93 protein-coding genes and 1 pseudogene (2 of these 94 running past the window's edge) are annotated in these 115343 nt (G+C 67.1%); 42 read left to right on the top strand and 52 right to left on the bottom strand.

Features of this window, described 5'->3' with window-relative positions; all coding sequences use genetic code 11:
* The 4 genes from U5771_RS05890 to U5771_RS05875 form a co-directional block, all read right to left on the bottom strand.
* On the bottom strand, positions 1–1199 hold the 5' portion of the coding sequence (locus tag U5771_RS05890; protein WP_322023109.1) for a cation:proton antiporter. Its footprint begins 523 nt before the window's first position; only the first 1199 of its 1722 coding nucleotides appear in the window; its start codon is at positions 1197–1199; the stop codon falls past the left edge of the window.
* 217 nt (positions 1200–1416) lie between these two features.
* Positions 1417–2844, bottom strand: coding sequence for a cytochrome c (locus U5771_RS05885; RefSeq protein WP_322023108.1), 1428 nt, complete (start codon positions 2842–2844; stop codon positions 1417–1419).
* Positions 2841–4619: a GMC family oxidoreductase gene (locus tag U5771_RS05880; protein ID WP_322023107.1), complete on the bottom strand. Its 1779-nt coding sequence runs from the start codon at positions 4617–4619 to the stop codon at positions 2841–2843. Before U5771_RS05880 ends, U5771_RS05885 begins: the two co-directional genes overlap by 4 nt.
* The gene (locus U5771_RS05875) at positions 4619–5356 is read right to left on the bottom strand and encodes a gluconate 2-dehydrogenase subunit 3 family protein (protein ID WP_322023106.1); all 738 of its coding nucleotides are present in this window, start codon (positions 5354–5356) and stop codon (positions 4619–4621) included. Before U5771_RS05875 ends, U5771_RS05880 begins: the two co-directional genes overlap by 1 nt.
* Before the next feature lie 56 nt (positions 5357–5412).
* Here U5771_RS05875 and U5771_RS05870 point away from each other — a divergent pair, with 56 nt between their 5' ends.
* Positions 5413–5724, top strand: a complete 312-nt coding sequence (locus tag U5771_RS05870; RefSeq protein ID WP_322023105.1) for a hypothetical protein — start codon at positions 5413–5415, stop codon at positions 5722–5724.
* A 274-nt stretch (positions 5725–5998) separates the two neighbouring features.
* On the opposite strand, the gene U5771_RS05865 is transcribed toward U5771_RS05870, so the two are convergent.
* The gene (locus U5771_RS05865; RefSeq protein ID WP_322023104.1) at positions 5999–6415 is read right to left on the bottom strand and encodes a DUF3995 domain-containing protein; all 417 of its coding nucleotides are present in this window, start codon (positions 6413–6415) and stop codon (positions 5999–6001) included.
* Positions 6416–6776: 361 nt separating this feature from the next.
* On the opposite strand from U5771_RS05865, the gene ald reads away from it, so the two are divergent.
* On the top strand, positions 6777–7892 hold the full coding sequence (gene ald, locus U5771_RS05860; RefSeq protein ID WP_322023103.1) for an alanine dehydrogenase: 1116 nt from the start codon (positions 6777–6779) through the stop codon (positions 7890–7892).
* Positions 7893–7919: 27 nt separating this feature from the next.
* On the opposite strand, the gene polX is transcribed toward ald, so the two are convergent.
* Together polX and U5771_RS05850 are read right to left on the bottom strand one after the other, a co-directional pair.
* Positions 7920–9689 carry a DNA polymerase/3'-5' exonuclease PolX gene (gene polX / locus U5771_RS05855; protein ID WP_322023102.1) on the bottom strand — a complete coding sequence of 590 codons (1770 nt, stop codon included), beginning with the start codon at positions 9687–9689 and terminating at the stop codon, positions 7920–7922.
* Between the two features lie 167 nt (positions 9690–9856).
* The gene (locus U5771_RS05850) at positions 9857–10249 is read right to left on the bottom strand and encodes a TraR/DksA family transcriptional regulator (protein WP_322023101.1); all 393 of its coding nucleotides are present in this window, start codon (positions 10247–10249) and stop codon (positions 9857–9859) included.
* A gap of 304 nt (positions 10250–10553) precedes the next feature.
* On the opposite strand from U5771_RS05850, the gene U5771_RS05845 reads away from it, so the two are divergent.
* Positions 10554–10727, top strand: coding sequence for a hypothetical protein (locus tag U5771_RS05845; protein ID WP_322023100.1), 174 nt, complete (start codon positions 10554–10556; stop codon positions 10725–10727).
* A 73-nt stretch (positions 10728–10800) separates the two neighbouring features.
* Here U5771_RS05845 and U5771_RS05840 read toward each other — a convergent pair whose 3' ends face one another.
* Together U5771_RS05840 and U5771_RS05835 are read right to left on the bottom strand one after the other, a co-directional pair.
* Complete coding sequence (locus tag U5771_RS05840; RefSeq protein WP_322023099.1) at positions 10801–12213, bottom strand: undecaprenyl-phosphate glucose phosphotransferase; 1413 nt, start codon at positions 12211–12213, stop codon at positions 10801–10803.
* A gap of 11 nt (positions 12214–12224) precedes the next feature.
* Positions 12225–13007 carry a Crp/Fnr family transcriptional regulator gene (locus tag U5771_RS05835; protein WP_322023098.1) on the bottom strand — a complete coding sequence of 261 codons (783 nt, stop codon included), beginning with the start codon at positions 13005–13007 and terminating at the stop codon, positions 12225–12227.
* A 916-nt stretch (positions 13008–13923) separates the two neighbouring features.
* On the opposite strand from U5771_RS05835, the gene U5771_RS05830 reads away from it, so the two are divergent.
* The 6 genes from U5771_RS05830 to U5771_RS05805 all read left to right on the top strand — a co-directional run bounded on the left by U5771_RS05830 (position 13924) and on the right by U5771_RS05805 (position 20801).
* Positions 13924–14706, top strand: coding sequence for a Crp/Fnr family transcriptional regulator (locus U5771_RS05830; RefSeq protein ID WP_322023097.1), 783 nt, complete (start codon positions 13924–13926; stop codon positions 14704–14706).
* A gap of 168 nt (positions 14707–14874) precedes the next feature.
* Positions 14875–15126, top strand: a complete 252-nt coding sequence (locus U5771_RS05825; RefSeq protein ID WP_322023096.1) for an acyl carrier protein — start codon at positions 14875–14877, stop codon at positions 15124–15126.
* The gene (locus U5771_RS05820; protein WP_322023095.1) at positions 15123–16319 is read left to right on the top strand and encodes an acyl-CoA dehydrogenase family protein; all 1197 of its coding nucleotides are present in this window, start codon (positions 15123–15125) and stop codon (positions 16317–16319) included. Before U5771_RS05825 ends, U5771_RS05820 begins: the two co-directional genes overlap by 4 nt.
* Positions 16316–17296: an amino acid--[acyl-carrier-protein] ligase gene (locus U5771_RS05815; protein ID WP_322023094.1), complete on the top strand. Its 981-nt coding sequence runs from the start codon at positions 16316–16318 to the stop codon at positions 17294–17296. Before U5771_RS05820 ends, U5771_RS05815 begins: the two co-directional genes overlap by 4 nt.
* Positions 17293–18348 (top strand): DUF1839 family protein, encoded by a 1056-nt coding sequence (locus U5771_RS05810; protein WP_322023093.1) that lies wholly within the window; start codon positions 17293–17295, stop codon positions 18346–18348. The genes U5771_RS05815 and U5771_RS05810 overlap by 4 nt, the downstream gene beginning before the upstream one ends.
* Positions 18345–20801, top strand: a complete 2457-nt coding sequence (locus U5771_RS05805; RefSeq protein WP_322023092.1) for a glycosyl hydrolase 2 galactose-binding domain-containing protein — start codon at positions 18345–18347, stop codon at positions 20799–20801. The genes U5771_RS05810 and U5771_RS05805 overlap by 4 nt, the downstream gene beginning before the upstream one ends.
* Positions 20802–20846: 45 nt before the next feature.
* Here the strand turns inward: U5771_RS05805 and U5771_RS05800 are convergent, their stop codons facing one another.
* Complete coding sequence (locus U5771_RS05800) at positions 20847–22238, bottom strand: sigma-54 dependent transcriptional regulator (protein WP_322023091.1); 1392 nt, start codon at positions 22236–22238, stop codon at positions 20847–20849.
* 1404 nt (positions 22239–23642) lie between these two features.
* On the opposite strand from U5771_RS05800, the gene U5771_RS05795 reads away from it, so the two are divergent.
* Both U5771_RS05795 and U5771_RS05790 read left to right on the top strand, forming a co-directional pair.
* Positions 23643–24269 carry a GNAT family N-acetyltransferase gene (locus U5771_RS05795; protein ID WP_322023151.1) on the top strand — a complete coding sequence of 209 codons (627 nt, stop codon included), beginning with the start codon at positions 23643–23645 and terminating at the stop codon, positions 24267–24269.
* Entirely contained in the window at positions 24266–25846 is a 1581-nt protein-coding gene (locus U5771_RS05790) for a mannose-1-phosphate guanylyltransferase/mannose-6-phosphate isomerase (RefSeq protein WP_322023090.1), read from the top strand. Before U5771_RS05795 ends, U5771_RS05790 begins: the two co-directional genes overlap by 4 nt.
* Positions 25847–25957: 111 nt before the next feature.
* Here the strand turns inward: U5771_RS05790 and U5771_RS05785 are convergent, their stop codons facing one another.
* Positions 25958–27247 (bottom strand): right-handed parallel beta-helix repeat-containing protein, encoded by a 1290-nt coding sequence (locus tag U5771_RS05785; RefSeq protein ID WP_322023089.1) that lies wholly within the window; start codon positions 27245–27247, stop codon positions 25958–25960.
* A gap of 430 nt (positions 27248–27677) precedes the next feature.
* On the opposite strand from U5771_RS05785, the gene U5771_RS05780 reads away from it, so the two are divergent.
* The 3 genes from U5771_RS05780 (at position 27678) to U5771_RS05770 (ending at position 31454) form a co-directional block, all read left to right on the top strand.
* Positions 27678–28739 (top strand): glycosyltransferase family A protein, encoded by a 1062-nt coding sequence (locus U5771_RS05780; protein ID WP_322023088.1) that lies wholly within the window; start codon positions 27678–27680, stop codon positions 28737–28739.
* 459 nt (positions 28740–29198) lie between these two features.
* Positions 29199–30347, top strand: a complete 1149-nt coding sequence (locus U5771_RS05775) for a glycosyltransferase (RefSeq protein WP_322023150.1) — start codon at positions 29199–29201, stop codon at positions 30345–30347.
* Positions 30348–30374: 27 nt separating this feature from the next.
* Positions 30375–31454, top strand: a complete 1080-nt coding sequence (locus U5771_RS05770; protein ID WP_322023087.1) for a glycosyltransferase family 1 protein — start codon at positions 30375–30377, stop codon at positions 31452–31454.
* A 142-nt stretch (positions 31455–31596) separates the two neighbouring features.
* Here the strand turns inward: U5771_RS05770 and U5771_RS05765 are convergent, their stop codons facing one another.
* The 5 genes from U5771_RS05765 to U5771_RS05745 form a co-directional block, all read right to left on the bottom strand.
* Complete coding sequence (locus U5771_RS05765) at positions 31597–32766, bottom strand: acyltransferase (RefSeq protein WP_322023086.1); 1170 nt, start codon at positions 32764–32766, stop codon at positions 31597–31599.
* A gap of 87 nt (positions 32767–32853) precedes the next feature.
* Positions 32854–34206, bottom strand: a complete 1353-nt coding sequence (locus U5771_RS05760) for an oligosaccharide repeat unit polymerase (RefSeq protein WP_322023149.1) — start codon at positions 34204–34206, stop codon at positions 32854–32856.
* A gap of 50 nt (positions 34207–34256) precedes the next feature.
* Positions 34257–36530: a polysaccharide biosynthesis tyrosine autokinase gene (locus U5771_RS05755; RefSeq protein WP_322023085.1), complete on the bottom strand. Its 2274-nt coding sequence runs from the start codon at positions 36528–36530 to the stop codon at positions 34257–34259.
* Positions 36531–36589: 59 nt separating this feature from the next.
* Positions 36590–37816 carry a polysaccharide biosynthesis/export family protein gene (locus U5771_RS05750; protein ID WP_322023084.1) on the bottom strand — a complete coding sequence of 409 codons (1227 nt, stop codon included), beginning with the start codon at positions 37814–37816 and terminating at the stop codon, positions 36590–36592.
* A gap of 108 nt (positions 37817–37924) precedes the next feature.
* Positions 37925–38137 (bottom strand): hypothetical protein, encoded by a 213-nt coding sequence (locus U5771_RS05745; protein WP_322023083.1) that lies wholly within the window; start codon positions 38135–38137, stop codon positions 37925–37927.
* Here U5771_RS05745 and U5771_RS05740 point away from each other — a divergent pair.
* On the top strand, positions 38136–38363 hold the full coding sequence (locus U5771_RS05740; protein WP_322023082.1) for a hypothetical protein: 228 nt from the start codon (positions 38136–38138) through the stop codon (positions 38361–38363). The two genes, U5771_RS05745 and U5771_RS05740, sit on opposite strands and share 2 nt — an antisense overlap.
* Positions 38364–38540: 177 nt before the next feature.
* On the opposite strand, the gene U5771_RS05735 is transcribed toward U5771_RS05740, so the two are convergent.
* Positions 38541–40397: a serine aminopeptidase domain-containing protein gene (locus U5771_RS05735; protein WP_322023081.1), complete on the bottom strand. Its 1857-nt coding sequence runs from the start codon at positions 40395–40397 to the stop codon at positions 38541–38543.
* Between the two features lie 623 nt (positions 40398–41020).
* Between U5771_RS05735 and U5771_RS05730 the strand changes: the two genes are divergently transcribed.
* From U5771_RS05730 to pqqE, 7 genes are all read left to right on the top strand, one after another.
* A complete protein-coding gene (locus U5771_RS05730) occupies positions 41021–42280 on the top strand; it encodes an oligosaccharide flippase family protein (protein WP_322023080.1) in 1260 nt (419 codons plus the stop codon).
* Between the two features lie 498 nt (positions 42281–42778).
* Entirely contained in the window at positions 42779–44980 is a 2202-nt protein-coding gene (locus U5771_RS05725) for a glycoside hydrolase family 3 C-terminal domain-containing protein (RefSeq protein WP_322023079.1), read from the top strand.
* Between the two features lie 408 nt (positions 44981–45388).
* Positions 45389–45460: a pyrroloquinoline quinone precursor peptide PqqA gene (gene pqqA / locus U5771_RS05720; protein ID WP_124485082.1), complete on the top strand. Its 72-nt coding sequence runs from the start codon at positions 45389–45391 to the stop codon at positions 45458–45460.
* Between the two features lie 84 nt (positions 45461–45544).
* Positions 45545–46456: a pyrroloquinoline quinone biosynthesis protein PqqB gene (pqqB, locus tag U5771_RS05715; protein WP_322023078.1), complete on the top strand. Its 912-nt coding sequence runs from the start codon at positions 45545–45547 to the stop codon at positions 46454–46456.
* Positions 46457–46559: 103 nt separating this feature from the next.
* Positions 46560–47312: a pyrroloquinoline-quinone synthase PqqC gene (gene pqqC / locus U5771_RS05710; RefSeq protein ID WP_322023077.1), complete on the top strand. Its 753-nt coding sequence runs from the start codon at positions 46560–46562 to the stop codon at positions 47310–47312.
* Entirely contained in the window at positions 47309–47584 is a 276-nt protein-coding gene (gene pqqD / locus U5771_RS05705) for a pyrroloquinoline quinone biosynthesis peptide chaperone PqqD (protein WP_322023076.1), read from the top strand. Before pqqC ends, pqqD begins: the two co-directional genes overlap by 4 nt.
* Positions 47556–48728 (top strand): pyrroloquinoline quinone biosynthesis protein PqqE, encoded by a 1173-nt coding sequence (gene pqqE, locus U5771_RS05700; protein ID WP_322023075.1) that lies wholly within the window; start codon positions 47556–47558, stop codon positions 48726–48728. Before pqqD ends, pqqE begins: the two co-directional genes overlap by 29 nt.
* A 141-nt stretch (positions 48729–48869) precedes the next feature.
* On the opposite strand, the gene U5771_RS05695 is transcribed toward pqqE, so the two are convergent.
* Complete coding sequence (locus U5771_RS05695) at positions 48870–49790, bottom strand: LysR family transcriptional regulator (RefSeq protein ID WP_322023074.1); 921 nt, start codon at positions 49788–49790, stop codon at positions 48870–48872.
* A gap of 120 nt (positions 49791–49910) precedes the next feature.
* On the bottom strand, positions 49911–50972 hold the full coding sequence (locus U5771_RS05690; RefSeq protein ID WP_415859390.1) for a porin: 1062 nt from the start codon (positions 50970–50972) through the stop codon (positions 49911–49913).
* Positions 50973–51741: 769 nt separating this feature from the next.
* On the opposite strand from U5771_RS05690, the gene U5771_RS05685 reads away from it, so the two are divergent.
* Together U5771_RS05685 and U5771_RS05680 are read left to right on the top strand one after the other, a co-directional pair.
* Positions 51742–52329 carry a YigZ family protein gene (locus U5771_RS05685; RefSeq protein ID WP_322023072.1) on the top strand — a complete coding sequence of 196 codons (588 nt, stop codon included), beginning with the start codon at positions 51742–51744 and terminating at the stop codon, positions 52327–52329.
* Positions 52330–52538: 209 nt separating this feature from the next.
* On the top strand, positions 52539–52826 hold the full coding sequence (locus U5771_RS05680) for an H-NS histone family protein (protein WP_322023071.1): 288 nt from the start codon (positions 52539–52541) through the stop codon (positions 52824–52826).
* 55 nt (positions 52827–52881) lie between these two features.
* Here U5771_RS05680 and ppk2 read toward each other — a convergent pair whose 3' ends face one another.
* The 7 genes from ppk2 to U5771_RS05645 form a co-directional block, all read right to left on the bottom strand.
* Positions 52882–53832: a polyphosphate kinase 2 gene (gene ppk2, locus U5771_RS05675; protein WP_322023070.1), complete on the bottom strand. Its 951-nt coding sequence runs from the start codon at positions 53830–53832 to the stop codon at positions 52882–52884.
* Between the two features lie 90 nt (positions 53833–53922).
* Positions 53923–55338: an OmpW/AlkL family protein gene (locus U5771_RS05670; RefSeq protein WP_322023069.1), complete on the bottom strand. Its 1416-nt coding sequence runs from the start codon at positions 55336–55338 to the stop codon at positions 53923–53925.
* Positions 55339–55342: 4 nt separating this feature from the next.
* The gene (locus U5771_RS05665) at positions 55343–56638 is read right to left on the bottom strand and encodes an HlyD family secretion protein (protein WP_322023068.1); all 1296 of its coding nucleotides are present in this window, start codon (positions 56636–56638) and stop codon (positions 55343–55345) included.
* 12 nt (positions 56639–56650) lie between these two features.
* Positions 56651–57655 (bottom strand): hypothetical protein, encoded by a 1005-nt coding sequence (locus tag U5771_RS05660; RefSeq protein ID WP_322023067.1) that lies wholly within the window; start codon positions 57653–57655, stop codon positions 56651–56653.
* Positions 57652–59772, bottom strand: coding sequence for a peptidase domain-containing ABC transporter (locus U5771_RS05655; protein WP_322023066.1), 2121 nt, complete (start codon positions 59770–59772; stop codon positions 57652–57654). The genes U5771_RS05660 and U5771_RS05655 overlap by 4 nt, the downstream gene beginning before the upstream one ends.
* A 133-nt stretch (positions 59773–59905) precedes the next feature.
* Positions 59906–60091 carry a hypothetical protein gene (locus tag U5771_RS05650; RefSeq protein ID WP_322023065.1) on the bottom strand — a complete coding sequence of 62 codons (186 nt, stop codon included), beginning with the start codon at positions 60089–60091 and terminating at the stop codon, positions 59906–59908.
* A 225-nt stretch (positions 60092–60316) separates the two neighbouring features.
* Complete coding sequence (locus U5771_RS05645; RefSeq protein WP_006495012.1) at positions 60317–60490, bottom strand: hypothetical protein; 174 nt, start codon at positions 60488–60490, stop codon at positions 60317–60319.
* A 281-nt stretch (positions 60491–60771) separates the two neighbouring features.
* On the opposite strand from U5771_RS05645, the gene U5771_RS05640 reads away from it, so the two are divergent.
* Both U5771_RS05640 and U5771_RS05635 read left to right on the top strand, forming a co-directional pair.
* Positions 60772–62187, top strand: coding sequence for a TolC family protein (locus U5771_RS05640; protein ID WP_322023064.1), 1416 nt, complete (start codon positions 60772–60774; stop codon positions 62185–62187).
* Positions 62188–62226: 39 nt separating this feature from the next.
* Positions 62227–62388, top strand: a pseudogene (locus U5771_RS05635) (alpha/beta fold hydrolase); the annotation flags it as partial.
* 104 nt (positions 62389–62492) lie between these two features.
* Here U5771_RS05635 and ggt read toward each other — a convergent pair.
* Positions 62493–64214 (bottom strand): gamma-glutamyltransferase, encoded by a 1722-nt coding sequence (gene ggt, locus U5771_RS05630; RefSeq protein WP_322023063.1) that lies wholly within the window; start codon positions 64212–64214, stop codon positions 62493–62495.
* 400 nt (positions 64215–64614) lie between these two features.
* Between ggt and U5771_RS05625 the strand changes: the two genes are divergently transcribed.
* The 3 genes from U5771_RS05625 (at position 64615) to U5771_RS05615 (ending at position 71404) form a co-directional block, all read left to right on the top strand.
* Positions 64615–65139, top strand: coding sequence for a metal-dependent hydrolase (locus U5771_RS05625; RefSeq protein WP_059466236.1), 525 nt, complete (start codon positions 64615–64617; stop codon positions 65137–65139).
* Between the two features lie 271 nt (positions 65140–65410).
* Positions 65411–69988 (top strand): DEAD/DEAH box helicase, encoded by a 4578-nt coding sequence (locus U5771_RS05620; RefSeq protein ID WP_322023062.1) that lies wholly within the window; start codon positions 65411–65413, stop codon positions 69986–69988.
* Positions 69989–70126: 138 nt separating this feature from the next.
* Positions 70127–71404, top strand: a complete 1278-nt coding sequence (locus tag U5771_RS05615; RefSeq protein ID WP_322023061.1) for an APC family permease — start codon at positions 70127–70129, stop codon at positions 71402–71404.
* Positions 71405–71555: 151 nt separating this feature from the next.
* Here the strand turns inward: U5771_RS05615 and U5771_RS05610 are convergent, their stop codons facing one another.
* From U5771_RS05610 to U5771_RS05570, 9 genes are all read right to left on the bottom strand, one after another.
* Entirely contained in the window at positions 71556–74279 is a 2724-nt protein-coding gene (locus U5771_RS05610) for a hypothetical protein (protein ID WP_322023060.1), read from the bottom strand.
* Between the two features lie 17 nt (positions 74280–74296).
* Positions 74297–75085, bottom strand: coding sequence for a hypothetical protein (locus U5771_RS05605; protein WP_322023059.1), 789 nt, complete (start codon positions 75083–75085; stop codon positions 74297–74299).
* A gap of 152 nt (positions 75086–75237) precedes the next feature.
* Complete coding sequence (locus U5771_RS05600; protein WP_322023058.1) at positions 75238–76605, bottom strand: HlyD family type I secretion periplasmic adaptor subunit; 1368 nt, start codon at positions 76603–76605, stop codon at positions 75238–75240.
* An 8-nt stretch (positions 76606–76613) separates the two neighbouring features.
* Positions 76614–78410, bottom strand: coding sequence for a type I secretion system permease/ATPase (locus tag U5771_RS05595; RefSeq protein ID WP_322023057.1), 1797 nt, complete (start codon positions 78408–78410; stop codon positions 76614–76616).
* Positions 78410–79825, bottom strand: coding sequence for a TolC family outer membrane protein (locus tag U5771_RS05590; RefSeq protein WP_322023056.1), 1416 nt, complete (start codon positions 79823–79825; stop codon positions 78410–78412). Before U5771_RS05590 ends, U5771_RS05595 begins: the two co-directional genes overlap by 1 nt.
* A gap of 545 nt (positions 79826–80370) precedes the next feature.
* Positions 80371–80667 carry a Fis family transcriptional regulator gene (locus tag U5771_RS05585; RefSeq protein ID WP_322023055.1) on the bottom strand — a complete coding sequence of 99 codons (297 nt, stop codon included), beginning with the start codon at positions 80665–80667 and terminating at the stop codon, positions 80371–80373.
* Positions 80668–80736: 69 nt separating this feature from the next.
* A complete protein-coding gene (locus U5771_RS05580; protein WP_322023054.1) occupies positions 80737–81096 on the bottom strand; it encodes a type II toxin-antitoxin system RelE/ParE family toxin in 360 nt (119 codons plus the stop codon).
* A gap of 134 nt (positions 81097–81230) precedes the next feature.
* Positions 81231–82217, bottom strand: a complete 987-nt coding sequence (gene pcaQ / locus U5771_RS05575) for a pca operon transcription factor PcaQ (protein ID WP_322023053.1) — start codon at positions 82215–82217, stop codon at positions 81231–81233.
* A 77-nt stretch (positions 82218–82294) separates the two neighbouring features.
* On the bottom strand, positions 82295–83032 hold the full coding sequence (locus U5771_RS05570) for a helix-turn-helix transcriptional regulator (protein WP_322023052.1): 738 nt from the start codon (positions 83030–83032) through the stop codon (positions 82295–82297).
* Positions 83033–83152: 120 nt separating this feature from the next.
* Between U5771_RS05570 and U5771_RS05565 the strand changes: the two genes are divergently transcribed.
* The 3 genes from U5771_RS05565 (at position 83153) to pcaG (ending at position 85313) form a co-directional block, all read left to right on the top strand.
* A complete protein-coding gene (locus U5771_RS05565) occupies positions 83153–83716 on the top strand; it encodes a YiiX/YebB-like N1pC/P60 family cysteine hydrolase (protein WP_322023051.1) in 564 nt (187 codons plus the stop codon).
* A gap of 292 nt (positions 83717–84008) precedes the next feature.
* Positions 84009–84716, top strand: a complete 708-nt coding sequence (gene pcaH / locus U5771_RS05560) for a protocatechuate 3,4-dioxygenase subunit beta (RefSeq protein WP_322023050.1) — start codon at positions 84009–84011, stop codon at positions 84714–84716.
* Between the two features lie 3 nt (positions 84717–84719).
* The gene (gene pcaG / locus U5771_RS05555) at positions 84720–85313 is read left to right on the top strand and encodes a protocatechuate 3,4-dioxygenase subunit alpha (RefSeq protein WP_322023049.1); all 594 of its coding nucleotides are present in this window, start codon (positions 84720–84722) and stop codon (positions 85311–85313) included.
* A gap of 473 nt (positions 85314–85786) precedes the next feature.
* Here the strand turns inward: pcaG and U5771_RS05550 are convergent, their stop codons facing one another.
* On the bottom strand, positions 85787–86566 hold the full coding sequence (locus U5771_RS05550; RefSeq protein ID WP_322023048.1) for a helix-turn-helix transcriptional regulator: 780 nt from the start codon (positions 86564–86566) through the stop codon (positions 85787–85789).
* A gap of 142 nt (positions 86567–86708) precedes the next feature.
* Here U5771_RS05550 and U5771_RS05545 point away from each other — a divergent pair, with 142 nt between their 5' ends.
* A complete protein-coding gene (locus U5771_RS05545) occupies positions 86709–87476 on the top strand; it encodes an alpha/beta hydrolase (RefSeq protein WP_322023047.1) in 768 nt (255 codons plus the stop codon).
* Positions 87477–87511: 35 nt separating this feature from the next.
* On the opposite strand, the gene U5771_RS05540 is transcribed toward U5771_RS05545, so the two are convergent.
* The 8 genes from U5771_RS05540 to U5771_RS05505 form a co-directional block, all read right to left on the bottom strand.
* Entirely contained in the window at positions 87512–88339 is an 828-nt protein-coding gene (locus U5771_RS05540) for a M55 family metallopeptidase (RefSeq protein WP_322023046.1), read from the bottom strand.
* The gene (locus U5771_RS05535; protein WP_322023045.1) at positions 88336–89418 is read right to left on the bottom strand and encodes a P1 family peptidase; all 1083 of its coding nucleotides are present in this window, start codon (positions 89416–89418) and stop codon (positions 88336–88338) included. The genes U5771_RS05540 and U5771_RS05535 overlap by 4 nt, the downstream gene beginning before the upstream one ends.
* Positions 89418–90311 carry a glutathione ABC transporter permease GsiD gene (gene gsiD, locus U5771_RS05530; RefSeq protein WP_059818930.1) on the bottom strand — a complete coding sequence of 298 codons (894 nt, stop codon included), beginning with the start codon at positions 90309–90311 and terminating at the stop codon, positions 89418–89420. Before gsiD ends, U5771_RS05535 begins: the two co-directional genes overlap by 1 nt.
* Positions 90312–90324: 13 nt before the next feature.
* Positions 90325–91245, bottom strand: coding sequence for a glutathione ABC transporter permease GsiC (gsiC, locus tag U5771_RS05525; RefSeq protein ID WP_322023044.1), 921 nt, complete (start codon positions 91243–91245; stop codon positions 90325–90327).
* A 67-nt stretch (positions 91246–91312) separates the two neighbouring features.
* On the bottom strand, positions 91313–92875 hold the full coding sequence (gsiB, locus tag U5771_RS05520) for a glutathione ABC transporter substrate-binding protein GsiB (RefSeq protein ID WP_322023043.1): 1563 nt from the start codon (positions 92873–92875) through the stop codon (positions 91313–91315).
* A 129-nt stretch (positions 92876–93004) separates the two neighbouring features.
* A complete protein-coding gene (locus tag U5771_RS05515; RefSeq protein ID WP_322023042.1) occupies positions 93005–94954 on the bottom strand; it encodes a dipeptide ABC transporter ATP-binding protein in 1950 nt (649 codons plus the stop codon).
* A gap of 27 nt (positions 94955–94981) precedes the next feature.
* A complete protein-coding gene (locus tag U5771_RS05510) occupies positions 94982–95968 on the bottom strand; it encodes an isoaspartyl peptidase/L-asparaginase (protein ID WP_322023041.1) in 987 nt (328 codons plus the stop codon).
* Positions 95965–96915 (bottom strand): MurR/RpiR family transcriptional regulator, encoded by a 951-nt coding sequence (locus U5771_RS05505; RefSeq protein WP_322023040.1) that lies wholly within the window; start codon positions 96913–96915, stop codon positions 95965–95967. Before U5771_RS05505 ends, U5771_RS05510 begins: the two co-directional genes overlap by 4 nt.
* Before the next feature lie 449 nt (positions 96916–97364).
* Between U5771_RS05505 and U5771_RS05500 the strand changes: the two genes are divergently transcribed.
* From U5771_RS05500 to U5771_RS05480, 5 genes are all read left to right on the top strand, one after another.
* Positions 97365–98636, top strand: a complete 1272-nt coding sequence (locus U5771_RS05500; protein ID WP_322023039.1) for an MFS transporter — start codon at positions 97365–97367, stop codon at positions 98634–98636.
* Positions 98637–98663: 27 nt separating this feature from the next.
* Entirely contained in the window at positions 98664–101084 is a 2421-nt protein-coding gene (locus tag U5771_RS05495; protein ID WP_322023038.1) for a glycoside hydrolase family 31 protein, read from the top strand.
* 119 nt (positions 101085–101203) lie between these two features.
* Positions 101204–102391, top strand: a complete 1188-nt coding sequence (locus U5771_RS05490) for a porin (RefSeq protein ID WP_322023037.1) — start codon at positions 101204–101206, stop codon at positions 102389–102391.
* Positions 102392–102676: 285 nt separating this feature from the next.
* On the top strand, positions 102677–104698 hold the full coding sequence (locus U5771_RS05485) for a BCCT family transporter (protein ID WP_322023036.1): 2022 nt from the start codon (positions 102677–102679) through the stop codon (positions 104696–104698).
* 58 nt (positions 104699–104756) lie between these two features.
* Positions 104757–105068, top strand: coding sequence for a hypothetical protein (locus U5771_RS05480; protein ID WP_322023035.1), 312 nt, complete (start codon positions 104757–104759; stop codon positions 105066–105068).
* Positions 105069–105154: 86 nt separating this feature from the next.
* Here the strand turns inward: U5771_RS05480 and U5771_RS05475 are convergent, their stop codons facing one another.
* The gene (locus U5771_RS05475; protein ID WP_322023034.1) at positions 105155–106003 is read right to left on the bottom strand and encodes a class I SAM-dependent methyltransferase; all 849 of its coding nucleotides are present in this window, start codon (positions 106001–106003) and stop codon (positions 105155–105157) included.
* Positions 106004–106183: 180 nt separating this feature from the next.
* Here U5771_RS05475 and U5771_RS05470 point away from each other — a divergent pair, with 180 nt between their 5' ends.
* From U5771_RS05470 to U5771_RS05460, 3 genes are all read left to right on the top strand, one after another.
* Positions 106184–107647 carry a metallophosphoesterase family protein gene (locus tag U5771_RS05470; RefSeq protein WP_322023033.1) on the top strand — a complete coding sequence of 488 codons (1464 nt, stop codon included), beginning with the start codon at positions 106184–106186 and terminating at the stop codon, positions 107645–107647.
* A gap of 170 nt (positions 107648–107817) precedes the next feature.
* Positions 107818–109140, top strand: a complete 1323-nt coding sequence (locus U5771_RS05465; protein WP_322023148.1) for a cytochrome-c peroxidase — start codon at positions 107818–107820, stop codon at positions 109138–109140.
* Between the two features lie 97 nt (positions 109141–109237).
* Positions 109238–109513 (top strand): hypothetical protein, encoded by a 276-nt coding sequence (locus tag U5771_RS05460; RefSeq protein ID WP_322023032.1) that lies wholly within the window; start codon positions 109238–109240, stop codon positions 109511–109513.
* 185 nt (positions 109514–109698) lie between these two features.
* On the opposite strand, the gene U5771_RS05455 is transcribed toward U5771_RS05460, so the two are convergent.
* The gene (locus U5771_RS05455) at positions 109699–111183 is read right to left on the bottom strand and encodes a PLP-dependent aminotransferase family protein (protein WP_322023031.1); all 1485 of its coding nucleotides are present in this window, start codon (positions 111181–111183) and stop codon (positions 109699–109701) included.
* A 203-nt stretch (positions 111184–111386) separates the two neighbouring features.
* Between U5771_RS05455 and U5771_RS05450 the strand changes: the two genes are divergently transcribed.
* On the top strand, positions 111387–111737 hold the full coding sequence (locus tag U5771_RS05450; protein ID WP_322023030.1) for a hypothetical protein: 351 nt from the start codon (positions 111387–111389) through the stop codon (positions 111735–111737).
* A 129-nt stretch (positions 111738–111866) separates the two neighbouring features.
* Here the strand turns inward: U5771_RS05450 and U5771_RS05445 are convergent, their stop codons facing one another.
* The 5 genes from U5771_RS05445 to U5771_RS05425 form a co-directional block, all read right to left on the bottom strand.
* Positions 111867–112289: a DUF6691 family protein gene (locus U5771_RS05445; protein ID WP_322023029.1), complete on the bottom strand. Its 423-nt coding sequence runs from the start codon at positions 112287–112289 to the stop codon at positions 111867–111869.
* Position 112290: 1 nt separating this feature from the next.
* Positions 112291–112725 carry a YeeE/YedE family protein gene (locus tag U5771_RS05440; RefSeq protein WP_322023028.1) on the bottom strand — a complete coding sequence of 145 codons (435 nt, stop codon included), beginning with the start codon at positions 112723–112725 and terminating at the stop codon, positions 112291–112293.
* On the bottom strand, positions 112715–113065 hold the full coding sequence (locus U5771_RS05435; RefSeq protein ID WP_322023027.1) for a metalloregulator ArsR/SmtB family transcription factor: 351 nt from the start codon (positions 113063–113065) through the stop codon (positions 112715–112717). The genes U5771_RS05440 and U5771_RS05435 overlap by 11 nt, the downstream gene beginning before the upstream one ends.
* A gap of 126 nt (positions 113066–113191) precedes the next feature.
* Positions 113192–114553 carry an aromatic acid/H+ symport family MFS transporter gene (locus U5771_RS05430; protein WP_322023026.1) on the bottom strand — a complete coding sequence of 454 codons (1362 nt, stop codon included), beginning with the start codon at positions 114551–114553 and terminating at the stop codon, positions 113192–113194.
* A 76-nt stretch (positions 114554–114629) separates the two neighbouring features.
* Positions 114630–115343 carry the 3' portion of a 3-hydroxybenzoate 6-monooxygenase gene (locus U5771_RS05425; RefSeq protein ID WP_322023025.1) on the bottom strand. The gene runs 495 nt beyond the window's last position, so the window shows 714 of its 1209 coding nt (coding positions 496–1209); its start codon lies off the right edge, out of view; it ends in the stop codon at positions 114630–114632.

Here is a 115343-nt window from a genome sequence, read left to right as displayed (position 1 = left end):
CGGATCCACGCGAGCGCCGGATCGATCATCGCAAACAGCAGCGTGTTCATGGCGATCGAGATCAGCGCGACCGCGAGAATCAGGCTCTGCCCCTCGGCCGACAGCAGCCCGAGCGCACGGCCGAGCCCCGCGAGGATGAACGAAAACTCGCCGATCTGCGCGAGGCCCGCGCCGACCGTCAGCGCGGTGTTCAGCGGATAACGGAACGCGATCACGAGCGCGACCGCCGCGAGCGTCTTGCCGATCAGCACGATCGCGGCGACCTCGATCACGTGCAGCGGCTCGGCGAGCAGCACCTTCGGGTCGAACAGCATCCCGACCGAAATGAAGAACAGCACCGAGAACGCGTCGCGCAGCGGCAGCGTCTCGTCGGCCGCGCGCCGGCTGAACTCCGACTCGCGCATCATCATCCCGGCGAAGAACGCGCCGAGCGCGAACGATACGTCGAACAGCTTCGCCGCGCCGAACGCGATGCCGACCGCCGCGGCAATCATGCAAAGCGTGAACAGCTCGCGCGAACCGGTGCGCGCGACGAGCCACAGGATGCGCGGAAACACGCGCTTGCCGACCACGAGCATCAGCGCGATGAACGCGGCGACCTTCAGCATCGTGACGCCGAGCGTGCCCCACACGCTGCCGCCGGCCGCATGCGCGTCGCCGGGCGGCGTGCCGCCGAGCAGCCCCGCGACGGGCGGCAGCAGCACGAGCACGAGCACCATCACGAGATCCTCGACGACGAGCCAGCCGACCGCGATGCGCCCGTTCACCGTTTCGACGAGCCCGCGCCCCTCGAGCGCCCGCAACAGCACGACCGTGCTCGCGACCGACAGCGCGAGCCCGAACACGAGCGCCGCGCCGAGGCTCCAGCCCCACGTGAGCGCGAGACCGCCGCCGAGCAGCGTCGCGACGGTAATCTGGACGACGGCCCCCGGCAGCGCGATCTTGCGCACCGCGAGCAGGTCGCCCAGCGAGAAATGGAGGCCGACGCCGAACATCAGCAGCATCACGCCGACTTCGGCGAGCTGCTGCGCGAGCGACAGGTCGCCGACGAAACCGGGCGTGCCGGGGCCGATCACGATCCCGGCGAGCAGATAGCCGACGAGCGGCGGCATTTTCAGCAGCGACGCGAGGTAACCGAAGATCATCGCGAGACCGAAACCGGCCGCGAGCAACGCAATCAGGCTGACGTCATGAGGCATCCCCCCTCCCAAGGTCTTGTAACTATTTAGTAAGGTTCAAGAATGGAAGGATAAGGGATGAGACGGACAAATGGCGCGCCACCGCGAAAAATTCGCGGTGGCGCGCCATTGCAGGGTACAACCCCGGGGCGGGCGGAACGCGCCCCGCGGGCCGGCCGGCGCCGCGAGGCGGATCGATCGATCGGGCGGCGGCGGGGCCGAAGCCCCGCCGCGTGCGTCAGCGCGACGCCTGCGGGAACCGCGCGCCCGGCGGCGGCTCCGGCCGCGTCGACGGCGTGCCCTTGCGCACCTTCGCGACCTGCGCGGCCGTGATCGCCGCGCCCGTATTGCCCCAGCTCGTCCGCACGAAGTTCGACACGTCCGCGACTTCCTGGTCCGACAGGCGCCAGCCGAACGGCGGCATCGTGAAAGTCGACGGTGCCGTGTGCGTCCCCTCCAGCGCGCTGCCTTCCAGCACGACGTGGATCAGCGACGTCGGATCGTCGCCCTGCACGACCGGGTTGCCGGCGAGCGCCGGGAACACGCGCGTGTAGCCGTGGCCGTCGCTGCGGTGGCAGGCCATGCAGTTGTCGCGATAGACGGCGGCGCCCGGCTTGCTCGCGTCGCCGGTCTGCAGCGCCTTCGCCGCGGCCGCGTCGTACACGTGCGGCTGCTGGCCCTGCACGCGCGGCGGCAACGTCTTCAGGTAGCGCGCGATCGCGGTCAGGTCGGCATCGTTCATGTGCTGCATGCTGTGGCCGACCACGTCCGTCATCCCGCCGAACGCGGCCGTGCGCAGCGTGCGGCCGGTCTTCAGGAACTGCACGATCTCGGTTTCGTTCCACGTGCCGAGCCCGGTGCGCGGCTCGCCGCGCAGGCTCGTCGGCACCCAGCCGTCGATCGCCGCGCCGCCGGCCAGGAAGTCGAGGCCGCCCGCGTCGGTCAGCGCGCGCTCCTGCATCGTCACCGCGCGCGGCGTGTGGCACGCGCCGCAATGGCCGAGACCCTGCACGAGATACGCGCCGCGCGCGACCACCGGATCGGTGTACGGCGCCGCATCGAACGGCTTCGGCGTCGGCGCGAACATCTTGCGCCAGAACGTCAGCGGCCAGCGCATCGACAGCGGCCACACGATGTCGACCGCGCGGTTCTCGTGCTCGACCGGCGCGACGCCGTGCATGAAGTATGCGTACAGCGCCTTCACGTCGTCGTCGGAGAGGCGCGCGTACGACGGGAACGGCATCGCCGGGTACATGGTGTCGCCGTTCTTGCGGACGCCCTGGCGCACCGCGTGCGTGAAGTCGTCGAGCGTCCAGCCGCCGAGGCCCGTCTTCGGGTCCGGCGTGATGTTGGTCGAATAGATCGCGCCGATCGGCGTGTCGAACTTCAGCCCGCCCGCGAACGGCTTGCCGCCGCTCGCGGTATGGCACGCGATGCAGTCGCCCGCGCGGGCCAGATATTCGCCGCGCTTGACGAGGTTCGCGTCGGCCGACTGTGCGACCGGTGCGGCTGCCGGGCCCGAAGCCGCGGCGGGCGCGGATGCCGGCTGCGCGAACGCGGCGCCGCCCGCGAGACCGAACGCCGCCCATGCCGTGCCGGTCGCCAGTGCGCGCCGCAGCGGGGAAATTCGGCGCGTGGCGTTGGGGTGGTTCACTGTCCTCTTCATACGGTCACCAGCGGGGCGGGATTTTTCAGGTATTGCTCGCGGATCGCACGTGCCGACCAGTAGGCCAGCGCCGCGATGATCCCGGTCGGGTTGTAGCCGATGCCCTGCGGCAGCGCCGACGCGCCCATCACGAACACGTTGTGCACGTCCCAGCACTGCAGGTAGCGGTTCAGCACGCTCGTCTTCGGATCGGTGCCCATGATCGCGCCGCCGACCAGGTGGGTCGTCTGGTACGCGCGCGAATCGAAGTGCTTGCCGAACTCGCGCGTCGACACGCCGATCGCCTTCGGCCCCATCGCCTCCGCGATCTTCTTCATCTGCCCGGTCACGTACTGCGCCATCTTGATGTCGTTGTCCTTCCAGTCGAAGGTCATCCGCAAGAGCGGCTGGCCGTACGAATCGCGATAGGTCGGATCGAGGTCGAGGTACACGTCGCGGTACGACATGTTCGTGCCGTGCGCGTCCATCGAGATCGTGTGCGCGTAGTTGTCCTTCACGGCCTTCTTCCACGCGGCGCCCCACTGCGGCGTGCCCGGCGGCGTCGCGATGCCGCTGATCGGCTTCACGCCGGCCTGGTTCACCCACAGCGGCGAGCCGCCGACGAAGCCGAGCGGGCCATGGTCGAAGTTGTCCGCGTTGAAGTCGTCCACCGCGACACCGTTGCCGCCCGCACCGATGAACGGGTTCGTGAACGTGTCCTTGTCGAAGAACGCCTTGATCGTCGACAGGTTCTGGTACGCGAAATTGCGGCCCACCACGCCCTCGCCCGAGATCGGGTCGTACGGCTTGCCGATGCCCGACAGCAGCAGCAGGTGCACGTTGTGATACTGGAACGCGGCGACGATCACCAGATCGGCCGGCTGGTGCACTTCACGGCCGGCCGGATCGACGTAGGTGACGCCCGTCGCGCGCTTCTTCGTGTCGTCGAGGTCCACGCGCAGCACGTGGCACTTCGAGCGCAATTCGAAGTTCGGCACCTGCTTCAGCGCGGGCAGGATGTTCAGGTTCGGCGACGCCTTCGAGTACATGTAGCACGCGTAGCCGCTGCAATAGCCGCAGAAGTTGCACGGCCCCATCTGCACGCCGTACGGGTTCGTGTACGGACCCGACGTGTTCGCCGACGGCAGCCGGTACGGATGCAGCCCGAGCGACTTCGCGGCATCGGAGAAGCGCTGCGCCGAATACGTATTGAGCTGTGCGGGCAGCGGGAAGTTGTCGCTGCGGTTCGCCTCGAACACGTTGCCGTCGCCGACCACCTTGCCGCCGACCTTGTACGCCTGCCCCGACGTGCCGAACACCTTCTCGGCGAAGTCGAAATACGGCTCGAGCTCGTCGTAGCTGACGCCGGTGTCCTGGATCGTCATTCCTGCGGGGATGAACTTCTTGCCGTAGCGCTCTTCGTAGTGGCTGCGCAGGCGCAGCTCTTCCGGCGTGATCCGGAAATGCACGCCCGACCAGTGCAGCCCCGCGCCGCCGACGCCCTCGCCCGGCAGGAACGCGGCGAGCTGCCGGTACGGCAGCGCGGTGTCCTGCACGCCATGGCGGATCGACACGGTCGTCTTCGACAGGTCGAGGAACAGCTTCTTGCGGATGTTGTAGGTCAGCTCGTCGATCGTGTTCGGATACGCGCCGTCCGGATAGGTGTCGCGATACTCGCCGCGCTCGAGCGCGACGACGTTCAGGCCCGCTTCGGTCAGTTCCTTCGCGAGAATCGCACCGGTCCAGCCGAAGCCGACGATCACCGCATCGACATGCGGCTTCTTTTCTGCGGCCATCAGGTGCGCTCCCCGTTGATCGAGACGGGGCCGTACGGATAGGGCTTGCCGTTCTGGTTGACGAAATCCATGAAGTCGGCGCGCGCGCCCGGAAAGCCGATCATCTTCCACGCGGCCATGTCGTGATTGCCGCCATGCACCGGATCGCAGAAGTAGCCTTCGCGCGTGTTCTGCAGCAACTGGCCGAAGAACACGCCGGGCGGCACGTCGTCGATCTGCGCGCCGCCCTTCTCCAGCGCGCCGAGCACGGTGTCGCGGGTCGGCGCGTCGAGGTCGGCGAACGCCTTGCCGTGGGCCTTTTCGCAATAGCGGTTGACCGCCGCGATGCCGAGCCGGTAGATGTCGCGCGGCACGAGCTTGAGCTGGTAGCCGAGCTCGGGCACGCCCTGCTGGAACGGCCCCTGCATGTACCACGTCGCGCCGTGCGCGTACGGGGTTTCCATCTGGCGGTCGATGAATTCGGGCACGCCGGATTCGAGCGCGCCGGGGCCTTCGGCGTCGGCCGGGATCAGCCGGTCGACGGCGGCCTGGACGAACGCCCACTCCTTTGCGTCGAAGAAGGTCGGCTTGTACGGCGCACGTTCGGCGCCGACCGACGCGGTGGCGGCATTGCCGGCCGTGGTCGAGGACGACGACGAGCGCAGGTCGCAACCGGCGACCGACGCGATCGGCACGAGCGCGACCGACGTGCGCAGGAAACGGCGACGCGAATTGGGTTTGTCGGGTGGCGTGGACATGGTCGGATGTTGATCGTTGGGGAGCGTGGTTCGGGCACGCGCATTCCGGATGCGCCATGCCCGACACGGTAGCCATGCCGCACGCGGCCGGCCGTCCTGTTCTTGCGATGTTGCGAACAACCTCGATGCAGGGGCCGGCCGCACACTGCGCGGTGGCGCCGTCATGCTGCCGCGCGCGTGCCGGTTCCGGCGCACTGCGCGGGGTCGACCTCTTCGCGGGTCTGATCGTCGGACAAATAGCGGCCTACCGCCCGCATCTGCCCGTCATCGCCATGGCCCTATTCAACTTAGACGCCGCACCGGCCAACGGCAAGTGCAACGATCACGACCCTCATTCCGGGCCCGGCGACAAATGCCGCGAATTATAGATGGAACCGGTTCCATTTTCATAGAGATCAATGCAATTCATTACATCGAAAACCGCAACAATGGGGAAATCGTTTTCCGGAATACGCAAGAGCCGTGACGTGGTCGCATCGTCGATCGCCGGGCCGGACGCACGTGCGGGTCTCGCCCGAGCGGCACCTGTCGTTTTTTTGGGGAATGCGCTGCCCGCGCCGGTCGGCGCTGTCCGATACGGCGCCCGCGACGCGCGTTACGGCTCCACTCGCGGCAAAACCTCCGCCCCGTTCGGTGCGGGGCTCACCACTGCCACAGCATCGACGCGATCGACAACGCGAGCGCCGCGCACAGCGGCGAGTAACACAGGCTGTCCATGCGCGCGAAACGCGACCCGCGAACCCGCTTGAAGAAGCCGACGTAGCGGAAATCGCCGACCGCGCGCACCGCGAAGATCAATGCGAGCGCAACGACCGCGAACGCGATCGCGCCGGGATACAGGTTCGGCCACAGCCAGCCCGCGCGCGACGCCACCGCGCATGCGCCGGCCAGCAACGCCGCCGCGACGGCGAGCGTGCCGGGCGCGGTCGGCCGCAGCAGCGGTACGCCGTCCTGTTCCGGAATGGCCGCACGCTTGCCGAGCCGTCCGCCGCACGCCCAGTAGACGTGAACGAGTGCGATCGCACAAAGCGTCGGCACGCTGAAATACGCGCCCGTCATGTCGGTAAGGTTCCTTGTCTCATCGTGTCGTTGTGTCGTGACCCAGCCGGAACGAGTCCGGCGCGCGGCCCCGTTCCGCGCCACCCGAGACGATACCCAAACCGCATGCCGCATGCATTGCGACGTCCGGTCGCAATACGTCATGTCGCGTCATGCCGCGTGTTGCGGTGCAGTGCGCGTGCATCGTGCCTCGGGCCGCCGCTTGACTTCCCTCCGGGCACCGCTACCCTGTTATTCCAATACGGCACGCGAACCGTGAATGCGCAACCGTCGCACACGTGCCGTTCGCCGGCACGCACGGTCGGACGATCGCGGCACGCCCGGGCACGACAACCATGACGAATACCCATGGAGGCGACTCATGCTGATCGGTGTGCCGAAGGAGATCAAGAACCACGAATACCGCGTCGGCCTCACGCCGGCCGGCGCACATGAACTCACGCGGCACGGCCATCGCGTGCTCGTGCAGCGCGGCGCGGGCACCGCGATCGGCCTGCTCGACGACGACTACACGGCCGCCGGCGCGGCATTGTGCGACGACGCGCGCGACATCTTCGCGCGCGCCGACATGATCATCAAGGTCAAGGAGCCGCAAGCGGCAGAGTGCGCGATGCTGCGGCGCGGACAGATTCTCTATACGTATCTGCATCTCGCGCCCGATCCCGGGCAGGCAGCCGCGCTCGTGAAGTCCGGCGCGGTCTGCATCGCGTACGAAACCGTGACGGGCCCCGGCGGCGGGCTGCCGCTGCTCGCGCCGATGAGCGAGGTCGCGGGGCGGATGTCGATCCAGGTCGCGGCGACGCACCTCGAAAGCCCGCGCGGCGGCCGCGGCGTGCTGATGGCCGGCGTGCCCGGCGTGCCGGCCGCGCACGTCGTGGTGCTCGGCGCGGGCGTGGTGGGCACCGGTGCACTGCAGATGGCGGTCGGCCTCGGCGCACGCGTCACCGTGCTCGACACGAACGTAGGCCGGCTGCGCCAGCTCGACCTGATCTTCGCGAACCGGATCGCGACCGTCTGCTCGAACGCGCACACGATCGACGAGGCCGTGCGCGACGCCGACGTCGTGATCGGCGCGGTGCTCGTGCCGGGTGCGTCGGCGCCGCGGCTCGTCACGCGCGACATGATCGCGACGATGCGCACGGGTGCCGTCGTGGTCGACGTCGCGATCGACCAGGGCGGCTGCTTCGAGACATCGCATGCAACGACGCATGCGCAGCCGACCTTCGTCGTCGACGGCGTCGTGCACTACTGCGTCGCGAACATGCCCGGCGCGGTCGCGCGCACGTCGACGTTCGCGTTGAACAACGCGACGCTCGGACACGCGCTCGCGCTCGCCGACAAGGGCTGGAAACGCGCGATGGCCGACGACCCGCATCTGCGCGCGGGCCTGAACGTATGCGACGGCCGCATCACGTACGAGGCCGTCGCGCTGGCGCTCGGCCTGCCGTACGTACCGGCGGAAGCCGTGCTGGCCTGACTTCGGCGCGCGGGCCGACGTGCGCCGTCACGCACCCTTCGGGCGGCCGCGCTTCGACGCGCCGCTCGCGCCGGCCATCGTGCGCGCCAGCAGTGGCCGCAGTTGCGCGAGCGTGCGTGTGTTGAGCACGTCCTGTCGCGTGAGCCACCCGCGCCGCGCCTGGCCGATACCGTATTCGAGGTGGTCCAGATCGTCCGCGCACCGCGCGTCCGAGCCGATCGCCACCGCGACGCCGGCTTTCGCGGCCTCGCGGCACCAGACATCCGGCAGATCGAGCCGCCGCGGGTCGCCGTCGAGCTCGACGAAGCAGTGGCGCGCGGCGGCGGCGGCGAGCACGCGCGGCACGTCGAGTTCGCATGCGTCGCGCTCGCCGAGCAGCCGGCCGGTCGGGTGCGCGAGGATCGTGAAATACGGATGCGCCATCGCGCGCAGGATCCGCTCGGTCTGCGCGTCGCCCGGCAGGTCGAAGCCGTCGCGCACCGCGCCGACGACGAGGTCGAGCCGGCCAAGCACGTCGTCGCGCACATCGAGGCTGCCGTCCTCTCGAATGCCGGCCTCGACGCCCTTCAGCAGCACGAAGTCGTCGAACGACGCGTTGAGGCGGTCGATCTCTTCGATCTGCCGCACGAGCCAGTCGCCATCGGTGCGGCCGGCGTCGGCATCCGGTGTGCGATCGGTGACGGCCAGATACGCGAGCCCGCGCGCCCGTGCCGCGTCCGCCATCGCGCGCAGGCTGTCGCGTCCGGCCGATGCATCGGTATGCGCATGCAGATCGCCATGAACATGCTTGCGTTCGACCAGCGCCGGCAGCGCGCCGATGCGCGACGCGTCGATCTCGCCGCGGTCCTCGCGTAACTCGGGCGGCACCCGGTGAAGGCCGATCGCTTCGTAGACGGAGGCCTCCGTCGCGCCCGCGATCCGCTCGTCGCCGCGAAATACGCCGTATTCGTTGACCTTCAGGCCGCCGGCCTGCGCGATCCGGCGCAGCGCGATGTTGTGTGCCTTCGATCCCGTGAAATAGACGAGCGCCGCGCCGAACGCGTCGGCATCGACGACGCGCAGGTCCACCTGCAGCCCGTTGCCGAGCACGGCGCTCGAACGCGTCTTGCCGTTCGCCAGCACGCGCGCGACCTCGCCGTAGCCGACGAACGCATCGGCCACGGCGGCCGGATCGCGTGCGGTCACGAGGATGTCGAGATCGCCGACCGTCTCGCGACAACGGCGAAAGCTGCCGGCCGGCACCACTTCGCCGACGCCGGCCACCTTGCGCAGGCGCTCGAGCAACGGCATCAGCGATTGCGCGGCATCCGGCAGCAGGAAGCGCTGTGGCTCGCGCTTCAGGCGGTCTTCGATCGCGTCGAGCAGATGTGCTTCGGTCTTCGCGCCGAAGCCCGGCAGCGCGCGCACGTGCCCGCTCTTCGCTTCGGCGCGCAGCTGTTCGAGCGAGTCGACGTGCAAGGCATCATGCAGCGCCTTGACGCGTTTCGCGCCGAGCCCCGGCACGTCGAGCAGTTCGACGATTGCACCCGGCAATGCATGGCGCAGCGTTTGCTGCAGTTCGCAGGTGCCGGTCGCGGCGATCTCGCGCAGCTTCGCCGCGAGATCGGCACCGATCGATGGAATCTGCCCGAGATTGCCGCCGTTCGCGATCATCGCCGGAATGTCGCGCCCGTAGTCGGCAATCGTACGGGCCGCGTTGCGATAGGCGCGCACCCTGAACGGGTTGGCGCCCTGGATCTCGAGCATGTCGGCGATTTCGGCGAAGACGGCCGCGCACTCGGCATTGTGGATCGGCATGATCGGCGTGGCTCCCTTCCACGTGGATGGCACCGTGCGCTGGCGCGCCGGCGTCTGCCCGCCCGGCGCCGCATGTCGACGGCGGCGGGCGCCCGTTGGTCATCCTGCGCCGATTGCCCGTGTCGTGCCGCGCGGGGCACGCTGCTTGTGCGGCCCCTGCGCCGACGTCAGAGCGATGCGCGCGGTGTCGTCGCGTAGCGACGCTCGTACACCGACTGGCAATGCCTGCAACGCTCGGCGGTCGGGCGCGCGAGCAGACGCTCGTAGCCGACCGGCGCATCGCAATCGATGCACTCGCCGTAGCTGCCGTCGCGCATGCGCTGCTGCGCGCGCCCGATCGCACGCAACTCGGCCAGCTTCATCCCGATCAGCGCGTGATCCACGTCGACGAACAGATCGGCATTTGCCTCGTCGCCCTCGTCCGGCGCCGCGCCGGCGAGCTCCGCGTAGGACTCCGACGCGCGCTGGTCCTCGCTCGTGCGGATATCCGCCCGCAACGTCTGCTCGCTCTCGGTCAGCCGCCGCTGCAGCGTCTGCCGTTGTTCTTGATCGAGCGCCATCGCCGTCTCTCCTTTTCCGGGTTCCGCGCAATGAGGCATGCGGCGCGCGGTTGTCGCGCCGGTGCACGCCCGGCCGCACGAAGTGCCGGACGCATTCGACGCAGCATAAACCCAATGTCCACGCATGTGTTGATCGGCGTCAGCGCCCGCACCGTGCGCGCGAAAACCGGGGACCGACGCGAAAACCCCGCGCGGTCGCATTCGTCTGACGCAGCCGCCGTTGAGGTCGATCAATCCCCTGTAAAAAGTTGCGTCATAGATTGAAAGCATGCGCGGCGAATCCGCGGCTTTCCGGGAGAACGTCATGTTGTTCGGCGTCGTCATCTGGGTGGCCCTTGCGGCCCTCTTCCCGACGATGGTCGTGCCGACGATCCAGCACGCCATCCAGCCGTCGAGCGCGCAAGCCGCGCCCGACGCCAGCCCCACCGTCTCGCCCGCTGCATTGCCGGCCGCCGCTCAGCCGCCGGCGGACAGCTGAAGCGCGGTTGCGGGCTCGCTGTTGCGGGACGCGTCGTATCGAGGCCGCACCAGATACTTCGCAATCCTCTTCATCAGAATGCGTTGCGCCCGACGAAGCCGCGCACGACCGTCATCAGGATGATCTTCATGTCGAACCAGAAGCTCCAGTTCTGCATGTAGAACAGGTCGAACTTCACGCGTGCGGCCATCGCCTCGACCTTGCGCGTCTCGCCGCGATAGCCGTTCACCTGCGCCCACCCCGTGATCCCCGGCCGTACGCGATAGCGATACATGTAGCAGTCGATCAGTTGCCGGTAGAAGTCGTCGTGTTCGATCGCGTGCGGACGCGGGCCGACCACCGACATCTGGCCGAACAGCACGTTGAAGAACTGCGGCAGCTCGTCGAGCGACGTGCGCCGCAGGAACGCGCCGACCGGCGTGATGCGCGCATCGTTGCGCGCGGCCTGCCGCACGACCCCGGGCTGTGCGCGATGCGTGCGCATCGTCCTGAACTTGAGGATATGGAACTCGCGCCCGTCGGCTCCCTTGCGGCGCTGCCTGAACAAGACGGGCCCGGGCGACGACAGCTTCACCGCGATCGCCAGCACCGCGAGCAGCGGCAGCAGCGGGATCAGCACCGCGACCGCGAACAACCTGTCGAACGCGAACTTCGCCCACAGCTCCGGCGCGGAACGCGGCGTGGTCGCGAGGTTGATGGCCGGCATGCCGAGCACATCGGTCGCGGATCGCTCGACGACCGCCATCTGCCGCACGTCCGGCAACAGCCGCAACTCGACAAACTCGTCGCGCAGCTCGCGCACGATGCGCTGGATGCGCGACTCGTGCGACATCGGCAGCGTGAGCCACACTTCGTCGATCTCGCCGCTGCGGATCCTGCGCCGCAGCGCGACCCAGTCGTCGATCACCGGCACGCCGCCGATCCCGTCCGCCGCGGCCGAGGCCGGGGCATCGTCGTCGAACACGCAGGCCGCCGCGAACGGTCCGGCCGGCTCGAGCTGCATGCGCTCGATCGCCACCCGTCCGTAAGCGGTCGCGCCGACGATCGCGACCCGCCGCTGCCGTGCGCGCGGATCGCCGCGCTTCATCGCCAGCGCACCCAGCGCCAGCCTGCCGAGCAACAGCGCCGCGTCGCCGGACAGCACCGTCCGCGCGATCCAGCGCGTCGTGACCGTGCCGCCGCGGTTCATGATCCACATCGTGCCGGCCACCGTCAGCGCGCCCGCGCACACGACGGCAACCACCGTGCGCGTCAGCACGGCACCACCGTCATGCAGCGACGCGGCGCCGCGCGGCACGCGCACGCTGCGCGGCAACAACGCGACGGTCAGCACGCACAGCAATGCAATCGCGCCGCGTTGCGCGTCCGACAGATCCCGCCACGCGAGCCCCATCGCAGCCTGCGCGGCGAGCGCGCCTGCCAGCACGAGCGCGCCATCGGCCGCGGCGAGCGCGGCGCGCCGCATCGTATTCGTTCCACCCGCCATCGCCGGCATCCTCACGCACCGTGCGCAGGGAATCCGCCGTGCAGGTCCTGCATACGCGGCCGCACCGGCAGCGATCGCGCGCCGGCCCGCGTGCCGAGCAGCCGGCGATAGTCGGCCCGAATCAGCTCGTAGCACTCGCACGCCTGGCGCTCGAGACCGTCGCGATCGAGCACGGTGATGCGGCCGCGACGCTGCCGGATCAGCCCGGCTTCCTGCAGGTTGCCAGCCGCTTCCGTCACGCCTTCACGCCGCACGCCGAGCATGTTCGCGATCGTCTGCTGCGTGACGGCCAGTTCGTCGCCGTCGATCCGGTCATGCGCGAGCAGCAGCCAGCGGCTCAACTGCTCGCTGACCGAGTGATGCCGGTTGCACAACGCGCTGCGCGAAATCTGCGCCATCGTCGCCTGGCAGTAGTTCAGCAGCAGCCGATACGTCGCCGGCGAACGTTCGAATTCCGAGCGCATCACGCAGGTCGGCACGCGGTAGGCCATCCCGCCGATACGGACTTCGACGCGACTCGATGCCGCGGCGCCGCCGACCAGCGTCGCCAGGCCGACCACGCCTTCGCGGCCGACCACCGCGACCTCGACCATCGCACCGTCCTCCATCAGGTGCTGCACCGACATCATGGCGGTCGTCGGGAAATGCAGGTGGCGCATCGGTTCCCCGACACGGTCGAGCATGCCGGCCTTGATCCTGACCAGTTCGAGGTGCGGTGCGATGGCTCGAATGCTGTCCTCCGGGAGGGCATCAAGGATGGCATTCGCCGAGTAGCTCGAGTGAAGATGAAGCATGTCTGTATCCCTGTTATCGTCCGCGCCGCATGCAGCCGCGTCAGCGGAACTCGTTATCGCGATGCGCGTCCGGACGACGACGCGGGTTGCGGCCCACAACCCTCGATCCGATCGACCTTCGGCTTCGCGCCGCCGGATCGAATCGGCAGTCCCGTTTCAACACGCCCGTCCCAATAAGCGATTTACGTGCCAATACCCGTTCCATCCTTAATATATAAAAGACACGCGATTTAGAACGGCCGAATAGCCATCAAAAAACTGCAAAAAGCGTCTCATTTCCGGACACCCCCTGCCGTCGCGGACACCGCAGACTATTCGACTGATCAATCGGCACGGCGCGCGCAGCGGCGCCAGCAGCAGGGCTGCGAGGCTTATCGTTCATATACTTACGCCCCGTTTTCAATTGTTTCCATGATGTCTCACACGACGCCCGCGCATCACACCGCACCTCGAATGATCGTTTGAAACTGTCTCAAATATGAATCGGCACATTAACTGACGACTTTGTAATCAAGCGCACATATCATTCACAACCCCATGATTCAATTGAGAAAACTCAATTCAAAATCCTGATTGTCAAATAATGTTCAATGCGTTCGAGATGTTTTTCTCGTACGATTCGCGTCGTTGTCCGATTGATTCCAGATCGGCACTGAATTCACGACTCATCCGCCAGTCCACTTCAATTCCATTAACCCAAGAAAACATGATCTTCAAATACATATAACTTTTGCATTTGCTCCAGATCGTCAAACTTTGTGAAGTGACGTAATGCGCAATTTATCGAATTCAATTGCGTGCTAGCCTTTTCCAGCCTTCGGCATTTGAATTTCGACGAACACAAATCCGCACGCGCGTGCTAAATCCCGGTGGATGGCGTCGCGCGATGTGCGATCGCCCCCTACGAGGATGCGCCGTGACCCACCAGGCCAATGACGCCGTCGCCCACGCGAGCGGCATGATCGAGCTTTCCCACAGCTTCGACGCCAACCGGTTCCTCGCGGCCCTCGACCGCGACGAACGCGCCACGCTGATTGCCAACCTGCAACTCGTCCACCTGAAATCGGGTCAGGTGCTGTGCGAACCCGGTGAAATGCTCACCGCGGTTTACCTGCCCGTCACGACGGCGATTTCGCTGCAGTACGTATCGTCCGGCGGCATGACGCTGGAAGTGGCCGAGATCGGCAGCGAGAGTGTCGTCTGCGACGATGTGATCGGCGGCAGCGGCCGGATGCCGTGCCGTGCCGTCGCATGTCGCGACGGCTTCGTGTACCGGCTCGACCGGCGTATCTTCGCCGCCGCGTTCGATGCGTCGCCGGTGATTCGCCATCTGGTGTTCGTCAGCGTGCGGCTGCTGATGGCCCAGGTATCGCAGATCACGTTCTGCAGCCGCCATCACGTACTCAAACATCAGTTATGCAGATGGTTCCTGCTCGCGTACGACCGGTCGCGCAGCATCGAGATCCAGGTCACCCACAGCATGCTCGCGCAGATGCTCGGCGTGCGACGCGAAACGGTCACGGACGCAGCCGGGGAGATCCAGAAGCTCGGCCTGATCCGCCAGTACCGGAGCTCGATCGAGCTTGCCGACCTTGCGGGCCTCGAGAAACTGTCCTGCGGCTGCCGCGCGATCGTGCGCGACGAGATGAAGCGCATCCTGTCGGCCGACTCGAGCGTGACCGCCGCGGCACGCGCATGATGCGCACGGCGTGTCGGCGCGCGCGTGCGATCCGAGTCAGCCGATTGTAGGGTGGCGAACAGAACGCCGGGCGTGCGAATGGTCTACTGATGCCGGACTGCCGGGGGGATGTCAGCGCGCTGCGCGCGTCCGCCCGTGCGGACGACACCACGCACGCCGGAGCAGCACGTGAAAAACGACATCAGAACCATCCTCAAGCACGTCGCCCACCTCGAAGCCGCGATCGATTCGATCGGTGACGGGGACGACCTTTACGAAGCGGGCCTCTCCTCGCTCGATACGATCCAGCTGATGCTCGCGATCGAGAAGCAGTTCAACATCGAAATTCCCGACGAGATGCTGAACCGCAACCTGTTCCGCAGCATCGACGCGCTCGCGGACACGATCACGACCTTGCAACGCGCCGAGCATTCGGCATGAGCCCGCTGCTTCCCGAACTCGCGGCCGACGACGACGCACGCCGGCTCGACGAGGCCGCGCACGCAGTCGCGCAAATCGCCGCCCAGCACGCGGATGCGGTCGATCGCGATGCGCGCTGCCCCGTGGAGGCGATCGAGGCCATGCGCGCGCGCCGCCTGCTGAGCGCAATGGTCCCGACCCCGCTCGGCGGTGCCGGCGCGTCGCTGGCCGACATCGCGTCGGCATGTTCGATCCTCGGCCAGGCCTGCGCATCGTCGGCGATGGTGTTCGCGATGCACCAGATCCAGGTCGCCTGCATCGTCAACCACGCGGCCGACCAGGGCTGGCACAAGCTGTTCCTGCAGCAGCTCGTGCGCCATCAGTGGCTGCTCGCGTCGGCGACGTCGGAGGACGGCGTCGGCGGCAACCTGCGCGCGAGCCAGTGCGCGCTCGAGACCAACGGCGGCGAATTCCGGCTGCACAAGTCCGCGCCGACGATCTCGTACGGCGACTACGCGGACGGCATCCTCGCGACCGCGCGGCGCGACGCCGACGCACCGGCGTCCGAGCAAGTGCTCGTCACGGTGCTGCGCGAAGGCTATACGCTCACGCGCCGCGGCGAATGGGACACGCTCGGCATGCGCGGCACATGCAGCAACGGCTTCGTGCTCGACGCACAGGGCGCGACCGTGCAATGCCTGCCCGTGCCCTTCGCGCAGATCGCCGAACAGACGATGGTGCCGGTTTCGCACATCCTGTGGGCTGCGGTGTGGATCGGCGTGGCCGGCGACGCGTTCCATCGCGCGCACCAGTTCTTCCGCGCGCAGGCGCGCCAGACCGACGGCGCGCCGTCGCCCGCGTCGCGGCGCATCGCCGAATCGCTGGCGCTGATGCAGGCGATGCAGGCCCGCGTCGACAACGTGCTGCGCCTCTATGCCAGCGCGTCGCCGCGCTCGTGGTCGGCCGGCATGGCCTGGGCCGCCGAGATCAACACACTGAAGACCTATGTGTCGTCGACCGCGCTCGAAGTCGCACAGCAGGCCATGATGATCTGCGGGATGGCCGGCTACAAGCACGGCACGCCGTTCAGCATCGGCCGCCACCTTCGCGACCTGCACGCGGCGCCGCTGATGATCAGCAACGACCGCATTGCCGCCAATACCTCGAGCCTGCTGCTCGCACTGCGTCCCGCGACGCTGGAGAAACACTCGTGAACGACCGCCTGTCCGTGCCCTCCGCCCCCTCCGCTGCCACCCCGTCCGACGCACCGCTCGACCGCGCGGGCGTCAATCCGCTGCGCGACGAAATGATCGATGCGGGCCTGCTCGTGTCGACCGGCATCCAGGGCCTGTTCGGCCGCAGCGAGCGGTTCGAGCGCGTCGTCGAAGCGCTCGACGCCTTCGTCACGCGCCTCGGCGCCGACCAGCAGGCCGAAGTGCTGCGCTTCCCGCCGGCGATGAGCCGCACCGAATTCGAGCGCAGCGAATACATGAAGAGCTTCCCGCAACTCGCGGGCAGCGTGCATGCGTTCTGCGGCGACGAACAGCGGCACCAGCGCGTGCTGCAGTGCCTCGACCGCGGCGAGGACTGGACCGAAAGCCAGAAGCCGACCTACGTCGTGATGACGCCGGCCGCGTGCTATCCGGTCTATCCGGTCGTCGCGCGCGCGGGTGCGCTGCCCGACGACGGCCGCATCGTCGACGTGTTCTCGTACTGCTTCCGCCACGAGCCGTCGCTCGACCCGACCCGCATGCAGCTGTTCCGGATGCGCGAATACGTGCGGATCGGCACGCCCGAGCAGATCGTCGCGTTCCGCGCGACGTGGATGGAGCGCGGCACGCGGATGATCGAGGCGCTGCGCCTGCCGAACGCGATCGATCTCGCCAACGATCCGTTCTTCGGCCGCGGCGGCAAGATCGTCGCGAACAGCCAGCGCGAGCAGAACCTGAAGTTCGAGCTGCTGATCCCGATCGAGCACGACGACCGCCAGACGGCGTGCCTGAGCTTCAACTATCACATGGATCACTTCGGGCTGCTGTGGGACATCCGCACCGCGACGGGCGACGTCGCGCACACGGGTTGCGTCGGCTTCGGCCTCGAGCGGCTGACGCTCGCGCTGTTCCGTCATCACGGGTTCGACATCGACGCATGGCCGGTTGAAGTGCGCGACGTGCTGTGGGGTACGCGATGAAATTCGTGTCCCGCGACGGCGAGGACGCGTCGTTCGATGACGTGCGCCACCGCGCACGCCACTACCGGCCGCACCCGCTGCATAGTCAGGAGATGGTCTGGAAACAGACCAACTGCTACGTCGACATGTGGCTCGAGGTGCTCCGCTGGTGGGGCCTCAACCCGTACGCGGCGCTGCCGTTTACGATCGCGCTCGATTTCGAGGGCGACCAGTTCACGTTCTTCAAGTTTCCGCACGACGAACTGGAGCGGCTGTACGGAATCGTCGTGCAGGAACACTCGATCTACGAGCCGCTCGACCAGCACGTCGAGACGCAGGTCGCGCGCGGTCACCTGATGATCGTCGAGGTCGACGCGTGGTTCCTGCCGGACACGCGCGGCAGCAGCTACCGCACGCAGCATACGAAGACGACGATCGGCATCGACTCGATCGATCGCACGCGCCGCCAGCTCGGCTACTTCCACAACAGCGGCTATTACGTGGCCGAGGATTTCGACTACAACGGGCTCGTTGGCGGCAGTTCGCCGATGCCGCTGCCGCCGTACGTCGAGTGCGCGAAGCGGCGTTTCGCGCCGCTCGACGAGCGCGCACTGTGCGAAGTCTCGCTCGCCTCGCTGCAGCGGCATCTGCGCCGGCTGCCGGTCGTCAATCCGGTCACGGCGTTCCGGCGCCAGTTGCAGATCGATGCGAAATCGCTCGCCGATTCGCCGCTCGAACGCTTCCACGCGTACTCGTTCAATTCGGTGCGGCAACTCGGCGCGAACTTCGAACTGTTCGGCCACTACGCGCGCTGGCTGCAGGCGAGCGGCTGCGTCGGGCCGTTCGCCGAGATTCGTACCGCCTGCGACCGCATCGCGTCCGAGGCGATGGTGCTGGAGTTCCGGCTGGCGCGGGCCTGCGCGCGCGGCAAGGAAGAACGCGGCGACGCGACGCTCGAAGCGATCGAAACGGCTTACGCCGACCTGATCGACTGCGCGCGGCAGATCGCCCCGCCGCCGCCGCACGCGGTACCCGTTCGCGTCGACGCGGCCCCCGTGCCGTTGATGCGGTGACGCGCGCGCGCGCCGCGCTCGCGTGGTCGATGCTCGCCACGGCCGCAGGCGCCGCACGCGGGCCGCTCGAGCTCCCCGCCGACGGCTGGATCGCGGCCCCCGTCCCCGGCACGGTCGCGCAAGCGCTCGCGCTGTCCGGCCGGTCCGACGAGACGGCGTCGCTCGACGAGCGCGACCACTGGTATCGCGTCGAACTGCATGGGCACGGGCCGCGCGTGCTGCGCTTTCACGGCCTTGCAACCCTCGCCGAGGCATGGCTCGACGACACGCCGATCCTGCGCTCGGACAGCATGTTCGTCGCGCACGACGTACCCGTGTCGCTCGACGGCACGCACCGGCTGACCGTCTGCTTCCGCGCCCTCGCGCCGCACCTGCGCGAGGTGCGCGCACCGCGCCGTGCACGCTGGCGCACGCGGCTGGCCGAACCGGCGACGTTGCGCACCGTTCGCACGTCGCTCCTCGGGCACATGCCCGGCTGGTTTCCGCGCTGTGTGCCGACCGGCCCGTGGCGGCCCGTCGACCTGCTGGACCCGGCCGACGGTCCCGTTCTCGTCCATTGCGACCTGCATGCGCGCGTCGACGGCGACACCGGCTGGCTCGATGCGGAACTCGCGTTCGCCGGGCCGCTGCCCGATACGTTCACGGCCCGGCTGTCGTGCGGCGAGCACCATGCGACGCTCGAACGCAGCGGCGCCGACCGGCTGCACGCAAACGTCGCGGTGCCGAACGTGCGCCGCTGGTGGCCGCACACGCACGGCGAACCGGTGCTCTACGACGTCGCATTGCACGTCGGCGCCGAACGGCAGCCGCTCGGTGCGACGGGTTTTCGCACGATCGAGCAGGACGCGGGCGACGACGGCAAGGGATTCGGGCTGCGCGTGAACGGGGTGCGCGTGTTCGCGCGCGGCGCGTGCTGGAGCAGCGCCGCACCGCTCGCGCTGCACGCGGACGACGCGACCTATGGCCGTTTGCTCGGACACGCGCGCGATGCCGGCTTCAACATGATTCGCGTCGGCGGCACCATGACCTACGAGGCCGACGCATTCCACGCGTGGTGCGACCGGCTCGGACTGATGGTCTGGCAGGACTTCATGTTCGCGAACTTCGACTACGCGCTCGACGATCGCGCCTTCGCGGACGCCGTCGATCGGGAGGCCGAACAGTTCCTCACGCGCCATCGCGCGTCGCCGTCGCTCGCGGTGCTGTGCGGCGGCAGCGAGATCGCGCAGCAGGCCGCGATGTCGGGGCTCGGGCCGAAGCAGCGCTTCCTCGAACTGACCGCCGAGCGCCTCGCCGGCCATGCGGCGGCACGACGACCCGACACGCTGTACGTTGCCGACTCGCCCGACGGCGGCGTGCTGCCGTTCATGCCGCGCGAGCGCGTGTCGCACTATTACGGCGTCGGCGCGTACCTGCGCCCGCTCGACGACGCGCGCCGCGCCGACGTGCGCTTCGCAAGCGAATGCCTCGCGTTCGCGAACGTGCCGTGCGATACGATGCTCGCGAGCCTCGGCTGGCCGGGCGTTCACGAGCCGCGGTGGAAGGCGGCCGTGCCGCGCGACCCCGGTACATCGTGGGATTTCGACGATATTCGCGATCACTATCTGCAGACGCTGTACGACGTGGCGCCCGACCGCCTGCGGCGCGAGGATCCGTCGCGCTACTTCGAGCTGTCGCGCGCGGTGATCGCGGACCTGATGCGGGACACGTTCTCCGAATGGCGGCGCACCGGCTCGCGCTGCGCGGGCGCGCTCGTCTGGCAGTTCCAGGACGTGATGGCGGGCGCCGGATGGGGTTTGCTCGATGCGACGCATCGGCCGAAATCGGCATGGTATGCGCTGCGCCAGGTGCTTCAGCCGGTGCAGGTCCTGCTCGTCGACGAAGGGCTGAACGGCCTCGACGTGCACGTGATCAACGAGCGGCCGGCGCCGCTGTCGGCGGCCGTCGAGCTGGTCGCGCTGCGCGACGGCCGCACGCCGGTCGCGCGGGCCGGCGCTCCGGTCCGGATCGCCGCGCACGACATGCTGCGGCTCGATTCGGCCGAATTGCTCGGCCGCTTCTTCGACTGGACCTACGCGTATCGATTCGGCCCGTGCGAGCACGATACCGTCGTCGCGACGCTGCGCGCCGACGACGGCACGCTGCTGTCGCAGGCGTTCTACTTCCCGTCCCGCACGCATCCGGCCGTGTTCGCCCGCCGCGACCCCGGCATAGAGGCATGCGTGTCGCGCACCGGCGGCACGTGGCACGTCGACATCGACGCGCGCCATGTCGCACGTCACGTGCAGATCGACGCGCCGGGCTTCGTGCCGCGCGACGACTGGTTCGATCTCGCGCCCGGCACGCCGGCGCGCGTCGCGCTCGTGCCGCTCGAAAACACCGGCACGGCGCCGACCGTTGAAATCCGCGCGGTCAACGCCGTGCGAACCGTGCGCGCGGCGTTGGCCGGCTGACGCGACCGGGACCGCGCACGCGGTCGCACGGCCGCGCCGCGCACGTCAGTCCGACGACCCCGTGCCGCGCGGCCGCTCGATTCCGTACGCTTCCATCCAGCGATAGAGGGTTGCCCGCGACACGCCGAGCTCGCGCGCGGAAGCGGCGACGCGTCCGCGCGTGCGCAGCAGCGCGGTCTCGATCGCTTCACGCTCGATCGACTTGCGGATGTCGGCCACCGACGGCGACGCCGCGTCGAGACAGTATTCGAGCTCGAGGTCCTGCGCGGTAATCAGGCGCCCTTCCGTCATCACCACCGCACGCCGCACGCGGTTGATCAACTCGCGGACATTGCCCGGCCAGTCGTGCTTGTAGAGCGCCGTGATCGCATCCGTCGAGAAACCGCGCACGCGATGGCGCGCGTCGCCGCGAAAGCGTTCGAGCATGTGATGCGCGAGCAGTTCGATGTCCTTGCCGCGCGCGCGCAGCGGCGGCTGATCGATGCGCATCACGCAAAGGCGGTGGAACAAGTCCGCGCGGAAGCGCCCTTCTTCCATCGCTTCGCGCAGGTCGACGTGCGTCGCGGAAACGATCCGCACGTCGACCGGCACCGGATCGCTGCCGCCGAGGCGATGGATCGCGCGTTCCTGCAGGAAGCGCAGCAGGCTCGCCTGGCTCTCGTGCGGCAGGTCGCCGATTTCGTCGAGCAGCAGCGTGCCGCCGTTTGCGGCCTCGACGTAGCCGATCTTGCGTGCGTTCGCGCCGGTAAACGCGCCGCGCTCGTAGCCGAACAGTTCCGATTGCAGCAGGTGAGGCGGGATCGCACCGCAGTTGACCGCGACGAACGGGCCGTTGCGCCGTTCCGAATGACGATGGATCGCGACCGCCGTCAGTTCCTTGCCGGTTCCCGTCTCGCCGAACACGAACACCGGCGCGTCGGTGCGCGCGAAGCGCCGCACCGTATCGAACAGCCGCAGCATCGCGCTGCAGGTGCCGACGATGCCCTGCTCCTCCGATTCGAGGCGTTCGCGATCGCGCGCGAACAGGCATTCCATCCCGTAGGCATGGCCGACCGTATCGGCGATTCGCTGGTGCGACGCGGGCAACGTGATGTAGTCGAAGCAATAGTCGCGCAACAGCGCGCGCACGTTCGGCGAGGCGGTCTGACCGGTTTCGACGAGCGCGACCCACACGACATCGCGCATCGACGCGCAGGTCGACGCGATGCTGCCGATCGCGTCGGCATGGCCGCCGCTCAGGTCGAGGATGCCGCAGGTGATTTCGCCGGAAGTGTCGCGCAATTCGCTCGCGTGCGCGACGACCGTCACTTTCCAGTCGCGTCGCGCGAGCTCCTTGCGCAGCATGACGGACGGCGACTGGGTCCAGTAAATCAGAGGACGCTGCCCGGTAGTCCTCTCCCCGCCGGCGCTCTTATCGCGCGTTATTGGCATATTCATAACGAACCATCACTTTCTCCACTCCGCGAACCGTTCGCGTGCACTGCGGGCGGCGGCGCATGTCCGCCTGTCCGTGCTGCGTTTCCGCAGCTTTGGCGAAGATCGAAACTGCACACGGCGAGAGCCCCCGGAGGTCGAGCCGGATGTCATCCGGCCTCGTTGTCATCGAACTCGAAGGGAACGCGTGGCCGCGGGAGCCACGGCGTTCCGGCTTTCATGCGACGCGCCGTCAGGCGGATCGCGTCGGCAAACGGGAATTCCGTCCGCATTTGCGTCGCGTCGTACACGACAGCCGCGCCCGATGCTGAACCGGATGGCCGCCAACCCATTTTCGGAATGGTTGCCTCATTTCATCCGCTCCTGAATTTACACCCCGTATCGAGATGGCCTTGTTACCAAAAGATAAACATCGATTCAGCCGATTACGCTGCCGCCCCGTCGACGCGGCGCGCGTTTAGCGCCTCGGATTTGATTATCTACGACCATTCCCGTCAATCAGTGCCAAATACCACTTTTCTGCAAGATTGGTGCATTTCATTGCCCATGATTTTCGCCTGAATCGCACCAAAATCCCGGGCAGCGTGTTTCATCCGTCGGTAATCGCGTGTCCCGCGCGACACCGCCACGACACATCGAACGCCGGCGAAACGGGCGCGTTCGTTACAACATCGTAACGAAGTGGACGGCCATATCGCCCCCGGTCGCGGCGTCGGCGCGCGATACCGGCCCCGCCGATCCCGGATTCCGCGACGCGGCAGCGCATCGCCGATCGCCGCAACACCGATCGTATCGTCCGTTTGGCGCGTTTGGTCCGTTTGGTCCGTTCGCTCCCGCAATGCAGCATGGCAACCCCGCGTGACGCGCCCGCACGATCGCGGTCGACCCGCCCACGCGACAGGCGCGGTGCCGGTGCAGGTCCGCATGCAACTCGACCGAGGCGGACAACGCGTCGTAGCAAGTATGCGCGTGTTGGCCGGCGCGTCGGAACAACGGTGTCCGAATGAAGGACGTGCGCGGCGCGAGGAAATCGACGAAGCGGTAGACGTTGGCCTGCGAGCGGCAGCCGATCGTGCGCACCCGGAACCGCGATGCACGACCTGCCCGCCGCGAACGATCGCAATCTTCAAGTACGGCCCCCGTTCATCAATCGCATTCGATGCGGACGGCCGCGCTGCGCGTCTTGCAGCGGGCCGTCGCGACGGATCAATTATGGGAAAGCCGTCACACGGCCACTGTGTGCTGCCGCACATTGCCCCCGGCTCGCGGCGCGCGGTCCGCTTTCGCGCTGCCGACACCGGCCGCGCGAAAACGGAGTAACGGGAGTGTAAGTATGCTTTCGAACAGACCGGGGCGCCGGGCATCCGCATCATGGACATCGCCGAGCCGCACGGAACGAACGCGTTCATGCGGCTCGGCGTGCTGAAGGCTTTACACGAGGACCGCATCATGGAATGGCATTGTTGTGACTTCGAACATCTGAGCGCCGTCGATCTCTATGCAATCCTGCGCTCGCGCAACGCGGTGCTGGTAGTCGAGGATGCGCACACGCATCTCGACATCGACGGCAAGGACGCGCATGCGCTGCACGTGTTCGCGTGCATGCACAAGGGCGACACGACGGAAGTCGTCGCCTACGCGCGCGTGCTGCCCGGCGACGACGCGGATCCGGACACCACGATAGACAAGGTGCTGACGAGCGAGGCATGTCGCGACGACCGCACGCTCGAGCAGCTGATGCAGCGTGCGCTCACGGCCGCGCAGGCCGCCCGGCCCGACGTGGCGGTGCGCACGCACGTGCCCGCGCAACGTCAGGCCTTCTACAAGCGTTTCGGATTCCGCAAGGCCTACGGCCCCTATCTCGAGCAGGGCGCGCCGTTCGTCGGTCTCGTCCGGCCGGCGGATCGCGCCGCCGGCGCGCTGCGTCAGCTGCTGTCCCGAACCGTCTCGGCACCGCGGTCGCGAAACGAGGACGCGCGCGTCGACGGCCGCGCACACACCCGGCTGTCCGCCGATACCGGAGCCAATCGATGAGCGCCACCCTTCGCCCGGTTCCCGAACCCGAGCTGCCAAGCATCCTGCCCGTCATTCTCGCCGGCGGCTCCGGCACGCGGCTCTGGCCGCTGTCGCGCGAACAATATCCGAAGCAGCTGATCGAGCTCACCTCGAACGAATCGCCGCTGTCGGCGACCGCGCGTCGCCTGAACGGCATCGCGAACGCGTCGCTCGGCGACACGCTGCTGCTGGTCTGCGGCGAACAGCATCGCATCATGAGCGCCGCGCAGGTGCTCGGGCGCGCGGCGCCCGCTCGCATCCTGCTCGAACCGGCCGCGCGCAATACGGCGCCTGCGCTGACGCTCGCCGCGCTCGACGCCAGCGTGCTCGCGGACGATCCCATCCTCGCGGTCATGCCGGCCGATCACGTGATCGGCGACGTCGCCGCGTTCCAGGAAGCGATCGGGCGCGCGGCGCGCTACGCACTGGAAGGCGCGATCGTCACGCTCGGCGTGCTGCCGCGCCGCGCGGAAACCGGCTACGGCTACATCCAGGTCGGCGAACCGCGCGCCGGTCGCCTCGGCGGACAAGGCGGCTATGCGATCGGGCGCTTCGTCGAGAAGCCGAACGCCGCGCTCGCCGAACGCTACCTGCATTCGGGCGATTACTGGTGGAACAGCGGGATTTTCATCACGCGCGCATCGATCTGGCTGAAGGCGATCCGAGCGCTCGCGCCCGACATCCATGCGGCCTGCGACGCGGCATGGCGTGCGGGCACCGTCGAGGATCCGTTCTTCCGGATCGACGCGGCGGCCTTCGAGGCCTGCCCGTCCGACTCGATCGACTACGCGGTCATGGAACGCCTCGCGGAGCACCCCGAACTCGGCATCGAAGGCATCGTGGTACCGCTTTCCGCAGGCTGGTCCGACGTCGGCACCTGGGATGCGATCTGGGAAATCATGCCGAAGGACGACCAGGGCAACGTCGCGCGCGGCCCGATCGTGTTCGAGGACACGCAGGACAGTCTCGTGCGCTCGGAGGGCCGGCTGATTGCGTGCGTCGGGATGAAGGACGTCGTCGTGATCGAGACGCCCGATGCGGTGCTGGTCGCGAACAAGCACGACGTGCAGCGCGTGAAGAACATCGTCGCGCGCCTGAAGACCGAACAACGGCCGCAGGCGAGCGAACACCGCAAGGTGCAGCGGCCGTGGGGACACTACGATTCGATCGATCTCGGCGAGCGGTTCCAGGTGAAACGGATCGTCGTCGAACCCGGCAAGCGGCTGTCGCTGCAGATGCACTATCACCGCGCCGAGCACTGGATCGTCGTGCGCGGCACCGCGAAGGTCACGCGCGGCAACGAAACCTTCCTGCTCAGCGAGAACGAATCGACCTACATCGCCGTCGGCGAGGTCCACCGTCTCGAGAATCCCGGCCGGATTCCGCTCGAGATCATCGAGGTGCAGTCGGGCAACTATCTCGGCGAGGACGATATCGTTCGGTTCGACGATCAGTATGGTCGGCCGGTCGTCGAGACCGCACCGCCGCAACCGGCGCCGCCGCTCGTCTCGCGCGAACCGGACGAGGAACCCGCGGAGCGCGACGTCATCCGGTAAGCGCATGCGGGTCGCGGCGGCGCGCACGACGACTGGCGCCGCCGCGCGAACACAGGGCAGCCGCCCGTTCGCCGCATGCCGCTGCCGGCCGGCGGCCCGCGCGACGTGCGATCAGTCGATGCCGCCTTGCGACCAGCGCGCCTGCCTGACCGACTCGCGCACGCGCGGCAGCAACGACGGATCCGCACCCACCGCGTCACCTGCCGCCGCCAGCGGCTGACGCGCGGCCGCACACGGCGTGCCCTTCGCCGGCCCTTTCGATGCCCCCGCCGGCCGGGCGGCCGCGCAATCCTGCGCAGGGCCGACCCGGACCGCCATTCCGCCGATCTCCGACAGTTGATTGTCCGCGAGACGCACGCCCGACACGTTTCCCCACAGGCGAATGCCGTCGAATCGCGCATGCGACACGCGGTTGCCGATCACGGTCACGCGCGACACCGATCCCGACCACGTGCTGACCTCGATCGCCGCCTGCTGCGTGATCGAGCGAGGATCGGCCCGGCCCGCCGCGGTCTGGATATCCGCGATCAGGTTGTTCTCGATGCGGATGTCGGACGAGCCGGCCGTGCGGTTGCTGTCTTCCTGCGCGACGAGGATCCCCGAGCTCACCTGGACGTTGCGCACGATGTTGTTCGAGACCGTGACGTTCGCGCCGCCGACCACCGTGATGCCCCGCCCCCACGGATTGCCCTCCAGCGAGTTGCCGGTAATCAGCACGTTGCGCGTCAGCACGCCTTCCGCCTGATAACTCACCACGGCGATCATGTCGTCGCCCGTGCCGCGCACGACGTTGCCCTGCACGAGCACGTTGTGCGAGCCGTGCGTCATGTGAATGCCGTCCGCCAGCGTCGACAGCACCTCGTTGCCGACGATCGCGACGTCCGCGCCGCCGAACACGAAGATGCCGGCGCCGGCGCCGCCGTCGATCACGTTGTCGAGCACCTGCACGCCGCGCCCCGTGACCTCGATCTTCGTCGACGCGGGCGTCGTGAGGCGCGTCGTGCCGGTTCCGGTGAGCCGGAAGCCGACGAGCGTCGTACCGTCGCCGCGCATCTCGATCGTCTGGTCGTCGGGGGTTGTCGCGATCAGCGTGGCGCCGTAGCCCGACACCACGGCATTCCGCTGCCGCACGACCAGCGAACGACCGATCACATACCGCCCCGGCGCGAATATCAGCCGCTGGCCCGGCTGCAACGCATCCAGCGCATGTTGCAACATGTCGGCCTGATCGGCCGCGTCCGCGGCGGGACGAACGTACGCATCCGGCACATTCGCATGAAGCGCGGCAGGCGCAGGCGTGCCGGATGCCGCCGCGGCACTGCCCGGCCACGCCAGCCCGCCTGCGATGCACATGCCGGCGAGCGCCGCGCATGCCAGCAACGGGCTTTGTGATCTACGCATTTCGAATCGACTCCCTGGAATGACTTCACGCGCGTCGGCCGTCGCACCCGAATCGCCGCATGCGGGCCGCGTTGCCCGCCCGCGATACCGCCGAAGCCGGCGACGCGATACGTTCGATTAGATCATTCGAACCAGCCGGGTTTCGGTGCGTCAACAGACCAAGGCATCCCGCCTGTGCCGCGCAATCCCACGTGCCGTTCGACGATTCGCCACGCTTCCCGGGAAGCACATCGCCGAACGGTAGGCTCGCGAACCGACTGCCGATCGACGGCGCGTATCATGGCCACCAAGCGACGCGGCCGTGCTCCGGCATCGCCGGAACGCACCGGTCGCACCCGATCCGCATCGCGGCCCCGACGTGCAGTGCGCCGGGGCACCACGCACGCCGGGGATCCGGATCGCCCGTTCTTCGCTTGTCCAGAATCCGTTCATGACCGACCTGACCATCGCAATCTGCAACTACAACCACGGCGCCTACCTGCGCGACGCGATCGATTCGGCGCTCGCGCAGACCGCGCACGGGATACGCGTGCTGGTCGTCGACGACGGTTCCACCGACGATTCGCGCGACATCATTCGCTCGTACGGCGAACGCGTGACGGCGGTGTTCCAGGAGAATCGCGGCCAGGTCGCCGCATACAACCGCGCGCTCGAGCATGTCGCGACGCGCTACGTGATCCTGCTCGACGCGGACGACCTGCTCTATGCCGACGCCGCGGCCCGCGTGCTGGCCGCATTTGCATCCGGCGACTTCGTGAAGGTGCATTTCCGGCTCGACGTGATCGCGCGGGACGGTGCGCCGACCGGCGCAAGCGTGCCGCAGTCGGCGGTCGACACGGATTGCGGCCGTCTGGTGCGCGCGGGCTGGCTGTACCCGTCGCCGCCCGCATCGGGCAACGCGTATCGGGTCGATGCATTGAAGCGCATCTTTCCGGTGCCCGTCACCCCGGACAACCTGCATGGCGCCGATTTCTACGCGATTTACGGGATCGCGTTGCTCGGCGCCGTGCACATGATCAACGCAACGCTCGGCGGCTATCGCGTGCATCAGCAATTGGATGCGCGCGCCGCCGATGACGCGTCCGCCGACACGCCGGCCCTGGCCCTCACCAATTCGGAAGACGCCGCCACGGGCGCGCTGAAGGCCGAACGCCGATGGTCGACGCTGCGCATGCTCGCCGGCACGCGCCTGCACGAAGCCTTGCCGATCGCGCCGCTCGACTTCGCGATCGAGAAGGCCCGCTTCGCCAGCACGCTGTATCGCGCGCCGCTCGTACGGCGTTGGCGCTGGTTCCTGTGCGAATCCGGACGCTACTGGCATACCGTGCTGCGCAATCCGTTCTGGCGTCCCGCCAAGAAAATCGCCGTTGCCGGGTTGTCGCTCGCCTGCCTGCTGCCGTCAGCGACGCTCAGCGACCGTGCGATTCGCTACATCTCCAATCCGCTCGCGCGCGTGCGCAAGTCATCCACCCGTCGCGCCGCCGCACGATAGCGTCGTCGAACCGCGATCTCCGGCACCGAATCGCTTGTTCGGTAAGCCATCGCACCCAGTCGGTCGTGCATGCGCTGCACAATGATCCGGACCAGTGGATTCACGCGCACTGACCGGATTTCGCCGTTGTCTCGTCTCCAGTCGTCGTAGTCGAATGCCGGCACCGGATGTTCAGGGGAATCGAACCGACACGTAGCACGCGGCATTGATTCTTCACGCCGCATCGTGTTCGCCGCCCTTCGGCGACGTCGATCCGATATCGCATCGGCGGGAACCCGCCAACCGCCTCGCCAGGTCGCTCAAGCGATCAAGACAGCGGAATCCAATGGCAACGACTGGCATGCATTTATCAATTAGGAATGCATAGTTCAACGAACCGGACACCGAAACCGCACGATTCTCGAGCTACCCGTCGTCACGATGGGCGATGAACGTGCGATCGGATCGCTAGACCCAAAGATGACCCAAGAAAAGATCGTTCACATTGCCGAAGCGTTTGGTGGCGGCGTACTGTCGATGCTGACCCATCTCGCCAATCATGCTGCGGCAACCGGCGCCGACGTGACGGTATTGCACGCGATCCGGGCGGAAACCCCGATCGATTTTTCAACGCTGTTTCGACCGGACGTGAAGCTCGTCTACGTCGACATGGCTCGCGAGGTGAGCGTCAAACAGGATCTGCGGAGCCTGCGTGCGCTGGTCCGGAAGCTGCGCGACTGCAAGCCGACCGCGATTCATCTGCACTCGTCGAAGGCCGGCGTACTGGGGCGGGTCGCTGCCCGAATCGCCGCCCCGACTGCAACGGTCCTCTACTCGCCGCACGGGCTCTCGTTCCTGCGGAGCGACGTGTCGCGCACGAAGCAGTACGCGTACTTGAGCTTCGAACGCATCGCGGCGCGCATCGGCGGAACCATCGTCGCGTGCTCGGGCAGCGAACTCGCCGAGATCCGGAACAAGATCGGGGCGAAATCGGCGGTCCTGGTGGAAAACGGCGTCAATGTGGCGGAGATCCCGCCGCACCAGACACGCGACGATCGCAAGATCGTCATCGGCATGAGCGGTCGGGCGTCGTTCCAGAAGAATCACGAAGCATTCGTGCGCCTCGCCGACAAGCTGCACGGCGCGGACGTCGAGTTTCTCTGGATCGGCGGCGATGCCGCCGAGATTCCAGACCCCGACCAGCGCCGGGCGGTCGTCTGCAGCGGCTGGGTAACCCGCGCACGTGCGCTCGCGCTGACGTCGGAACTGGACATCTACGTCCAGACCTCCCGCTGGGAAGGCATGCCGGTCGCGCTGATCGAAGCGCAGGTCGCCGGCATCCCGGCCGTGGTCACGGATGTCGTCGGCAATCGCGACGTGGTGATTCACGGCGTGACCGGCTACGTCGCGTCGAACGCCGACGAGATGGCCGCGTATCTGGCCATGCTCCGCCACGACCGGCAGCTTCGCGAGCAAATGGGCGCGGCTGCCCGGCAACGGGCGATTCAGCGGTTTTCGATGAGCGCGATCTTCCGGCAGTGGAACGCCCTTTACGGACTCGACACCGACGAGCCGCATGTCGGCACGCGCGACTTCAAGCCGGTCGCCCCGGATCACGTCAAAGCCTGATTCCGATTCCGATATTCCCTTATTGACATGATCGCTTTCAAGAAACCGAAGCAACTCGTCTACAACGGCCGATTCACCACGCAGAAGACGACCGGCGTGCAACGCGTCGCACGCGAGCTGATCGCCGCACTGATCAAGTTTCAGCCGCAGGATCCGGTAACCGTGCTGGTGCCGCCGCAGCCCGGCGTCGAGGTAAGCGGAGCGAAGACGGTCAAGGTCGGCTTTTACAAGGGCGTGGTCTGGGAGCAGCTGGTCCTCCCGTTGTTCGCGCGCCGCGGCCGCATCGTCAATCTCGGCAATTCGGCGTCCATTTTCATCGGCAACCAGATCATCTACATGCACGATGCGGCGGTGTTCGACACGCCCGCGCATTTCTCGCGCCCGTTTCGCGTGTGGTACCGGATCATGTTCTGGATCCTGGCGCGAACCTCCGTTTGCGTGCTGACCAACTCCTACTTCTCGCGGGATCGCCTCGCTCATCACTGCGGCGTTGCCGCGGAGAAGATCAGCGTCGTGCCGCTCGGGGCGGATCATCTCGATGCGCTGGAACCGGACGTGAGCGTGCTCGACAAGCACGCGCTGACACCGAACCGGTTCGTGCTCGCCGTCAGCAGCATGAACCCCACCAAGAACTTCGGCCGGCTGATCGCGGCGTTTCGGCAACTCAACGATCCGTCGGTCGATCTCGTCATCGTCGGGATGCGGAACACGACCGTGTTCGGCAAGCAGGACCCCATGTCGACGGCGGAACCGAACATCAAGTACGTCGGGTACATCAGCGACGAGCAACTGAAGGCGCTGTACCAGAACGCGGCGTGCTTCCTTTATCCGTCGATCTACGAAGGCTTCGGCATCCCGCCTCTCGAGGCGATGCGCTACGGTTGTCCGGCGGTGGTCGGCAAATCGGCCGCGCTGCCGGAAGTCTGTGCCGATGCGGCGCTGTACTGCGATCCGTATTCACAGGACGACATCGCGGAAAAATTGCGAAGCCTGCTGGATTCCGCCGAGCTCCGGGCCGAGCTGAAGCGCAAGGGAAGCGTGCACGCGGAGAAATATCGCTGGAGCCGAAGTGCCGAGATGATGAAAGCAATCTTCGAGACGCTGTAGGGCAATCGCCGCGTGTCGTCACCGGGCCACGAGCGGATCGACACGCCCTGCCTTCAGGCGCTGCCCGGCGGCCGGATCGAGACTCGCGCAGTCGCCCGCATGCACGTCACCGCTGGCCGGCCTGCTCGGCCAATCGGCGCAATCACGCGACGTTGACCGGGCTGCCGGTCGCGGTCCGTCGGGTTCCGAACAGGCGGTTGCCGAGATACGACCTGATCGGCTCCTCGACGAATCTCGCGAGGATCGCGGCGGACACGATCGAAAGGCACGCGGCAAGCATTGCCGTTCTGACGACGTAAATGTCGCCCTGCGGCGCATACGCGAACACCAGCCTTCCGATCGGGTAATGCACGCAATAGAGCGGGTACGAGATCCAGCCGAGGAACACACCGATCCGTGCAATCAACTTGCTGCTCGGAGCCAGCATGGCACCGCGATAAACCAGCGCGGGTGCGACGAACCACAGCACGGCCAGCGCGTAAATTCCCCGGATCGACGTCGGAAACACGACGACCAGCAGGAAAGCCGCAAACAGCACGTAGTCGTTCCGTATGAGTCCGGCGACAAACCAGTGCGGCCTCGCCGACAGATTGGCGTCATGCATCTTCCCGATCGCAACGCCCAGCAGGAATCCGTAGCCGACCCTGAAGAATCCGCCGATGAAATTGTCGGCCGACCAGCCCTGATTCAGGATGACGGTCAACTTGCCGTTGTCGAGCCCCACGAGCCATCCATACACGACGAACGCAGCGAGACATGCGTACGCCAGCCGCAGCAGATTCTGCGCTGTCATCCTGATTGCCGCGATCAGGACCACACTCGCGAACAATTCGAAGAACAGCGACCATGCGGGCGGATTCAGAGGAAACACCCCCGGGTCGTTGACCGCCGGCAGGCTGTGATGCGCCGCGCCGACGAAGCCCGACACCGAAAAACGACCGAGATACGGAACGAGAAAATAGTTCTGGCCGGTGGCTGCCGCCAGGTTACCCAACGAAAATGCCGCGGACGACTGAACGCGCATGACGACGAGGCTCACGAACCCGATCGTGAGCCCGATGCATATCATCGGATACAGGCGTATCACGCGTCGCTTCAAATACTCGTCCCACCACGACGCCTGACGCAGTCTTTCGCCGTAGGAGTAGGTCAGGATGAATCCACTCAGCATGAAAAAGACGTCTACCGAAAGATACGCGCTCTGCAGTATCGGAATCGGCAGATCCTGAAGGAAATGCATGAACATCACGCTGATCGCCGCGATGCCGCGCAATCCATCCAGAATTTCAAACTTCTGCTTGTGGGTGGCCATGACAAGTAGTGGCTCCGGGAAATATTGGTTTGGGTACCCGGCATTCTGCAAAGTGGTCGCATGCCCCGTATCGCTCGACCCTTGCCGTTATCGCGACAACACCGGATCGATGTCCGCGGCCCGATCATCTCCATGCGTGACGGCGCGCCCGCTTCCATCTCGATCGGATCCGGTGCCGGCGGCATCGGGCGCAGCGCGTGCCCGAGCCTTCGCGAACCAGTGGAATACGCCGATCAGCAGTACGACCGGCACGAAATTCCGTCCGCTGAACAGGTTCGGGGTTCGCATGATTTCCATGACCGACACGAACAGCACCGCGTGTACGCAGCACCAGAACCCGTTCCCGCTCCGCCAGCCCGCATAACTGCGACCGACCACCCAGCCGAGCACGAGTGCATCGAACAGGCCGAACCAGCCCCACTCGTAGAAGTGGACGAAAATTCCCGATGGATTGTTGAACTCCGGATCGGCGTAGCTGTTCAGGAACAGGTTGATGCTGTCGCCCGAGTCCAACCACGGCTGCAACGTCGCACCGATGATCGGGAAGCGCAGCAGCCAGTCGAACGTGAACATCGGGTGGCCCTGGTCCCAGCCCAGCACACTCAGGATGCCGGCACCGTTGTTCAACGACGTCGAGTAGTACAGGCCGAGACGCTCGAGCGCGAAATCGAACAGGTTGTCGTAGATGTTGACGTAGTAGGCTTCCCACGACCGGTTGTACTCGTTCGCGATGAACAGACCGAACAGCAACGGGATCGCCGCATACGGACCGAGTGTCAACAACCGCGAATACCGGCCACCGAGCCGGAACCGCACGACCATGAGCGCAAGCGGCATCACCATTTCGATCAGCGCAAGCCGCTCGGCGAAGATGAAGCTGCGCAGCAGTGTCAGCACCGCGAGCATGGCGAAGTAGATCTTGTAGCGATTCAGTCCCTTTACCGGTTTCCTGAACACGTAGAAATACAGGACAACGTACGGTGCGGTCGCCTGCGTGAACGTGCTGAGGCCCGTGATGCGCCCTTTCAGATCGAGCATGTCGTAGGCATTCGCTTCACCTCGGACGAACGCGACCAGTAGTGCCGGATGCGTGACGATGCCGCTCAGCAACAGCGCATAGCCGAATAGCGCAAGCGCGAACACGAAATCGAGCACGCGAGGCGACAGTTCGACCGCGACGGGCGGCGGCCCCCGCCGCGTCCGCACCTCGGTCGTCGCGAGCCATGCCGCTGCCATCACCACCATCAGGAACAGCGCGCCGACGAACGCGTAGTAGCCGTCGAAGTAGATCCGCGCAATCGACTTCTGGTCGCCCAGCAGGCTGAGCGACAGCAATCCATACAACGGCAGGATGAACATCGGCACGAGGCGTGCCGGATCTTCCCACCAATAGCCCGTATAACCGCCCGCGGCACCGCGCACGCGTGCCATCCTGCGCATCGTCGCGGGGCCCTGCCGCGGCCCGGACCCTGCCCCGCCCGCTCGGCGGTTCATGACGCGCGTTCCACCCGTTGCCGCGGCGCCATCACCCCGGTATATCCGGACGCGGCCTGATGCGTGTTGGTATCCGTATAACCGTAGTCGTACCGTCCCGGCGTGCCCTTGTAATCGTTCAGGATCACGCCGCGCACGTCGATATGCGCGTGTTCGAGCCGTCGCGCGCTTTCATCGAGTTCCGTCAGCGTCGTCACGCCGCTGCGCGCGACGAGGAACACGGTTCCCGCGAGGCGGCCGAGCACCAGCGCATCGGCCACCGGCAGCAACGGCGGGCCGTCGATCACGACCATGTCGTAGCGCGACGCAACCTGCTCGATCAGTTCGGCAAGCGCAGGCTGCAGCAGCAGCTCACCCGGATCGGGCACGATGCTGCCCATCGCGATGAAATCCAGACCCGGCACGACGCCGCGCTTGATCGCCTCGTCGAGCCGGTGGGTGCCGGCCACCACGTCCGACAGGCCCGGCGCGCGGCTATAGCGGAACCGTTCGTGCAGCGACCCCTTGCGCAGGTCGGCATCGATCAGCAGGACCCGCCGTTTCGCCGCGCCGACGAGCGACGCGATATTCGCGGCGACGAACGACTTGCCGACGCCCGTCGTCGGCCCGGAGATCAGCACGACGGGATTCGACGCAGCCGGCATCGACAGTTGCAGTGACGCGCGGAAATTGCGCAGGCTCTCGAGCGCCGCGTCCTGCGCGGCGACCGGCGGCATCGGCGTGCGCGTGCCGCGCCGTCCGGCCTTCGGACGCAACTCCGCTTGCGCGGCGGCCAGGCTGTGCGGCACCGTCGCGAACACGGGCAGCCCCGTCGTCCATTCGATTTCCTCGGCGTCGCCGATCGTGCCGACGACGCGCTGCCGGACGATCACGATCGCCGCGCCCGCCAGCAGGCCCACCATCAGCAGCGCGATCACCGCGACCCCGCGATGCGGGCCGATCGGCTCCTCGGCGACCTTCGCCGTATCGACGATCCGCACGGTGCCGGTCTTGCTGGCCCGCGCGAGGATCATCTGCTGGCGCGTGTTGAGCAGGTTCGTGTACAGCGCGGTATCGACGGCCACGTCGCGCTGCAACTGCAGCACGCCCTGTTCGACGGTCGGCAGCTGCTGGATCTGCTTGCGTGTCGTGTCGAGCGAACGCTGCGCGTCCGAGAGCTGCGCATCGACGGCCACCACGGCCGGATGCTTCGGCATGAAGCGCGTCAGCAATTCCTCGCGCCGCTGCTGCAGCGTCTGCACGCGCGTCTCGATGTCGACCGACTGCTGGCGCAACGCCAGCGCCTCGTCGCTCGTATTGACCGTCCCGTGCGAGGCCCGGAACGCGTTGAAGCGGCTTTCCGCCTTTTCGAGCTGCGCCTTGAGCTGCGGCAACTGGGCATCCATGAAGCGGATCAGCTTGTCGGCCGCCTCGGACTTGCGCTGCGTGTTCTGCGCCAGGTACGCGTCGCCGATCGCGTTCAGCACACGGCTGTCGTGCACGGGATCCGTGCCGTCGAGCGTCACGCCGACCATGTTCGACTGCTTGCCGCGCTCCGAGATCAGCGCGTTCTTCTGCAGCCAGGCCGTCGCCTCCTCGTCGCTGTAGCGCGTCAGGTCGAAGCGCGCGCCGGGCTTGCCGGCCACGCCACGCACGAAGATGTCGAGCGGCCCCTGCGGCGTCTCGACATGCAGCGGCTGCCCGATGCGGCCCTGCCATGCCGTCCCCTTGCGGCCGAACCAGCCCGTACGCTGCAGCGTGTACGCGCCGTCGTCACCGACGGTCAGCGCGAACCGCTTGCCGAGCAGGCGCTTCGGTACGTCGAAGGTCGGCACGTCGATGCGCTCGGTGCCGTACACGTAGCCGCCCGGCAACGGCGACGACAACCCGTCGGCCGCGTTCACGACTCGCCAGCCGATCAGCGGCAGGTAATGCGGGCGCGCGTCGACGGCCAGATTGGTGCTGCCGATCGCGCGGTCGAGCACCGCGCGGGATTTCAGCACCTCGATCTCGGTCGACGCATCCGTCTTCAGGTCGAACACCGACGACGGATCGCCGGTCGGCGACGTCGATTTCGAATCGGTCGGGCTTTGCTCGACCTGGAACAGGATGTCGGTCCGGTAGACGGGGGCCGCGCACAGCGCATACACGGCGCCGATGAGCGCGCCCGCAAGCGCCGTGCACAGGATCAGGCGCCGGCCACCGTACAGCATGCCCCAGTAGCGGCGCACCGGATAGGACGGCCGCAGGGCGGGCCCGCTGTGCGGGTCTGGCAGGGTCGAAGAAGTCATACAGCATCAGTCCCGTATGGCGCGACGCGCGGTCGCGATGACGAAATGAGTCACGAGGGTCACGGCGAAATCGCCTTGGCCGTCAGCGCACCCTGCGCGGACGACGGAATCAACAGGTTGACGACGCGGCTCCAGCGCACCAGCGACGACGCATCGACGAACACGACGTCGCGCCGCTCGAGCGGGAACTGGTCGGCCAGCGCGAACGACGCGGGCGAGCTGCCGTCGAGGTGGTACACCCGCGGGCGGTTGTCCGGGCCGCGGCGCACGACGAACACCTGCCGCGCGTCCGACGTGTACTGACTCGCGCCGCCCGTGTCGCCGAGCGCTTCACCGAGGCTCATCCGGCCGTCGGTCAGCGTCAGCGTCGCCGGACGCGACACCTCGCCGAGCACGAACACCTTCGCGTCGCTCGCCGCGCGCACACGCACGAGGTCGCCGTCGTGCAGCAGGATGTTCGACGGGTTCACGCCCGCGGCGATCAGCGCGGGCAGGCTCACGTTCACGGTCTTGTCGCCGCGCGTCACCGAGACCTGCGAGCGGTCGGCCGTCGGGGTAAAGCCGCCCGCGCGGTCGATCGCCTCGGGCAGCGTCATCGGCATGTCGTTGACGATCTGCAGCCCCGGCGTGCGCACTTCGCCGTCGAGATAGACGCGCTTGCTGCGGTAGGTCTGCACGCGCAGCGCGATCTGCGGCTTGCGCACGTATTCGCCGAGCCGCTTCGTCAGCAGCGCGCGCGCCTGCGCCTCGGTCAGCCCGGCCACGTGCACGAGGCCCGCATACGCGAACTGCACGTTGCCGTTTGCGTCGACCGTGTAGCCCGTCGCAACCGAACTGGCACCGACGCCGTCGCCGCCGCCCATCGTCTGCGTCGTCGGCAGGTTCAGTTCGGGGTGATCCCATACGACGATGCCGAGCACGTCGCCGGGGCCGATCGCGTACGGTTTCGGCTTGCCGAACAGCTGGCGGATTTCCGCGTCGACATTGGCCGGCTGGCCCGCATGCTGCCGCGCGACGAACGCCGGCGTGATTTCGATCAGATCCTCGCTCGACACGTTCTGCACGCCGTCGAGGCCGCCCGAGCCCGATGCGTCGGCGCTCACGCGTGCATTCGCGTCGCGGTCGGCCGGCGCCCGGTAAGTCATGCCCGGCGACAGCGCACATGCGCTCAGTGCGCACGCGGCCGCCACGATCGCCATGCGCGACAGCCACGGTGCGCGACGGGTGCCGGCCGTGCGTGGCTGCGGCGTCCCGAGCGTCGATTCCGGTTGCGTGGTGATTGACATCGTGCCCTTCCAAAACTGTGCGGTAACCCGCCGAACGCGGCGAATTCCGGCATTACGCTTGCCGGCGCGGCTCGCATTGCGGTGCCGCGCCTCCCTCTTCACCGCACGTCACTCCGTACGATTCGTCATGAACTGCTCTTCGCCGCTTTCGTCACTCGTCTGCATCGTTTCGGCCGGCATTGCCGGTGCCGCCGGCGCACAGACGTTGTCCGCCACGCCGGTCGACGCGCCGGCCTTCTCGTCGTCGACGCTGCGCGCGCCGCTGCCGCTCCAGCGTTCGGCGCAATCCGCGACGGCCAGCGCGGCCGCGGAGCCGGTCATGGCCGGCTCCGACGTCATGGCCCCTGCTGCGGCGCTTCCCGCCGCGAACCCCGCCGCACGACCCGAATCGCGTGCCCGCGGCATGCTGCGCCGACCCCTCGTGCCGACGCGGCCGCATCGCCCGCAGGTGGCGGATGCCGCAACGGAAAACGTCTGGCACACCGGCACGCTGTACGCGTCGCCCTACGCGAAGTCGCCCTACGAGCAACCGGGCGATCCGGACTGATGCATCCCGGCCGGCCATGCGTCGGCATGACCTGCCACGCGCCGATACGGGATTGGACACCACGGCGAACGGCGCGTCTGTGAGGGACCCCACCGAACGCCGATCTTCATATCTAACGGGGATCGCACCCCGAAGCGCCGACGCGTGCGACGCGTGCGACGCATCACGCATCACGCATCACGACCGGCCGACCGACACGCTCGCGTACGGTCGCGCGGCCGCTTCCGGCGTTGCCGGATCCGCGACGCGCACGACCGGCCGGGCCGAGTCGCGGCCCAGCGCCTGCATGCACAGGTCGATCACGATGTCCGTGCCCACCGCGCCGTACACCGCATGGTCGACCTGCGGCTTCAGGTGCAGGCGCACGTGACGTGAGCACCGGAATGCACGCTCGATCGCGCCGAAGTGACGCCGGACATCGTCGATGCCGGGGTCGAGCGCGCCGTACACCAGCGTCGTCCATACGTTGCGCTGCGCAAGCGCATGCATCACGCCGCGTGGCGTGCCGATGCGCGGCTTCCAGCCGACGCGCGCGGCGAGTTCCTTCGCCGGCACGCTGACCCGCGCGATCGCATTCGCGGCCACCGCCCGCACGATCGGCCGCAGGTCGCGCCGTTCCCGCACGAGACGCTTCCACTTCTGCCAGTCGCGCACCGACAGCCAGTAGCCGCGCACCGAGTTGTTGCGCTGCTTCTGCACCGCATCGAGCGAAAGCCCGGCCGGCCACACGAAGCGGGCGAGGTTGATCGCGATCACGCCGCCGAGCGACGGCGTCTTCACCGCCGCATGCAACGCCGCATAGGCGCCGGAACAAATGCCGGCCGCCACGACCTCCGGGTGACCGAGCGCGCGCAGCCAGTCCGCGGCAGCGGCCACATCGTCGCTCGACTGCGTCGAATACACGACGCCCGACTGGTCGTCCAGCGCAGCGGGCCCGCTATCGCCGACGCCATGCACGTCGATTCGCAGCGTCGTCACGCCGGCGCGTGCCAGCGTGCGCGCGAGGCGCACGCTGAAGCGCCCTTCGCCGCTGCGCGGATTCGTCGACGTGTTCGCGATCACGACCGCCGGACCGACCGGATTCGCCGGCCGCGTGTCGGCGGGACGGCACAGCACGCCGACCAGCCGGTCCGGACCGACCGCGACGACCTGCTCGGTCATGTCGTGCATGTCGAGCGCGACCGCCGATTCGCCGTTCCATGTCGGGTCGACGCGCGCCGAGGTTGCGGCGCCGGCCGGCCTACGCGGCGCGCGTTCGGCGATCCAGTTCGCGAGCGTGTCGATCGCCGCGAGCGGCAAGCGCGAGCGCGTGCCGTCCAGCATCGTCGTCGGCCATTCGCGGAACGGATCGCTCGCGACGTTCACGCCGCGCGCGAGCAACGCTTCGCGCAATGCCGGCCCGTCGCCCTGATCGGGCTGGATCAGCAGCATCGCGCCGGGCAAGGTCGGCGCATCGCGCACGACGTCGCACAGATCGACCGCCTTCAGCGCATCGACGAAATCGGCGGGAAAGCGATGCCCGAGCACGTTCATGCACGGTTCGTCGCGATGCGCGGCGCGGATGGCGGGCGACGTGGTATCGAGCCACTGGCGATGCACGAACGACAGCTCACGCAGGTAGGCACGACCGCGCACGACCGGCGCCAGCGCCACCACGGCGTCGACGCGCGGCGCCGGGCGCGGGCCCACGCCCGCGGCGGCCAGCATCGCGAACAGCGCGCCCGCGCGAATCCCGACGAGCGTCAGCGCGGTGACGCCGGCCTGGTCGCGCAGCAGGTCGATCGCATCGTGAATGCCGGCGATGCAGGCGGCATGCCGACCGACATCGCGGTCGTCGCCCGCCGAGTCGCCGGTGCACGGATAGTTGAATCGCAATACCGTGACACCCTCGCGGGCCAGCCGCTCCGCGATCGCCCGCGTGAGCTTGTGCGTCCACGAAGCCTCGTGACCCAGCGATTCGCACAGGATCACGCCTTGTGTCGTCTGTCCTTCGTGCAGCCACCCCACGCAGCTGCCGAACGTTATCGGCTTCAATCGGTACTCCTCGGATCGGTGTTTTTATTCGGACGCGGACACCCGTTCCGGCGGCTCCACCGGAATGGGCGACTCCACGCTGGCAACTGCTCGATGCACGCACGGCCACCCGACAGCGGACATCCACCGCGCCCCTGCGCGGCCCGCTCATCGTGCTCCGTACGCTGTCCGGTTCCTGCTCCCGGGATGGTTTCGTGCGATCGCACGTGTCGGCCCGGTTGCGTGGAATCCGCCGCCTTGTCGCGACGGTGCCCGGCACCGCTTTCGTTCGCCACGAACGAGAACGGCGCGTCCGATTAGATCATCCGGTCCGATCGGCCTTCGGTGCGCCAGCTTACAAATGCATTCTTCGCTGTCGCGATACAACGACGTCTTCGACGTCGCGATTCGCTCCGCGTATACGTACGGAATCCGCGAACGGTAGGCTCGCGAACACAGCGGTCATGCACGGCCCGTATCATGACCGCCATACGATGTGGCCGTGTCCGGCATCGCCGGGCGAAACCGGCGCCCGCCGGAACGGGCCGCGAACCCACGCAGCCGGGCCAACGCCGACCGGCCGCGCGAGCGCACGGCGGCCCGCACGCCGCAGCCATGCGACACCCACGGCGCCGACCGAGCGAATGTCAAACCTCAAGAAGAACTTCCTGCTGCTGCTGACGTTGCAGATTTCGATGTACGCGGTGCCGCTGCTGATCGCACCGCTGCTGACGCACGCACTGGGGCCGGAAGGCTACGGGCAGCTCGCGTTCTCGCTCGCGGTCATCGCCTATCTCACCAACTGCACGAGCTACAGTTTCGACCTGACCGCCACGCCGCGCATCGCGCTCGCCCGCGACGACCGCGCCGAACGCTCCCGCATCTTCTGGGCGACGCTGTATGCACAGATCGGCATCGCGGTGATCTGCTTCGTCGTGCTGGTTGCGCTGATCGTGCTGGTCGGGCGCTTCGGCGAAGACCGTGACCTCCTGCTGATCGGTTTCGGCATGGTGGCCGGCGTGGCCTTCACGCCGGGCTGGTATTTCCAGGGCATGGAGAAGCTGCGCGCGCTGAGCGTGATCCTGTTCATCGGCCGCATCCTGAGCCTGCCCGCGATGTTCGCGCTCGTGCACAGCCCGGCGGACATCGATCGCGCGATGATCGTCAACGCCGCCGTCCCGACGCTGTCCGCGGTCGTACTGGCCGTCTACCTGTATGCCCAGCGCGAAATCGACTTCGTTCGCGTGGGTTTCGCCGACATCGCCGAATCGCTGAAAGGCGGCTGGCAGGTGTTTCTCGCATCGACGTCGATCGCGTTCTACGCGTCGACCAACACCGTGCTGCTCGGCTTCGTGTCGGGCAACGTCGCGGCCGGCTACTTCGCCGCCGGCGACAAGCTGATCCGCGCCGCGCTCAGCATGCTGCAGCCGCTGAAGGCCGCCACCTATCCGCGCATCAGCTATCTGATGCGGCACGCGCGCAACGACGCGTTCTCGTTCCTGCGCAAGCTGTTCGTCGTGCAGGTCGCGATGGTGCTCGGCATCTCGCTCGCGATCTTCTTCGGCGCGCCGCTCGCCGTGCGCATCCTGTACGGCCCCTCGTACGAACCGACGGTCCAGGTGCTGCGCTGGATGGCCTTCATTCCCTTCATGGCCGGCATGACCGACCTGTTCGGCGTGCAGACGATGCTGCCGCTCGGGATGAAGTCGGAATTCACCCGGATCCTGATGTCATCGGGCATTCTGAACATCGTGCTGGTGCCCGTGCTCGCGAAGTACTTCGCCGAGCTGGGCGCCGCCGCTGCCGTGCTGACCGCCGAGGCAGCGGTCGCCGCGGCGCTCGCGACCGTCGTCTATCGCGCCGGCGTTCCGCTGCCCGGCAGTCCCGTCGCGCGGCGCGGCTAACTCACCGCCCCGGGGCTGACGAACCTCCGTTCCGGGGCGGCCGGAATCCACGGTGCGCCGTTCGATGCATGCGCAACGAACCGCACGCGCACTCGTCTTCGCGTTCCACCCCCTTCTGCACGTTCGCACGCAGGTACTTCTTACTCCGCCGGGCACGTGCCATCGGGAACGATGACCGCCTTTTCCCCACGCCACGCAATCCCGTCGAAAAAAGATCGTACGTATCGGTAGAAACACCGATGCTGTAGTCAAACTACATTCGTACGATTGGCGACTGCAGAGAATCGCTACATCCGATTCGGCAGTGTCGGACGGTCCGCGTCGCCGTCCGCGTTGCTCGATCGGGCCCAACCGGCCGTAACGATTCCCCGCCTGGCCTGGCATGCGGACGCGCAACCACCCTGCATCGCCAGCCGAATGCGTCCGGTGCGAATCCACCGGACGTGCGCAGCTCCAGACATCATCCGAACAACCGGCAATACGATCATGGAGAGCAACATGCGGGACACCCTCTGGCCGGCCGCCGTGCTGGCAGCGACCCTCTGCACCAGCGTCTACGCGGGCAACGCCGATTTCAATTCACAGGGCGACGCCGCCGACGCGGTCGCGTCGTCCGCCGCGCAGCGGCGCGCCGACCTTCTCGTGCGCAAGATGACGCTCGACGAGAAACTGCAGTTCATTCATTCGCAATACGAAATGTCAAAGGTGCCGGCTGGCGGTGCCGGCTACATCCAGGGTGTGCCGCGGCTCGGTATTCCCGATCTCAACATGGTCGACTCGGCGACCGGCTCCGGCAGCACGTCGCTCGCGAGCACGACCTTCCCCGCCACGATCGCCGTCGCCGCGAGCTGGGATCGCCGCCTGTCGTACGACTACGGCAAGCAGGTCGCGATCCAGTTGCGCGCGCAAGGGTTCGGCATGGGGCTCGGCGGCGGCACCAACCTCGCGCGCGAGCCGCGCGGCGGACGGCTGTTCGAGTATCTCGGCGAGGATCCGCTGCTCGCCGGCGACCTGCTCGCGGAGCGCACGCTCGCCACGCAGCGGCAGAAGGTCATCGCGACCATCAAGCACTATGCCGGCAACGAGCAGGAGCATGGCCGGATGGGCGGCAACACGCAGATCGACGAACGCACGCTGCGCGAGCTCTACCTGCTGCCGTTCGAGATCGCCGCGAAGCGCGGGCAGCCCGGCAGCGTGATGTGCAGCTACAACCGCCTGAACGGCGCGTACGCGTGCGAGAACCATCATCTGCTGAACGACGTGCTGAAGAACGAATGGGGCTTCCAGGGCCAAGTGCAATCCGACTGGGGCGCGACGCACAGCACTGCCGCCGCGATCAACGCCGGTCTCGACGAGGAAGAGGACGTCGGGCCGAGCGTCTATCTGACGCCCGCCGCCGTCAAGCAGGCAATCGCGAACGGCTCGGTGTCGACCGCGCGCCTCGACGACATGGTGCGTCGCAAGCTGGCCGTGATGATCCGCGTCGGCGTGATGGACGACCCGGCCAAGGGCGGCGGCACGATCGACTTCGCGGCTGCGAACCGGTTCGCGCAGGGCGCCGCCGAGCAGTCGATCGTGCTGCTGAAGAACGACGGCAACCAGTTGCCGCTGGCGGCGTCCGCGCTGTCGCGCATCGCCGTGATCGGCGGCCACGCCGATACGGCCGTGCTGTCGGGCGGTGGCTCGGGCAACACGCGAGATCCGGTCACCGGTTCGTTCGCGGGCTGCGGCGGCCTGACGTTCGGGTCATCGACCGGCTGCAGCTGGTGGCGCAATCCGTGGCTCAAGGTCGACGTGCCGATCGTCGCGGCGATCCGCGCGCTCGCGCCGGCGGCACAGGTCACGTTCGCGGGCAACAGCGACCAGCAGTCGCCGTTCCGCGCGTACACGCAGCAGGAAATCGACCAGGCCGCGGCGCTCGCGGGCCGCTCGGACGTCGCGATCGTGGTGGTCGCGCAGCCGGCCGGCGAGGATTTCGGCGATCTGCAGAGCCTGAGCCTCGCGAATCCGTCGAACCAGGATGCACTCGTCGAGGCCGTCGCGCGAGCGAATCCGCACACGATCGTCGTCGTCCAGAGCGGCAATCCGGTGCTGATGCCGTGGAAGGACAACGTGTCGGCAATCGTCGAGGCGTGGTATCCGGGCGAAGGCGGCGGCAAGGCGATCGCGAACGTGCTGTTCGGCGCGGTCAATCCGTCCGGCAAGCTGCCCGTCACGTTCCCGGCGCGCGACCAGGACACGCCGACGTGGGGGCAAGGCGGCGCGTTCGACAACGATCCCGTCTACGCGGAAAAGCTGAACATGGGCTATCGCTGGTACGACGCGCGCAACGTCAAGCCGATGTTCGAATTCGGCTACGGGCTGTCGTACACGCACTTCGCGTATTCGGGGCTGTCGGTGTCGCGGCAACCGGACGGCTCGCTGAGCGTCGCGTTTACCGTGCGCAATGACGGCCGCGTCGCCGGCGCGGAAACGCCGCAGGTCTATTTGGGCCTGCCGTACAAGGACGAACCGCCGAAGCGGCTGGTCGGCTGGGAAAAGATCCGGCTGAACCCGGGCGACGCACGGCGTGTTCGCGTGACCGTGTCGCCGCGGATGCAGAGCGTGTGGGACACGTCGCGCAACGGCTGGAAAGTCGTGCCGGGCGGGACGGTGTATGTCGGCGCGTCGTCGCGCGATATCCGGCTGCAGGGGAGTTAGTCAGCCGGCGTGACGATGCCGGGTGTCGGATGTCGGGCGGAACGCCGCCCGGCACCCGCGAGCAAGGCGGCGACTCCTGCGACGAATGGGGTGCTGCCGGCCGGCGTGCCATGCGGAATCGCCGCGCTTCGTTCGCATTGCCGGCCAGGCGTCGGCGATGCGCGCGCGATGCGGACACGAATGAAAATCGGGAACACCATCCATTCCCGGATTAACTTGCTCGTGCGGCCCGTTCGGGTAGGATGTGAACGTGCGATTTAGCGGATTTCGTACCGGCCACCCGCCGCACGAATGTGATAGCGTGGTGAAACCGCAGCACGGTCTCGTCGCCGATGGTCGCGAGTCGAACATGTCGGCAGGACTGTGGGCGCGCTTCGTCGTCAGTCGTCATTGCAAAGGAGTTCTCCCATGTGGACCAAACCTGCCTACACTGATCTGCGTCTCGGTTTCGAAGTCACGATGTACGTGTCGAATCGCTGATTCGGGCACGCCATCCGGAAAGGAAAGCCTCGGTCTGCCGAGGCTTTTTCTTTGCCTCGCATCCCGGCCCCGCGTCGCACCGCCATGCTCATACACATCCTCGGATCCGCCGCGGGTGGCGGCTTCCCGCAATGGAACTGCAACTGCGCGAACTGCGCGGGTTTTCGGGCGGGCACGGTCGACGCACGGGCCCGCACCCAGTCGTCGATCGCGCTGTCCGACGACGGCACGAACTGGGTGCTGTGCAACGCGTCCCCCGACATTCGCGCCCAGCTGCAAGACTTCCCGTCGTTGCAGCCGGGCCACGCGCCGCGCGACACCGGCATCGGCGCGGTCGTGCTGATGGACAGCCAGATCGACCATACCGCCGGCCTGCTCAGCCTGCGCGAAGGCTGTCCGCTGCAGCTGTGGTGCACCGACATGGTCCACCAGGACCTGACCACCGGCTTTCCGCTGTTCAACATGCTCGAACACTGGAACGGCGGGCTGGTCTGGAACCGTATCGTGCTCGGCGACAGCTTCGCCGTGCCCACCTGCCCGAACCTGCGCTTCACGCCGCTGCCGTTGAGCAGTGCCGCGCCGCCCTACTCGCCGCATCGCCTCGATCCCCATCCCGGCGACAACATCGGCCTGCTCGTCGAGGATCGCCGCACCGGCGGCACGCTGTTCCATGCGCCGGGGCTCGGCACGGTGGACGACGCACTGCTGCAACGGATGAACGACGCGGACTGCGTGCTCGTGGACGGCACGCTGTGGGATGACGACGAAATGCGGCGACGCGGCGTCGGCGTACGTACCGGCCGCGAAATGGGTCATCTCGCACTGAACGGTCCGGGCGGCATGCTCGACGTACTGGCCCGGGTGCCGGGCCCGCGCAAGGTGTTGATTCACGTCAACAACACCAATCCGATCCTCGACGAACGTTCTCCCGAACGCGCGGAATTGCGGCAGCGCGGTATCGAGGTCGCCTTTGACGGGATGGACATCGTGCTATAAAAAACGCATGGTCCCGCAGCTGTGACGCGCATCGTGATGCGTGCGACGTCGACTGCGGTACGCCACGCGCCCTTCCACCGTCCGCAACGCCATGGAACCGTCGATGAGCCAAGCCGCTCTCCCTCCCGCCCAGTTCGAACAGGCGCTGCGTGCCAAGGGCGCCTTCTATCACATCCACCACCCGTACCACGTCGCGATGTTTGAAGGCCGCGCGACCCGGGAGCAGATACAGGGCTGGGTCGCGAACCGCTTCTACTATCAGGTCAACATTCCGCTGAAGGATGCGGCGATCCTCGCGAACTGCCCGGACCGCGAGGTTCGCCGCCAGTGGGTCCGGCGCCTGATCGATCATGACGGGACCGCCGGCGACGAAGGCGGTATCGAAGCATGGCTGAGGCTCGGTCAGGCGGTCGGGCTGGACCCCGCGCAGTTGCGCTCGCAGGAACGCGTGCTGCCCGGCGTACGCTTCGCCGTGGACGCCTACGTGAATTTCGCGCGCCGCGCGAGCTGGCAGGACGCGGCCGGCAGTTCGCTCACCGAGCTGTTTGCGCCGCAGATCCATCAGTCGCGTCTCGACACCTGGCCGCGCCATTACCCGTGGATCGATCCGGACGGCTACGCATATTTCCGCACGCGCCTCGGCCAGGCGCGCCGCGACGTCGAGCACGGGCTCGACATCACGCTGCGGCATTACACGACCTACGAAGGCCAGCAGCGGATACTGGACATCCTGCAGTTCAAGCTCGACGTTCTGTGGACGATGCTCGACGCGATGTCGATGGCCTACGAACTGCATCGGCCGCCTTATCACACCGTCACCGGCCAGCCGGTCTGGCACAAGGGAATCGCGCCATGAATTTCGACAGAAATCGCGTGCCGCACTGGCGGCCGGGTTTTCGCTTTCAGTTCGAGCCGGCCCAGCATGCGCACGTGCTGCTGTACCCCGAAGGCATGGTCAGATTCAACGAAAGCGCGAGTGCGATCGGCGGGCTGATCGATGGCTCGCGCACCGTCGCGGACATCGTTGCGCATCTCGAACGGCAATTCCCCGACGTGCCCGAACTCGGTAACGACGTCGAGGGTTTCATGGAGACCGCCCGTGCCCAACACTGGATCGAACTCGCGTGAACCGGTGACGCCCGACGCCGCGCGGCCGGCAGCCGGATTGCCGCTGTGGCTGCTGGCCGAACTCACGTACCGGTGCCCGCTGCAGTGTCCGTACTGCTCGAATCCGCTCGACTTCTCGCGCCAGGGCGCGGAGCTCGACACGGAACGGTGGTTCAGGGTCATGGCCGAAGCGCGCGAGATGGGCGCCGTGCAGATCGGCTTCTCGGGCGGCGAACCGCTCGTGCGCCCGGATCTTGCCGCACTGATCGGCGAGGCGCGCCGGCTCGGCTACTACACGAACCTGATTACGTCGAGCATCGGCTTGGCCGAGCAGAAGATCGACGCGTTCCGCCGCGCCGGCCTCGATCACATCCAGATCAGCTTCCAGGCGAGCGACGCGACGGTCAACGACATGCTGGCCGGATCGAAGAAGGCGTTCGCCCACAAGCTCGCGATGGCCCGCGCGGTCAAGGCGCACGGCTATCCGATGGTGCTGAATTTCGTCACGCACCGGCACAACATCGACGACATCGACCGAATCATCGAGCTGTGCATCGCACTCGACGCGGACTACGTCGAGCTCGCGACGTGCCAGTACTACGGATGGGCCTACCTGAACCACCAGGCGCTGTTGCCCACCCGCGCGCAACTCGAACGTGCGGAGCACATCACGAACGAGTATCGGGCAAGGCTTGCCGCTGCGAACAATCCGTGCAGGCTGATCTTCGTCACGCCCGACTACTACGAGGAGCGGCCGAAACCCTGCATGAGCGGCTGGGGCAGCCTCTTCCTGATCGTCACGCCGGACGGCACCGCGCTACCGTGCCACGGCGCGCGGCAACTGCCGATCGCCTTTCCGAACGTGCGCGACCACGACCTGCGATACATCTGGTACGAGTCGTTCGGCTTCAACCGCTTCCGCGGCGACGACTGGATGCCCGAACCGTGCAGGTCGTGCGACGAGAAGAAGAAGGACTTCGGCGGATGCCGATGCCAGGCGTACATGATGACGGGCGATGCGAGCCTCACCGATCCGGTGTGCGGCAAGTCGCCTCATCACGACCTGGTCGAGAAAGCACGCGAGGCCGCGCTCGCGCCGCTGCAACCCATGGCGCAACTCGTGTTTCGCAACGCACGCAACTCGCGTGAATTGACGAAGACCTGAACGGCGCCACGCGGCCGCCGCCGCGCGACACCCGGACATCTCGCCGCGCGCCGCGTCATCGCGCCGGATTCAGCGGTGAACACCCGGGTTGTCGGCAACCCATGGATTCCGTTTTTTCAACCGTGCCGCACCGACGCCCCGTCACACGCCGGTCACCGCCCACGGCTCGGCAGCGAGGCGCTCCGCCAGATAATCCATGAACGCGGTCACGCGCACCGGGCGCAAGCTGCTCGGCGGCGTCACGAGATTCACACCCACCCGATCGATCCGCCATTCGGGCAACACGTCCACCAGTTCGCCCCGCTTCAACGCGTCCCCGACGACGAACTCCGGTTGCAACGCGACGCCCCGGGCAGCCAGCAGCGCGGGAACGATCACGTCGGCGCTGTTGCTGCGAATGATGCCGCGCACCGTGACCGCGAACGTATCTCCGCATGCATGACGGAATTGCCATAGTTCGGGGGTCGCCAACCCCGTGTAGACGAGACACGCATGGCGGGCCAGGTCGCGGGGATGCGTCGGCCGCCCCCATCGTTTCAGATAGGCCGGCGAAGCCACCAGCGGGAAATTCACCGCGCAGAGCCGGCGCGCCCGCAACGACGAATCGGCAAGTTCCGCGATGAGCACCGCCACGTCGAACCCGCCGGCCACCACGTCGACGATGCGGTCGGTGACCGACAGGTCGATCTCCACCTCCGGATAGCGTTCGAGAAAGCCAGGAATCAGCGGCGCGACATGGCGGCTCGCGAACGACATCGGCGCGGCAACGCGCACCAGACCGCGCGGTTCCGTCGCGTGCGACGACGCCTCGGTCTCCGCCGCCGCGGCTTCGCTGAGAATGCGAATCGCTCGCGATTTGGCGATTTCGCCGGCGGCCGTCAGCGAAACCTGACGCGAGGTTCGATAAAAGAGCGCCGTGCCGAGCCGGCGCTCGAGTCGGGAAATGGCTTTCGACACGGTCGGCTGCGAGAGGTCGAGCGCCTCCGCTGCCCTGGCGAAAGAGCCCGTTTCGAGCACGTGCGCGAAAATCGCCCATGCCTCGAGGTCAGGAAGTATCTGCATTAGACAGCACGCCTCCGGTTGGCCGATCCGGCCTTTACTTGCCGATACCGGTACCGCGCCCTGCAGTGTTCGCGCTGCATGAGCACCGCCGCCGATACCGTCTGCGCAACGTGCACACCGCTAGAAAAGCGTATGAATGCCGATGCGGGCAATGGCCTGGTTCACGCCGGACGACGCGCCATCCGGATCCAGCACACCATTGATCTGCGCCTGGGCACCGCTGCTTGCCCGCTGCCACACACCGGTCACATACACCATCGTTCGCTTCGACAGCGTGTACTGCACCGTCGCCGTGACCTGATGCGCGTGGTCATTGTCGAGCGCCGCGTTCCCCTTCATGTATATGTAGTCCGCGCCGATCCTGACCGGACCGGAGAGTTGCCAGGTGCCGCCCGACTCGGCCATCCACACCGAGCCACCGGACGCAGCGTTATGAACGGTCGTCACCAGCGCGCTCAGGTTCGCCCGTCCGATCCGGTAGTGCGCCCCAGCGCCCCAGTTCCGCACGCTTGTCGCGACGGAGCCCGGCTGTGCGCCATATTTCTCGTTGGTGTACGCGGCGGCAGCGCCGAACGGTCCGGCCTCGTAGTCGAGACTGGCGCTCACCGTATTGCCGGCGCCGATCGACCCCGGCACGCCGCCGAACGCGTAAAGCGCGCCCGCCTTCAGCCCGTGGATGACAGGGCTCACGAACTTGACGGCGTTCGCCACACGCTGACTACCCGCCATCCGGTCCCAGTCGAACGCGCCAGTCGGGTTGCCGGGCAGCGCGAGCTTGCGAAACGGTCCGTTGCGCAGGTTGTACAGTCCGGCGACATCGGCCGCCGCGTCGGTGCCGCTGAAGAACAGCGTGTCGGCCATGAATTCATACTGGTTGCCGAACGTCAGCGTGCCCAGCCGGTCGTTCTGCACGCCGACGTACGCGGTACGCGCGAACAGGCCATTCCCGATCAGCGCACCGGTGCCCGGTGAAATCTGGCTGACCAGCTGGAAAATGACCTTCGAGCCGCCGCCGACATCTTCGCTTCCGCGCAAGCCGAGCAGGCTCGGCGTAAAGATCCCGTCGTCGAATTTCGCATTGCCGAGGCCGCCTTCGTTACTGACGTAACTCACTCCCACGTCGAGCGCGCCGAACAACGTGACACTGCCCTGCGCGCATGTGATCGGCACATGCGCAACCATCAACAGGGCCGGGGCATAGAAACGCTTACCGAACATGAACAGCCTTCTTCATTACTTCGTTATCCGAATCACGATGACCGGACCCTTCAATCATCCCGTGCAATGCAGGTACGCACACGCACACCGCCGTCATGCCCGATCGTGCAACAGGCGGCACGCATCGACCGGCACGAGTCTAGCGCATGGCATGACGCTTCGACGTTCGACCGGCGAGAACACAATGTTCTGCATCTCCCGGCTACGCAACGCATCGCGGATCGCCTACACTCGTTCGGTGCATCGGCAGATGCGCCGCTATCCGAGCCGCGACGAACCGCGATCCGTGGCCGACGAGAATCGATTGCGCATGCGATCGCGACACCCTCCGCTGCGCGCGATGCTTCGCGTTCACCTCGAGCCGACCGGCGCACGCCAGGCCCCCGCTTGCCGGGCACGGAACCCCTTCCTCCGCGGATTTCCGCTTTCGTCCTCCGGAACGTCCCGACCGCGCTTCACGTCCGATGGTTGAACCCGGGCGAAGCGCTCCATCGCCCCCTCGTCACCCGGTGGTCGCGTTCGTCGCACGCGTTTTCACGCTCCGGATCGACCGGCGCGCCGACCGCGCCGAATCCCTCGACGCGCGCCACGGTAAAATTCCGTCGTGACCCGTTGCTCATCCCGTTCAGGTGCCATGCCGGCCTGATTCCGGCATGCATCGCCAGCCATCGAAAGCGCGCCGCACAGGATCCCCTATCTCCTTGATTCCTATACACTCACCGTTTCCCGGAACATGACTTACTCGCTTGCCACCCTCTACACAAGGGAACTCGAGATCCGCAAGAGCCGCTTCATCGCGTTCGCGATCCCCGTCGAGGACCGCGATGCCGCGATGCAGGCGCTGCAGCGCCTGCGCGACGACCACCCGACGGCCACCCACGTGTGCTGGGCGCTGCTAGCCGGCGGCCAGTCCGGGATGTCCGACGACGGCGAGCCGTCCGGCACCGCCGGCCGGCCGATCCTCGAAGTGCTGCGTCACCACGATCTCGACGGCGTGCTCGGCGCGGTCGTCCGCTACTACGGCGGCGTGAAGCTCGGCGCGGGCGGCCTGGTGCGCGCCTATACGGATGCGATCGCGTCGACACTGCTCGATGCCGAACGCGTCGAACGCATTCGCCACACGCGGTTCGCGATCGAAATCGGCTACCCGGACGAAGCACGGGTGCGCCGCTGGATCGAGCAGGCAGGTTACGCGCTGGTGGACAGTGCGTACGGGATGACGGTGAAGCTCGTGATCAAGCTGCCGGAAACGGCCGAGGCGGCGGCGAAATCCGAACTGTTCGACCTGACGCAGGGACGCTCGGGCTTCCCCGACCTGTGAGAATCGGGCAACCCGCCCGGCATCGCCGTCACGGTTTCACACAGATTCCCGTGAAAATTCAGATGCGTCCGATAGAAAACCCGCGCGCCGAAACTTAACCTCTCCTGTATTCCTCGCGACGCGACCTGCAAACGTCTGGCCGGGCGTGCAGACACGCGGCACATCGCGCGTCGCCAACAATCAGAATTCAGCCAGGGAATATCGGACGCATGCAACTGCAAAAACTACAAGCCCAGCTCGCGGAACTCGATCGGCGCATCCGGGCGGAGCGCCGCCGCGAACGCCAGGCGGCACTGGTGCAGGTACGCCAGCTCGTGACGAACTATGCGCTGACCGCGCGGGAAGTCTTCGGGCAGGGTTACAGCGATCGCGCGAAGCTGTTCACGATGGGCGCGAAATATCGCGATCCGGTGACGGGCGCCACCTGGAGCGGACGCGGTCGCACCCCCGCCTGGATCGCCGGCCGCGACCGCGCCGCGTTCCTGATCCGGGAATAACGCGCGCCGCGTTGCACGGCGCGCCTTCGTGGTCGATCCAACCGACCTGAACCGCTCAATAAACGTCCGGGACGATCATGCTGTCCGGCGTCGGACGGCGAATGTAGTCCTCGTGATGCTCGCGCTGCGGCAGATCGATCGTCGGCCGCGGCACGTCGTGATACGGCACCTGGGTCAGCAGATGGTGGATGCAGTTCAGGCGCGCGCGCTTCTTGTCGACCGCCTGCACGACCCACCACGGCGCCTCGGGAATGTGCGTGCGCTGCAGCATTTCTTCCTTCGCGGCCGTATAGGCTTCCCAGCGGCGGCGGCTCTCGAGGTCCATCGGGCTCAGCTTCCACTGCTTCAGCGGATCCTCGATCCGGCTCTGGAAACGCAGCTCCTGCTCATGGTCGGTGATCGAGAACCAGTACTTGACGATCTGGATCCCGCTGCGTGCGAGCATTTTCTCGAACTCGGGCACCGAGCGGAAAAACTCTTCGTATTCGTTGTCGGTGCAGAAGTTCATCACGCGCTCGACGCCTGCGCGGTTGTACCAGCTGCGATCGAACAGCACGATCTCGCCGCCAGCCGGCAGATGCGCGACATAGCGCTGGAAATACCATTGCGTGCGTTCGCGGTTGCTCGGCGCCGGCAGCGCCGCCACGCGGCACACGCGCGGGTTCAGGCGCTGCGTGATGCGCTTGATCGCGCCGCCCTTGCCTGCCGCGTCGCGCCCCTCGAAGATCACGACGAGCCGGTGCCCCGTGCTCACGACCCAGTCCTGCAGTTTCACGAGCTCGCCCTGCAGCCGGAACAGCTCGCGGAAATACTGCTTGCGCGCTTCGCGGCGCTCCGGCGAGAACAGCAGATCCTCGTCGCTGTCGAAGCGGCGGTCGTCGAGCTCCATTTCGAGTTCTTCGTCGTACGCGTCGACGAGGTCTTCCTCGAAACGGCGCTGGCGCGACTCGAGCGATGCCGTATCGGTGAAGTCGTCGGTCTCGGTGCGGGTGGCGTTATCGCCCATGGGGCCTCCTTCCTTCAATTGACGCAGCCAAACGCCTCCATTATCCCAGTGTCTCGCGTCAAATTGATGAAAAAGGGGCCGATCCGCCCCTCAGAAGCGGAATCCGAGCAGCACGCTCGCCAGCACCGGGTTCGCGGAGATATCGAAGGTATTGGACGCCAGCGTCCGGTTCGGCTGGCTGATGTCGAGCGTGATCTTCGTGCGCAGCGGGATATAGGTGACCATCCCCGTGATCCAGAACCGGCGCGTGATCTGGTAGCTCGCGCCGACGGTAAATACCGGTTCCCACACGCTTTTCACCTTCGCCGATACGTTGGTCCGCCCCGACAGCAGCAGGTCGCCGCCGGCATCCCAAACCCGCTGGAACCACGCCGGATCGAGCAGCAGCGACTGCAGGCTGCCGATGTCCGCCCCGGCCGCGAGCAGCCCGCCGAGCGACGCGAGCTTGCGCTGGAACACCGGGTTCAGGTTCGTGTTCGTGAAGCGCGTATAGCTGATGCCGAGGCCCGCGAACGGCCGGAACCGGTCGTCGCGCTCGCCGAGGTAGTACTTGAACACGACGGAGCCGAGCCACGCGCGCGTGGTCGCGAGCGGGTTGCTTTGCGGGTTCGCGAGGTCGATCAGCGGCAGGCGCCCCTGCACGCCCGCGAAGATCCGGTCGAGCGGCAGCCCGATGCTGCCGTGCCCGCGCAGCGTCAGCACGGGCGGAATGCCGGCACCGAGCTCCGCCGCCCAGTTCTCCGAGAAAAAATGGGTGAACGTGAACGCCAGCGTGTTCGTATTGCCGAGCGACAGGCTCGACCCCGTGTTCTGGAAGCTGTTCAGCCCGAGCGCGTCGGTGTGCGTCGTGACCGGCGTCGAACGGCCGGTCGTGCCGACGAAGTGCCAGCCGAGACCGACCATGTTGCGGTCGTCGCCCGTCAGTTGCTCCAGCAGCGGCGGCGCCTGCGCGGCCGGCAGGTCGGGCAGCCGCGACGGATCGACCGGATACAGTTCGTACGGCATCCGGTCCGCGTGGACGACACCGCGCGCCGATGCCGACGCCTCGTCCGCCGCGTCGCGCGCGGCGGCGGCCGGATCGCAGCGCCCGGTGTCGCGGTCGTCGAAACCGATGCCGTCCGCGCCGTCCCCACCATCGTCGCGCGGCGCCGCGCAGGCGTGCGCCGTGCCGCCGGTACGCTGCCCGAGCGTGATCTTGCGGGCCGTGAGCGGCACCTCGGGCGGCGCTGCGGCACCGGCGCCGTCGCCGGTGCCGTCGCCGGTGCGCCCGCCGCGAGCCGGCCCGACGTCGGTCGCCCATGCGCCCGCATCGAATCCGTCCGCATCGCCGCCCGGCCAGAAGCCGATGCCGTCCGCACCGGCCGGCCAGTGCGCGGACGCGTCGCCGTCCGGCTGCGGCGCGCCGTGCGCGGCGGCGGCGCACGCGAGCAACGTCGCACCCAGCCAGCGCGGCAGCGGACGCGCGGAGCCCGGCCGCGCGCGGCGGCGGTGGTCGCGGCGCATCATCGGCTCAGGCCGGCACGCCGAACAGGCGCTGGCGAATCCGGTACAGCGGCTCGAACAGCCATTCGAGCAGGCTGCGCCGCTCGAGCACGATGTCGGCCTTCAGCATCATCCCCGCGCGCAACGACAGCGGCCGCCCGTCGAACGACGGCACGCGGTCCGCGAGTTCGACCCAGGTCTTGAAGTAGGTCTGCGGCGCGGCCGCGTCGCCCGGCAGGTTCAGCTCCTTCGCCGAGAACGCGACGGGCGAGATCGACAGCACCGTGCCGCGATAGGTGCCGAACTTCTCGACCGGATAGCTTGCGTACGCAACCTTCACCGCCTGCCCCTTCTTCACGAAGCCGGCCTTCGACGACGGAATGTAGACCTCGGCGATCAGCCCGTCGGCCTTCGCGGGCAGGATCTCGACGACGCGCGTGCCCGGCGGGTCGATCACGCCGCCCTGCACGACGTCGAGCCGCACGATCTGCCCGTCGGCCGGCGCGTACAGCACCTGGTTCACGCTCTCGTCGATGTTGTATTCCTTCGCGTTCAGCTCCTCCTGCTTGATCTTCAGTTCCGCGTTCGCGCCGTCGTACTTGCTCTGCATCGTGTCGAGGTCGCCGCGCAGCTTCATCGCGTTCTTCGCGAGCTCGGCGCGGCGCAGCAGCAGGTCCTGGTACGCCTGTCCGGCCTGCAGGTACTGCGTGTTCACCTGGTTGTACTGCTCGAGCGTCACGACCTGCTCGTCGAGCAGCTGCTTCACGCGTGCACGCCGTTCGCCGTACTCGTCGACGATGCGCTTCTGGTCCTGGATCTGCCGGTCGATCAGCCCGCGGCTTTCGCCCTGCGCGGCGATCTGCTGGTTGATCTGCTGCACCGACGACCGGTATTCGAGCCGCGCCGCGTCGATCTGCTGCGTGACCTCGACGCGTTGCCGGTCGAGCGCCGCGCGCATGCCCTGCACGTTGTTCGCCTGGCTGACGAAGCTCGTGTCGCGCGTCACCGCGAGCAGCCGCTGGCCGGCCTTCACGTGCTGATCCTTGCCGACGTACACGTCGCGCACGGCCCAGCCGGGCGGCGCGCCGACGCCGATCAGCCCCGAGCGCGGCGTCAGCATCCCGGACACGCTTTCGGTGTTCGCATAGCTGAGTTCGACGAGCGCGGTCACGAACATCGCGAACATCGCAAGCGACAGGTAGCAGAAGAACCGCATCGACACCGGCACGTCGACGACGCCGTGAATCACGGTGCCGAAGGTCGTGCCGCGCGCGAGCTTGCGCGACGGCTTCTGTTCTCGGAGGGCGGAATTCCAGGTCGGCATGGCGCGAGCTCGTCAGGCGCGACGCCGCGCGGCCGCATCGAGCAGCGGCGCCGGCATCAGGTAAGGCGTGAAGTGTTCCCAGAAGTGCCACTGCTCGGGCTGGCGCACGAGCGCCTGCTCGAGCCGGTCGACGATGCGCTGGTGCGTCGCGCGCACCGGCGATGCGTCGTCGTCCGCGCCGAGCATCGGCGCGAGCGGTGCGGCCGCGAGCTCGGTGAAATGCACCGCGCAGCGATCGCGGAACGGCACGCCCGTCGCATACGCGACCAGCAGCGGAATGCCCTGCTCGACCGCGAGCTTCACGCCGCCGCCGGCCATCCGCACCCAGCGCCCGCCGAGCCGGCAGCGATTGGTCCTGCCGAACTTGCCGTGCAGGTCGGAGAACAGCAGGAACACCGGCGCCTCGCGCCGCAGGCTCGTGATCAGTCGCCGCAGGTGCACGCGCTCCTCGATGTCGATGAACTCGACCTCGCCGGCGCCGTATTCGGCGACGAGCCGCAGCGCATCGTCGAAGAATGCGCCCGGGGCATCGCGATGCAGGATCACCATCAGCTTGCGGTCGTCGGGGATCATGAAGCGCAGCTTCGTGACGAACAGCATCAGGTTGCCGAAATGCAGGCCGGCGAGCATCAACGGGCCGCCGCGCGCGAGTGCCGCATGCAGCTGCGCGTCGCCGTCGCAGGCCATCCCGTCGATCATCGACTTCATCGACTCGAGGCTGTGCGAACGCAGCTTGAGCCCCGCGAACTCGGCCTCGAACAGCTCGCGCACGATCGCCGCCGATACCTCCCGCACGCGGCGCGGGTCGTCGTTCAGGTGGCCGCTCAGCATGTGCGCGACCGCGCGTTCGATCGACTCGCGGATGCACGGAAAGCAGCGCAGGCACGCACCCGAGCACCAGCGCATCAGCCGCAGCCCGCGCGCGGGCGACGTGCGCAGCGCGACGGCGCGTACCGCGCGCCGCACCAGGAACGCATACGAAAACGGATTGAGCAGGAAGAGTCGTCCGAGCATCACCGGGCCTCCTCGATCGCGCGCCACGCGGCCGTCGCGTCGGTCAATACGCCATCGCGCATCTGGTAGATCCGGTCGACCATCGACAGGATCGACGCGTCGTGCGTGACCAGCACGATCGTGCACGGCAGCGTCAGCACGTTGCGGCAGATCTCGTGCGTCGTCGCCTGGTCGAGGTTCGACGAGAACTCGTCGAGGATCAGCAGGCGCGGCTCGCAATACAGCGCCCGCGCGATCAGCAACCGCTGCATCTGGCCCGCCGACAGGAATTTCTGCGTATCGCCGAGCGGCGTGTCGTACCGATGGTCGAGCCGCTCGATCTCGTCGTGGATGCACGCGAGCTTCGCCGCGTCGAACATCGCGCCGATGCGCGCGGCGGGCGAGAAATTCGTGATGTTGTCGCGGATCGTCCCGCGAAACAGCTGGTCGGACTGCGTGACGGCCGCGAGATGCTTGCGATACTGGCGCAGGTTCACGTCCGCGAGATCGACGCCGCCGACGAACAGCGTGCCGGGTGCCGGCCGCACCAGCCCGCAGATCAGGTTCAGCAGCGTCGTCTTGCCGCTGCCGGTGCGCCCGACGATCGCGATCTTGCCGCCCGCCGGCACGTCGAGCGTGACGTCGCGCAGGATCGACCGGTTGCCGCCCTTCGGCGTGTACGACAGCGCGCGGATCGACAACGCGCCGTCGAACCCGTCGACCGGCCGCACGACCGCGTCCGGCGCGGGTTCCTCGGTCTCGGTCTGCAGCACGTCCGCGACCCGGTCCATGTGGACCTGCAGCACCTTGCGGCGCACGTAGAGCTGGATCGAATCGATGAACTTGTCCGCGAACAGGTTCTTGTACTGGATGAACGCGTAGATCACGCCGATCGTGCTCTGCCCGTGCATCACGAGCCACGCGCCGTACGTGACGATCACGAGCTGCTCGACGTGCACGATCCCCTTCGAGATCGCATCGAACAACAGTTGCAGCCGCTCCTGCTGGCGCATCGCCTGCAGCTTCTGCGTGAACGCGTTGATCCACAGGCCGCTGCGCGCGGTTTCCGCCGACAGCAGCTTGATCGAATGCGCGGAACGGATGTTCTCGATCAGCAGCGCGTCGGCTTCCGCGCCGCGCGTGAGGATCTGCGACATCGCATCCTGCAGCTGCGGCTGGATCGCGAGCCGGCTCAGCGCGAACAGCACCATCCCGGCGAGACTGATGCCGGCCAGCACCGGGCTGTAGTACAGCATCAGGACGAGCGTCAGCACGCAGGTGACGAGGTTGAGCAGCCCGCCGACCAGTCCGTCGACGAGAAACCGCCCGACTTCCGACACCGACGACACGCGCGAAATCGAATCGCCGGTGTTGTGGAACAGGAAATAGCCGATCGGCAGCCGCGCGAGATGCCCGACCATGTTCGACGACAGCTGCTGCGACACGATGTTGCGCAGGTAGCTCTTGATGTTGCCGACGAGGTTCGCATACAGCGTGTCGAACAGGAACACGATCGCGAACAGGATCGTCAGCAGGTACAGGATGTCGACGTCGGTCTTCTTCAGCGCCTCGTCGATCGTGAGCTGCACGTACGACGGGCCGAGCAGCAGCAGGAGCTGCGCGGCGACGCCGCCCGCGATCCCGATCGCGAGGCTCTTGCGGATGCCCGTCAGCCCTTCGAGGTAGTCGCGCAGCCGGATCCGGTCGGCCGGCCCCGCGTGCGTGAAACCGAGGTCCGGATTCAGCTCGAGCGCATAGCCGGTGATGTGCGTGAGCGCCTGCGCGAGCGGCAGTTTCGTCTCGCCGAGCGCGGGATCGACGATGTGCACGCTGCCGTAGCCGACCTTCGTCAGCACGACATAGTGGTTCATCCCCCAGTGCAGGATGCACGGCGTCTTGAGCGCGTCGAGTTCGCCGGCGTCGAACTGCAGCCCGCGCGCACGCAGGCCGAGATCGTTCGCGATCTCCATCAGGTCGAAGAACGACAACCCGGAATCGATCCGCACCGGATAGCGGTTGCGCAGCGTGCGCAACGTCGTCTCGCGTCCGTGCCACGACGCGATCATCGCGAGGCAGGCCAGGCCGCACTCCGTCACCTCGTCCTGCAGGACCGGACGGACTTTACGCGTATTGAAAAGCATGGTCGGGCAATTCCGGGACGCGGCGACCCGCCGCCGGGGCCGGCCGAAGCGGGCCCGTGGCGGGTCGTGCGCGAGTCGCGAGGGCGCAGCCGGCGCATGGCCGGCTACGGCGAAAATCGGTGCGGGCGGCCGCTCAGCGCGACGAGCCGAGCGACATCCGGAACTGTTCGACGGCGCGGGTCTGGTACTGGGTCATCAGGCCCTGCAACGTCGAGCCGATCGACTGATTGACGAGATCGACCGTATTGGCGGCCGAATTGGCGTAAAGCGACGCGCCGCCGCGAATCTGGCGGGCCTGTTCTTCCGTGATGTCTCGCATTTGTTGTGGCCTTTATATTGTGGGAATGCCTGCGGACCGTCGGCCAATTGAAATATCAACGGCCGTTGACTTTATTACGACGACAATCCGGCACTCCTGCCTCCTGATAATCGCCCGATTCGAAATAATGCATTCCGAATTCGCTTTATCCACCAAGCGGCGATCGATTCTTTTACTTCTGTTTCGCGGCACTTCACGCGGGGGGCGCCTCCCCGCGCACGGCAGTTACTTGCCGGTGTTATTGAACGTCTTCGGGTTCTGCAGGTAATTGCCGAGGCTCGGCAGGAACTGGCCGAGCGCGGTCACCACCGGCGCGGCATCCACGGCGAGGCTGCCCAGCGAGCTGATCGCACCGCCGCCGTGCACGTTCCTGACTTGCTCCGTCGTCATGACCTTCATCATTCTCTCCTCGTAAAAAATAAAGATGATGCAAAGAACCTTCATTGAAATACAAACGGCTTTTAATCCCTAGCGACTTGTTAATCTAATAATCACCGCGATTACCAGCCGAAATCAGGCTATCATGCGATCGCATTGGAATTCAATGGAGGACACACTCTTACAGGTGCGTTTCCCGATGCGCCGCTTGCAACCGGCATTCAGATTACTTGAACTCGATTTTTAAAACGTTTAAATCCCTCCGCAATGCGTTGCGGCACGGGCAGGAGACGGAGACGGCCATGTTTGAAACGACGCGCGCGAAGTGCGGATCGGCGACGCAGGATACGGGTATCCCCCTATCAAGAAATACGACTAGGTGGAATCCCCGACTTGCGATCGTGACATTGTTCGCTGTAACAGTATCGGGTGCGGCCGGGGACGCACAGGCGTTCTGCCTCGATAGCGCTTACCAGTACGCGGTCGCGCACGATCCGCGCTACCTGCAGGCACGCAACGAATACGACGCGGCGCGCCAGAAATTTCCGCAGGCGCGCGCGCTGATGCTGCCGCAGGCCACCGCACAACTCGAATGGGGACGCTACGGCACGCATGCGAACCTGTTCGGCATCGACGTCAGCGGTTCGAGCAACGCCGCATACGGTTCGGCCCAGGTCACGCAGGCGCTGTTCAACGTGCCCTACCTGTACGACATGGGGCGCGCGACGGAATACGAGGAATCCGCGAAGCAGAAGCTCGAGGTCGCGCAACAGGAGCTGATCCTGCGCGTCGCGAACGCGTGCTTCGATCTGCTCAGCGCGCGCGAGAAGCTGCAGTCGGCCGACGACGAAGTCAGCGCGCTCGCGCGGCTCGAAAGCGACACGCGCCGCATGGCGCAGCTCGGGATGAAGACGATCGGCGACACAGCCGAGATCGAGGCGCGCCGCAGTCTCGCGCAATCCGACGAGGCGCTCGCGCAGACCGACGTCGATGCGCGCCGCACGCGCTACGAGACGCTGCTCGGGTCGACGATCGATTTCTCGCGCTGGCCGCGGCTCGCGCTGCGCGGCTCGCAGCCACGCATTCCGACCGGCGACTACGCGCCGCAGGACAACCCCGCGTATCGCCAGGCGTACCGCGACGTGCAGGTCGCGCGGCTCGCCGCGAAGCGCATCGGCGCCGAGCACCTGCCGACCGTCGACCTGTTCGCGTCGTATTCGCGCGGGCTCAATCCGAACCTGCGCGGGCTGACCGATCGCTCGGACTTCCATCAAAGCGCGGTCGGCGTGCAGGTGACGATCCCGATCTTCTCCGGCGGCAGCGTGTATTACCGGCAGGTCGAAGCCGAACACGTGACCGAGCAGTATCGCAACCGGCTGCGCGAGGTCGACGCGCAGTTGAGCACCGATCACCGCGAGGCGCTGTCCGCGCTCGAATCGGTCGGCACGCGTATCCGGGCGCTGCAGCAGTCGCTGCAGGCGGCGCGGCTCGCCTACGACGCGTCGATGAAGGCGCACCAGGTCGGCTACAGCACCACGTACGAAACGCTGAACCTGCGGCGCGACATCTCGGGCATCCGGCAGAAGCTGTTCGACAGCTATCTCGATGCGCTCAAGCTGCAGTTGAAGCTGAAAAGCGTGCTCGGTACGCTCGACGAGCAGTCGCTGATCGCGGTGGACAGCTTCCTCGAAAGCAACGCGGCGAACGACCGGAGCTGAGCGGGACGGTTCGTCGCTGGCCATGCGTTATCGGCGTGCGCCGATCGAACGCTCGGCGCCGAACACTTCCTGCCGCTGTTCACTGCACTGTTTCCGTCAGCGCCCGTCGAGCGGCTGGCCGGCGTCGGGCACTACTGCTTCGAGGATGCGCCCGACGCGGTGACTGACCGGATCGCCGGATTCCTCCGCGCGACCGCCTGAGCCCTGCGACGCGGTTCCCCGACCGGCACCGGGGCGGATACCGGCCGCGGAACCGCATGCGCGGCCGCTTTCGCGAACGCGCACGCGTCACTCGATACGCGACGTCACCGAATGATCCGCGTGACCCCGCGCCCGCGCGGATCGGCCATCGCCTCCGGCGTCCTGCCGTCGATCTTGATCACCTGGATATCGCCGCTGAAGTCCTGCCCCTTCAGCGTGTAGCCGCGTGCCTCGAGCTGCTTCGCGAGTTCGCCTTCGATCGGGTGGTACGGCTCCCAGAAGATCGTGTTCGGCGGCAGCAGCTGATGATGGAAACGCATCGCGCCGACGGCCTCCTTCAACGGCATCCTGAAGTCGTAGATGTTGTTGATCACCTGGAAGATCGACGTGAAGATCCGCGAGCCGCCCGGCGTGCCGATCACGAGCGACACCTTGCCGTCCTTCGTCATGATCGTCGGCGACATCGACGACAGCGGACGCTTCTTCGGCTCGATCGCGTTCGCGTCGCTGCCGACCACGCCGAACATGTTCGCGACGCCCGGCTTCGCGGAGAAGTCGTCCATCTCGTCGTTCAGCACGATCCCGGTGCCGTCGGCGATCACGCCCGAACCGAAATAGCCGTTGATCGTGTACGTGTTCGACACCGCGTTGCCCCACTTGTCGACGACCGAGAAGTGCGTCGTCTCGGCCTTCTCCGGCATCGACGTGCCGAGGCCCGGCTGCACGCTCTTCGTGTCCGACGGTTCCTTCGGATTGACCTCCGCCGCGCGCTTCGCGATGTATGCGTCGTCGGTCAGCTGCGCGATCGGCACCTTGTAGAAGTCGGGGTCGCCGAGATACTGCGCGCGATCGGCGAACACGCGCTTCTCGATTTCCGCGACGAGGTGGATGTACTGCGGCGAGTTGAGCTTCACGCCCTCGAAGTCCTGCTTGAGGTCCGCCTTCATCTTCAGCAGTTGCACGAGGCCGATGCCGCCCGAGCTCGGCGGCGGCGCGGTGATCACGTCATAGCCGCTCCACTTCGCCTGCACCGGCTGGCGCCACACCGCGCGATATTGCGCGAGATCCTCGGTGGTAATCAGCCCGTTGCCGTCGCCTGTCTTCATCGACGCGGCGATCAGCTCGGCCGTCTTGCCCTTGTAGAACCCTTCCGCGCCGCCATCCGCAATGCGCGTGAGCACCGCCGCGAGATCGGGCTGCTTGAAGTTCGTGCCGGCCTTCAGCCCGGAGAAGTACTTGTCGAAGTTGGTCTTGCCGCCGAACTCCTTCGACGCGTCGACGCCGCGCTGCGCCAGTTGCTCGTCGACGACGAAACCGTCGCGCGCATAGTGGATCGCCGGCGCGAGCACCTGCTTCCACTTCAGCTTGCCGAAGCGCTTCTGCGCTTCCCACATGCCCGCGACCGTACCCGGCACACCGGCCGCGCGCGGGCCGTACAGGCTCATGCCCTTGACGACGTTACCGTCCTTGTCGAGATACATGTCCTTCGTCGCGGCGAGCGGCGCGCGCTCGCGATAGTCGATGAAATACGGCTTGCCGTCCTTGTAGATCGTCATGAAGCCGCCGCCACCGATGTTGCCGGCTTCCGGGTACGTGACGGCCAGCGTGAACGCGATCGCAACGGCCGCATCGATCGCGTTGCCGCCCTCCTTGAAGATCCGCTCCGCGGCGTCCGCGCTGTACTTGTCGGCCACCGCGACCGCCGAGCTCGTCAGGACCGCAGGCTGCGGCCCCTTCGCATAGGCCGGCGCGTTCGGCAGGAAGCCGATGCCGGCCACCGTCGCGAGCATGACGGCGGATGATTTGAAGCGATTCAGCGTAGTCATTGCATGTCTCCCATGTAGGTCTCCGGCGGGCTGGAAATAGCCCCTGATCCGCTTATAGCCGCTGGCGCACGGTCAGCCATATGCCGGTTTCGTAGTGAATCTGGGAATGTGGCCGGAAAATTCGCCAATACTACGAATTGCCATGGATCGTGTGCGGTCGATCACACGGCGGAGCAAAAAATGGGCCGGCGGATCAGTCGAAATTGCATGCGGCGGATTCGAAGCGCACCGCGCAATCGGAAAATCACGGCATGCACCGCTTGCGCGGCTCCGGCACATGTAAAAAAATGCGATCGAACCGCCCGCTGAGCAGGCCGATCTGAGAAGATAGCGCCCCGCTTTCGCGCCCGATCGTTCGCGCTCGTCCGCTGCCGCTTCACGCTTCCTCGTCTCGTTTCCTATGGCATCACACAATGCGCATCACGCGTCCGGCTTCGCGGCCGGCGTCGCCGCCGCCGTCCTCGTCGCGCAAACCGGCGCGACCGGTCCCTGGCACGCGGGCCTGCTCGCCGCGTTCGCGGCCGGCGTCGCGGGCGGCACCGCGCCCGACTGGCTCGAAGTCGCGTGGTGGACCCGCAAGCGCCGCTTGTGGATCACGCACCGCACCGTCACGCACTGGGGCATCGGCTGGATCGCACTGCTCGCGCTCGGCTGGCACGGGCTCACGCATCATCCGCATCCGCTGTGGGCCGCGCCGCTGTTCGGCTTCGCGTGCGGCGGCGTGATGCACCTGCTCGCCGACTGGCCGAATCCGCTCGGCGTGCCGTGGATCTGGCGGCGCCATTCACTGAACCTGTGGAACAGCGGACATTGCGACCTGATCGTCGTCGCTGCCGCATGGGGCGGCACGCTGTGGCTCGCGCAGTCGCTGTGGACCCGCGCACCGTTCCTCGAACATTGGCTCGGCTGGTTGCATCGCGTGTAGTCGTGCGTGGTTGCGTGCCATCCCGGATCGGGTCGCGCATCCACTCGGCGTACGTCGAACGCAACGTTCCCCTCCTCCCGCCGAACCGGCACCCGCGACCGGGCGGATGCCGTTCCGCGCGCACGCCTGTTGAAATGCCGGTACCGCGCCTCACCTGAATCCGCGACGCGCGCGCTTCCACCCGCGGTGCCCGGCACGCACCCGCGACGTCTGGCACACTGACGATTCGCGCGCGGCCGCCCGCGCGCTCGCACCCCATTTCAACGCTCCGATGGACGTCACCGCCACCCGCCCCGCCCACGCGCTCGACGTGTTCCACCCGGCCGTCGCCGCGTGGTTCCGCCGCACGTTTGCCGCCCCGACCGGTGCACAGGCGCTCGCGTGGCCGCACATCAAGGCCGGCCGGTCGACGCTCGTCGCCGCCCCGACCGGCTCCGGCAAGACGCTCACCGCGTTCCTGTGCGCGCTCGACGATCTCGTGCACGACGCACTCGCGCACGACGGTGCGCTGCCTGACGCGACGCTCGTCGTCTATGTGTCACCGCTGAAGGCGCTGTCGAACGACATCCACGTGAACCTCGACGCGCCGCTCGCCGGCGTCGCCGAATCGCTGGCACAACTCGGCCTGCCGGTGCCGGCGATCCGCACCGCCGTGCGCACCGGCGACACGACGCAGGCCGAACGCGCGGCGCTGCGCAAGCGCGCGCCGCACATTCTCGTGACGACGCCCGAGTCGCTGTACGTGTTGCTGTCGTCCACGTCGGGCCGGCAAATGCTGTCGAGCGTGCGTTCGGTGATCGTCGACGAAATCCACGCGCTCGCGTCGTCCAAGCGCGGCAGCCACCTCGCGCTGTCGCTCGAACGCCTCGACGCGCTGGCGGGCCGCGCATTGCCGCGTATCGGGTTGTCGGCCACGCAGAAGCCGATCGACGCGGTCGCGCGCTTCCTGGTCGGCGGCCCGGCCGATGCGCCGCGCGACTGCACGATCGTCGATACGGGTCACACGCGCGAACGCGACCTCGCGCTCGAACTGCCGAACGTGCCGCTCGAGCCGGTGATGGCGACCGACGTGTGGGAACAGGTGTACGACCGGATCGCCACGCTCGCGGCCGCGCATCGCACGACGCTCGTGTTCGTGAACACGCGGCGCACCGCGGAACGCATGGCCCGCCATCTCGCCGACCGCCTCGGCAAGGACGCGATCGCCGCGCACCACGGCAGTCTCGCGAAGGAACATCGGTTCGACGCCGAACAGCGGCTCAAGCGTGGCGAACTGAAGCTGCTCGTCGCGACCGCGTCGCTCGAACTCGGCATCGACATCGGCGACGTCGATCTCGTGTGCCAGGTCGGGTCGCCGCGCGGGATCGCGCCGTTCCTGCAGCGCGTCGGCCGCTCGGGGCACCATGTCGGCGGTGTGCCGAAGGGCCGCCTGTTCCCGCTGTCGCGCGACGAACTGGTCGAATGCGCGGCGCTGCTCGATTGCGTGCAACGCGGCGAACTCGACGCATTGCGGATTCCCGAGGCCCCGCTCGACGTGCTCGCGCAGCAGATCGTCGCCGAAGTCGCCTGTGCGGAATGGCAGGAGGACGCGCTGTATGCGAGCTTCACGCGCGCGGCGCCGTACGCGCGCCTGTCGCGCGAACGCTTCGACGACGTGATGAAGATGCTCGCCGAAGGCTTCACGAGCCGCCGCGGCGTGCGCGGCGCGTATCTGCATCGCGACGTGGTCGGCGGCACGGTGCGCGGGCGCCGCAACGCGATGATGACCGCGACGACATCGGGCGGCACGATTCCCGACATGGCCGACTACGCGGTGCTGCTCGAACCGCAGGGCATCCAGGTCGGCACCGTCAACGAGGATTTCGCGATCGAGAGCCTCGCGGGCGACGTGTTCCAGCTCGGCAACCAGTCGTACCGGATCATTCGCGTGGAAACGGGCCGCGTGCGTGTCGAGGACGCGCAAGGCCAGTCGCCGAGCATTCCGTTCTGGATCGGCGAGGCGCCCGGGCGCAGCGACGAGCTGTCGGCGGCGGTCGGCCGGCTGCGCGCGCGGCTCGACGGGCTGTTCGCCGAAGGCGATCGGCAGGCGCATGCCGGAGGCGGTGAACGCGCTGACGTCGATTCCGGCGGCAAGACCGCGGCTGTCGTGAAGGCGACGAGCCGGGCCAAGACCAAAGGCACTGCAAAACCGACGCCACGCGTCGAAGCCGAAGCCGAAGCCGAAGCCGAAGCCGAAGCCGAAGCCGAAGCCGCGATCAGTGTGCGAAACGACGTCACCCTTTTCCCCGCTGCCAGCCCGGCCGAAAGCCGCCTCGCGCCGGCGCTGCGCTGGCTCGTCGACGATCTCCACCTGTCGCCCGATGCGGCCCGCCAGATCGCCGACTACCTCGCGCGCACGCGCGCGGCGCTGGGCGCACTGCCGACGCAGGACACGCTCGTGATGGAGCGCTTCTTCGACGAATCGGGCGGCACGCAGCTGGTGATCCATTCGCCGTTCGGCAGCCGCATCAACCGCGCGTGGGGGCTCGCGCTGCGCAAGCGCTTCTGCCGCAGTTTCAACTTCGAGCTGCAGGCCGCCGCGACCGACGACGCGATCATTCTTTCGCTGTCGCTCGCGCACAGCTTCGCGCTCGACGAAGTGTGGCGCTACCTGCGCTCGGCCAGCGCCGAGCACGTGCTGGTCCAGGCGCTGCTCGACGCGCCGATGTTCGGCGTGCGCTGGCGCTGGAACGCGACGACCGCGCTCGCGCTGCCGCGCTTCACCGGCGGCCGGCGCACCGCGCCGCAGTTGCAGCGGATGAAGAGCGAGGACCTGCTCGCGACCGTGTTCCCCGACCAGGTCGCGTGCCTCGAGAACATCGTCGGCGAACGCGAGATTCCGCACCATCCGCTCGTCGACCAGACGCTCGACGATTGCCTGCACGACGCGATGGATACCGACGGCTGGCTCGCGCTGCTGCGCCGGATCGAAAGCGACGCGATCGAACTCATCGCACGCGACCTGCCCGCGCCGTCGCCGCTCGCGGCCGAGATCCTGAACGCGAAGCCCTATGCGTTCCTCGACGACGCGCCGCTCGAGGAGCGCCGCACGCAGGCCGTGCAGTCGCGCCGCTGGAGCGATCCCGAATCGGCCGACGATCTCGGCGCGCTCGACGCCGACGCAATCGATGCGGTGCGCGACGAAGCGTGGCCGCTCGTGCGCGATGCCGACGAAATGCACGACGCCCTGCTCACGCTCGCCTGCGTCGCCGACCGCGAAGCGCATGCGCATGCAGGCTGGCCCGAGCGGCTTGCGGAACTGGCCGAACGCCGCCGCGCGACGAAACTCGTCGCGCCGGACAGCACCGCGCTGTGGGTGCCGGTCGAACGGCTGGTCTGCGTGCGCGCGCTGCATCCCGATGCACGCGTGGCACCCGCGCTGAAGGTGCCGGCCGCTTGCGCACAACCATGGGAAGCCGATGCCGCGCTCGTCGACGTGATCCGCGCGCGGCTCACCGGATTCGGGCCGCTCACACTTGACGCCATCGCGCAGCCGCTCGGCCTGCCGCCGGCGGCAATCGCGACCGCGCTCGCGGCACTGGAGCGCGAAGGCTACGTGATGCGCGGCCGCTTCACGCCGGGAGCAACCACCGACGAATGGTGCGAACGCCACCTGCTCGCGCGCATTCATCGCTACACGGTCAAGCGGCTGCGCCGCGAGATCGAACCGGTCGAGCGCGCGGATTTCATGCGCTTCCTGTTCCACTGGCAGCACCTGACGCCCGACACGCGCGGCACCGGCCGCGACGCGCTCGCGGCCGTCGTCGAGCAGCTCGAAGGCTATGAAGCCGCGGCAAGCGCATGGGAAGACGCGCTGCTGCCCGCGCGCCTGTCCGACTACACGGCCGGCGGCCTCGACGAACTGTGCCGCTCGGGCAAGCTCGTGTGGACCCGCATCGGCGCACCGGCCCGCGCGGCCGGCACGCCCGTGAAGACGACGCCGGTCGTGCTGCTGCCGCGCCGCCACATCAGCGCATGGCAGGCGCTGCGCGACCCGGACGCGCAACCCGCACTGTCCGCGCGCGCGGCGCAGGTGCGTGACGCACTCGCCGCACACGGCGCGATGTTCTTCGACGCGCTGCTCGACGAACTGCACCTGCTGCCCGTCGAACTCGAACAGGCGCTCGGCGAACTCGTGTCGGCCGGCCTCGTGAATGCGGACAGCTTCGCCGGGCTGCGCGCGCTGTTGAAGCCCGCGGTCAAGCGCAGCGCGACGTATGCGCCGCGCACGCGGCGCGGCGGCGCACTGATCGGCGGGATGGACGACGCCGGCCGCTGGGCGCTCGTGCAGCGCGTTGCGGCACCGGACGATACCCCGACACCGGCACCGAATCGCGGCGCGCCCGCGACCGATCCAGATGCGCTCGAACACATCGTCTGGACGCTGCTGCGCCGTTATGGCGTGGTGTTCTGGCGGCTGCTCGAACGCGAAGCCGACTGGCTGCCGAGCTGGCGCGAACTCGTGCGCGTGCTGCAGCGGCTCGAGGCGCGCGGCGAGATTCGCGGCGGGCGCTTCGTCGCGGGGCTCGCGGGCGAGCAGTTCGCGCTGCCGGAAGCGATCCCGGTCCTGCGCGAAGTGCGTCGCCAACCGGGCGACGGCCAGTACGTGTGCGTGACGGGCGCCGATCCGCTGAACCTTGCCGGCACGCTGTTGCCCGGCGACAAGGTGCCCGCACTGGCCGGCAATCGCGTGCTGTTCCGCGACGGCGTGCCCATCGCATCGCTCGTGGCGGGCACGTTCCATTACGCGCCCGAGCTGCCGCCCGCCGCGCGCGAGGATGCGCGGCTGCGGCTCGCGCGCCGCCACTGACTCCTGACATCGGCTGACACACGGCACGCCGCGGACTACTGAACGCCGCGCGGCAACGCCGCGCACGTTCGGGTAGCATCGAACGATTCATTGCGCGCTCGACCGCGCCCAGAACAAGCCTTCCGGAGACTGCCTTTCATGTCCTCGCATGCCGATTCGCCCGCCGTTCATCACGCGGGCTCGCTGACGATTTTCCAGGGCGCCGCGCTGTATATCGGCGCGGTGCTCGGCACCGGCGTCATTGCATTGCCCGCGCTCGCCGCCGAGGTCGCGGGCCCCGCGTCGCTGCTTGCGTGGGCCGCGCTCGTCGTGCTGTCGGGGCCGCTCGCGGCCACCTTCGCCGCGCTCGGCGCGCGCTATCCCGACGCGGGCGGCGTATCGACCTACGCGCGACGCGCATTCGGGCCGAAAGCCGCTGCGATCGTCGGCTGGTGTTTCTATTTCGCGGTGCCGGCCGGTGCGCCGGCCGCCGCGATGTTCGGCGGCGCATACGTCGCGGCCGTCACGGGCGGCGGGCATACCACGGTCATCGTCACGGCCGCCGCGCTGATCGCGACGGTGTCGGCCGCGAATGCGTTCGGCGTCACGGTGTCGGGCCGCATGCAGCTCGTGCTGTCGGCGCTGCTCGTCACGCTGCTGCTGGCCGCCGTGCTCGCGTCCGCGCCGCATGCGCACACGGCGAACCTGCATCCGTTCGCGCCGCACGGTTGGCTCGCGGTCGGCCAGGCTGCGGCATTGCTCGTGTGGAGCTTCGCCGGCTGGGAAGCGATCACGCACCTCGCGGCCGAATTCCGCCGGCCCGCGCACGACATGCCGCGCTCGGCCGGCATCGCGGTCGTGGTCGTCGGCTTCCTGTATCTGTCGGTCGCGGCCGCGAGCGTGACGGTGCTCGGGCCGTCGGCCGGCGCGTCGGGTGCGCCGCTTGCGGAACTGATCGCGGGCGGTATCGGCGGTCATGCGCAGGTGCTGGCGGCCGCGGCCGCACTGCTGCTCACGCTCGGCACGATGAATGCGTATTTCGCGGGCGCGGCCAAGCTCGGCGCGGCGCTCGGACGCGACGGCGCACTGCCCGCGTGGCTCGCCCAAGGCAGCCAGGTTGGCGGCGTGCCGCGCCGCAGTCTCGGCGTGATCGCAGTGCTGGCGGCCATCGCGCTGGCCGCGACGACGCTCTCGGACGTCGGGCCGAAACCGCTCGTGCTCGTCACGTCCGGATGCTTCGTGATGGTGTATGGGCTCGGCGCGGCGGCCGCGCTGAAACTGCTGCCGCGCGGCGGCATCGCGTACCGCTGCGCGTGGATTTCGCTGGTCGCCGTCGCGGGGCTGTTCCTGACGACGGGGTGGTTTATCTTGTGCCCGCTGCTGCTTGCGGGCGGTGCGCTGGTTTATCTGCGGGTGGCCGGCCGCAGCCCCAAATGAAGTTGCCACCTTCTGCGAACCTGTCGCATCGTTTCTTCACCGTAACACGACAAGAATCAACGATCTTCGCTATCTCCATGATCGAGACCCGAGTCAGCTAACGAAACAGATATGTCCCGGATGAGACATACCTGTGCACACATTGAACCAATCAGACCTGGAAACCCCAGATCAACTGGGCGGAAGGAAAGCCGCTACTGCCGGGAATATAGATTGAATTGTTCTGAATCCAGTGCCCATCTCCAGTATACTTAGAACTACCAATCAATTCACCCAAAGAATCATACTTGTTTGCGTTGTAAGTACCATCCTTGTTATATGAGAATTTTGAGAACCCAGTTAATTTTCCAGTGAACATGTTATAGCGATCAGCCTCAATTTGACGCCCAATCCCGTCAAAAATATTCCGCTCAAATAGCCTTCCCGACGTGTACTGATAATAGTCGTAAATAATATGATTGGAATTAAAAAGCCCGACCATTTCATCCGAGCCACTGAACATGTGAGCTCTGAAGCTATTATCGATGGAAAAATCGTAAAGGTGCGTCGCCTGTCCGTTCGAGTAAAAAATATCCCGCGTCTTGAAACCGTTGGCATTGAAAGTCGCGTATTCGGTCATCTGGCCGGTCGTGCCAAACAACGCCGCGAATTGAGAACCATCGTTATTAAAGACGTGAGAGGCGTAGCTGCCGTCAAAATTGAAATCGATCTGCTTGGTTGCCCTTCCGTCCGCACCAAAAAAGATATCCTGCGTCTTGGCGCCTGCCGCGTTGAATTTCGCATGCTCGGTCATCTGGCCGGTCGTGCCGTACAGCGAGGCGGTCTGCGAACCGTCAGCAGCGAAGTCGTACTTCGTGTAGCTGCTGTCGAGATTGAAGCTGTATTGCTTCGTTGCTTTGCCATCCGCGCCGTAGAAGATGTCCAGCGTCTTGAAGCCGTTGGCGTTGAACTTCGCGTACTCGATCATCTGACCGGCTGTGCCGTACAGCGAGGCGGTCTGCGAACCGTCAGCAGCGAAGTCGTATTTCGTGTAGCTGCTGTCGAGATTGAAGTTGTACTGCTGCGTCGCCTTGCCATTCGCACCGTAGAAGATGTCCAGCGTCTTGAAACCGTTGGCGTTGAACTTCGCGTACTCAGTCATCTGACCGGTCGTGCCGTACAGCGACGCGGTCTGTGAACCGTCGGCAGCGAAGTCGAATTTTGTGTAGCTCTTGTCGAGGTTGAAGTTGTATTGCTGCGTGGCCTTGCCATCCGCGCCATAGAAGATGTCAAGCGTCTTGACGCCACCTGCGTTGAACTTCGCGTACTCGGTCATCTGGCCGCTCGTGCCGTACAGCGAGGCGGTCTGTGAACCATCCGCGGCAAAGTCGTACTTCGTGTAGCTCTTGTCAAGGTTGAAGTTGTACTGCTGCGTGGCCTTGCCATCCGCGCCGTAGAAGATATCCAGCGTCTTGACACCGTTGGCGTTGAACTTCGCGTACTCGGTCATCTGGCCAGTCGTGCCGTACAACGTCGCGATCTGTGAACCATCGGCAGCAAAGTCGTACTTCGTATAGCTCTTGTCGAGGTTGAAGTTGTACTGCTGCGTCGCCTTACCATTCGAACCGTAGAAGATGTCCAGCGTCTTGAAGCCGTTGGCGTTGAACTTCGCATACTCGATCATCTGGCCGCTCGTGCCGTACAGCGAGGCGGTTTGCGAGCCATCGGCGGCGAAGTCGTACTTCGTATAGCTCTTGTCGAGGTTGAAGTTGTATTGTTGCGTGGCTTTGCCATCTGCGCCATAGAAGATGTCCAGCGTCTTGAAGCCGGCGGTGTTGAATTTTGCATATTCGGCGATCTTGCCGTTCACACCATACAACGTTGCGGTCTGCGAGCCATCGGTGCTGAAGTCGTACTTCGTGTAGCTGTTGTCCAGCCGGAAGTCGTACCGCTGGGTGGCTTTCCCGTCAGCCCCATAAAATACGTCCTGGAGCTTGAACCCCGTATAGTCGAATTTTGCTTGTTCCTGGATTTGGCCGTTGGGACCGAACAGGGACGTCGTCACGGCACCTTTCAACGAAAGGTCGCCATTCACCATCACCCATCCGCCGTTCAGCAGCGGAATGCCCTTTGTATCAATCGTGAATACTGCCTGGCCATCAACTGTGAAGCTGGTGTACTTGATCATGTCGCCCTGGACTTTCTGCCAGTCGACGAGATTCGGGTCCATGCCGGAATGCTGGAGAATCCACCAGTCCGCGTAATATTGGGTGTAGGTCAGATATTTGGCAATGGAAGGCGGGAGCGTGCCGTAGTATTTACCTGCGGCGTCGACAAACGCCGTACCGGGATTTGCGAGCATCTGAGCGGCAGCGGATCCCCACGTTACATTTTTGACGTCGATACCGGCCGCCTCCGCCAGTTTATTCAGTTGCAGCGTCAGACGACTGTCGGATAAGTCCGAATGCATGTGACCGGTCGCGCCACCAGTTAGGCCCAACTGGATTGCAACGATGTATTCGGAAAGCAGCGCCACCCCTTCGTTCGTCAAGCCATTGGCAACGGCCTGATCGGGATTCAGCGCAAGCGAACCGCCCATCCCGCCTGGCAGCAGCGCGTGCCCAAGTTCGTGAGCCAGTGTGGTGGCAAAAATGTTTGCCGGTTCGCTCCATGTAGGATCGAAGGCAATGACTTTATCTTTCGGATTGGTGTAAACCCCTTTACCTTTTTCTCCGAGCGCGAATTTCCATCCCTCCAATTTACCAAAAGCATTCAATTCTCCGGCGAGGAACGAGGACTTTTCTGCCGCAGCGATGACTAAATTATATGAGGAAGAGTTCAATCCAAAAAAGTCGGCCAGCTTCTTAAGAGCATCTTGCTCAAGAGTAGTTTTCATTTTTATTGCCCAGCCCCTTAATTCTTCTTTATTTCAATAAGAATATTGGAAAGCTTGCCAGTCGAATTGAACCCGGCAGTAATAGTCTTCTCATATTGATCGCCTATCTGCTGATACCTCCATGTTTCGCTACCATGAGGTGCGGTGGGCGCGCCTGGACCGCCATGAGGGAAAGGCTCGGGCGGGAGACGTACAAATTTATTCGCGAAAATTTTCACCGCAGCATCAAAATCTAGGCCGCCTTCGTACATTCCAAAGTTCAAGGCTGCAGTGACTACGCCTGACTCGTGAATCGTTTTTCCGCCCACGAATCCAGCACCGGCCACTGATCCCCCAAAAAATTCAGATGTCTTAATTCTAGGAAATATCGAATTTGACACGCTCCCAGATATCGAAAGTCGTTGTTCGGAATCACTCCTGCTTTCGATTACGCTAGCGCTTTCGAGGCTGAAAATATCTTTCAGATTGGCCTCGGTGTAGAACGCATCTTGCAGCAGGAGGTCGCCGTCAAAAATCACCTTGAGGTTCTGAACGAACTCAACAGGAGTTTTCGGTCTGGAAATCATTTGCGTCACCTCTTTTACACCTTGCAGCGAAACGGACTGATTGGTCGGCGAACTCGCTTGTTGCGCGGAATTCAGACGGCTGGTCAATACGGGAGCCATTTGTGGTGCGTCATCAGGTTGTGCATAACGCAGACTTCCCGGCAACGCGGCCGGTAGGTCGGACGCGGGCACCGCCTGCGAATAACTTATATTGCTTGCTACGGTGGCGGTCGCCACCGCGGCTGCTGTCACGGCTTTCATTAGTCTTACCCTCTCAGAAACGGCGTTTAACAACCACGTTATGGAGTTGATTTATCGGACCCCACACTCATAAAAACTATCTTCCACACCGATCAAAATTCGATCGTGGCTCTGCAAATACAAAGTGTACTTTCCCGCATAGCGCTGCAAAGTTAATCCCGCATCGATTTGCGAATCCCGTCCCTAACCGGTTCAAGCAGGTAATCGAAGGCCGAGCGCGCATGCGTGCGGATATACACCTCGGTCCGGAGCCCCGGCCCGAGCGCGATCGGCTCCTTGGCGAGACGGTTGGCCTTTTCCAGTGCTTGCGCCGGCACCTCGACCCGGACCACGTAGAAGCGCGTGCGCTTATCGCTGTCGGTCAGCGCGTCTGCCGAAATGTATGTGACCTTGCCGTCGAGCATCGGCGTGGTGCGCGAGTTGTAGGCCGTCAGCCGAACGTCGGCGTGGCTGCCCGGCGCGATCTCACGCACGTCGTCCGGTCGGATATTCGCTTCCACGATCAACGGCGCCCCTTCGGGGACAACATCCACGATCGGCTCGCGAGGCGCGATCACTGCGCCGATCGTGTGCACCTTCAAGCCGACGATCACGCCTGCCGCCGGTGCCGTCACGCGGGTACGGGCAGACTGATCGCGAGCTGGGCGTAGCCGCTCACCTATCTGGATCGCGCGTGTGGTCGCTTCCTTAAGCTGGTCGTCAGCCGCCTTCACATAGTCGTGACGCAGCCCGGCAATTCGGAGTTCGAGATCAGTCTGCCGCTGCTTCGCGCGGCTCAGATCGGCGGCGCCTGACTGGACGCGCGACAGTGCATCAGCCTCGGCCCGCCGCAAATCGAGCACCTTCGTTTCAGCAACGAAGCCTTCCTGTTGCAACGTTTCGTTGGTCCGCCGTTGCTGGCGCGCCATGTCGTAGCTGCGGTTCATCGTCTGAATCAACTGCGAACTGATCGCGATTTCCTGGCGGGTCTGTGCCAGTTCGGTGCGCAGCATCGTGCTCTGGTCGACGAACGCACGCCGGCGCGCGATGAACAGCGAAGACTCGCGTGCCAGCAACTCGGCAACGCGCGGATCGTCGCGCTGTTTCTCCAGCGCAGCCGGGAACGCCAGCGTTTCCTTCAGTTCGCGCTCGGCGGAAAGGCGGGCGATTTTTGCCTGTTCCGCATCAAATTGCGCCTGCAACGCCGATAATTCGGCCGCCGGACTCACGTTGTCCAGCACAACCAGCACTTGGCCCGCCTTCACACGGTCGCCATCCCGAACCAGGATTTGCTTCACGATGCCGCCTTCCAGGTGCTGCACTGTTTTACGTTCGCCTTCGGTGCGCACCGAGCCCTCTGCGACGACGGCGCCAGAAATCGGCGCGAGCGCGGCCCACACCCACATCAAACCCAGACCGACGACGATCCCGGCGACGCTGACGCAGATCAACCGGCGCGGCAACGGCAGCACGCTGCCGTCGGATGCCACAGACGCAGGCCACCAGCGTTTCAGACTTTCGCTCACACGATGTAATGCCATGGATGTTCTCATCGGTTGCCTTCCATCGCCGGATCAAGCGTTGGCACCCGGGCGGCCTGCAACGAAGACCGGCTTGCCTGCAACGCAGCGAAATCGATTCCCTGCGGTAAGCCGCTGGCGTCGTCGGTTTGCCCATTCGCTGTGCACGAGCCGCTATCGGCCTGCTCCGGTCCAGGTGGCATTTCAAGCCGTTCCATTTGGCCATCTTTCAGCCGCAATATCCGGTCAGCCAGTGCGAGCAGCGACGGCCGGTGGGTGACCGCGATGATGGTCATTCCATCGGCTTTCAGATGGCGCAGCACGCGTTCGAGCGCGGCTTCCCCTATCGTGTCGAGGCTCGCATTGGGTTCGTCCAGCAGCAGCACGGCTGGCTCGCCGTACAAGGCACGCGCGAGGGCGATGCGCTGACGCTGGCCGCCGGACAACAGTTCCCCTGCATCCCCGATCAACGTCTCGTAACCCTCCGGGAGATTCAAGATCATCTCGTGAACCTCCGCTCGCTTCGCCGCGCGCACGATCGCGGCCGAATCGAGCGGGAGCGGCTTCGCGGTCCGGGCGATGTTTTCCGCGACGGTGCCTGCGAACAACTCGACGTCCTGCGGCACGTATCCGAGATACCGGCCGAGAGACGATCGAGGCCACTGCGCCATGTCGGCGCCGTCCAGCCGCACCGCACCTGCCTGCGGTCGCCACAGCCCCGCAATGATCCGCAGCAACGTCGACTTGCCGGATGCGCTGGGACCTGTGATTACCAATGTCTGACCCGCGGCCAGCGTGAAATTGATACCGCGCAGCAGCAGCCGTCCCAGGCCGGGCGTTCGCGACGGCACGCTGAACGCGATCTGCTCGACCCGAATTTCGCCGGTGGGCGGTGGCAACGCGATCGGTTCGGCCTCGGTCTGACTGACCAGCAGTGCCTCCAGACGAGGCCATGCTTCGCGCAACTCGCCGGCCTGCCTCCAGTTGCCAATCAACTGTTCGATCGGCGCCAACGCCTTGCCGAGCAGGATGGTCGTGGCCAGCATCACGCCCGGCGTCGCATGGCCCGAAATCACCAGCCATGCGCCGGCTGCCATCATGATCACCTGGATCGCCTGCCGCAGCCCCTTCGTCAAGTCGCGATAAAACGCGCTGCGATCCGACACGTCGCGCTGCGCGGCGATGTAGTCGCGCTTGCGTACATCCCAGGCACCCACCAGGTTTTCCGTCATGCCGAGCACGGTCATGACTTCGGCATTGCGGACGAGGTGCTGGTAGAACGCATCACCGTCCCGCTGCCGTGCAAGGTAAGACTCGATACCCTTGCGCGTGAGCCGGTCGTTGACCATCGCGACACTCACCAACAGCAGTGCGCTGAGCACCGCAATCAGCGCCAAAGACCAATGAAAGAGACCGATGACGACTACGTAGACCACCAGCCAAGGCGCGTCGAAAAACGCGATCACGCCCGACCCTGCGAGAAACGCCCGCAGCGTATTGATGTCACCCTGACTCGCGAGCGCGCGTGACGGCAACCGATAAGCGTGAGCGGAAATCTGCGCCTGCAACGCGAGTCGCTCGAGCCGGTTGCCTATTCGCACGCCCAGATCCGACAAGATCCGGCTGCGGGCAATATCGACGCCGATATTCATTCCGAGTGCGATCGCCATGAAGGCCATCAACATCAGCAGCGTTTGAATGCTCTGGCTCGGTAGCACGCGGTCATAGACCTGCAGCAGGTAGATGGTCGGCGTCAGCAGCAGCAAATTTGACGCGATACCGAACGCGGCCGCGATCACCAGATGGCGCCTGATGAGTTGATACATCAGTGTCCTCCCGATGCGCCGGAGCTCGGGATGCGGGCAGGCGTGTGCTCAACCAGCATCGTATCGAGTGCAGCAAGGTCGGCCTCGCCCAGGTCGGCGGTGCTCGCTTTCAGCTTGAGCGCTTGGGCGAGCGTTTCAGTACGGGCGCGCGCAAAGTCGCGCTGAGCCCGGTAGAGCTTGTCACCTGCGTCGAGCACGTCAGCATTCACGCGAACGCCGCCCCGGTAGCCGGTCTGATTCGAGCGCAATGCGACCGTGGCGGAGCGCACCGCGCTCGCCAGCGCATCGGTCTGCGCCAGTCCCCGTGTGACGCCCAAATACGCGTCGTGGGCCGTGAGCCGGGCATTCCGCTGGGCATCGTCCAGATCTTCGCGAGCCTTGTCTTCCAGCGCGAGCGCTTCGCGAATCTTGCTGCGGGTCATCAGGCCGTCGGTCAGGGGCAACGAGATCTGGACGCCGACGTAGCCGGAGCTGCCGCGGCTCGCGCCCGTATAGAAGTTCGTCTGTCCATTGATAAACGCCGCGTTGCCGTTGCTGGCATTGCCGACCAGCGAGACGGTGGGATAGTCACCGGCGCGCGCCTTGCTTCGCTCGCGACTGGCAAGCTGGATTGCGATCATTTTTCGACGCACTCCGTAATCTGCGGTGGCGGCCGTGCCCATCCACTGTTGCAGGTCTGCGGGCGCCACGGGCGGAAGACGCGCATCGTCACGCCATCCGTCTACCCTGTCGACAGGATGACCGACAATCTTCTGGAGCGCCGCGTAGCTGGTATCGCGCTGCGTCTGCGCGGCGACTTCATCGGCCCGTGCAGCATCAAAGCCGGCCAATGCCTCGTTCGTGTCCACAATGGTCGCATCGCCCAGCGCGAAGCGGCGCTTCGCGAGTGCCAGTTGTTCCGCGACGGCCTTGCGGTGAGCGATAGCAAGCGCGAGGTCGTCCTGCGCATTCAGTGCGGCCAGATAGGCCTGAGCTAGACGAAGGAGCAAGTCCTGCTTCGCTTGCGCCAACGCCAGATCGGCGTCCATCGCGAGCAGCTGGCCCTGCTGCCAGTTTTCCCAGGCAGCCCAATTGAAGAGTGGCTGGCTCAGTGTCAAGGTGAAGCCATTTGTCGAATAGCCGGGTATGGTCTGGCCTGGAATCCGCACGCCATTGCGATAGATGACCTGCTGGATACCAACTTGCGGCAACAGTCCCGCTCGCCCTTGCGGGGATTTTTCGATCCCCGCACGCCACGCAGCTTCGGCGCTCCTGAACGTGGCATCTTGGGCGAGCGCCTCGCTGGCGAGATTCGCCAGACTCGACGCGTTGGCATGTGTAGGCGATATGACCACAAGAGAGCAGGAGATTGCCTTTAGCGCATTGCGCGCAGCGTACCAAGGACGCCCGACCTTGCGGTTGAGCTCTCGTGACATACCCCCATCTGTTCGACTGTGCCGACTGCAGTTGCTCATCGTTTTCCTTTATTCGCGCATCCACTGCAGTTGAGTCGAGCGCAAACGTTTGTCTTACTGAGCACAGTTGCACGTCACATTGCAGATCTTTTCGAATGTATGAAAAACATCAATTGGTAAAAATAGAACGAGTCCGAATTCCTTTAGCACTTCACTGGAAAGAGTCTGAAAATCCAAGAAATTCGAACGTCAGTTGTGCCCGATTAACATGCAATCGACCGTCCTTGGACGTCGCCCAAAAGGCAAGCGGCCTCGGATATCGCAACCCGACTGAAGGCGCATTACGTATGTCGGGTAACAGCGATTTTCTATAGTGGTTTGAATAACCACCGGAGGGTGCGCTGTGCTGGAACAATTTGAGTCTTCAATCCAATCAATTTGCACCACGACAGCGGAAATGAACGACACCGCGAACCGGTAAGCCGCCGCGCCCTCCATGGGACTCACCGGAAAACAGCGTGAGCCTCCATCGGAAATCGGCTGCCCGCCGGTTCAGCGGGCGCCCGTCAGGCCGGCACCAGCTCGAAGCTGAGCCGTTTGCCGAGCGCGGCCGCCGCGCTCGCGAGCGTCGCCAGCGTGAGGCTCGTGTCGGTTTCGTCGAGCAAACGGTTGAGCGCGGCGCGGCTGGTCTTCATCCGCGCGGCCATCGCCGTTTTCGTGATGTGCTGCGCCTTCATTTCCTGCCCGATCTGCCACGCGATCACGCGCTTGATCGCGGTGGCGGTGGCCGCTTCGAGATGGCCCTCCTCCTCGAGGAAGGTGTCGAAGTCGCTGCCGATATGCGGGTTGTTCGTGGTCGTCATGGGTACTCCAATGCATCGCGTTGCCGGCCGGCACGCGCCGATCGCATGTGCCGGCGCAAGCGGGGGAATTCAGATGGCGCGCGTCAGCGCTTTCAGCCGCGCGACGGTTACATCGAGATCGTCGGACGGCGTGGCCTGCGACTGCTTGAAGAACGCGTGCAGCAGCACCATCGTGTCGCCGACGACCGTGAACAGCACGCGCGCGCTTCGGCACGGCAACATCACGCGGATTTCCCACAGATCCGTCGACATCTTCCGGACCAGCGGCATGCCGAGCGGCCAGCCGAGTTGAACGGTCTTGATCTCTTCGCCGATCACCCTGCGCTCGAGCTGCCCGAGCGCCTTGAGCCATTCGCGCACCGGCTCGTTGCCACGCGCGGTGCGGAAGAACCGCACGCCGAGCGTGATCTGAATCTGCTGTCTCGCCATCGTCGTATCATCGAGCGTACCAAAAACGATACGATATGCCAAGCACGCCGACTCCCGCTACTGACCGAACGGCTAACCAATGACGATGAAAGAACGGCAGCCGGACGTCGCCCGCCCACGCCCTGCCCGGCGTCTCAACGCTCGCGGCGAGCCGGCTTGCGCGCGCCGCGGGGCGCGCGACGGGCGTGCGCATCGCCGAACCGTGCCTGCGCGATGTCGCGCACGGCATCGATCAGCGTCCGGGCGACGGGTGACGGTTGCGCATCGGTGCGCAGCACGAGCCCGACCGGCTCGTCGGTGCCTGCGGACGGCAGCGGCAGCCGGGCGAGCGCACCGGCCGACAGGTCGTATTCGGCCGCATAGAGCGGCACGAACCACACGGCGTCGTTCTCGAGCGCGAGCGCGCGCGCGACCGACACCGACAGCACCTCGATGAACGAATCCAGCGGCGGCGCGCCGCATGCGCCGAGCAGTTGCTCGGCCGACTGGCGGATCAGCGTGCCGAACGGCGGCAACACGACCGGATAGCGCGCGAGCTCGGCGGCCGGTGCGGCGCTCGCCAGCAGCGGATGGCCGGCGCGCACGACCGCGACGAGCGGCTCGTTGTACAGCTGCTCGAACGCGAGCCCGATCATCCGCTCCGGCTCCGACAGGCGCCCGATCGCGCATTCGATCGCCCCCGCCTTCAGGCGCTCCAGCAGTTCGGCATTCGCGGCCGTCGCGATTCGCACCACGATGCGCGGCCAGCGTGCGGTCAGCGCCTTCATCAGCGCGGGCGCGAGCGATGCCGCAACCGTCGGCAGCATGCCGATTTCGAGCGTCGCCGCGGCCGCGCCGCCTTCGCGCGCGAGCAGCCCGACGCCCTGCCGCAGCGCCAGCACGCACGCATTCGCATGCGGGATGAACAGCTGCGCCTCGCGGGTCGGCTGCGCGCCGTGCCGCCCCCGTTCGAACAGCTTCACGCCGAGGATCGACTCCAGTTCGGCGATCGTCTTCGACACGGCCGGTTGCGTGATCGACAGGCTTTCGGCCGCCTTCTGCACGCCGCCCAACTGCGCGACCGCGAGAAAACACTGCAGGTGCCGGAATTTGACGCGGCCGTCGGCGATACGGTTATTCATAACGGGCGGTTATGTGAATGGTGGTATCGCACCATTTTGCATAACTTTTCGGAAAGACCCAAGTGTTCGGCGCAGCGTCACGCATGACGCCGCAGCGCGTGGAATCCGGTCGGCTCCCAGATCCGTTTCGCGATCAGCAGCGCGGTGCCGTGCTTCTGCCCGAGCGGCGCGGACGACGACTCGGCATGCAGCGCCGCCGCTTTGCTGCTGAGCCGCCGCAGCTCCTGTTCGAGCTCCGCGGCGGCCGCGTCCGTCAGCATCCCTTGCAGGAACGTCATCGTCTCGCCCGGGCCGTCGAAGCGACTGCCGAGAAAATCGTCGAGCACGTGCGCTTGGAAATAACGGCGGATCGGCCCGCCCGGCAGCCAGTCGAAATCGCGCGCGACACGCACGCGAATCCGGTCGCCCGGCAGCAGCGCGATCACGTTCATCCGGTCGAGCATCAGCAGGTATTTCACGCACTCGGCCTGTGTGACGCGATAGGCCGACACGATGTCCTGCACGGTCCAGTAGTTGATCGCGCAGACGGCGACGAGCAGCAGCTTCTCGTCCGACACGAGCAGCGCCTCCTGCTGCTCGGTCAGCACGCGCAAGCGCGGCGCGGACGCCGACGCCTCCTGCACGAGCTCCGCGAGCGTATAGCCGAGCAGCTGCGCGATCTCCGCGACACGCTCCAGCGTGAAGCGGCCGCTCGCGAACAGCCGCTTCACGCTCGTCTCGGACACGTCGAGCGCACGCGCGACGTCGCGGTAGGTCATTCCCTGCGCCTTCAGTTGGCGCTTCAGCGTTTCGATGAGTTGGGCGGTCTCGGTCACGTTGGTATCGAAAAATGATGCTCAAGGTCGGATATTAGGCTACCCAAGCATCCACACAAGCACTTTTGGATACTTGTCTGCATAATCCGCTCCGTCCTGTCACGCACCGACGGAGCCGCGATGAGCACCCGAACCGACACCCCTGCCTTCGACCCGCATCACCCCGCGCCGCGCGACGCCCGCGCCACGGATCGCACGCTGCCGCTCGCCACGGTGCGCACGCTGGCGGCCGGCGCGCACGTCGGGGATCTCGTGTTCATCCGCGTACCGGCTGGCGTATCCCGCGACGCGGCAGGCAATGCAGGCGCGTGGGCCGATCGCTTCGGCATCGTCGTCGATACGTCGGGCGACGAGCCGCTGATCGCCGAGCCCGCGTTTGCGCGGACGAAGCTCACGCCGCTGTCGCGCTTCGTCGCCCGCGCCGACGGCGGGCGCATCGCGCTGGCGCGCCGCGTCGCGGCACCGACCGCCGACGCACAGCGCAATGTGCACGCGCTGGCCGAACAGCGGATCGACGCGCTGCTCGGCAGCCGGTTCAACCTGCTGTCGCAGCGCGGGTTCTGCGCGAACTACGTGAGCGACGTGCTCGGCACCGACCGCGACGCGACACCGACCGCGCTGCTGCGCAGCGGCACGCTGTCGCTCGAATTCGACGGGATCGTCTTCGATCCCGCCCGGCCGTAACGACGAAGGACGAACGACGGGCACGCCCGGGGAGACCGGATAACAACAACAACGACACACAAAAAAAGCAGCGACGGGCTGGCTGGAGGGCCGTGCACGGAGTCGTCACCGACGACGCGAAGCCCGATCGCTTTTTCCGCCGGACAGGCCGCCTGTCCGGCGGATTTTCATTGGCGCCGCCGAGCATAACGAACGGTTATGCGATTCGCGAAAAAAGGTCATTTTGCATAACTTTCCGGATTGGCTAAAGTCTTGCCATCCACTTCGCGAAATACTTATCAGGAGACGCCCGATGGATTCCCCCACGATCCTCACGCCGCGCGACTGGCCGTCGCATCCCGCGTATGTCCACCCCGAGTACCGTTCGTCGGTGAAGCGCGGCCCGACGCGCCCGATGATCCCGTTGAAGGAAAAGCTGCGCGACCAGTACGCGCCCGTCTACGGCGCCGAGGATCTCGGCGCGCTCGACCACGACCTGACGAAGAACGCCGTGAAGAACGGCGAGCCGCTCGGCGAGCGCATCGTCGTCACCGGCCGCGTGCTCGACGACGGCGGCAAGCCCGTGCGCAACACGCTCGTCGAGGTATGGCAGGCGAACGCGGCCGGCCGCTACGTGCACAAGGTCGACCAGCACGACGCGCCGCTCGACCCGAACTTCCTCGGCGCAGGCCGCTGCATGACCGACGACGAAGGCCGCTACCGCTTCCTGACGATCAAGCCCGGCGCGTATCCGTGGGGCAACCATCCGAACGCGTGGCGCCCGAATCACATTCACTTCTCGCTGTTCGGCGACTACTTCGGCTCGCGCCTCGTCACGCAGATGTACTTCCCCGGCGACCCGCTGCTCGCGTACGACCCGATCTTCCAGGGCACGCCGGAAGCGGCGCGCGACCGCCTGATCTCGCGCTTCTCGATGGACATCACCGAAGAAGGCTATGCGCTCGGCTACGAATTCGACATCGTGCTGCGCGGCCGCGACGCTACCCCGATGGAGCGCTGAACCATGACGACGCTGAAGCAAACCCCTTCGCAGACGGTCGGCCCGTACTTCGCGTACGGCCTGTGCCCGCAGCAATACGACTACGACCTGAAGAGCCTGTTCACGCCGGCGATCGCCACGCCGGACGCCGAAGGCGAGCACGTGCTGCTGGTCGGCCAGGTGTTCGACGGCGACGGCAACGTCGTCGGCGACGCGGTGCTCGAATTCACGCAGGTGGACGGCGCGGGCCGCTATCCCGCGTCGCGTGACGACATCGCGAAATCCGGCTTCACGGGCTTCGCACGCGTCGGCACGGGCACCGATGCACAGCAGCGCTTCGTCGTCCCGACGGTGAAGCCGGGCCGCATCGCCGCCGACGAAGCACCGCACATCAACGTCACCGTGATGATGCGCGGGATCCTGACCCACGCGTTCACCCGCGTGTATTTCGACGACGAAGCCGCGGCGAACGCGGCCGATCCGGTGCTGAACCTGGTGCCGGCCGAACGCCGCGCGACGCTCGTCGCGAAGCGCGACGCGCAACCGGGCCGGCCCGTCGTGTACCGCTTCGACATCCGCATGCAGGGGCCGGACGAGACCGTGTTCTTCGACGTGTGACGCGCGAGCCGGCGCAGGCCGGCTGCCCGCACCGAGCCGCCGTGTGGCGCGATACCAACAGGCATCGCGCCACACGGCGGTTTTCGTTTTCGGGCACCCACATTCGATGCCGTGCCGCAGCACGCCCGATCGCGATCGCCAACGCACAAGGGTGACGACTTCCGCTTCCGGCATCGAACGCGCGATTGAAACGCATGCTGCGACAGCACATGAATCGTTGGGCCCGCACGATACCGCTTGCGCGTTATGCGGCGTATGCTTTGCTATCCGCCACACACCGACTGAATTGAATCGGAAGAGGCAACAATTTAACGAACAATGCGCGAACCCTGCCCCGCTGGCTGATCGCGCATTTTTTCTGACCGAGTGCCTTTAAGCGCGTCTGACCGAAACCTGGCAGGCGCGTTTTTTTCGTCCGCGACCGGGGCACGCCGCCGCACTCGCCACCACGCTCGCCGCCGCATCCGTTCCGGCTAGCGGCGACCCTCCAGATACCGGCTCGGCGTTTCGCCGAGGATGCGGCGAAACGCCGACGTAAAGGCGCTCGCGCTCGCATATCCCAGATCGAACGCGACACGCGTCACCGGCTGCCCGTCGCTCAGGCGGGTAATCGCCGCCAGCATGCAGACCTGCTGGCGCCAGGCGGCGAAACTCACGCCGGTCTGCGCGCGGAACAGCCGCGTAAACGTGCGCCGGCTCACGCCCGCGTCGGTCGCCACCTGGTCGAGATCGGCGGCGATCGACGGCGACGCGAACAGATGCCGGCAGATCTTCGCGAGGCGCGCGTCGGCCGGCAGCGGCGCGTGCAGCGACAGCCGCGGCATCGTCGCGATTTCCGCGACCAGCAGCGCCATCAGCTTGCCCGCCCGGCCGTCGACGTCGTACATCGCCGGCAGGTCAATCGCGTCGTCGATCAGTTGCCGCAAGAGCGGCGACACGCCGTACACGCCGCACTGGTCCGGCAGCCCCGCGGCCTCGGCGGCGGCGTCCGACACGAACGTGTTGAGCATCGTGACCGGCCCGGTCATCGTCATTTCGTGCCGCACGCCGGCCGGCATCCAGCACGCGCGCTGCGGCGGCACCAGCCAGCGGCCGTGCGGCGTCGACACGCTGATCGTGCCGCGCGACGCGAACGCGAACTGCCCGCGCCGGTGCGCGTGCTCCGGAAACGTCGTACCCGCCGCGTAGTCGTTGGCGGTCACCACGACGCTACGGGGAATGTGTTCGTAGGGATCCAGCAGCGTATTTCTCAAGGCCCGAATTCCATCATGAATGACCCGATATCGAAGGCGGGTCACCTTCGATCGGTCTACGATCCGCTCCACGCTTGCGCGACCGGACGGCCGCAAGACCCGACGGCCGAATCGGCCGGATAGCGACTTCAGCGGAGCGGAAATGCCCAATACGTTTCATCGGGTGGGGGACGGCCCCCACCCTGTTCTCGTGCTGCACGGCTGGTTCGGCGACGCGCACGCGTTCGAGCCCGTCGAGGCGTGGCTGTCGCACGAACGCTTCACCTATGTGTTCATGGACTACCGCGGCTACGGCCGCATGCGCGACGCGCACGGCGCGTACTCGATCGCCGAAATCGCCGCCGACACGCTCGCGCTCGCCGACGCGCTCGGCTGGCGCACGTTCAGCCTCGTCGGCCACTCGATGGGCGGCATGGCGATCGAGAAGGTCGCCGCCGTGGCGCCCGACCGGGTGCGCGCGCTGGTGCCGATCGCGCCGGTGCCGTGCGGCGGCCTGCCGTTCGACGCCGCGCGACGCGCGCTATTCGAACGCGCCGCCGACCATCTCGCCGATCGAAGGAGCATCATCGATCGCAGCACCGGCGGCCGGCTGCCCGCCGCCTGGGTCGAGTGGAAAGCCGCGTACTCGGCATCCTGTTCGTCGCCGCGCGCGTTCGGTGCGTACTTCCGCGCGTGGGCCGACACGGATTTCAGCGACGAGATCACGGGCCGCCCGCCGGTGAAGGTGCTGATCGGCGAGCACGACGCGGCGCTGATGGCGCGCACCTATCTGCGGCGCTATCCGCGCGCGACCGTCGACGTGCTGCGCAACGCCGGCCATTACCCGATGAACGAAACCCCGCTCGCGCTGGTCGCCGCGATGGAAGCGTTCCTGCTCGACACGGCGGCAGACCTCGCACCGGGTGCGTGACGCGCCGCGCGTGGGCGGCATCCGGCCGGCACGCATCACCGCAGCATGAACGACATGGCCGACAGGCTGTTCAGCGTGCGCACCACGTGCTCGACCGACGGCCCGTCGAAGCGCAGCGTCACCGCATCGACCCGCTCGAGCGACGGCAGCACGCAGAACAGATCGGCGAGCGCGGCCGTCTGCACGCGCAGCGTGCAAGCGGCCGGCGCGGGCCGATGCGCGGTCGCGCGCCAGCCGGACGACAGCGCATGCACGACCGTTTCGCGTGCGGCCGTCGCGATGCGCGCACAGGACGCGGCCGGCGTGAGCGTGTCGCCGCTCGATGCGCCGCCGGCCGTCTTGACCGTCTCGAAGCGCGCGTCCGGAAACAGCGGCCGGGTTTCCTCGGCAAATACGTCGTCGCCCGACGCCAGCGCGACGTGCGCGCCGTATTCGCGCGCCAGCGCACCGTACAGCCCGGCTTCGCCGAGTTCGACACCGTTCAGCCACACCTGCGTGAACGCGAAGCCGTTGATCGTGTGCGCGAGCACGCCGCGCGTCTGCGATTTCGCGTGAAAGCCGATCATGAACACGAGGTCGGGCTGCTGTTCGAGGCCCGCCATCATCCCGAGCGTGCGCGGCTTGCCGAGCACGACGCGTGCACGGGCATCGAGCCCGTCGGGCAGCAGGTTGCGAAAGCCGCCATGCGAATCGTTGACCCAGACGGCCTGCGCGCCGCCCGCGAACGCGCCTTCGATCGCCGCGTTCGCCTCGGCGGTCATCCAGCGGCGCGCACGCTCGTATTCCGGATTTCCGGCACGCGTCTGCTCGGTGGCGAACACGCCGGCGACACCCTCGATGTCGGTCGAGATCAGAATCTTCATGAATGGATCGGACGTCCTTCGTTGCCTTCGTTGAATAACCGATCGAGATCGGGCACCGCGTCGCGCAGCGCTTGCCGCACGTGGCCGTCGCGCCCGGCCACGGTCACGGCCTGCAGCAGCGCGTCGGCGATCGCGTGCTCGACGCTTTCGGCCGCGGCCATGAACAGCGGATCGAGCGCCGCATCGGCCACGAGGGCCGGCAGCGCGACGGTCGACGCATCGTGCGCGATCGTGTACGCGGTGGAAAAGGCGAGCGCGATATCGCCGCTGCCGTGCCCGTAGACCGAGCCGGTGCGGGCGAGCCCCGCACCCGCGCGGCGGGCGAGCCGCGACAGTTGCCGCGCGTCGAGCGGCGCATCGGTCGCGAGCAGCAGGATGATCGAGCCTTGCTCCGGCGGCGCCGCGTGCGCGTGCGCGGCAGCGTGCCGCTGCGCGACGACGCGCCCGAGCGGCACGCCGCCGAGCGTCAGCATCGGCAGCCGGCCGAAATTCGCGAGCACCAGCGCGCCGACCGTGTACGGCCTGCCGGCCGCGACGGCCACGCGCGATGCAGAGCCGATCCCGCCCTTCAGATCGAAACACGACATCCCGCGCCCGGCGCCCACCGCGCCGCGTGCGAAGTCGCGCGCCGCCGTGCGGCACGCGTCGTCGTAATGCGCGACCGTCACCGCGAACGCCTGGATGTCGTTCAGATAGCCGTCGTTGCACTCGAACACGAGCGGGTTGACGGTCGACCAGTCGCGGCCGATCCGCGGGTTCGCCGCGATCGCCGCGCGAATCTGTGCCTGCGCGACCGCGCCGACGCCGAACGTATTGGTCAGCGCGATCGGCGTATCGAGCGTGCCGAGTTCGTCGACCTGCACGAGCCCGACGCTCTTGCCGAAGCCGTTGATCACGGCCGCGCCGGCCGGCACCTTGCTGCGGTACAGGTCGCCCGGGTGCGGCTTCACGACGGTGACGCCCGTCTGCACGGCGCCGGCATCGAGCGTCGCATGGCCGACCGTCACGCCCGGCACGTCGGCGATCGTGCCGCGCGGCCCGGCCGGCAGCGTCGCGGCCCACATGGATACTGCCTGCATCAGCGCCGCTCCAGCTTCGGGTCGAGCGCGTCGCGCAGCCCGTCGCCGAGCAGGTTGAACGCGAGCACGGTCAGGAAGATCGCGAGGCTCGGGAAGATCGCGACGTGCGGCGCGGTCACCATGTCCGCGCGCGCCTCGTTGAGCATCGCGCCCCACTCCGGGGTCGGCGGCTGCGCGCCGAGCCCGAGGAACGACAGGCTCGCGGCCGTGATGATCGACGTGCCGATCCGCATCGTGAAGTAGACGACGACCGACGACACGGTGCCCGGCAGGATATGCCGCATGATGATCGTCCAGTCGGACGCGCCGATGCTGCGCGCGGCTTCGACGTAGGTCATGTGCTTGAGCATCAGCGTATTGCCGCGCACGAGCCGCGCGAACGCCGGAATGCTGAAGATCGCGACCGCGCAGATCACGTTGACCATCCCGTTGCCGAGGATCGCGACCACGCCGATCGCGAGCAGGATCCCCGGGAATGCGAACAGCACGTCGGCCACGCGCATCGTGATGCGGTCCCACCAGCCTTCGTAGTAGCCGGCGAGCAGCCCGAAGAACGTGCCGATGAGCGCGCCGAGCGCGACCGAGAAGAAGCCGGCCGCGAGCGAGATGCGCGTGCCGGTGACGATCCGGCTGAAGATGTCGCGGCCGAGCGAGTCGACGCCGAACCAGTGCACGGCCGACGGCCCCGCGTTCAGCGCGTCGTAGTCGAAATAGTTCTCCGGATCGAACGGCACGATGTGCGGGCCGACGAACGCGAGCACGACGAGCGCCAGCACGAAGCCGCCGGCGACCAGCGCGACGGTCTGCTTGCGGAACTTGCGCCAGAATTCGCGCCACGGCGTGCGGATCGCGCTCGATGCGGCCGACGCCGCGGGCTGGACAGTCGCGTTCATGCTCGCCTCGCTCTCACTTGAACCGGATGGTCGGGTTGATGACCGCGTACAGCACGTCGACGGTCAGGTTGATCAGGATGAATTCGAGCGAGAACAGCAGCACGATCGCCTGGATCACCGGGTAGTCGCGCATCGTCACCGCATCGACCAGCAGGCGCCCGAGCCCCGGCCAGTTGAACACGGCCTCGACGACGATCGAGCCGCCGAGCAGGAAGCCGAACTGCAGCCCCATCATCGTGACGACCGGGATCATCGCGTTGCGCAGGCAGTGCTTGAGCACGACCAGCGGCTCGTGCACGCCCTTCGCGCGGGCGGTGCGCACGTAGTCCTCGTTGAGCACCTCGACGAACGACGCGCGCGTGAAGCGCGCCATCACGGCCGCGACCGCGGCGCCGAGCGTCAGCGACGGCAGCACGTAGCTCTTCCAGGTGCCGTCCGGCACGACGGGCAGCCAGCCGAGCTTCACCGAGAAGATCTCCATCAGCAGCATGCCGAGCGCGAACGCCGGAAACGAGATGCCCGACACGGCAATCGTCATCCCGAGGCGGTCGGGCCAGCGGTTGCGCCATACCGCCGACGCGATTCCGATCGCCATCCCGAACGCCGTCGCCCACACCATGCTGACGAGCGTCAGCAGCAGCGTCGGCATGAAGCGCTCGCCGATCTCGGTCGACACCTGCCGCTTGCTGCGCGTCGACGTCCCGAAATCGCCGTGCGCGATCTTCACGAAGAAGTTCGCGAACTGCGCGGGCAGCGGCCGGTCGAGCCCGAGATCGGCGCGCACGAGCGCGACCGTCGCGTCGTCGGCTTCGGGCCCCGCCGCGAGCCGCGCCGGATCGCCCGGCAGCAGGTGCACGAACAGGAACACCAGCACCGCGACGATCGCGAGCGTGGGCAGCAGGCCGAACAGGCGTTTGACGAGAAAATTCAGCATGGGGCACCGATCGAATCAGCGCGCCGGCAGCTTGCGCCGCCGGCGCCGCGCAGCGGGCGAACCGCCGTCATTTCACCGAGATTTCGTCGAAGTTGAACGAGCCGTCCGGCATCACGTACATGCCGTGCAGGCGCTTGCTGCGCGCATAGACGATCTTCTCCTGCACCAGGAAGATCCACGGCGCATCGGCCCACACCTGCTTCTGCGCGTCGGCGTACAGCGTGGCCTTCTTCGCCTGGTCGGTCGTCTCGAGCGCCTTCGCGAGATCGTCGTCGACGGTACCGTTCTTGTAGTACGCGGTGTTGTAGAGCTTCGGCGGCGCCGACGTGGACGCGAGCAGCGGCGACAGCGCCCAGTTCGCCTCGCCCGTCGAGGCCGACCAGCCGCTGTAGTACATCCGCACCGGTGCCGTCGCCGGATCCTGGGCGCTCTCGACCTTCGCGACCCGCTCGCCGGCCTCGAGTGCCTGCACCTGCACCTTCACGCCGACCTGCGCGAGCTGCTGCTGGACGAACTGGATCAGCTTCTGCGCCGTCGAATGGTTGTAAGCGGACCAGAGCGTCGACTCGAAGCCGTTCGGATAACCGGCCTCCTTCAGCAGCGCGCGCGCCTTCGCCGGATCGTACGGCCAGGGGCCGAGCTTGGTCGCGTATTCGACGCCGACCGGGGCGACACCCGTCTGCGGGGTCGCATAGCCGGCGAACACGACCTTCGCGAGCGCTTCCTTGTTGACCGCGTAGTTCAGCGCTTCACGCACCTTCGGATTGTCGAACGGCTTCTTCTGCGTGTTCAGCGAGATGTAGCGCTGGATGATCGACGGCCGCTCGATCAGCTCGACCTTCGGATTGCTCTTCAGGTCGGCCGCCTGCTCGAACGGAATCGTGAACGCGAAATCCGCCTCGCCGGTCTTGAGCAGCGCGGCGCGCGTGTTGTTGTCGACCACCGGCTTCCAGTCGATCGAATCGACCTTCGGATAGCCCTTCTTCCAGTAGCCGGCAAACTTCTTCACCTTCATGTCGTCGGTCTGCTTCCATTCGACGAACTCGAACGGGCCCGTGCCGACCGGATGCAGCGACACGTCGCGCCCCCACTTCTTCAGCGCGGCCGGCGAGATCATCACCGCCGACGGGTGCGCGAGCGTGTTGATGAATGCGGAGAACGGCTCGCGCAACGTGAAGCGCACCGTCAGCGGATCGACCACCTCGGTCTTCTCGATCACGCGGAACAGCCCGTAGCGCTTCAGCTTGTTCGCCGGATCGGTCACGCGGTCGAAGTTCGCCTTCACTGCGTCGGCGTTGAAGTCGGTGCCGTCGTGGAACTTCACGCCCGGGCGCAGCTTGACCGTGTAGACCTTCGCATCGGGCGACGCCTGGTAGCTCGTCGCGAGCACGTTCACGAGCTTCATGTCCTTGTCGAAGCCGAACAGCCCTTCGTAGAACGACTTGACGACGGCTTGCGACACCGTGTCGTTCGCGTCGTACGGGTCCATCGTCGTGAACGTCGAGTACACGGCGACCACGACGTTCTGTTGCGCGAACGCGGGCGCCGCGACCGACAGCGCGAGCGCGCCGGCCCCCGCGGCGAGGAACGCGCGCGGACGGAACATCGGGAACGAATGCGGCTTGTTCATTTTGTCTGGCTCCTGTGGATGATTCGGTAACGCGTGGTGGAAATCGCGGCGTGACTGCATCCGCTCGGGAAAATGACGCCGTTGCCTGGCGCGTGCGCAGCTGCGGTCCATATGCGCCTCGCCGCGCAATCAATACGCGCCGCCGACGCGATGCGTCGCGACGTAGTGGTCGGGGCCGACCGCGACGAGCGGCGCGACGACCGGCTCGTCGCCGGCCGCGCGGATCGGGCTCGGAATCTCGTCCGCCGCGAGCTGGCGCGGCGCATGCCGGCGTGCCGGATCGGCCACCGGCACCGCGCTCATCAGCTTCTTCGTGTACGGATGCTGCGGTGCCTCGAACACCGCACGGCGCGGACCGATCTCGACGATCTGGCCGAGATACATCACCGCGACCCGATGGCTGACGCGCTCGACGACGGCCATGTCGTGCGAGATGAACAGATACGCGACGCCGAGCTCGCGCTGCAGGTCGAGCATCAGGTTCACGATCTGCGCCTGCACCGACACGTCGAGCGCGGACACCGATTCGTCGGCGATCACGACCTTCGGGTTCAGCGCGAGCGCGCGCGCGATGGCGATCCGCTGGCGCTGGCCGCCCGAGAATTCGTGCGGATAGCGGCGCGCGGCCTCCGGCGGCAGGCCGACCTTGTCGAGCAGCCAGTCGACGCGCGCCTGCGCTTCGCGGCCGCTCGCGACGCCGTGCACGAGCAGCGGCTCCATGATCGAGAAGCCGACCGTCAGGCGCGGGTTCAGCGACGCGAACGGATCCTGGAAGATGAACTGGATGTTCCGGCGCAGCGCCTGCAGGTCATGGCCCTTCAGCGCGCTGATGTCGCGGCCGTCGAATTCGATCGAGCCGCTCTGCGATTCGACGAGGCGCAGCAGCGAGCGGCCGGTGGTCGACTTGCCGCAGCCCGATTCGCCGACGAGCGCCAGCGTCTCGCCCGCGCGCAGCTCGAAGCTCACGCGCTCGACCGCATGCACGTACTGCGACACGCGGCCGAACACGCCGCTCTTCACCGGAAACCGCGTGACGAGATCGCGCACGCGCAGGATCGGCGGGGCGGCCGGATCGACGTGCGGCTGCCCGGCGGCGGGAACCGCGGCCGAAGCGCTCGCAGCGCTCGCATCGTTCGCTTCGTTCGCTTCGTTCGCGGCAGGCGCCGGCGCGGCCGCGCTCGCGACGTCCACCTTCAGCAGCGGGAATTTCTCGGGAATATCGGTGCCGTGCATCGAGCCGAGCCGCGGCACGGCTGCGAGCAGCGCACGCGTGTAGCGATGCGCGGGCGTCGCGAAAATGCGCTCGGACTCGCCCTCCTCCACCTTCTCGCCGCGATACATCACGAGCACGCGGTCGGCCACTTCAGCGACCACGCCCATGTCGTGCGTGATGAAGATCACGCCCATGTTCATTTCGTCCTGCAGGCCGCGGATCAGTTGCAGGATCTGCGCCTGGATCGTCACGTCGAGCGCGGTGGTCGGTTCGTCGGCGATCAGGAGCGCGGGCCGGCACGACAGCGCCATCGCGATCATCACGCGCTGCCGCATCCCGCCGGACAACTGGTGCGGATAGCGCGCGAACACGCGGCGCGCCTCCGGAATGCGCACGAGATCGAGCAGCCGAAACGCTTCCGCGCGCGCTTCGGTCGCACTCTTCGACTGGTGCAGCGCGATCGCCTCGCTGATCTGGTCGCCGACCGTAAACACCGGGTTCAGCGACGTCATCGGCTCCTGGAAGATCATCGCGATGTCCGCGCCGCGGATCCCGCGCATCGTCGCCGCGCTCGCCTGCGCAAGGTCGACGAGCGCGCCGCCGCGCCGCCGCAACGCAATCCGGCCGCTCGTGATCTCGCCGCCGCCGTGCTCGACGAGCCGCATCAGCGCGAGCGACGTGACCGACTTGCCGGAGCCCGATTCGCCGACGATCGCGAGCGTCTCGCCGCGATCGACGTGAAACGACACGTTGCGCACCGCGTCGAACGTCGCGTTTTCGCGACGGAACATGACCGACAGGTCGTCGACGGCGACGACGCGCTGTTCCGGCAGCACCAGTGCGGACGGGGTTCGGCTCGAAGTCATGCGAAGGTCTCCTCGTGCGATCCGGGATCAGGCCGCATCGTCGCGATAAATGCCGACCACGGGCGTCTCGCCGACGCGCGCGTAGCCGCGATACATCCCTTCCGTGTTGAACGGCATCGCGACGTTGCCGTGCGCGTCGACCGCGACGATCCCGCCGCGCCCGGCCAGGCGCGGCAGCTTGTTCATCACGACGTCGTGCGCGGCAGCGGCGAGCGACGCGCCGCGATAGGCCATCTGCGCGGCCACGTCATGCGCGGTCGCGAGCCGGATGAACATCTCGCCGGTGCCCGTCGCGGAGACCGCGCAGGTCGCATCGTCCGCGTAGCAGCCGGCGCCGATGATCGGCGAATCGCCGACGCGTCCCGGCTGCTTGTTGGTGATGCCGCCGGTCGACGTCGCCGCCGCGATATGGCCGTGCATGTCGCACGCGACCGCGCCGACCGTGCCGTGCTTGCGATCGGGATCGAGCGGCTCGGCCCGCTGCCCGGCGCCGAACGCGAAGGTCGCGGCATCGTGATCGAGCATCATGCCGGCCACCGCGCGTGCCTTGACCCACTGCGCATGGCGCGCTTCGGTGTCGAAGTAGCCGGGCTCGGCGAGCTCGAGGCCCTGCGCGGCCGCGAACGCGTCGGCACCCGCGCCGGCGAACAGCACGTGCTCGCTCGCTTCCATCACGCGCCGCGCGGCGAGGACCGGATTGCGCACGCGGGTCGCGCAGCAGATCGCACCGGCCGCGAGCGTCGTGCCGTCCATCACCGCCGCGTCGAGCTCGTGCTTGCCTTCGGCCGTATAGACGGCGCCGCGCCCGGCGTTGAACAGCGGACAGTCCTCGAGCATCCGCACCGCGACGGTGACGGCGTCGAGCGCGCTGCCGCCGTCGGCGAGCACCTGTTGCGCGGCCTGCAGGATCGCGGTGAGTTCGGCGCGGTACTGGCGTTCGGTGTCGGTGTCCATCGCATCGCGCAGGATCGTGCCTGCACCGCCATGTATCGCGACGATCGCGGGTGAAGTCATGATTTATTCGGACCGGAGGAAGAAGGGTTGGCGGCCGGCAGCGCCGTTTGCGGCTGGATCAGCCACGGCAACAGGAATTCGGTCATTTCGGCGGCGGACTTCGCGGAGCGGTGCGTGCGCAGCGCGACCGCGTCGATCAGCGCCTCGATCATCGTCAGCACGGCCGCTTCCGACGTGGCCGCGAAACGCCGCTCGGCCTTGACGTACAGATTCAGCGACGCGATCGGGGCAAGCGGCGAACCGGGCCCGTCGGACAGGCCGAGCACGCGTGCGCCGCGCGCCGCCGCGCGGCGGGCCAGCTCGATCGTGTCCTTCACGTAGCGCGGAAACGCGAGCGCGATCACGAGATCGCGCGCGTCGGCCGTATACAGGCGCCGCGCCGCATGCGACGGGCCGCCGAGCAGCGCGAGCGACTGCACGTTGTCGTGGCATACCGACAAGCCATGTTCCATCAGCCCGGCCAGGAATGCGCTCGAACCGGCGCCGAGGATCAGCACGCGCCGCGCGCCGACGATCGCCTCGACGGCCGCCTCGACGTCGGCCGCATCCAGCTGCGCGCGCGTGTTCTCGATGTTCGTGACGGCCTGGTCGAACACCGCGTCGATCCACGCGGCGCCGCGCACGCCCTGCTCCTGCTCTTGTTCCTGCGCGGAACGCAGCCGCTCGACGGGCCCGAGCGTCGCCTCGAAGCCGCGCACGAGCGCCGCGCGCATCGCCGGATAGCCGTCGAAGCCGAGCGCCTTCGCGAAGCGGTTCGCAGTCGCGATCGATGCATTCACCGCCTGCGCGAGCTCGTCGATCCGCATCGTCGCCGCGCGGAACGGATTCGCGAGCACGAACTCGCCCATCCGGCGGTGGATCGGCGTCATCCGCGGCATGGCCGAGGCGATGCGTTCCGCGATCGCGGATTCGTCCTGACTGGCATCGTGCGGAACGAGAGGCGTCATGCGAATGGATTTGCAAGGTAGATGAAAATCAATTTACACAATCTGCCGGCAGGAAAAAAATAAATTTTCAGCAGGGTTGTCACGCCCCCTGCCGGGCCCGCCTGATGCAGTCGGTCGTGCGACAGCCGCTCGGCCCCGTCATGCGGGCGTTCGGTGCTCAGTCGTCGTGCAACGCACCGGACATCCTGTCTGCAGACCGATCGGGAATACCCCGAGCGCGTTCGTTCGAATGCAGATTCACGTTGACCGGATTCGAATTCGAACATAGGATGTTCGAAAATGATCAGTCGTCAGATAACATTGAACTTCTACCGAAGCGGAATGTTCGATCGAACACGGCAATTCCGGTAGAAATCTGGCGAATCGGCGCCCAAAAAGATCGGACATCGTACAAATAAGACACAGCAAGACACCCCAGCCGGGCGACTTGCATGGATCAGGAGACAGCAGTGAAAACAGTCAAGGCGTTGCGCTGGTGGATCATCGTGCTGGTATGTCTCGGCACGATCCTCAACTACCTCGCACGAAACTCCCTCGCGGTGCTCGCACCGGAACTGAAGCATGTGTTCGATATTTCGACGCAGCAGTACTCGTACATCGTCGGCGCGTTCCAGATCGGCTACACGATCATGCAGCCGGTGTGCGGGTTCGTCGTCGACCTGATCGGGCTGCGGCTCGGGTTCGCGCTGTTCGCGATGCTGTGGTCGGTGGTCGGCGTCGCGCACGGCTTCGCGTCGGGCTGGCTGTCGCTCGGCATCCTGCGCGGCTTGCTCGGGCTGTTCGAGGCCGCCGCGATTCCGTCGGGGATGAAGGCCGTCGCCGAATGGTTTCCCGATCGCGAGAAATCCGTCGCGGTCGGCTACTTCAACGCGGGCACATCGCTCGGCGCCGCGATCGCGCCGCCGCTCGTCGTGTTCCTGTCGGTGCGGTTCGGCTGGCAATCCGCGTTCATGATCACCGGTGCGCTCGGCTTCGTATGGGCCGCGCTCTGGTACACGCAGTACCGGTCGCCGGCCGATCATCCGCGCATCACGTCGCAGGAGCGCACGCTGATCCGCGACGGCCAGGCCACGATGCCGGCCGTGTCGAAACGCCGGATTCGCGACGTCGTCACCGCGCGCCGTTTCTGGGCAATCGCGCTGCCGCGCTTCTTCGCGGAACCCGCATGGCAGACCTTCAGTTTCTGGATTCCGCTGTACCTCGCGACCGAGCGCCACATGCCGCTCACGCAGATCGCCATCTTCGCGTGGATGCCGTTTCTCGCGGCCGACCTCGGCGGCATCGCCGGCGGCTACCTGTCGCCCTACCTCGCGAACCGGTTCAAACTGCCGCTCGTGTGGTCGCGCGTGGCCGGCGTCGCGCTCGGCGCGGTGCTGATGGTCGGGCCGGCGATGATCGGGCTCGTCTCGTCGCCGTACACGGCCATTGCCCTGTTCTGCGTCGGCGGCTTCGCGCACCAGATGATCTCCGCGCTCGTCAACACGCTGTCGGCCGACGTGTTCGATCCCGAGGAAGTCGGCACCGCCAGCGGCTTCGCGGGCATGGCCGCGTGGATCGGCGGGCTCGGCTTCTCGCTGCTGGTCGGCGCGCTCGCCGACAAGATCGGCTACGCCCCGCTGTTCGCGTGCCTCGGCCTGTTCGACATCATCGGCGTCACGCTGCTCGCGGTGCTGATCCGCGGGCAGTCGAAGCAGGAACGCCTGCTCGCGCAGCACGCCTGACACCCGCCCTCACCAGGAATCGCCTTCATGACTTCGCTTCTTCATCCGCCCGTGTTCCGCGTCGCCGCCCGGCAGGCGAACCGCGTGCTGCTCACGTCCGACGCGGGCGCGACCCTCGAGATCTTCGTGCTCGAGGACGACATCGTGCGTGTGCGCGTGCTGCCCGACGCGACGGCGCGCAACCCGCGCACCTGGACGATCGCACCGGGCCTCGATGACGTGCCGCTCGACGGGCGCGACCGTCTCGACCTGAGCGGCTTCGCGCTGCCCGTCCACGACTTGGTCGAAGACGACGACGGCGTGCGCATCGAAACCGCGCAGATCCGTCTCGCCGTGAGCCGGCAAGGCGGCCATTGCACGTGGTCGATGCGCGGCGCCGACGGCGCGTGGCGCGTCGTGCTCGCCGACCGCGCAACGCAGGCGTACAACTTCGGCTGGTGGGACGACCGCGCCTATCACTACGTCGCACGCGCGCGCGGCGACAAGGTGTTCGGCCTCGGCGAACGCGCGGGCGACCTCGATCGCACCGGCGCGCGCTTCGAGATGCGCAATATCGACGCGATGGGCTACAGCGCGAAGCACACGGACCCGCTCTACAAGCACATTCCGTTCTACGTGACGTGGTCGCCCGACGCGTGCCAGGGCTTCGGGCTGTTCTACGACACGCTGTCGGATTGCGCGTTCGACATGGGCCGCGAGCTCGACAACTACCACGGGCTGTACCGCTACTTCGTCGCCGAGCACGGCGATCTCGACTACTACTTCATCGCGTCGCCCGACACGCCGCTGACGGCCGCACGGCGCTTCACGTGGCTCACCGGGCGCCCGGCGCGCACGCCGAAATGGGGGCTCGGCTATTCGGGCTCGACGATGCGTTACACCGATGCGCCGGACGCGCAGCGGCAGATGAACCAGTTCGTCGAGCAGTGCGACGCGCACGACATCCTGTGCGACTCGTTCCATCTTTCGTCGGGCTATACGTCGATCGGCCCCAAGCGCTACGTGTTCAACTGGAACCGCGAGAAGTTTCCCGACGCGAAGGGTTTCGTGCAGCACTACCGCGACCACGGCATCCGCCTGTGCGCGAACATCAAGCCGTGCCTGCTGCGCGACCACCCCGCTTTCGACGACGCCGCACAGCGCGGGCTGCTGATCCGCTCGGCGTCCGGCGAGCCGGCGTGGGTCCAGTTCTGGGACGAGGTCGGTGCGTATATCGACTTCACCCAGCCGGATGCCTACCGCTGGTGGCGCGAGCAGGTCACGTCGGCGCTGCTCGACTACGGGATCGAGTCGACCTGGAACGACAACAATGAATACGAGATCTGGTCGCCCGACGCGATCGCGCACGGCTTCGGCCAGCCGTTCCCCGCACGCGAGGCGAAGGTGCTGCAGACGATGCTGATGATGCGCGCGTCGCGCGACGCGCAGCGCGCGCATGCGCCGGCGCAGCGGCCGTTCCTCGTGTCGCGCTCCGGCGGCGCCGGCATGCAGCGCTACGTGCAGACCTGGTCCGGCGACAACTACACATCGTGGGAAACGCTGCGCTACAACCTGAAGATGGGCCTCGGGCTCGCGCTGTCGGGCGTGTCGAACATCGGTCACGACATCGGCGGCTTTTCCGGTCCCGCGCCGTCGCCCGAGCTGCTGCTGCGCTGGGTGCAGTTCGGCATCTTCATGCCGCGCTTCAGCATCCATTCGTGGAATGACGACGGCACCGTCAACGAGCCGTGGATGTATCCGGAGATCACCACGCGGATCGCGTCGCTCATCAAACAGCGCTACCGGCTGCTGCCTTATCTCTATCACCTGCTGTGGCTGTCGACCACCCGCTACGAGCCGGTGCTGCGGCCGACCTTCGGCGACTTCCCCGGCGACCCGCGCTGCTACGACGAATGCGACGACATGATGCTCGGCGACGCGCTGCTGGTCGCGCCGGTGGTCGACCCGGGCCGCACGGAGCGCACGGTCTACCTGCCGTCGGGCGCGCGCTGGCTGTGCTGCGCGAGCGCGCGGTCGTTCGACGGCGGCGCGAGCGTGACGCTGCCCGCGCCGCTCGACACGCCGGTGATGCTGTTGCGCGAAGGCCGCGTGCTGCCGCTGAACGTCGCCGAGCAACGGTTCGGCACACGTGCGGACACACGCGGCTTCCTCGTCGCGCCGCGCATCGAGGACGGTGTCGCATACGGCGAATGCGTCGAGGACGACGGTGAAACGGAAGCATGGCGCGACGGCGAATACGGGCTGTGGCGCATCGAGACCGGCCGCCAGGCGTCGGGTGAACTCGGCGTGTCGGTCCGCTGGGACGGCCGCATGCATCGCCCCGCCGAGCGCGTCGAGATCCTGCTGCCGGCGTCGCTGCAAGGCGCGCTTGCGGTGCGCGGCGCGCGCGTCGAACACGATGCGCGGGACGGCGCGTGGCGTCGCCTCGTCGTGGCGCTCGACGCTTGACCGTGACAGACCGCGCAAACGCAGAACCCTGATCGGGCGGGCCGCGCACGCGGCCCGCCCCTCCACCAAAGAGGAGGCCACCCAGCCTCCCGCCCCCTGAAGAGACTTGGAGATCGACAATGAAAGCACCGCGTCATCGCTATGCAATCCTTATTTTATCGGCCGCGTCGCTCGGCGCTTCCGCCGCGCATGCGCAGAGCAGCGTGACGCTGTACGGCGTGGTCGACGATTCGATCGCGTACGTGAACAACCAGCAAGGCCACTCGAATGTGTACATGCGCGACGGCAACCTGTATGCGTCGAAGTTCGGGCTGCGCGGCGACGAGGATCTCGGCGGCGGCACGCACGCGATCTTCGACCTGCAATCCGGCTTCAACCTGAACACCGGCGCGCAGGCCGCCGCCGGGACGATCTTCAACCGCCAGGCCTTCGTCGGGCTGCGCAACGACCATTACGGCACGGTGACGGCCGGCCGCCAGTACACGCCGTACTTCCTGCTGGTCGGCCCGTACGCGCCGAGCAGCTGGCTGACCGGCGCGACGGGCGCGCATCCGGGCGACATCGACGGCCTCGACACGACGATCCGCGTGAACAACTCGGTCACCTATACGTCGCCGACCTTCTCCGGGCTGACCGCGAGCGCGATGTACGCGTTCGGCGGCATCGCCGGCGCAACCGGCAAGGGCAACACGTTCAGCGCCGCGCTCCGCTATGCAAACGGGCCGATCGGGATCGCGGCCGGCTACCTGCGCATCAACAGTTCGGGCTCGTCGGCGGGCTTCCTGAACCCGGCGACCGCGGCGTCGGGCAGCTTCGCGGTGTCCGTGCTGAACCAGGGCTACCTGACCGCGAAGGCCGTCGAGCAGGTCGCAGCGGCCGGCAACTACACGCTCGGCAACCTGACGATGGGCCTCAACTACTCGAACGTGAAGTACCTGCCCGGCCACGGCTCCGCGTTCACGGACACGGCCGTGTTCAACACCTACGGCGCGCTCGCCGCGTACCGCTTCACGCCGACCTTCTCGGTGGCCGGCGCGTTCTCGTACACGCTCGCGTCGAAGGCGAACGGCGTGTCGGACGCGGCCCGCTACCAGCAATATTCGCTGAAGGAGTCGTACAGCCTGTCGAAGCGCACGACGCTCTATGCGCTGCAGGCATACACGCATTCGAGCGGGCAGACGCTCGGCGCGCAAGGTGCCGGCCATATCGTCGACGCGGCGCCGATCGTCGGCGATTCGCAGCAGCTCACGCCGTCGACGACACACGGCCAGTTCGTCGGCATGGCGGGGATCGCCGTGACGTTCTGAACCTGCGCGGCAGCGCTTCGCCCGCTTCCGTCCCGGACGATCCGCGTCGTCCGGGACGCCGGTTTCCGATCCTCGCCCCCTCCTGCTTTCGCACGCGGCACGCTGCGTGCGGGTTTTCGTGATCGCCCCGATACCTTACAATTCGTCAGGTTGATCCCTGCTGCATGCCCCTTCTTGCAGTCCTGACACCGCGGTACACTCGACGCACGCCGTATCAGGGTCCGACGCGCGACGTGCGCGCCGGGCGGCGTCGCGCCTCGTTGCGCCCACAACTGGATGCCCGTCATGCCAGAATCCCGTCCCTCGCCCCGCACGACCTTCAAGCCCCAGGTCGTGCTGCCCGCACTCGCGGTCATCGGCGGACTGCTCGCCGTGTGCGCGCTGCTCCCGAACGAAGCCGGTGCGCTGTTCTCCTCCGGCCAGCAATGGGTCGTCGCGCACTTCGACTGGTTCTACGTGCTCGCCGTCACCTCGTTCCTCGTGTTTCTCGTGCTGATCGCGGCCAGCGGCTTCGGCAACATCCGGCTCGGCCCCGACGATGCCGAGCCCGAGTTCAGCTTCCTGTCGTGGACGGCCATGCTGTTCGCGGCGGGCATGGGGATCGGCCTCATGTACTTCGGCGTCGGCGAGCCGATGCAGCACTTCCTGAAGCCGCCGACCGTCGACCCCGGCACGCCTGCCGCCGCGCGCGAGGCGATGCTGATGACCTTCTTCCACTGGGGCTTCCATGCGTGGGCCATCTACGGGCTGATGGGGCTCGTGCTTGCGTATTTCGGGTTCCGCTACAACCTGCCGCTGACGCTGCGCTCCGGGCTGTATCCGGTGCTGCGCGAGCGCGTGAACGGCTGGATCGGCCACACCGTCGATGCGTTCGCGCTGGTCGGCACGGTCGCGGGCATCGCGACGACGCTCGGCTACGGCGTGATGCAGTTGAGCGCGGGCCTGCATACGGTCGCCGGCTGGGATACGAGCGGCAACGCGTTCCGCATCGGGCTCGTCGTGATCGTCGTGACCCTGGCCGGCGCATCGGCCGCGAGCGGCCTGGACAAGGGCGTGCGGCGGCTGTCCGAGCTGAACCTGCTGCTGGCGTTCCTGCTGCTCGCGTTCGTGGTCGTCGCGGGCCCGACGGCGTTCCTGCTGCGCGCGCTCGGCGACAACATCGGCCAGTACCTGTCGAGCCTCGTCGACCTTTCGTTCCGCACCTATGCTTACGCACCGCCGCGCGAGGAAGGCTGGTTCGGCGGCTGGACGATCCTCTACTGGGCGTGGTGGGTATCGTGGTCGCCGTTCGTCGGCATGTTCATCGCGCGGATCTCGCGCGGCCGCACGATCCGCCAGTTCGTGATCGGCGTGCTGCTCGTGCCGACCGCATTCAATCTCGTGTGGATGACCGTGTTCGGCAACAGCGCGATCTGGCTCGACACGCACGGCGCGGCCGGCGCGCTCGCGCAAGCGGCCGGCAGTGTCGATGCGCTGCTGTTCCGCTTCTTCGATTTCCTGCCGCTGCCGCAATTGCTGTCGATCGTCGCGATCGTGCTGATCGCGGTGTTCTTCGTCACGTCCGCGGATTCGGGCGCATTCGTGATCGACCAGATCGCGACGCGCGGCGCCGCGCATTCGCCGGTCTGGCAGCGGCTGTTCTGGGCCGCGCTGCTGGGTGTGACGGCGGCCGTGCTGCTGGTTGCAGGCGGGCTCGGCGCACTGCAGGCGATGACGTTGATCGCCGCGTTGCCGGTCGCCTTGATCATGCTCGCGCTGTGCTACGGGTTGTGGCGCGGGCTCGCCGCCGATCGCGCGCACTATTCGCAGGACGTCGCGCCCGCGACGAGCTTCTGGACCGGCCAGCACTGGCGCCATCGCCTGACGCACATCCTGCGGCAAACCACCGAGGCCGACGCGCGCCAGTTCGTCACGGAAACCGTCGAGCCCGCGCTGCGCAAAGTCGCCGACGAACTGCGGGCGGGCGGCGTCGACGCGCACGTGCAGCGCGACAGCGACGACGCGGTACGGCTGACCGTGCCGACCGCGGAACACCGCGATTTCGTCTATGGCGCACGTGTGACGGTGAAATCCGCCGCCGCCTTCCTCGTACCGGAAGCGGCCGAGCCGGAACCGGAGCGTCCGCACGTGTACGGCATCGTCACGTTCTTCGCGGACGGCCGGCTCGGTTACGACGTCGAATACCTGCGCGGCGACGAACTGATCGCCGACGTGCTGCGCCAGTACGAACGCTACGTCTCGCTCGCGGCCGACCGGCGTACGCATCTGCTGAGCCGTGCGCCGGGGCACGCAACGGAGGCGGAATGAGCGAGACCCTCGCGTTCGTCGCGTCGCGCCAACGCGCGGCACCCGACGGAGCCGCACGATGAGCGGCCTGCTGCACGATCGCATCGGCGACTTCATCGCGCTCGCGACGCTCGCGGTGCTGTACCTCGGCGGTGTCGGCCTCGCGTTGTGGCGGATTCGCACCGCCACGACGCGCGGCAGGATCTACTGGGTCGTCTGCATCGCACTGCTGGCCGGCGGCGCGATCGCGATCACCGTCAACCTGTCGCCCGTGCCGAACAGCGGCGAGATGCCGCGCGGTTTCGCGCTCGGCGTCGAGGCTGTGCTGCTCGGGCTCGCGCTGGTTGCGGCCGGCTGCGCGTGGCTGATGTTGCGCGCGAGGCGCGGCTGATACCGGCCCTTCGCACGGCGTTGCGGCCTTGTCGCGCGTGAACGTCGGCGCGCAGCCGAACGTCGGCCCCCGCTTTTCCCGATGCATCATGCGGACGGCGCCCGCGCCGTGACGAGCCAGCACGCCGCGACGAAGCGCAGGTCCGCGCCCTGCACGTAGCGCTCGAACGCGGCGCGAACCGTATCGATCACACGTCGACGCGTCGCGTCGTCCACCTGCCGAAGCGCGAGCCCGACCGGCCCCAGCCGCGCGATGTAGTCGTCCAGCGCGGACGCCGGCAACGCGCACGCGATATCGATCGGCTCGATCGCGATGTCGGCCCAGCCGCTGTCCGACAACACCGACGCGATCCGTTGCCGGTCACCGAACGCGAATTGTCCCGGCGCCCCCGGCTGCCGCGCCGGCAGGTTCGGCAGCAATGGCGCCGCGACACGCTCTGCCGTCGTCATGAATGGATTGTCGGCGGCGCCGCGCCATGCGACCAATCGCAGCCGCGCGTTCGCGCGCGCCGCGTGCCGCAGGTTCGCGAAGGCGCGCACCGGATCGTCGAAGAACATCACGCCGAAGCGCGACACGATCAGGTCGAACTGATCCGGCGCGAACGCATGCGTCTGCGCATCGGCCTGCACGAAGCCGGCACCCACGACCTCGCGTTCGGCGCGTGCCCGTGCGGCGGCGAGCATCCGTGCCGAAATATCGACGCCCGTACAGTGCGCGTGCGTGCCGAGCCGCCGTGCAATCGCGAGCGTCACCGCGCCGGTGCCGCAGCCGACGTCGAGCACGCTGCGCGCGGACGCCGCCACCGCCGCATCCGCGAGCAGTGTCTCGAACGGCTCGAACATCCGGTCGAGCGCGCGCTGCGCGTCGACCCATGCCAGCCCCGACGGGCCGTTCCACAGCGCTGACTGCGCTTCGTTTGCCCGGCTGTCTTCCATCGTCGATGCTCCTTTTGTCCACGTCGTTGACCGTGATCCGGACTATGCTGCTTCAAGCCGGCTTGAGGTCAAGCCCGCGAGCGCGGCACGCCTCGTGCGCCGGGCGTCCGGCGTGCCCCGTCCTTCATATTTCTTACATTCGTGTTGCGTATCGTTGACGGCTTTCCCACGGTGCCTCCCATGCGACGACTCCTCTCGCGCGCGCTGTTCGTGCGCTGCGCTCCGCTTGTTGCCTTCGCGGCGCTGTCCGCGTGTTCGAATCGCATCGATACGCCCGCCGATCCGGCCAGTGCCGCGATCAACGTCCAGGCCGCGTGGGTCGAGATCGGCGATGCGAACCAGGCGATCGCGCGCGTGATCACGAACTACCGCCCCGCGTCCGCGAGCGATCCGCTGTGTCCGCAGCTGTCGGTCGACGGCAGGCTGTCGCGCATGACGCTGCGCGCCGGCGCCGCGACCGTCGCGCAACGGACGACCGCCAGCGACCCGGCCGACTCGAAACCGTCGAGCTTCCCGGTGTCGGTCTGCGAAGCGACGCTGCCGGCCGATGCGCAGACTGCGAGCGTCGCGGGCCGCGCGCTGCCGCTGCCGAAAGCGCAGCCGCAGCGCATCGCGATCATCGCCGACACCGGCTGCCGGATGAAGAAGGCCGACAACGCATGGCAGGCGTGCAACGACGCGACGGTCTGGCCGTTCGATACGATCGCGGCGAGCGTCGCGAAGCTGTCGCCGGATCTCGTGCTGCACGTCGGCGACTATCACTACCGCGAGAACGCGTGCCCGCCGGACATCGCCGGCTGCAAGGACAGCCCGTGGGGCTACGGCTGGGATACGTGGCAGGCCGACCTGTTCCGCCCGGCCGCGCCGCTGTTCGCGAAGGCGCCGTGGGTCGTCGTGCGCGGCAACCACGAGGAATGCGCGCGGGCCGGCCAGGGCTGGTACCGCTTCCTCGATCCCCATCCGTATTCGGCGGCCCGTTCGTGTGACGATCCGGCCAACGACAACGACGCGAACTACTCGGATCCCTATGCGGTGTCGCTCGGCGGCGGCACGCAGGTGATCGTGTTCGACACCGCGAAGGTCGGCCGCAATCCGCTGAAGACGACCGACGCGCAATTCCGCATCTACCAGAAGCAGTTCCAGACGGTCGCGTCGCTCGCCGCGAAGGCCGGCATGTCGACGACGATCTTCACGAACCATCATCCGATCCTCGCATTCGCGCCGATCGCCGGCAGCACGCCCGCGCCGGGCAACCTCGCGCTGCAGTCGGTGATGGCGAGCCTGAACGCGCAGGCGTACTACCCGCCCGGCATCCACGTCGCGCTGCACGGGCACGTGCACGACTTCCAGGCGATCAACTTCTCGTCCGGGCATCCGGCGACGATCGTGTCCGGCAACGGCGGCGACAACCTCGACGTCGCGCTGCCCGATCCGTTTCCGGCCGGCCTGACGCCCGCGCCGGGCGCGGTGATCGAGCGGCTGTCGCACAACAACAGTTTCGGCTTCCTGATCATGGAACGGCGCGCGGCGCCGGCGACGGGCTGGGTGTTCCATGCGTATTCGGCGGCGGGCAAGCTGCTCGCGTCGTGCGACCAGTCGGGCAACACGCTCGCATGCGACAAGACGGGGTTCATCGCGCCGTGAGTGACGAAGTTCGACGAGATGACGATTCGACGGGTTCGACAGGCCTGCGGCACCGGATGGCCGGATCGCGGAGGCGGACGGTTTTGTCGGCAGCCGCCGCCGAGCGTCTGGCTGCAACTTCGGTTCCGGTCGCCGGCGGCGGCAGGACGGTGCGCGTCCTTGCCGCGGCCGTGCTCGCCGGCGCGGCGCTCGCGGCCCGCGCCGCCCCAGCCGAAACGATCCTGCTCCCCGGCGCGCCGCCGGCACGCGTCGTCGGCACGATCGGCAACGGCACGCCGCAGGTGACCGGCAAGGTCGACGCGGCGACCGCCCGTTTCGCGCCCGACCCGACGCTCGTCGCACTGGGCCGCCGAATCTTCTTCGATCCGCGGCTGTCCGAGCCGCGCGGCATGTCGTGCGCGGGCTGCCACGATCCGGGGCGCGCGTTCGCGCCGACGCTGCCGGCCGCTTCGCTCGCGGGGCCGGGCGTGCCGCAAGGCAGCCGCCCCGGGCGCTTCAGCCAGCGCAACGCGCCGTCGCTGCTCTACGTGCGCTACGTGCCGCGCCGCCACTTCTACCAGGATGACGATGCGCCCGCGCCGTCGCCGTTCGGCGGCCTCTTCAGCGACGGCCGCGCGGACACGCTCGCCGAACAGATCCGCGGGCCGTTGTTCGACCCGAACGAGATGAACAACCGGTCGCCGGCCGCGCTGCTGCGCAAGGTCGACGGCACCGAACTGTCACGCGATCTCGCCGCGCGCTTCGGCGCATCGGTGCGGCGCGATCCCGAGCAGTTGGTGCGCGCGCTGGGCTCGGCCGTCGAGGCCTATCTGCAGAGCGACGAGATGGCGCCGTTCACGTCGCGCTTCGACGCGTTCCTGCGCACGCGCAAGCCGCTCGCGCCGGCCGAGATGCGCGGCCTGGCGCTGTTCCGCAATCCCGACAAGGGCAACTGCATGAGCTGCCATACGCTGTCGGAGACGTCGAGCCGGCCGGAGCGCTCGCTCTTCACCGATTTCGGCTACGACGCGATCGCGGTGCCGCGCAACCGAGCGCTGCCCGCGAACCGCGATCCGCGCCATTTCGACAACGGCCTGTGCGACACGGCAACGCGGCTGCGCTGGCCCGAGCCGACGCAATGGTGCGGCTACCTGCGCACGCCGGGGCTGCGCAACGTCGCGGTCAAGCAGACATTCATGCACAACGGCGTGTTCACGACGCTGCGCGACGCGGTCGCGTTCTACAACACGCGCTCGACCGACCCGGGCTACTGGTATCACGGCGCCCGGACGTTCGACGACGTGCCGGCCGCCTATCGCGGCAACATCAACGTCAATTCGACGCCGATGAACCGCCGGCCCGGCACGCCGCCCGCGCTGACCGACGCGGAAATCGACGACATCGTCGCGTTCCTCGGCACGCTGACCGACGCGCGCTACGCGAATCTCGTCCCACCCGCCGGCCCCGCCGCGCCTGCCGCCCGGATCACCCGCACCGCCGCGCCGGCGCGCTGACCCTGGCCGAACGGCCAGGCGCATGCGCGCCCGCTTGCGGCCGCCTCATATACTGGTTATATTTACAGTACTGTATTTATGAACAGTGAGGTGCGCGATGGAACATCTGGTCCGTATCGTCAACGACACCGATCGCCAAGTGCTGGCATGGCTGCGTGCGCAGGTCGGCGACACCCGCGTCGAGCGCGCGGCGCGCCAGCTCGGGCATACGCGCAAGCCCTTTCCGTCGGCAGTCTGCCGGTATCTGGGCATGAGCGTGCCGGCCACGCTGCGCCCGGCGGAACGGCCGCGTGCCGCACGCGATTTCTCGGTCGGCGATCGCTATCTGTCGCTGATCCGTCAGCACCTCGCCGCGCATGTGGTCAGCCGATGAAATCGCCGAAATCGTATCGTCGGCGCGTCGCCGCGCGGCGGCCGGCCGGCCTGAATGCGGCATGTCGGATCGGCCGGTCCGTGCCCCCGTCACGACCGCCGAGCCCGGTCGCCAACGCGCCGGCCCGGCCCGCACGCGTCCCGCCCGCATGCACCCCGCCCGCACGCACCCCGCACGCACCCCGTTTACGCAGCGGCCGCCGCGTCGCGTATCAACTGGCCGAGCGTTTCGATGGCCGCTTCGTGGGCCGTGTCGAACACCCGCGTGCAGGCAAGCCGGATATACGCGTCAAAGCGGTCGGAATTCGAGAAGATCGCGCCTGGCGCGATCCTTACCCCACGTTCCAGCGCGGCATCGAACAATGCTTCGGAACGCACGCCGTCCGGCAGCGCGATCCACAGCAGCATGCCGCCGGGCGGCCGATTCATCCGCGTGCCGGCAGGAAAATGGCGCGCGATCGCATCGATCGTCACATCGCGCTGCACACGCAGTTGTTCGCGAAACCGGTGCAGGTGGCGATCGAACGCACCCGAGCCGACGAATTCGGCCGCGACGGCCTGCAGCAACGCGGCGTTGTGCCGGCTGTGCGCGAACTTGAGCATCTTCACGCGCGCGTGCCAGCGGCCCGCGCTCATCCAGCCGAGCCGCATCCCCGGCGCCAGCACCTTGTTGAACGACGGGCAGTAGATCACCGTGCCGTCGCGGTCCCATGCCTTCACGGGCTTCACCGCGTGCGGCGCCTCGACGAGTTCGCGATACGGCTCGTCCTCGATCACGGCCACGCCGTGACGCGAGCACAGCGCGACCAGCGCGGCCTTGCGTTCGTCGGGCATCACGCTGCCGAGCGGGTTCTGCAGATTCGGCACGACGACCACGGCCCGAATGTCCGGATACGCGGTCAGCGCCACGTCGAGCGCCTCGATCGACAGCCCGGTCGTCGGGCTGGCCGGAATCTCGAGCGCACGCAGGCCGAGGCTTTCGAGCAGCTGGATCAAGCCGAAAAAGGCCGGCGATTCGATCGCGATCGTGTCGCCGGGGCGCGCCACCGCGCGCAGCGCGAGATTCACGGCATCGACGCCGCCGCTTGTCGACATCACGTCGTCCGGCGACACGGTCACGCCGTACGACAGCGCGCGTTTGGCCATCGTCTGCCGGAATTCGGGCGAACCGCCGACCGGCCCCGCGTCGGTCAGCAGCGTCGGCTTGCGCCGCAGCAGCCGGATCGCCAGCGCCTGCAGGCGCTCGGCCGGATACAGGGTCGCCAGCGCGGACGCGCCGCCCAGATTCAGCGCATCGGGCATCGCGTTCGCGCGATCGATCACGCGCGCCACGCGTTCGTGCAGCCCCGCGAACGGCGGCTCGACGCTCAGCGGCGGCCCGTCGCTTTCCGGCAGCGTGTCGAGCGCGGCCGCCGCGCGCCGTCGCACGAAGTAGCCCGAGCGCGGCCTGGCTTCACACCAGCCCGTATCCTCGAGCCGCCGGAACGCCTGGATCGCGGTCGACAGGCTCACGCCGTGCTGCGCCATGAATGCGCGCACCGACGGCATCCGGTCGCCGGGCGACAGCGTGCCGGCCGCGATGATGCGGCGGTAATGCTCGGCGAGCCGTTCGTAAAGCGGCTCGCCGGCCATCGGCAAAGGCGTGCGGGACGGGTCGGTGATGGGCGTCATGCGGGTCATCGTGCCCGCGCGCCCTGGCGCACGCCAGATACAGATTCGGGCAAAACCCACCGATACAGCGGCACGAAATCGTCGCCTGCACCGTAACAGATTCCCGTCCCCTGAATCTGTCCTGCGGGCAGGCGTTTCCCTAACCTGATTGCACGCAGTCGCCTCGCCGTCGCGGGGCCGCGCAACCGGGAAAAGGACTCGCCATGCGAACGCAACACATCCGGCTCGACACCGGCCAAAGCCACTTTGCGTGGTTCGACAAGGGCAGCCAGGTCATCGTGCTCGACGGCGCGGTCGCGGTCACGTTGCGTCACGGCGGGCTCGACTGGCTGCCCGATGCGCCGCAACACGTTCGCCGCGTGCTCGACGAAGGCGAATGCCTGACGATCGAGACGGCCGGTCACGTGGCGTTGTCCGCCGGCAGCGCCGGGCCGGTCGCCGCGACCGTCGCGGAACCGCCGGCCCGGTCCGGTGTGTTCGCCGCGTGGCGCGCGTGGCTGCGCCGGGTGTCCGCGCCGCTATTTCGCGAGCGGCATGTGCGCGAGCAATCCTGACGCGGTGGCTCACCTCGTCGCCGATATCGTCATGCGGCCACCGCGTCGCCCACCCGGCGACGCGCGCGCGCCCGTCCGGCGCCCTCATCGCGCCCGGCCAACAACGTCGGCCGCAGCGCCCCCGCCCTGCTACCGCACCTTGCGCGCGCGCTCGATCCATTCGAACAACGCCATCCCACCCAGCATCGCGACGACGAACGCGATGCCCTTCACCGACCCGAGCCCGATCGACACGATCGCCGGCCCCGGGCAGAACCCGGCAAGCCCCCAGCCGATGCCGAACACGGCGCTCCCGGCGACGAGGCGCACGGTAATCGTCCGCGCGGCCGGCCACTGGATCGGCAGACCGAGCAACGACCGGGTCCGGCGCTTCGCCCACGCGAACGCGAACACGGCGACGCCGATCGCGCCGGCCATCACGAATGCGAGCGACGGATCCCAGCGGCCTGCCAGGTCGAGAAAACCGAGCACCTTCTGCGGGTTGGCCATCCCCGACACGATGAGGCCGACGCCGAACAGCAGCCCCGCCAGAAACGCGAATCCTGCCTGCATGTCAGCCTCCGACCACGTGCCGTTGCACGAATACGGTCGCGAAGCCTGCGACCATGAACACCACCGTCGCGACGATGGAGCGCGCCGCACCGCGCGACAGCCCGCAGACGCCGTGACCGCTCGTGCATCCGCCCGCATAGCGCGTGCCGATCCCGACCAGCAGGCCGGCCGCCAGCAACTCGCCCCAGCCTGCATCGACCTGCGGCGTCACCGCGGCCCCGGCGACACGCATCATCAGCGGCGCGGCGATCAGCCCGGCGACGAAGGCGGCACGCCAGTCGCGCTCCGCCGCAGCGGCCGTGAACAGACTGCCGACGATGCCGCTGATTCCGGCGATCCGCCCGTTGAACGCGACGAGCCACGCGGCCGCAAGCCCGATCAGCACGCCGCCGGCGAGCGACAGCCACGGCGTGAAATGAAGCGCGTCAAGCTGCATGGCGCGTCCCCTTCGCGGCCGGGCCGCAAAACTGTTGGTACAGCACCCCCATCACCGCGATCGCGGCCGGGCTGTCGAGCGAATAGTGGATGTTCTTGCCTTCGCGGCGTGTGCGGACGAGCGCGTTGTCCCGCAACACGCCGAGCTGCTGCGACAGCGTCGGCTGGCGAATATCCAGCCGCGCCTCGAGCTCGCTCACGCAGCGTTCGCCCTGCGACAGTTCGCACAGCAGCAGCAACCGGTCGGGATTGGACAGCACCTTGAGCAGCGCGCACGCCGACTCGGCGGCGGCACGCATCGGGTCGGGCTCGGGCGGCCCGGAGGAAGGATCGGCGTTCATGAGGATGGCGGCAGACGATTAACGGATCTATATTATATCTTTTTATATATTATCGATCCCCACCATCGGCCGGCGCGATCCATCAGAAAGCGACAGCGCCTTCAGCACTACCCTTGCATAGCGCCGCTACGCCTGTTCGCCGGCAATCGCATCGGCCGCCGCCGCGCGCTTCGCGCCGGCCCGTACCGCGCCAAGCACCAGCACCGCGAGCCCGGCGATCACGCACGGCACCGCGACGAATGCGAACGCGGTCGACAACGGCAGCCCCATCGCGAACATCGCCCCGCCCGCCATCGAGCCGACGACCGACCCGCCGCGGCCGATCCCGTTCGCCCAGCTCACGCCCGTGGTTCGGCACTCGGTCGGATAGAACGCGGCCGACAGCGCGTTCGCGCCGACCTGCGAGCCCGACACGCAGAAGCCGGCCGCGAACACAACCAGCGCGGCGCCCGCCGGCGACGCGGCCAGCACGCCGATCGCCGCGACGAACACGCCGGCCGCCGCATAGCTGCATGCGAGCACGCGATGCGGATCGAAGCGGTCCATCAGCCAGCCAAGCACGATCGCGCCGAGCGTGCCGCCGACCTGGAACATCGCGGTCACGCGCGCGGCCGTCTGCAGCGTCGCGCCGGTCGTGCGCAACAGCGTCGGCAGCCAGCTCGACAGCAGGTAGATGACGAGCAGGCTCATGAAGAACGTGAGCCACAGCAGCAGCGTGCCGCGCAGCAGGTCCGCGCCGAACAGCCGGCCAAGCGGCGAACCGGCCGGCTTGCCGCGCGGTGCGATGAACGACGCGTGTGCGAGGTGCGGGTCCGGTGCGATCCGCGCAAGCATCGCGACGATCCGCTCGCGCGCCGCGCCGGTGTTGACGAGGTAGCGCACCGATTCCGGCAACCGCCACGCGAGCACCGGCAGGAGCAGCAGCGGCGCGGCACCGCCGACGACGAGCACCGCGCGCCAGCCGTCGCGTTCGATCAGCGACGCGGCCGCGAGCCCGCCGAGCGCGGAGCCGATCGTGAAGCCGCAGAACATCGTCGTCACCAGCAGCGAGCGCCGCCGCGCGGGGCAATACTCGGACGTGAGCGTGATCGCGTTCGGCATCGCGCCGCCGAGCCCGAGGCCCGTCACGAAGCGCCATGCGATCAGTTCGGCCGGGCCGCCCGCGCTCGCCGACGCGGCGCTCGCGATGCCGAAGCATGCGACACAGGCGAGCAGCAGGCGCTTGCGGCCGAACCGGTCGCCGAACGGCCCGAACACGAGCGCGCCGGCCATCAGCCCGGCGAGCCCGGCACCGAACACCGGCGCGAGCTGCGCGGGCGACAGGCCCCATTCCGCGCGTATGACGGGGGCGATGAACCCGATCGATGCCGTGTCGAAACCGTCGATCGCGACGATCAGGAAGCACAACACGACGATCGCGGCCTGAAACGGCGCAACGCGATGCCGGTCGATCCATTCGCTGACGTCGATGGACAGCGTATCGGCCATGATGATGTCTCCTCCATGAAGGCGGTCGCGCGCGATGTCGTTGGAATGCGCGCCGCCGGACTCGGGCTGAAGCGCGTCAGGCGACGGTCTTCAGGCAATCCTCCGCACGCCAGCCGTGCAGCCAGTCGAGCGCATCGTAGAACTGCGCCTGCGTGCGTCCGACCCACAGCGCGTTGCGCACCTGCCGCTCGACGCCCTTCGCGTGATAGATCCGCCCCATCTCGCGCGCCGAATACAGCACGCGCGCGGTGCGCGGAATCCGCACGCGCTCATACAGCGCGAACGCGGCCTCGAAGTCGCCGTCGGTCTGCGCGACGGCCGCGCCGAGCGTCACCGCATCCTCGAGCGCCTGGCACGCGCCCTGCGCGATGTATTGCGTCATCGGATGCGCGGCGTCGCCGAGCACCGTCGCGCGGCCTGCGCTCCAGCGCTCGACCGGGTCGCGGTCGGCGGTCGCCCAGCGCTTCCACGACGTCGGCCGGTCGAGCATCTGTTTCGGCAGCGGATGGATGCCGTCGAAGTACGACAGCACTTCCTCCTTGCTGCCGTCGCGCACGCCCCAGGTTTCCTGCTCGCGGCTGTGGAACGTGACGACGAGGTTGTACTGCCGTCCGCCGCGCAGCGGATAGTGGACGAGATGGCAATGCGGGCCGGCCCAGACGACCGGCGCGTTGATCTGCAGATCCTTCGGCATGTTGTCGACGTCGACGACCGCGCGGTACACGACGTGCCCCGTCACGCGATGCGCGTCGCCGATAAACGCCTGCCGGATCGCGGACTTCACGCCATC

This window comes from Burkholderia sp. BCC1977 (assembly GCF_905339595.1).
In the GTDB taxonomy this organism is placed as follows: domain Bacteria; phylum Pseudomonadota; class Gammaproteobacteria; order Burkholderiales; family Burkholderiaceae; genus Burkholderia.
The sequence above is the reverse complement of the archived record's forward strand: the minus strand, read 5'-3'. Positions and strand labels throughout refer to the sequence as shown.

Bases quoted from the DNA above. Each gene is read 5' to 3' on its own strand.
- U5771_RS05885 (WP_322023108.1), bottom strand. From the start codon at position 2,844: ATGAAGAGGACAGTGAACCACCCCAACGCCACGCGCCGAATTTCCCCG.
- U5771_RS05880 (WP_322023107.1), bottom strand. From the start codon at position 4,619: ATGGCCGCAGAAAAGAAGCCGCATGTCGATGCGGTGATCGTCGGCTTC.
- U5771_RS05875 (WP_322023106.1), bottom strand. From the start codon at position 5,356: ATGTCCACGCCACCCGACAAACCCAATTCGCGTCGCCGTTTCCTGCGC.
- U5771_RS05870 (WP_322023105.1), top strand. From the start codon at position 5,413: ATGCCCGACACGGTAGCCATGCCGCACGCGGCCGGCCGTCCTGTTCTT.
- U5771_RS05865 (WP_322023104.1), bottom strand. From the start codon at position 6,415: ATGACGGGCGCGTATTTCAGCGTGCCGACGCTTTGTGCGATCGCACTC.
- ald (WP_322023103.1), top strand. From the start codon at position 6,777: ATGCTGATCGGTGTGCCGAAGGAGATCAAGAACCACGAATACCGCGTC.
- polX (WP_322023102.1), bottom strand. From the start codon at position 9,689: ATGCCGATCCACAATGCCGAGTGCGCGGCCGTCTTCGCCGAAATCGCC.
- U5771_RS05850 (WP_322023101.1), bottom strand. From the start codon at position 10,249: ATGGCGCTCGATCAAGAACAACGGCAGACGCTGCAGCGGCGGCTGACC.
- U5771_RS05845 (WP_322023100.1), top strand. From the start codon at position 10,554: ATGTTGTTCGGCGTCGTCATCTGGGTGGCCCTTGCGGCCCTCTTCCCG.
- U5771_RS05840 (WP_322023099.1), bottom strand. From the start codon at position 12,213: ATGGCGGGTGGAACGAATACGATGCGGCGCGCCGCGCTCGCCGCGGCC.
- U5771_RS05835 (WP_322023098.1), bottom strand. From the start codon at position 13,007: ATGCTTCATCTTCACTCGAGCTACTCGGCGAATGCCATCCTTGATGCC.
- U5771_RS05820 (WP_322023095.1), top strand. From the start codon at position 15,123: ATGAGCCCGCTGCTTCCCGAACTCGCGGCCGACGACGACGCACGCCGG.
- U5771_RS05810 (WP_322023093.1), top strand. From the start codon at position 17,293: ATGAAATTCGTGTCCCGCGACGGCGAGGACGCGTCGTTCGATGACGTG.
- U5771_RS05800 (WP_322023091.1), bottom strand. From the start codon at position 22,238: ATGAATATGCCAATAACGCGCGATAAGAGCGCCGGCGGGGAGAGGACT.
- U5771_RS05795 (WP_322023151.1), top strand. From the start codon at position 23,643: ATGCGGCTCGGCGTGCTGAAGGCTTTACACGAGGACCGCATCATGGAA.
- U5771_RS05790 (WP_322023090.1), top strand. From the start codon at position 24,266: ATGAGCGCCACCCTTCGCCCGGTTCCCGAACCCGAGCTGCCAAGCATC.
- U5771_RS05785 (WP_322023089.1), bottom strand. From the start codon at position 27,247: ATGCGTAGATCACAAAGCCCGTTGCTGGCATGCGCGGCGCTCGCCGGC.
- U5771_RS05780 (WP_322023088.1), top strand. From the start codon at position 27,678: ATGACCGACCTGACCATCGCAATCTGCAACTACAACCACGGCGCCTAC.
- U5771_RS05775 (WP_322023150.1), top strand. From the start codon at position 29,199: ATGACCCAAGAAAAGATCGTTCACATTGCCGAAGCGTTTGGTGGCGGC.
- U5771_RS05770 (WP_322023087.1), top strand. From the start codon at position 30,375: ATGATCGCTTTCAAGAAACCGAAGCAACTCGTCTACAACGGCCGATTC.
- U5771_RS05765 (WP_322023086.1), bottom strand. From the start codon at position 32,766: ATGGCCACCCACAAGCAGAAGTTTGAAATTCTGGATGGATTGCGCGGC.
- U5771_RS05760 (WP_322023149.1), bottom strand. From the start codon at position 34,206: ATGCGCAGGATGGCACGCGTGCGCGGTGCCGCGGGCGGTTATACGGGC.
- U5771_RS05755 (WP_322023085.1), bottom strand. From the start codon at position 36,530: ATGACTTCTTCGACCCTGCCAGACCCGCACAGCGGGCCCGCCCTGCGG.
- U5771_RS05750 (WP_322023084.1), bottom strand. From the start codon at position 37,816: ATGTCAATCACCACGCAACCGGAATCGACGCTCGGGACGCCGCAGCCA.
- U5771_RS05740 (WP_322023082.1), top strand. From the start codon at position 38,136: ATGGCCGGCTCCGACGTCATGGCCCCTGCTGCGGCGCTTCCCGCCGCG.
- U5771_RS05745 (WP_322023083.1), bottom strand. From the start codon at position 38,137: ATGACCGGCTCCGCGGCCGCGCTGGCCGTCGCGGATTGCGCCGAACGC.
- U5771_RS05730 (WP_322023080.1), top strand. From the start codon at position 41,021: ATGTCAAACCTCAAGAAGAACTTCCTGCTGCTGCTGACGTTGCAGATT.
- U5771_RS05725 (WP_322023079.1), top strand. From the start codon at position 42,779: ATGCGGGACACCCTCTGGCCGGCCGCCGTGCTGGCAGCGACCCTCTGC.
- pqqB (WP_322023078.1), top strand. From the start codon at position 45,545: ATGCTCATACACATCCTCGGATCCGCCGCGGGTGGCGGCTTCCCGCAA.
- pqqC (WP_322023077.1), top strand. From the start codon at position 46,560: ATGAGCCAAGCCGCTCTCCCTCCCGCCCAGTTCGAACAGGCGCTGCGT.
- pqqD (WP_322023076.1), top strand. From the start codon at position 47,309: ATGAATTTCGACAGAAATCGCGTGCCGCACTGGCGGCCGGGTTTTCGC.
- U5771_RS05695 (WP_322023074.1), bottom strand. From the start codon at position 49,790: ATGCAGATACTTCCTGACCTCGAGGCATGGGCGATTTTCGCGCACGTG.
- U5771_RS05690 (WP_415859390.1), bottom strand. From the start codon at position 50,972: ATGGTTGCGCATGTGCCGATCACATGCGCGCAGGGCAGTGTCACGTTG.
- U5771_RS05685 (WP_322023072.1), top strand. From the start codon at position 51,742: ATGACTTACTCGCTTGCCACCCTCTACACAAGGGAACTCGAGATCCGC.
- U5771_RS05680 (WP_322023071.1), top strand. From the start codon at position 52,539: ATGCAACTGCAAAAACTACAAGCCCAGCTCGCGGAACTCGATCGGCGC.
- ppk2 (WP_322023070.1), bottom strand. From the start codon at position 53,832: ATGGGCGATAACGCCACCCGCACCGAGACCGACGACTTCACCGATACG.
- U5771_RS05670 (WP_322023069.1), bottom strand. From the start codon at position 55,338: ATGATGCGCCGCGACCACCGCCGCCGCGCGCGGCCGGGCTCCGCGCGT.
- U5771_RS05665 (WP_322023068.1), bottom strand. From the start codon at position 56,638: ATGCCGACCTGGAATTCCGCCCTCCGAGAACAGAAGCCGTCGCGCAAG.
- U5771_RS05655 (WP_322023066.1), bottom strand. From the start codon at position 59,772: ATGCTTTTCAATACGCGTAAAGTCCGTCCGGTCCTGCAGGACGAGGTG.
- U5771_RS05650 (WP_322023065.1), bottom strand. From the start codon at position 60,091: ATGCGAGACATCACGGAAGAACAGGCCCGCCAGATTCGCGGCGGCGCG.
- U5771_RS05645 (WP_006495012.1), bottom strand. From the start codon at position 60,490: ATGAAGGTCATGACGACGGAGCAAGTCAGGAACGTGCACGGCGGCGGT.
- U5771_RS05640 (WP_322023064.1), top strand. From the start codon at position 60,772: ATGTTTGAAACGACGCGCGCGAAGTGCGGATCGGCGACGCAGGATACG.
- ggt (WP_322023063.1), bottom strand. From the start codon at position 64,214: ATGACTACGCTGAATCGCTTCAAATCATCCGCCGTCATGCTCGCGACG.
- U5771_RS05625 (WP_059466236.1), top strand. From the start codon at position 64,615: ATGGCATCACACAATGCGCATCACGCGTCCGGCTTCGCGGCCGGCGTC.
- U5771_RS05620 (WP_322023062.1), top strand. From the start codon at position 65,411: ATGGACGTCACCGCCACCCGCCCCGCCCACGCGCTCGACGTGTTCCAC.
- U5771_RS05615 (WP_322023061.1), top strand. From the start codon at position 70,127: ATGTCCTCGCATGCCGATTCGCCCGCCGTTCATCACGCGGGCTCGCTG.
- U5771_RS05610 (WP_322023060.1), bottom strand. From the start codon at position 74,279: ATGAAAACTACTCTTGAGCAAGATGCTCTTAAGAAGCTGGCCGACTTT.
- U5771_RS05605 (WP_322023059.1), bottom strand. From the start codon at position 75,085: ATGAAAGCCGTGACAGCAGCCGCGGTGGCGACCGCCACCGTAGCAAGC.
- U5771_RS05600 (WP_322023058.1), bottom strand. From the start codon at position 76,605: ATGGCATTACATCGTGTGAGCGAAAGTCTGAAACGCTGGTGGCCTGCG.
- U5771_RS05595 (WP_322023057.1), bottom strand. From the start codon at position 78,410: ATGTATCAACTCATCAGGCGCCATCTGGTGATCGCGGCCGCGTTCGGT.
- U5771_RS05590 (WP_322023056.1), bottom strand. From the start codon at position 79,825: ATGTCACGAGAGCTCAACCGCAAGGTCGGGCGTCCTTGGTACGCTGCG.
- U5771_RS05585 (WP_322023055.1), bottom strand. From the start codon at position 80,667: ATGACGACCACGAACAACCCGCATATCGGCAGCGACTTCGACACCTTC.
- U5771_RS05580 (WP_322023054.1), bottom strand. From the start codon at position 81,096: ATGGCGAGACAGCAGATTCAGATCACGCTCGGCGTGCGGTTCTTCCGC.
- pcaQ (WP_322023053.1), bottom strand. From the start codon at position 82,217: ATGAATAACCGTATCGCCGACGGCCGCGTCAAATTCCGGCACCTGCAG.
- U5771_RS05565 (WP_322023051.1), top strand. From the start codon at position 83,153: ATGAGCACCCGAACCGACACCCCTGCCTTCGACCCGCATCACCCCGCG.
- pcaH (WP_322023050.1), top strand. From the start codon at position 84,009: ATGGATTCCCCCACGATCCTCACGCCGCGCGACTGGCCGTCGCATCCC.
- pcaG (WP_322023049.1), top strand. From the start codon at position 84,720: ATGACGACGCTGAAGCAAACCCCTTCGCAGACGGTCGGCCCGTACTTC.
- U5771_RS05545 (WP_322023047.1), top strand. From the start codon at position 86,709: ATGCCCAATACGTTTCATCGGGTGGGGGACGGCCCCCACCCTGTTCTC.
- U5771_RS05540 (WP_322023046.1), bottom strand. From the start codon at position 88,339: ATGAAGATTCTGATCTCGACCGACATCGAGGGTGTCGCCGGCGTGTTC.
- U5771_RS05535 (WP_322023045.1), bottom strand. From the start codon at position 89,418: ATGCAGGCAGTATCCATGTGGGCCGCGACGCTGCCGGCCGGGCCGCGC.
- gsiD (WP_059818930.1), bottom strand. From the start codon at position 90,311: ATGAACGCGACTGTCCAGCCCGCGGCGTCGGCCGCATCGAGCGCGATC.
- gsiC (WP_322023044.1), bottom strand. From the start codon at position 91,245: ATGCTGAATTTTCTCGTCAAACGCCTGTTCGGCCTGCTGCCCACGCTC.
- gsiB (WP_322023043.1), bottom strand. From the start codon at position 92,875: ATGAACAAGCCGCATTCGTTCCCGATGTTCCGTCCGCGCGCGTTCCTC.
- U5771_RS05515 (WP_322023042.1), bottom strand. From the start codon at position 94,954: ATGACTTCGAGCCGAACCCCGTCCGCACTGGTGCTGCCGGAACAGCGC.
- U5771_RS05510 (WP_322023041.1), bottom strand. From the start codon at position 95,968: ATGACTTCACCCGCGATCGTCGCGATACATGGCGGTGCAGGCACGATC.
- U5771_RS05505 (WP_322023040.1), bottom strand. From the start codon at position 96,915: ATGACGCCTCTCGTTCCGCACGATGCCAGTCAGGACGAATCCGCGATC.
- U5771_RS05495 (WP_322023038.1), top strand. From the start codon at position 98,664: ATGACTTCGCTTCTTCATCCGCCCGTGTTCCGCGTCGCCGCCCGGCAG.
- U5771_RS05490 (WP_322023037.1), top strand. From the start codon at position 101,204: ATGAAAGCACCGCGTCATCGCTATGCAATCCTTATTTTATCGGCCGCG.
- U5771_RS05485 (WP_322023036.1), top strand. From the start codon at position 102,677: ATGCCAGAATCCCGTCCCTCGCCCCGCACGACCTTCAAGCCCCAGGTC.
- U5771_RS05480 (WP_322023035.1), top strand. From the start codon at position 104,757: ATGAGCGGCCTGCTGCACGATCGCATCGGCGACTTCATCGCGCTCGCG.
- U5771_RS05475 (WP_322023034.1), bottom strand. From the start codon at position 106,003: ATGGAAGACAGCCGGGCAAACGAAGCGCAGTCAGCGCTGTGGAACGGC.
- U5771_RS05470 (WP_322023033.1), top strand. From the start codon at position 106,184: ATGCGACGACTCCTCTCGCGCGCGCTGTTCGTGCGCTGCGCTCCGCTT.
- U5771_RS05460 (WP_322023032.1), top strand. From the start codon at position 109,238: ATGGAACATCTGGTCCGTATCGTCAACGACACCGATCGCCAAGTGCTG.
- U5771_RS05455 (WP_322023031.1), bottom strand. From the start codon at position 111,183: ATGACGCCCATCACCGACCCGTCCCGCACGCCTTTGCCGATGGCCGGC.
- U5771_RS05450 (WP_322023030.1), top strand. From the start codon at position 111,387: ATGCGAACGCAACACATCCGGCTCGACACCGGCCAAAGCCACTTTGCG.
- U5771_RS05445 (WP_322023029.1), bottom strand. From the start codon at position 112,289: ATGCAGGCAGGATTCGCGTTTCTGGCGGGGCTGCTGTTCGGCGTCGGC.
- U5771_RS05440 (WP_322023028.1), bottom strand. From the start codon at position 112,725: ATGCAGCTTGACGCGCTTCATTTCACGCCGTGGCTGTCGCTCGCCGGC.
- U5771_RS05435 (WP_322023027.1), bottom strand. From the start codon at position 113,065: ATGAACGCCGATCCTTCCTCCGGGCCGCCCGAGCCCGACCCGATGCGT.
- U5771_RS05430 (WP_322023026.1), bottom strand. From the start codon at position 114,553: ATGGCCGATACGCTGTCCATCGACGTCAGCGAATGGATCGACCGGCAT.